This window comes from Streptomyces sp. STR69, from assembly GCF_024519455.1.
Lineage (GTDB): Bacteria > Actinomycetota > Actinomycetes > Streptomycetales > Streptomycetaceae > Streptomyces.
This window is the reverse complement of the sequence record NZ_JALJRY010000027.1, coordinates 1-90,107: the sequence shown is the minus strand read 5'-3', so window position 1 is coordinate 90,107 and position 90,107 is coordinate 1. Positions and strand designations below refer to the sequence as shown.

At 69.7% G+C, this 90,107-nt stretch carries 65 protein-coding genes and 5 pseudogenes; 29 read left to right on the top strand and 41 right to left on the bottom strand.

Going from position 1 to position 90,107, the window contains the following annotated elements; genetic code table 11:
- Positions 1-180 precede the first annotated feature (180 nt).
- A complete protein-coding gene (locus tag OC490_RS37730; protein WP_262062550.1) occupies positions 181-921 on the top strand; it encodes a peptidyl-tRNA hydrolase in 741 nt (246 codons plus the stop codon).
- A 120-nt stretch (positions 922-1,041) separates the two neighbouring features.
- Here OC490_RS37730 and OC490_RS37725 read toward each other — a convergent pair whose 3' ends face one another.
- From OC490_RS37725 to OC490_RS37710, 4 genes are all read right to left on the bottom strand, one after another.
- Positions 1,042-2,763 (bottom strand): dolichyl-phosphate-mannose--protein mannosyltransferase, encoded by a 1,722-nt coding sequence (locus tag OC490_RS37725; RefSeq protein WP_262062552.1) that lies wholly within the window; start codon positions 2,761-2,763, stop codon positions 1,042-1,044.
- A 90-nt stretch (positions 2,764-2,853) separates the two neighbouring features.
- Positions 2,854-3,228 carry a cellulase gene (locus tag OC490_RS37720; RefSeq protein WP_262062549.1) on the bottom strand — a complete coding sequence of 125 codons (375 nt, stop codon included), beginning with the start codon at positions 3,226-3,228 and terminating at the stop codon, positions 2,854-2,856.
- Between the two features lie 10 nt (positions 3,229-3,238).
- The gene (locus OC490_RS37715) at positions 3,239-3,745 is read right to left on the bottom strand and encodes a SigE family RNA polymerase sigma factor (RefSeq protein ID WP_262062548.1); all 507 of its coding nucleotides are present in this window, start codon (positions 3,743-3,745) and stop codon (positions 3,239-3,241) included.
- A 203-nt stretch (positions 3,746-3,948) separates the two neighbouring features.
- Positions 3,949-4,590, bottom strand: coding sequence for a methyltransferase family protein (locus OC490_RS37710; RefSeq protein WP_262062547.1), 642 nt, complete (start codon positions 4,588-4,590; stop codon positions 3,949-3,951).
- A gap of 183 nt (positions 4,591-4,773) precedes the next feature.
- Here OC490_RS37710 and OC490_RS37705 point away from each other — a divergent pair, with 183 nt between their 5' ends.
- Positions 4,774-5,667, top strand: coding sequence for a DUF2236 domain-containing protein (locus tag OC490_RS37705; RefSeq protein ID WP_262062546.1), 894 nt, complete (start codon positions 4,774-4,776; stop codon positions 5,665-5,667).
- Here the strand turns inward: OC490_RS37705 and OC490_RS37700 are convergent.
- The 9 genes from OC490_RS37700 to OC490_RS37660 form a co-directional block, all read right to left on the bottom strand.
- Positions 5,648-6,196, bottom strand: a complete 549-nt coding sequence (locus tag OC490_RS37700) for a flavin reductase family protein (protein ID WP_262062545.1) — start codon at positions 6,194-6,196, stop codon at positions 5,648-5,650. The two genes, OC490_RS37705 and OC490_RS37700, sit on opposite strands and share 20 nt — an antisense overlap.
- Positions 6,193-7,611: an MFS transporter gene (locus OC490_RS37695; RefSeq protein WP_262062544.1), complete on the bottom strand. Its 1,419-nt coding sequence runs from the start codon at positions 7,609-7,611 to the stop codon at positions 6,193-6,195. Before OC490_RS37695 ends, OC490_RS37700 begins: the two co-directional genes overlap by 4 nt.
- Position 7,612: 1 nt before the next feature.
- A complete protein-coding gene (locus OC490_RS37690) occupies positions 7,613-8,947 on the bottom strand; it encodes an NtaA/DmoA family FMN-dependent monooxygenase (RefSeq protein ID WP_262062543.1) in 1,335 nt (444 codons plus the stop codon).
- The gene (locus tag OC490_RS37685) at positions 8,944-9,603 is read right to left on the bottom strand and encodes a cysteine hydrolase family protein (RefSeq protein WP_262062542.1); all 660 of its coding nucleotides are present in this window, start codon (positions 9,601-9,603) and stop codon (positions 8,944-8,946) included. The genes OC490_RS37690 and OC490_RS37685 overlap by 4 nt, the downstream gene beginning before the upstream one ends.
- Positions 9,603-10,664 (bottom strand): LLM class flavin-dependent oxidoreductase, encoded by a 1,062-nt coding sequence (locus tag OC490_RS37680; RefSeq protein ID WP_262062541.1) that lies wholly within the window; start codon positions 10,662-10,664, stop codon positions 9,603-9,605. Before OC490_RS37680 ends, OC490_RS37685 begins: the two co-directional genes overlap by 1 nt.
- A gap of 40 nt (positions 10,665-10,704) precedes the next feature.
- Complete coding sequence (locus OC490_RS37675; RefSeq protein WP_262062540.1) at positions 10,705-11,814, bottom strand: ABC transporter substrate-binding protein; 1,110 nt, start codon at positions 11,812-11,814, stop codon at positions 10,705-10,707.
- A gap of 157 nt (positions 11,815-11,971) precedes the next feature.
- Positions 11,972-12,838 carry an ABC transporter permease gene (locus OC490_RS37670; RefSeq protein WP_262062539.1) on the bottom strand — a complete coding sequence of 289 codons (867 nt, stop codon included), beginning with the start codon at positions 12,836-12,838 and terminating at the stop codon, positions 11,972-11,974.
- A gap of 16 nt (positions 12,839-12,854) precedes the next feature.
- Complete coding sequence (locus tag OC490_RS37665; RefSeq protein ID WP_262062538.1) at positions 12,855-13,676, bottom strand: ABC transporter ATP-binding protein; 822 nt, start codon at positions 13,674-13,676, stop codon at positions 12,855-12,857.
- 150 nt (positions 13,677-13,826) lie between these two features.
- Positions 13,827-14,282, bottom strand: a complete 456-nt coding sequence (locus OC490_RS37660) for a hypothetical protein (RefSeq protein ID WP_262062537.1) — start codon at positions 14,280-14,282, stop codon at positions 13,827-13,829.
- 194 nt (positions 14,283-14,476) lie between these two features.
- Between OC490_RS37660 and OC490_RS37655 the strand changes: the two genes are divergently transcribed.
- The 5 genes from OC490_RS37655 to OC490_RS37635 all read left to right on the top strand — a co-directional run bounded on the left by OC490_RS37655 (position 14,477) and on the right by OC490_RS37635 (position 20,298).
- On the top strand, positions 14,477-15,265 hold the full coding sequence (locus OC490_RS37655) for a DUF4142 domain-containing protein (RefSeq protein ID WP_262062536.1): 789 nt from the start codon (positions 14,477-14,479) through the stop codon (positions 15,263-15,265).
- Positions 15,266-15,444: 179 nt separating this feature from the next.
- Positions 15,445-16,761 carry a DUF692 domain-containing protein gene (locus tag OC490_RS37650; RefSeq protein WP_262062535.1) on the top strand — a complete coding sequence of 439 codons (1,317 nt, stop codon included), beginning with the start codon at positions 15,445-15,447 and terminating at the stop codon, positions 16,759-16,761.
- Positions 16,762-16,874: 113 nt separating this feature from the next.
- A complete protein-coding gene (locus OC490_RS37645) occupies positions 16,875-17,645 on the top strand; it encodes a DUF4142 domain-containing protein (RefSeq protein WP_262062534.1) in 771 nt (256 codons plus the stop codon).
- Positions 17,646-17,768: 123 nt separating this feature from the next.
- Positions 17,769-18,563: a TIGR04222 domain-containing membrane protein gene (locus OC490_RS37640; RefSeq protein ID WP_262062533.1), complete on the top strand. Its 795-nt coding sequence runs from the start codon at positions 17,769-17,771 to the stop codon at positions 18,561-18,563.
- Positions 18,564-18,717: 154 nt separating this feature from the next.
- Positions 18,718-20,298 carry an alpha/beta hydrolase gene (locus OC490_RS37635; protein WP_262062532.1) on the top strand — a complete coding sequence of 527 codons (1,581 nt, stop codon included), beginning with the start codon at positions 18,718-18,720 and terminating at the stop codon, positions 20,296-20,298.
- A 79-nt stretch (positions 20,299-20,377) separates the two neighbouring features.
- Here OC490_RS37635 and hemQ read toward each other — a convergent pair whose 3' ends face one another.
- A complete protein-coding gene (hemQ, locus tag OC490_RS37630) occupies positions 20,378-21,109 on the bottom strand; it encodes a hydrogen peroxide-dependent heme synthase (RefSeq protein ID WP_262062531.1) in 732 nt (243 codons plus the stop codon).
- A 4-nt stretch (positions 21,110-21,113) separates the two neighbouring features.
- Entirely contained in the window at positions 21,114-22,544 is a 1,431-nt protein-coding gene (gene hemG / locus OC490_RS37625; RefSeq protein ID WP_262062530.1) for a protoporphyrinogen oxidase, read from the bottom strand.
- 161 nt (positions 22,545-22,705) lie between these two features.
- Between hemG and OC490_RS37620 the strand changes: the two genes are divergently transcribed.
- Together OC490_RS37620 and OC490_RS37615 are read left to right on the top strand one after the other, a co-directional pair.
- Positions 22,706-23,668, top strand: coding sequence for a DUF4349 domain-containing protein (locus OC490_RS37620; RefSeq protein WP_262062529.1), 963 nt, complete (start codon positions 22,706-22,708; stop codon positions 23,666-23,668).
- A gap of 27 nt (positions 23,669-23,695) precedes the next feature.
- The gene (locus OC490_RS37615) at positions 23,696-25,096 is read left to right on the top strand and encodes an FAD-dependent oxidoreductase (protein WP_262062528.1); all 1,401 of its coding nucleotides are present in this window, start codon (positions 23,696-23,698) and stop codon (positions 25,094-25,096) included.
- Positions 25,097-25,127: 31 nt separating this feature from the next.
- Here OC490_RS37615 and OC490_RS37610 read toward each other — a convergent pair whose 3' ends face one another.
- Positions 25,128-25,451 carry a hypothetical protein gene (locus OC490_RS37610; RefSeq protein WP_200716074.1) on the bottom strand — a complete coding sequence of 108 codons (324 nt, stop codon included), beginning with the start codon at positions 25,449-25,451 and terminating at the stop codon, positions 25,128-25,130.
- Positions 25,452-25,577: 126 nt separating this feature from the next.
- Between OC490_RS37610 and OC490_RS37605 the strand changes: the two genes are divergently transcribed.
- Positions 25,578-26,402 carry a rhomboid family intramembrane serine protease gene (locus OC490_RS37605; RefSeq protein WP_262062527.1) on the top strand — a complete coding sequence of 275 codons (825 nt, stop codon included), beginning with the start codon at positions 25,578-25,580 and terminating at the stop codon, positions 26,400-26,402.
- Positions 26,403-26,408: 6 nt separating this feature from the next.
- Here OC490_RS37605 and hemE read toward each other — a convergent pair whose 3' ends face one another.
- Positions 26,409-27,476, bottom strand: a complete 1,068-nt coding sequence (gene hemE, locus OC490_RS37600; protein ID WP_262062526.1) for a uroporphyrinogen decarboxylase — start codon at positions 27,474-27,476, stop codon at positions 26,409-26,411.
- Positions 27,477-27,580: 104 nt separating this feature from the next.
- Between hemE and OC490_RS37595 the strand changes: the two genes are divergently transcribed.
- The 6 genes from OC490_RS37595 (at position 27,581) to OC490_RS37570 (ending at position 35,276) form a co-directional block, all read left to right on the top strand.
- Positions 27,581-28,249 (top strand): DUF3000 domain-containing protein, encoded by a 669-nt coding sequence (locus OC490_RS37595; RefSeq protein WP_201050705.1) that lies wholly within the window; start codon positions 27,581-27,583, stop codon positions 28,247-28,249.
- Positions 28,250-28,485: 236 nt separating this feature from the next.
- The gene (locus OC490_RS37590) at positions 28,486-29,148 is read left to right on the top strand and encodes a response regulator transcription factor (protein ID WP_019073943.1); all 663 of its coding nucleotides are present in this window, start codon (positions 28,486-28,488) and stop codon (positions 29,146-29,148) included.
- A gap of 144 nt (positions 29,149-29,292) precedes the next feature.
- The gene (locus tag OC490_RS37585) at positions 29,293-30,570 is read left to right on the top strand and encodes a ribonuclease D (RefSeq protein ID WP_262062525.1); all 1,278 of its coding nucleotides are present in this window, start codon (positions 29,293-29,295) and stop codon (positions 30,568-30,570) included.
- A 192-nt stretch (positions 30,571-30,762) separates the two neighbouring features.
- Entirely contained in the window at positions 30,763-31,812 is a 1,050-nt protein-coding gene (locus tag OC490_RS37580; RefSeq protein WP_262062524.1) for a LacI family DNA-binding transcriptional regulator, read from the top strand.
- A 120-nt stretch (positions 31,813-31,932) separates the two neighbouring features.
- Positions 31,933-33,150 (top strand): thiolase family protein, encoded by a 1,218-nt coding sequence (locus OC490_RS37575; protein WP_262062523.1) that lies wholly within the window; start codon positions 31,933-31,935, stop codon positions 33,148-33,150.
- Positions 33,147-35,276: a 3-hydroxyacyl-CoA dehydrogenase NAD-binding domain-containing protein gene (locus tag OC490_RS37570; protein ID WP_262062522.1), complete on the top strand. Its 2,130-nt coding sequence runs from the start codon at positions 33,147-33,149 to the stop codon at positions 35,274-35,276. Before OC490_RS37575 ends, OC490_RS37570 begins: the two co-directional genes overlap by 4 nt.
- A 51-nt stretch (positions 35,277-35,327) precedes the next feature.
- Here OC490_RS37570 and OC490_RS37565 read toward each other — a convergent pair whose 3' ends face one another.
- On the bottom strand, positions 35,328-35,711 hold the full coding sequence (locus OC490_RS37565) for a hypothetical protein (protein ID WP_262062521.1): 384 nt from the start codon (positions 35,709-35,711) through the stop codon (positions 35,328-35,330).
- A gap of 7 nt (positions 35,712-35,718) precedes the next feature.
- Positions 35,719-36,738 carry a hypothetical protein gene (locus OC490_RS37560; RefSeq protein WP_262062520.1) on the bottom strand — a complete coding sequence of 340 codons (1,020 nt, stop codon included), beginning with the start codon at positions 36,736-36,738 and terminating at the stop codon, positions 35,719-35,721.
- A gap of 88 nt (positions 36,739-36,826) precedes the next feature.
- On the opposite strand from OC490_RS37560, the gene OC490_RS37555 reads away from it, so the two are divergent.
- Entirely contained in the window at positions 36,827-37,198 is a 372-nt protein-coding gene (locus tag OC490_RS37555; protein WP_262062519.1) for an NTP pyrophosphohydrolase, read from the top strand.
- Between the two features lie 72 nt (positions 37,199-37,270).
- Here OC490_RS37555 and OC490_RS37550 read toward each other — a convergent pair whose 3' ends face one another.
- The 9 genes from OC490_RS37550 to ngcE form a co-directional block, all read right to left on the bottom strand.
- Positions 37,271-38,794 carry an amino acid permease gene (locus tag OC490_RS37550; RefSeq protein ID WP_262062518.1) on the bottom strand — a complete coding sequence of 508 codons (1,524 nt, stop codon included), beginning with the start codon at positions 38,792-38,794 and terminating at the stop codon, positions 37,271-37,273.
- Between the two features lie 147 nt (positions 38,795-38,941).
- Positions 38,942-40,870: a 1-deoxy-D-xylulose-5-phosphate synthase gene (gene dxs / locus OC490_RS37545; protein ID WP_262062517.1), complete on the bottom strand. Its 1,929-nt coding sequence runs from the start codon at positions 40,868-40,870 to the stop codon at positions 38,942-38,944.
- A 206-nt stretch (positions 40,871-41,076) separates the two neighbouring features.
- The gene (locus OC490_RS37540; RefSeq protein WP_262062516.1) at positions 41,077-42,396 is read right to left on the bottom strand and encodes a sugar ABC transporter permease; all 1,320 of its coding nucleotides are present in this window, start codon (positions 42,394-42,396) and stop codon (positions 41,077-41,079) included.
- Positions 42,393-43,181 carry an ATP-binding cassette domain-containing protein gene (locus OC490_RS37535; RefSeq protein ID WP_262062515.1) on the bottom strand — a complete coding sequence of 263 codons (789 nt, stop codon included), beginning with the start codon at positions 43,179-43,181 and terminating at the stop codon, positions 42,393-42,395. The genes OC490_RS37540 and OC490_RS37535 overlap by 4 nt, the downstream gene beginning before the upstream one ends.
- Before the next feature lie 209 nt (positions 43,182-43,390).
- Positions 43,391-44,488, bottom strand: coding sequence for a sugar ABC transporter substrate-binding protein (locus OC490_RS37530; protein WP_262062551.1), 1,098 nt, complete (start codon positions 44,486-44,488; stop codon positions 43,391-43,393).
- Positions 44,489-44,620: 132 nt separating this feature from the next.
- Positions 44,621-45,820, bottom strand: coding sequence for an ROK family transcriptional regulator (locus tag OC490_RS37525; protein ID WP_262062514.1), 1,200 nt, complete (start codon positions 45,818-45,820; stop codon positions 44,621-44,623).
- Positions 45,821-46,002: 182 nt separating this feature from the next.
- A complete protein-coding gene (locus OC490_RS37520; RefSeq protein WP_262062513.1) occupies positions 46,003-46,932 on the bottom strand; it encodes a carbohydrate ABC transporter permease in 930 nt (309 codons plus the stop codon).
- A 4-nt stretch (positions 46,933-46,936) separates the two neighbouring features.
- Complete coding sequence (locus tag OC490_RS37515; RefSeq protein WP_262062512.1) at positions 46,937-47,863, bottom strand: carbohydrate ABC transporter permease; 927 nt, start codon at positions 47,861-47,863, stop codon at positions 46,937-46,939.
- A 49-nt stretch (positions 47,864-47,912) separates the two neighbouring features.
- Entirely contained in the window at positions 47,913-49,379 is a 1,467-nt protein-coding gene (ngcE, locus tag OC490_RS37510; RefSeq protein WP_262062511.1) for an N-acetylglucosamine/diacetylchitobiose ABC transporter substrate-binding protein, read from the bottom strand.
- Positions 49,380-49,719: 340 nt separating this feature from the next.
- On the opposite strand from ngcE, the gene OC490_RS37505 reads away from it, so the two are divergent.
- Positions 49,720-53,511 carry a GH92 family glycosyl hydrolase gene (locus OC490_RS37505; protein WP_262062510.1) on the top strand — a complete coding sequence of 1,264 codons (3,792 nt, stop codon included), beginning with the start codon at positions 49,720-49,722 and terminating at the stop codon, positions 53,509-53,511.
- Positions 53,512-53,518: 7 nt separating this feature from the next.
- Here the strand turns inward: OC490_RS37505 and OC490_RS37500 are convergent, their stop codons facing one another.
- The 3 genes from OC490_RS37500 to OC490_RS37490 form a co-directional block, all read right to left on the bottom strand.
- Positions 53,519-53,893, bottom strand: coding sequence for a hypothetical protein (locus tag OC490_RS37500; protein WP_262062509.1), 375 nt, complete (start codon positions 53,891-53,893; stop codon positions 53,519-53,521).
- A gap of 67 nt (positions 53,894-53,960) precedes the next feature.
- Positions 53,961-57,233, bottom strand: coding sequence for a GH92 family glycosyl hydrolase (locus OC490_RS37495; RefSeq protein ID WP_262062508.1), 3,273 nt, complete (start codon positions 57,231-57,233; stop codon positions 53,961-53,963).
- Between the two features lie 324 nt (positions 57,234-57,557).
- Positions 57,558-58,646: a lytic polysaccharide monooxygenase gene (locus tag OC490_RS37490; RefSeq protein WP_262062507.1), complete on the bottom strand. Its 1,089-nt coding sequence runs from the start codon at positions 58,644-58,646 to the stop codon at positions 57,558-57,560.
- 238 nt (positions 58,647-58,884) lie between these two features.
- Between OC490_RS37490 and OC490_RS37485 the strand changes: the two genes are divergently transcribed.
- Entirely contained in the window at positions 58,885-59,268 is a 384-nt protein-coding gene (locus tag OC490_RS37485; RefSeq protein ID WP_262062553.1) for a hypothetical protein, read from the top strand.
- Here OC490_RS37485 and OC490_RS37480 read toward each other — a convergent pair.
- Both OC490_RS37480 and OC490_RS37475 read right to left on the bottom strand, forming a co-directional pair.
- Positions 59,265-60,833, bottom strand: a complete 1,569-nt coding sequence (locus OC490_RS37480) for a sensor histidine kinase (protein ID WP_262062506.1) — start codon at positions 60,831-60,833, stop codon at positions 59,265-59,267. The two genes, OC490_RS37485 and OC490_RS37480, sit on opposite strands and share 4 nt — an antisense overlap.
- On the bottom strand, positions 60,830-61,555 hold the full coding sequence (locus tag OC490_RS37475) for a response regulator transcription factor (protein WP_262062505.1): 726 nt from the start codon (positions 61,553-61,555) through the stop codon (positions 60,830-60,832). Before OC490_RS37475 ends, OC490_RS37480 begins: the two co-directional genes overlap by 4 nt.
- Before the next feature lie 278 nt (positions 61,556-61,833).
- On the opposite strand from OC490_RS37475, the gene OC490_RS37470 reads away from it, so the two are divergent.
- Entirely contained in the window at positions 61,834-65,502 is a 3,669-nt protein-coding gene (locus OC490_RS37470) for a S8 family serine peptidase (protein WP_262062504.1), read from the top strand.
- Positions 65,503-65,571: 69 nt separating this feature from the next.
- Positions 65,572-66,573 (top strand): response regulator transcription factor, encoded by a 1,002-nt coding sequence (locus tag OC490_RS37465; protein ID WP_262062503.1) that lies wholly within the window; start codon positions 65,572-65,574, stop codon positions 66,571-66,573.
- 65 nt (positions 66,574-66,638) lie between these two features.
- Here the strand turns inward: OC490_RS37465 and acnA are convergent, their stop codons facing one another.
- Positions 66,639-69,353, bottom strand: a complete 2,715-nt coding sequence (acnA, locus tag OC490_RS37460; RefSeq protein ID WP_315986725.1) for an aconitate hydratase AcnA — start codon at positions 69,351-69,353, stop codon at positions 66,639-66,641.
- A gap of 373 nt (positions 69,354-69,726) precedes the next feature.
- Between acnA and OC490_RS37455 the strand changes: the two genes are divergently transcribed.
- The 4 genes and pseudogenes from OC490_RS37455 to OC490_RS37440 form a co-directional block, all read left to right on the top strand.
- Positions 69,727-70,020: a hypothetical protein gene (locus OC490_RS37455; RefSeq protein WP_262062501.1), complete on the top strand. Its 294-nt coding sequence runs from the start codon at positions 69,727-69,729 to the stop codon at positions 70,018-70,020.
- Positions 70,021-70,073: 53 nt separating this feature from the next.
- Positions 70,074-70,271, top strand: coding sequence for a DUF4236 domain-containing protein (locus OC490_RS37450; protein ID WP_078532723.1), 198 nt, complete (start codon positions 70,074-70,076; stop codon positions 70,269-70,271).
- A gap of 64 nt (positions 70,272-70,335) precedes the next feature.
- A complete protein-coding gene (locus OC490_RS37445) occupies positions 70,336-71,865 on the top strand; it encodes a helix-turn-helix domain-containing protein (RefSeq protein ID WP_262062500.1) in 1,530 nt (509 codons plus the stop codon).
- A gap of 473 nt (positions 71,866-72,338) precedes the next feature.
- Positions 72,339-72,488, top strand: a pseudogene (locus OC490_RS37440) (L-serine ammonia-lyase, iron-sulfur-dependent, subunit alpha); the annotation flags it as partial.
- Positions 72,489-73,477: 989 nt separating this feature from the next.
- On the opposite strand, the gene OC490_RS37435 reads toward OC490_RS37440, so the two are convergent.
- Positions 73,478-74,113 (bottom strand): TetR/AcrR family transcriptional regulator, encoded by a 636-nt coding sequence (locus tag OC490_RS37435; RefSeq protein ID WP_262062499.1) that lies wholly within the window; start codon positions 74,111-74,113, stop codon positions 73,478-73,480.
- A gap of 373 nt (positions 74,114-74,486) precedes the next feature.
- Here OC490_RS37435 and OC490_RS37430 point away from each other — a divergent pair, with 373 nt between their 5' ends.
- From OC490_RS37430 to OC490_RS37415, 4 genes are all read left to right on the top strand, one after another.
- Positions 74,487-74,981, top strand: a complete 495-nt coding sequence (locus tag OC490_RS37430; RefSeq protein ID WP_262062498.1) for a PPOX class F420-dependent oxidoreductase — start codon at positions 74,487-74,489, stop codon at positions 74,979-74,981.
- A gap of 148 nt (positions 74,982-75,129) precedes the next feature.
- The gene (locus OC490_RS37425; RefSeq protein ID WP_262062497.1) at positions 75,130-75,657 is read left to right on the top strand and encodes a carboxymuconolactone decarboxylase family protein; all 528 of its coding nucleotides are present in this window, start codon (positions 75,130-75,132) and stop codon (positions 75,655-75,657) included.
- Between the two features lie 48 nt (positions 75,658-75,705).
- Positions 75,706-76,539, top strand: coding sequence for a TauD/TfdA dioxygenase family protein (locus OC490_RS37420; protein ID WP_262062496.1), 834 nt, complete (start codon positions 75,706-75,708; stop codon positions 76,537-76,539).
- Positions 76,540-76,562: 23 nt separating this feature from the next.
- Positions 76,563-77,153 carry a nuclear transport factor 2 family protein gene (locus tag OC490_RS37415; protein ID WP_262062495.1) on the top strand — a complete coding sequence of 197 codons (591 nt, stop codon included), beginning with the start codon at positions 76,563-76,565 and terminating at the stop codon, positions 77,151-77,153.
- 593 nt (positions 77,154-77,746) lie between these two features.
- Here OC490_RS37415 and OC490_RS37410 read toward each other — a convergent pair.
- The 6 genes and pseudogenes from OC490_RS37410 to OC490_RS37385 all read right to left on the bottom strand — a co-directional run.
- Positions 77,747-78,669: pseudogene (locus OC490_RS37410) on the bottom strand (TIGR03564 family F420-dependent LLM class oxidoreductase).
- A 224-nt stretch (positions 78,670-78,893) separates the two neighbouring features.
- Positions 78,894-79,238: a hypothetical protein gene (locus OC490_RS37405; RefSeq protein ID WP_262062494.1), complete on the bottom strand. Its 345-nt coding sequence runs from the start codon at positions 79,236-79,238 to the stop codon at positions 78,894-78,896.
- A 1,071-nt stretch (positions 79,239-80,309) separates the two neighbouring features.
- Positions 80,310-80,726, bottom strand: a pseudogene (locus tag OC490_RS37400) (DNA-binding response regulator); the annotation flags it as partial.
- Positions 80,719-81,354 (bottom strand): annotated as a pseudogene (locus OC490_RS37395) (hypothetical protein); the annotation flags it as partial. The pseudogenes OC490_RS37395 and OC490_RS37400, both read right to left, overlap by 8 nt.
- A gap of 126 nt (positions 81,355-81,480) precedes the next feature.
- Positions 81,481-82,719: an RICIN domain-containing protein gene (locus tag OC490_RS37390; protein WP_262062493.1), complete on the bottom strand. Its 1,239-nt coding sequence runs from the start codon at positions 82,717-82,719 to the stop codon at positions 81,481-81,483.
- Between the two features lie 38 nt (positions 82,720-82,757).
- Positions 82,758-90,107 (bottom strand): annotated as a pseudogene (locus tag OC490_RS37385) (hypothetical protein); the annotation flags it as partial.

The window sequence follows — 90,107 nt, the reverse complement described above, 5'->3', positions numbered from 1 at the left end:
CACGGCCGCCGTGACCAGAGCCGCCCCGCCAAGGGGGAGCAGCGGGACCGGGACCGTGCCCGACTGCGAGCCGGTGACCAGGCCGCTCCCCGCCCCTGCGCCGGGAAACCGGTCCCTATGCGGTCGAGCCACTCAGTGGTGCTTACAAGGGCCGATCTTCCGCCTGGCAGACTGGAGGACGTGACCAGTGAATCCCCCGTTCCCGGCGACGACCCCGACCCCTTCCGTAATGAGCGCACCGTGCGCGACGAGGCTCCGCAGTTCGTGTTGCCCCTGGTCGTACGGATCGAGCGGGATGCTCCCCCGGCTCGGACGGACGCGTTGGAGACCGCGGCCCGGGCCGTGCTGACGATCCTGAGCGACGAGCGGGCTCTCGGTGACGGGGAGTGGGCGCAGGTCATGCGGGACTGGCAGGACGCGCGGATCCGGAAGGTGGTGCGGCGGGCGCGCGGGGCCGAGTGGCGGCGGGCCGAGGCTCTGCCGGGCATCACGGTGACCGGGAAGTCGGCGGAGGTACGGGTCTTCCCGCCCGTCCCGCTCGACGGCTGGCCCAAGGACCTGGCCCGGCTCCAGGTGTCGGGCACCGACCTCGACGACCCCGAACCGCCGGCCGACGCGGACCCGACGGCACCGGTGCTCTGGCTGAACCCGGACCTCGACATGTCCGCCGGCAAGACGATGGCCCAGACCGGCCACGGCGCCCAACTCGCCTGGTGGGAGCAGTCGGAGGAGGAGCGGACCGCCTGGCGTCAGGCGGGCTTCCCGCTCTCGGTCCGCACCGCCGCCCCCGCCCAGTGGGCCGAACTCATCAGCAGCGAACGGCCGTTGGTCCGGGACGCGGGCTTCACGGAGATCGCGCCCGGGCTGACTGTTGCAGTCGAGGGACACCACCGTGTCCGGTCTCTTTGGCGTCTGACCTGATGCGGTTGCTTCAGTCACTGCGTCCGGCGTGCGCTCCAGTCCATGTGCGACCTGGGGGCACACCCGGTGAGTCGGGGCGCGAAGTCGGCCTCAGGAAACGAGCAGGTCTCACACGCGGTCTCAGACCCAGGTGTCGAGCCACATCCTGGCGTGCCAGTCGGCGTACGGGATCGTCTGTCCTGTGTAGATCGGGAAGAAGTAGACGAAGTTCCAGGCGATGAGCAGGACCAGGGCACCTGCAGCCAACGCACCCCGGGTGCGGCGCCGCTGGGTCGCGCCCGGCGGACCCAGCAGGGCTCCCAGCATCATCGCCACCGCCAGGCACAGGTACGGCACGAAGACGACCGCGTAGAAGGAGAAGATCGTGCGGTCCTGGTACAGGAACCAGGGCAGATAACCGGCAGCCACCGCACACAGGACGGCGCCGGCGCGCCAGTCGCGGCGCAGCGCCCATCGGTAGAGCAGATACACGAGGGCGCAACAGGCCGACCACCACAGGAGCGGTGTGCCCAGGGCCAGGATCCCCTCCGAGCAGTCGGCCGTCGTGTGGCAGCCGTGCGTCCCGGGTTTCGGTGACTCGTAGTGGAACAGCACGGGACGGCCCAGGACCAGCCAACTCCATGGATTCGACTCGTACTTGTGAGGAGTGTTCAGCCCCACGTTGAACCGGTAGACGCCGTACTCGTAGTGCCACAGGCTGCGCAGCGGGGCCGGGATCCACGACCAGGTGCCGCCGCGGCCGTCCGCCCAGTGCCGTCCGTAGCCGTTGTCGGACACGAACCAGCCGGTCCAGGTCGCCACATACGTCACGACGGCGACCGGCACGAGGGACACCACCGACCAGCCGAGGTCCTTGCGCAGCACCGCCCGATAGGGGCGACGCGCCCCGGCGACGCGGCGGGAGCCCACGTCCCACAGCAGGGTCAGGATCACGAAGAAGGCGAGGAAGTACAGGCCGTTCCATTTGGTGGAGGCCGCCAGGCCCAGGAAGAAGCCGGCGGCGAGCCGCCAGGGCCGCACTCCCGTCCCTGCTCGGTCGCCGGTGTGTCCGTCCGGGCGTATGCGGCCGTCCTCCTGGACCGGCAGGGCCTCGGCGAGCCGGGCCCGCGCATGGTCCCGGTCGACGAGCAGGCAGCCGAACGCCGCCAGTACGAAGAACATGACGACGAGGTCGAGCAGAGCGGTGCGGCTCATCACATAGTGCAGACCGTCCACCGTCATCAGCGCGCCGGCCAGGCAGCCCAGCACGGTGGAACGGAACAGGCGGCGTCCTATTCGGCACAGCATCAGCACCGACAGTGTGCCGAGACACGCCGTCATGAAGCGCCAGGCGAAGGGGTCGAGGCCGAACATCCACTCGCCGAGGGCGATCACCCACTTGCCCGTAGGCGGGTGTGCGACGAAGGCTCCGGTGTCGGAGAGCGGGATCACCTGAGGGTCGGCCAGGATCTGCGGGTCGGCGATCTTGCTGTCCGGCCACGTGCTCTCGTAGCCGAGCCGCAGCAAGGCCCAGGCGTCCTTGGCGTAGTACGTCTCGTCGAACACGACGGCCCGCGGGCTGCCCAGACGCCAGAAGCGCGACAGCCCGGCAACGAGCGTCACCAGCAGCGGCCCGCCCCATTCCGACCAGCGCGCCAGTCGGCCCGCTGTCACCGGGGACAGCCCGAGCATGCGCCACAGCCGCGCGTCGGGCTCGGGAAATGGCACGACCAGGCGGTCCCGTACGGACGTGCGCGGTCGCTCGACGTAGCCGAAGCGACGCAGACGCCGCTCCCAGGAGATCGCCTGGGACTTCGCCGCCTGGCGCGGGGCGTCGGCCAACGCGGGCTCGTTCTCATGCATCACGTGGTGAGCTTTCAGTTCGTGGAGAGCAGGACAAGCGGGGATCCGCCGACCGGCGGGCGGTGGTGGTCACGCCGGCTCGGTCGGCCCTCACTGACCGGAACTCCTTGAACCCGGCCAAGTGGCGGCTACCCGGGTGGTGGTTGAGGTCCGTGTCGGCAGCGACGCCCCCTCGGCAGTGGAGGCGGGGCGGGCCGTCGACGGCCCCGTGACCGACTCCGCAGAGGTGACGGGGCGGGGCTGAGGATCGTTGGACCCGCTCTGAGCGGACAAGCTCGCCAGGAGCGTCAGTCCGACTCCGAGTCCGGCGACGGTCAGCAGGGATCCGGTGGCCATCCAGACCGTCCGGGCCCGCTGCCGGGCACGGACGCCGGCTCGCAGGCGGACTTGGTGCCGCTCCTCGTAGGGTGTGTCTTCGTCGCCGTCACGCATCATGCGGGCCAGCCCCTGCTCGAAGTGGTCCATGGCTCCTTCTTCACTCCACCGACTCGACTGCCTCGGCCAGAAGCCGCCGCAACCGTGCGACGCCGCGTGCCGTGAGTGAACGGGCGGTACCCACCGGACACCCCAGCACCTTCGCGACATGCTGCTCGGGCAGGTCCTGGTAGTAGCGCAGCACCACCGCGGCCCGCTGCCGCGCCGGCAACAACGCCAACATGGCCTCCAACCGGGTCCGTTCATCGACGGCGTCGGTCTCGTCTCCCACCTCGGGCGGGTCGGGCAACTGGTCGACGGGGTGCTCGCCCCACCAGCGACGCCGTGCCGAGCGAGCCGCGGCGCGGACCAGAACCTTGCGCACATAGGCCTCGGGCGCCTGCTCGGCCACCTTCGGCCACGCAAACCACAGCTTGACCAGCGCTTCCTGCAGCAGGTCCTCCGCCCGGTGCCGGTCTCCGCCGGTGAGCAGCTTCGCCAGATGAAACAACGCCGACCACCGAGCCGCCACGAACCGGTCGAACTCGTCGGCCCGCGACTGCTCCATCAGCGTCGACCCCTTACCTCCCAGTCGGCGACGCCGGCCTCGGACTGCAGCGTCGCGGGGCAGCGCAGCGTCATCGACCCCGGTACGCCCCGCACGACCGCGGACACGCCCCCACACCTATAACAAAGGCAATGACCCCTACCCCGCTATGCGCTCCCATCATGTGGCGTGCATCACATTCACCTTTCCGCCGGCCTGGTCCCTCACGACTGACTGTCGACGGCCCGGGGCGCGACCGGAACAGGTCGGGTCCACGGGATCAGGGCCGGAACCCGGGCCCGGTAGGCCTCGTAAGACGCACCGAACCGGTCGGCCATCAGCCCGTCCTCGATCCGGACGCGGCGCAGCAGCCAGGGGACGGCGACCGCCAGGAGCACGATCCAGACGCCGAAGCCGCAGGCGAGCATCCCGCCGAGGACGAGGCCGAGGAGGCCGGTGTAGATGGGGTGCCGCACTATTCGGTAGGGGCCCTCGGTGCGCAGTTCGTGGTGTTCGTGGACCAGCGGGATGCTGGCCCACATGACACCGAGGACCCAACGGGCCCACAGCAGCAGAGCCGTGGAGGCGATGGCCAACAGGGTGCCCAGAAGGGCGAGTTCGGGCTGCCAGTACTGGAGGTGGTGCCAGAAGGAGTCCGGAGCCTGTCTGATCAGGACAGAGAACGCGTAGGCACCCACGACCAGCGGAACCCGCCGGAGCAGGGTGCGGCGCAGACCGCGCGCCCAACCGCGCAGCCCGGCTTCGCTCTTCACACCGAAGTAGACCGCGCCGATAACCCACGCCACGACGAAGATCGCGACGCAGACGCCGATGAGAGTGACGAGTGCGGAATGCAGTGAACCCATGGCACAAGGCTGCGCTCCGACCTGCGTCGATCACCACCACCCACGGGCTGATTCAGTGGCTCCACCCTCGGGTGGAGACCTGTCGTTCTCGGCCGAAGTGACGCAGCTCACGACGGATCGCGGCATCGACCGGCCCGTGTCGGAGCGTCCCCTCTCTGAAGGTCCGAGTAGGGGGAAGCAACAGTGCGCCGTGGCTACAAGTGGGTCGACCGCGAGCTGGCCCGGATGGACCCGGAGACCGACTGGGAGCGGATGATCTCGCTCTACGTCGGCCACCGCGTCCCCGAGTTCGCGCTGGCGATGATGGTCTATCCGGGCACCATGCGCATGATGCAGCCGGGCTTCGGATCCGCCACCCTGGCCCACACCGCGAAACTGGAGAAGAGACCCCAGCGGCGTTTCGAGGACGGCAACAAGTTCCTGATGGCCTGGATGGTCGACGGGTTGTCCAGCTCGGCGGGCCGCGGCGCCGCCGAACGGCTCAACCGCATCCACCTGGGTATCGCCCGCGCGACCCCGCACCTGCCCGGCAACTTCGACGACACCGACGACTTCGTCTATCCCCTGGTCCTGCTGGCGACGTTCGCGGACCGGCTGCAGACCTCGCTGGGGCTGCCCGGTACGAGCGAGAGCATGAAGGTCGCCTGGCATCGCTGGGCGCAAGCTCTCTTCCGCCTTCTGGAACGCGAGTCCGGGCCGCTGGCCGACGAGGCGTTCCCCGAGGACTGGGACGCGATGACCGAGTTCGCCCTGAAGTTCGACGCCCGGCCGTACGAGGAGACGGAGTCGGGTCACCGTGTGGCGACCGCGATGATGGAGTTCTTCGCCGAGCGCTGGTTCCCGTCCCCCTTACGGGCGTTCGGCAGAGACCTGACCCGCTGTCTGGCCGGCGAGCGCGTGTGCCGGCTCCATCGGATCGGCTGGATGAGTCCCCGCCGCGAGTGTGCCGTCCGCGCCTTCCTGAAGTCCGCGTTCCTCGCCCAGCGCCTGCTTCCCGACTTCCGCAGGCCGCTTCCCGAGCGGCTGCGGCAGAACCGGCGCCGCACCGGCCCAGGACTCAACTCCCCAGCATCTTGAGCGTCCTTCGATGCCACACCAGTGGACTCCGCGCGTCGTCCGACCGCATGGCCAGCACACGCAGCACGATGATGTCGTGGTCGCCTGCCGGGTAGCTGTGCTCGACCGTGCACTCCAGCCACACTGGTGCGCCGTCGAGGAAGATCGCACCGGATGCCGCTTCCACCGTACGGAGGTCGGCGAACCGGCCCGCCTTGCTGCGGGAGGCGAGTTGGCGGGCCTTGTCGCTGTGCCCCTCCCCCAGGACGGAGATCCCGATCGCCTGCGCACGGGACAGTACGGGCCAAGTGGTGGAGGTGTGTTGGGCGGCGAAGGAGACCATGGGCGGGTTGTGGGAGACCCCGACCGCGAACGACGAGACGATCATGACGATCGGGTCGTCCTGGACACGGGCGGAGATGGCGGCGACGCCTGACGGGAACCCGGAGAACGCCCTCGTCATCTCCCCGGGATCCGAGATGATGCCGTCCAGATTCTCCAGGCCTTCCATTGCCGTCATCGTGCAACCCCCGTCTGCGTCAGGCTTCATCGGGCGACTCCTGTGGGTAGTTGTGACGCGGCGGGCAGCGCGGAGCGACCGCCCCCGGGAGACTCGGTTCGCAGGAGTACGGATGCCAGGAGACAGACCAGTCCGACCGCCGCGAGCCCGCCGAGCGTGACCGCGTAGCCGTGGCCGGCCAGCAGAACGGCGCAGACCGCGCTGCCCAGTACCGCGCCGAGTTGCTTCATCGCGTTGAAGGTTCCGGAGGCCGCACCGACCTCGTCCGGGCCGACCGATGTGACCGCCGCGATCGAAAGGGGCGACCAGACAAAGGAGTTGGCCACCCCGTACACCGCGAACGTGGCGGTCAGCGCGGCGATCGGGGCGTCGGTCGCGACGAGCACCGCCGACGCCCCGATGGACAGGACGAGCGCGCCGGAGCCGATGACGGCGACCGCGCGGGACCCGATTCCGTTGTTGAGCCGGGCCGACACCGGCGCCCCCAACAGGCAGACCACGCCCATCGGTACGAGGGTGAGGGCAGCCGCGCCCGCGTCGAGACCGCGCTCCCGCTGGAGGTACAGCATCAGCGGAATCATGGCCGACCCGGAGCAGAAGGCCGCGGCGGCTCCGGCCCAGGCCGCGACGACGAACCCCCGGCTGCGCAGCAACTCGACCGGCACCAGGGCGCGTTGCCCGTCCCGGCGCTGGAACCACACCACCCCCGCGACCACCACCACGCCGACGACGACGAGCAACCACCGTGGCACGCCCAGCACTTGGGCCCGCGCCGCGTCCGTGCCCTGGATGCCGATCACCAGCGCACCGACACCGCTCGCGTTCGCACAGATCGCCCAGACCGGGATGCGTGCCTCCTGGCGCGGCAGGACCGGTACGAACGCGGCCACGGCGACCATCGCGGCGACACCGACCGGGACGTTGACCCAGAACACCGCGGGCCAACCCCCGGCCGCCACAAGGAATCCGCCCAGCAGCGGCCCGACAGCCACCGCCGCTCCGCCGACCGCGCCCCAGACTCCGAGCGCGACGGCGAGACGCGGCGGCCGGAACAGCGCCTTGATGAGGGTCAGGCACTGCGGGGTCATCAGCGCGGCACCGATGCCCTGTGCAATCCGCCAGGCGACAAGTGCCGTGATGGTGGGGGCAGTTGCGCACAGCAGCGAGCCGAGCGTGAACGCGGCCAGTCCGACCAGGTGGACGCGTCGATGGCCGTAGCGATCGCCCAGCCGTCCCGCGACGACCAACGGCACCGCGTACGCGATGAGATAGCCGCTGTTGACCCACATCGCGGCGGTCTCACTGGCGTGCAGCCCACTGATCAGTGACGGCAGCGCGACCGAGGTGATCGTGCTGTCCAGCAGCAGCATGAAGAACCCGGTGCACAGACTGCCGAGGGCGAACCAGTCACGCCGTACGCCCTCGCCCTCATTCACTGCGGGCATCTCAAACTGCCAGGTTCTCGCGGAGAGTCGATCCGGGGTAGGCCGCTGCGAGCGCACCGCGGCGGCGCAGTTCGGGGAGCAGCAGTTCGCTGATCGCGGCGAAGCCGGCGGGCATGGCCAGTGGGCTGGAGAACATGAAGCCACCGCGTGCTCCGGTGGCGGCGAAGTTCTCCTCCAACGCGTCGGCCACGGCGGCCGGATCACCGACGAGGCTGTGGTCCAGGCCCGTCGCCCGCCCCCGGCCGTGCGCGAAGAACTCGCTGCGGCTCATGGTGTGATCGGCGCCGAACTCCGCGACGAGCGAGCCGACCAGCCCCGCCGGACTCGCGTTGGCAGCCGCCAACTCGTCGCGCAGTTCGCCGAGTTGGAAGGAGGCGGGCAGCGTCGAGAAGTCGTAGCCGGCGTTGTGCGAGAGGTAGGTGGCGACCGCCTCCTCGTTCCAGAACTCGTGCACCGCCTCGCAGCGCGCCAGCGCCTCGGCCTTCGTGCGGCCGACGATCACCTGGGTGGCCCAGAGGATGCCCACGTGGTCCGGGTCCCGCCCCTCGGCGAGCAATGCCTCGTCGAGCAGCTTGCGATGGCGCTGCTGGCCGGCCAGATGTCCGCCGAAGCCGAAGACGAGGTCGGCGAAGCGGGCCGAAGCGGCAATGCCCCGGGGGGAGTTGCCCGCCTGAACGATGAGCGGGTGGTACTGCGGACCGGGTACGGACGCGAGCGGTCCCTTGACGGTGAAGAAGCGCCCTTCGTGGTCGATGGGGTGCACCTTCTCGGGGTCGGCGAACCGGCCCGTGCTGCGGTCGCGGACGATGGCGTCCGGCGCGACGGAGTCCCACAACGCCCGGCAGACGTCGATGAATTCCTCCATCCGCTCGTAGCGCAGATCGTGGTCCATCAGTTCGGCGAAGCCGTAGTTGGCCGCGTCGGCGCCGCGGGTGGAGGCGACCACGTTGAAGGCGATACGGCCGCCGGTCACATGGTCGAGCGAGTTCAACAGCCGGGCGACGTAGAAGGGATGCATGAAGGTGGAGGAGTACGTCAGGCCGAAGCCGACCTTCTCCGTCACGGTGGACATCGCGGCGATGACCGGTGCCATGTCGTGGCGCGGCCACTGGATGCCCCACTCGACGGCCGGTGCGATGCTGCCGCGCCAGGTGCTGGGGATGCCGCTGCCGTCGCCGAAGAACAGCAGGCCGACGCCCGCGCGTTCGGCGGTCTGCGCGAGTTCCATGAACATGCGGACGTCGGGGAAGTCCCGCCCGATCCAGGAGCCCTGGCGCGCCCAGGCGCCTTCGGTGTGGGTGAAGGAGAGGTCGTAGCCGATGTGCATTCCGGTCATCGCGCGGCCTTCTTCCACAGCTCGACGACCTCGTCGGCGTCGCTCAACACGGCCACGTTCAGGCCGAGTTGGAACAGGGCGGCGGCGTTGACGTGGTGGTCGTAGGCGGCCGTCGTGTCCTGGGGCACGACGACGGGCCAGTCGAGTTGGACGGCGTCCTGGGCGGTCGCGTACACACAGCACTCGCTCGTCAGGCCGACGACGGTGAGCCAGTCGTAGCCGGCCGAGCGCAGCCGCGCGTCGAGATCGGTGCCGAGGAAGCCGCTGTAGCCGCGCTTGGCCACCCGCAACTCACCCTCGGCGGGCTGCATTTGATACCACTCGGCGCCGGGCGTCCCGATCCGGCACGGCTCGTCCGGGCTCATGGGTGCGTCGTAGTCGCCCTCGCGCAGCCAGTTGCTCGACCGCCACGGCCGTGCCGGGTCGCTGCCCAACTCGACCCAGACGACCGGTACTTCGGCGGCGCGCGCGGCGTCGACGAGTTCGGCGATACGGGTGACCGTCCGGTCCAGCGCCGCCAGCGCCTCGTCCGTCAGGCCGTACGCCCCGAGCCGGTCGGGGTCGGCGAAGTCCCGCTGTACGTCGACCACGACGAGTGCGGGCCTGCTCTCCGACCGTGCGAGGCGGGCGAGTTGTCTGTCGCGCAGGTCGGACATCAGGCCGTCACCTCGTCGCGGGCGCGCAGCGCGGGGAGCACGGTGTCGCCGAAGAGCAGCATGTCCTCGTCGTACTCCGGGAAGATCAGCATGAGTCCGTCGAGGTCGGCCTCGCGCACGATGTACTCGATGTGCTCGGTGACCGTACGGGTGCTGCCGGCGACGTACGGCGTCTGGAAGGCGGCCTCCCCGTTGGCACCGGCGGCCCAGGCGCGCGCCTGGTCCTCCGGGACACCCCAGGTGTGGCGCATATGGGCGAGGGCCTCGCGGTCGACGCCTACGCCCCACTCCTTGACCTTCTTGACGGCCAGTTCGTCGGTGTCGTCCTGGACGACGGTGAGCATCGAATACGTCTTGCAGACACGGCCGTTGGCCTTCGCGCGGGCGTGCACGTCGGCGGAGAGCGACCGCATGTCGTCGAGGCTGTCGGCGGCGAGGAAGGCGCCGTCGGCGTACCGGGCCTGGAAGCGGCGGGCATCCTCGGAGCGGCCCGCGCTGATGACGGTCGGCCGGGTCGCCGGGTGCGGGCGGGACTCGCAGTCGACGAGGTCGAAGTACGGGGTGCGCATCGTGACCGAGTCCTCGGTCCACAGCCGGGTGACGGCCTCCGTCCAGAGTTCCGTCATCCGGTAGCGGTCCGCGTGGCTCAGCTCCGGGTCCCAGTCGCCGAACTGCTCGAACTCCCCGGCGTACGAGCCGTTCACGATGTTCATCCCGGCCCGGCCGCCGGAGATGTCCTGGAGGGTGGTGAGCATCTTCGCCGCGACGGCGGGGTTGTGGATGTTGGCGTGCAGGGTCGCCCAGATCTTGACCCGGCTGGTCGCCTCGGCGAGCGCCGCCATCATCGTCATCGACTCCAGCGAGCGGCCCCAGTGGTCCGTACTCCCGCCGAAACCACGCCACTTGGCCATCGACATCACGAAGTCGAGACCGATGTTCTCCGCGTGCAGGGCGGCACGCCTGTTGTACGCGTAGGTCGCCTCGGGATGCGGCGCGGTGGTGGACAGCATCCAGCCGCCGTTCCCGATGGGAAGGAAGATTCCGTACTCTTTCGCGGGCACGTTGCGGGCCTTTCTACGGCTCTGCGGGTTACTTGCGTTCTTACGGCGCGGGCCAGACGAGCTTGTCGCCGCTGTAGATGTCCTTGACGAACGAGGTGTCGAACCACGCCTCGGCCTTGGCGGCGGTCACACTGCTCGGCACGATCTTGAACTGGTGCAGCATGGCGACGAGTTGGGTGACGTTGTCGGTGTCGATGCCGCCCAGCGGCTGTCCGGGCGTCGGGTTCTCCTTGACGACCTGTGTCTCGGTCTTCCAGATCGTCGCGTTGAGCTTCTTGTCGTAGGTCGGGCCGGACAGCTTGGCCGCGTAGCCGACGCATTCGGTGATGTGCGCCTCGCCGGCGGAGCAGTACGCGTACGCGTGCAGGGCGGCGCGCAGGATGTCCTCGACGGCGTGCGGATGGGCCTTGGCGAACGCCGGGTTGACCGCCATCGCGCCGATGGAGCTGGGGATCTTGTAGTCGACCGGCTTCCACACGGTGACGTCCTTGCCGGCCGCCTTGAGCTGGTTGGGCTCGTTGGAGATGAACCCGGTGAGCGCTTCGAGGCCGCCCTGCTTGCGGGGCAGCACGGAGGGGTCGTAGCCCTCCTTGACCAGCTTGAGCGAGTCCCACTTCACGCCGGCCTTGACCAGCATCGCCTCGACGGCGGCGGGGACGTAGCCCTTGTGTCCGACGACCTTGCCGTCGAGCTGGGTGAGGTCGGTGATGTCCTTGTTGGTCATCAGGATGTCGAGCCCGGCGTTCGAGTACGAGGAAATGCCCTTGATGTCGATGCCGTTGGCCTGGGCCTGGATCAGGTCCTGCTCGGAGATCGCGGACACGGTGGCCTGTCCGCCGGCGAGCAGCTTGGTGTTCTGCGCGGTGTCACCGCTGCCGGGCTTGAGGTCGACGGTGAGGCAGAGGTCCTTGAAATAGCCCAACTTGGCGGCGGCGATGTATTCGAGGATCGAGACGGAGGACTGGAACTGGTACCCGGAGAGATACGTGATCTTCCCGGCGGCCTTGTTCTCGGCACAGCGCTTCGCGGAAATCGCGGAACCGGCGGAACCGGCGGAGGTGCTGTCGTCCGAGCCGGAGCCGCATCCGGCGACTCCGAGCGTCAGCACGGTGGCGATGAGAGCGGATCTGGTGAGGCGATGACGGGACATGGTTGACTCCAAACTGGCGTAAATGCCGGGAAACCAATAAATACAGGCCCAGATGGGTGCGCCCCATAGGGGCGCGGGGCTGTATCGATATGCGGCTCCGCCGCGTGGGCGCGACCAGCCCCCGCCGGGCCCGCGGACAACAACCGTGCTGCCAGCCTCAGTTCGTGCTGTCGTGCCAATGCAGCACGCGGCGCTCGACGACGGTCACGGCGAGCAGCAACAGCACGCCCATCACCGCAAGGACGAGGATCGAGGCGTATACAACGGGGAGTTGGTTCATGGAGGAGGCCACACTGATCGCGGTCCCCAGTCCCCCCGTGGATCCGGACGCCGACATCTCGGCGACGACCGCCCCGATGATCGACAGCGGAAACACGATCCGCAGTGCGGCGAAGAGATACGGCAGCGCGTTGGGTACCCGAACGTGCCACAGCAGTTCGACCCGGCTCGCGTCCATCGTGCGGTAGACCTGCAACACCTGCTGCGGCACGGACCGCAGCCCCGTCGCCGTGTTGATGAGGATCGGGAAGAAACAGATCAGCCCGGTGATGATCAGCTTGGGCATGGGCCCGAAGCCGAAGGCCACGACCAGGGCCGGAGCGACCGCCACCAGCGGGGTGACGTTGAGGACGACCGCGATCGGCATCACCGCCCGCCGCACCAGCGGGAGTTCACTGGTCAGCACCGCGAGGACGAACGCTCCGACGAACCCCATCCCCAGCCCGGCCGTCGCCTCCCCGAGGGTGACGAGGGCGTTGTGGACGTAGTAGCCGAAATTGCCGGAGAGCGAACTGCCGACGTCGGACAACGGCGGTAGCAGATAGGGAAGTTGTTCGGCCCCCCAGTGCCAGAGCCCGGCGAGGATCGCCAGCATGACGACGAGGGGCAGCCAGACGGCCGGACGGATCCAGGCGATCCGGGACCTCGGGTGCTTGAGGCTGAAGCGGGACGGTTCGGCGGGCGGTTGCTTCCCGGTGGTACCGGCCGCCAGGGAGTCGGTGGTGCGTTCGTCGGCTACGGTCATGTCCTCACGCCCCCACTCACGCGGCTTCGCTGTGCCAGGCGCGGCGCAGCCGCTCTCTCACCAGGTCCTCGTACTCGTGGAACCGCCGTTCCCCGAAGAGCCGTTCACCGCGCGGCCGGGGCAGGTCGATGTCGATGCTCTCGACGATGCGGCCGGGGTTCGGCGCCATGACGACGACGGTGTCGGAGAGCCGTACGGCCTCGGACACGGAGTGGGTGACGAACAGGACCGTCGTCCGCAACTCCTCCCACAGGTCGAGGAGTTGGTCCTGGAGGCTTTCGCGGGTGAACTCGTCGAGCGCCGAGAAGGGTTCGTCCATGACGAGCACGTCGGGTTGCAGGCCGAACGCCCGGACGATCGCGGCGCGTTGGCGCATCCCGCCGGAGAGCTGGGCCGGAAGCTTGTGCAGGGCGTCGCCGAGGCCGGCCTTGACGAGAAGTTCCTTCATGTCGGGGGCCGTTCGGCGTTCGGCGAAGTCGGCGATGCGTTCCCGGCGCCCGGCCGCGCCCCGGTTGATCTTCTGGGGCAGCGTGACGTTGCGCAGGACGGACAGCCAGGGCAGCAGCGCGGGGCTCTGCGGTACGAGTCCGATCAGCTTGGCCGCGCAGGCCTGTGCCGGTGTCACTCCGTGGACCGACACCTCGCCGCCGTCCGGCTGTTCGAGCCCGGCGACGAGCCGCAGCAGCGTCGACTTTCCGCAGCCGCTGGGGCCGATGAGGCTGACGAAACGGCCCGACGGCACCGTCAGGTGGACGTCGTCGAGGGCCGTGGTCGCGGCCGACCCGAACCCGTAGACCCGTCGCACCGACCGCAGTTGGAGTGCTGGCGTACCAGTCACCTTCACGCTCCCATCCATGTCGCGGGCACAAGTGCCCGATCCTGGAAGTCGGAGAGCGTGCGTAGCGAGTGCGACTGACTGCCACGCGGAAATCCGCTTAGGTGTCCCCGACCGTAGGAAGATTGTGTTTCGGGACACCGCATTCGTCTGTTACGGGCGTTTTACGTCTGGCCGCGGCGGGAGTTGGAGCGGGACGGCCGCGCTGCCGTCGTAGACGTGGATCTCGATTCCGAGGTCCGCCGCGGCGCGCGCCACCCAGCCGCCGAGGGCCTGCACGATCAGCTCGCTGACCAGGAGGACCGCGCGTTCGGCGGTGGGTACGGACTCGCGCAGCCAGAGCAGTTTGAACATGTCCGCCATGACCTTGTTGCGGTAGGCGGGCTTGTATGCGCCCTGGTTGCCGACGAGTTGGACGAGCACGCGGCAGGCGGGGTCGATCCCCTCGACCTCGACGCGGCTGCCGTCGGGCAGCATCAGCGGCTTCGGGCGCAGCGGGGTGCCGAGCAGGTCGCCGAGCGCGAGCAGCATGCGGCGTTCGACGGAACCCTCGGTGAAGCGGCTCCACTCGGTGGGGGCGTCAAGGACGGTCAGGTGCACCCGCCGCATCCTAGGAAAGCCCCGTTTCCCCCGTGTTGCCTGCGCCGGACCACCCGGCCCGCCCCACCGAACCCGCCCTCTTTGCCTGCCCTTTGGGCAACACTGCCCTTCCTTTGAACAAGCTGTCCGTCCCGCGCGTACCTCCAGGCACTGGCCACGTGTCAACTTCTCCAACGACCAGTTGGTGTCCCCGGGAGGCTCCCTTGCGTCGTATCAACGGTACGGCTGTGCTCATCGCGGCCGTCGTCGCCACCACTGGCGCCCTCGTCTTCCCCGTGTGGTCGTATGCCGACCGTTCGGGTACCGGTCAGGCGAACGTGGCGGCGGGCACGGTGAACACCCAGTGGGGGCCGCTGACGGCCGCCGACCGGGATCTGATCGTGCGGGTGCGGCTGGCCGGGCTGTGGGAGCTGCCGGCCGGGCAGCAGGCGATCGAGCGGGCGCCCAGCCAGGCGATCAAGGAGGCCGGGGACCATCTCATCGTCGGCCACACCGACCTCGACAAGCGGGTGCGGATCGTCGCCGCCCAGCTCAATGTGGCGCTGCCCAACGTGCCGAACGAGCAACAGCAGGGCTGGCTGCGGGAGATGAGCGCGGCGACCGGCGCCGAGTACGAGTACAAGTTCGTCAATCTGCTGCGGGCCGCGCACGGCAAGATCTTCCCGGCGGTCGGCGCCATACGGAACAGCACGCGCAACAGCCTGGTGCGGCAGTTGGCCTCGGACACCAACCAGACCGTGCTCGACCACATCACCGTGCTGGAGAAGACCGGGCGGGTCGACTTCGACGCCATCGCCAACGGGGTCGCGAACGCCTCCACCGCCAGCCCGACCGGTCCCGCCGCGCCCGTGCCCGGTCAGGTGGTGCCCTCGGCACCGGCCGCCGCAGCGAGCCCGAACAACGGGGCCACCTCACGGCCGTCCCCGGGCGCGCCCGGAACGGTCAACACCGGGCGACCGGATCCGGTCGACTCGAATGGGGTGCTGGGGTAACCGGCCCCGAACCCCGGCCGCGGCCCCGCCCCGAACCTCAAATGTTGCTCTGAAGGTGACACGGCCGGGGTTCGGGGCCCGGCCCGGGGGCGATACCTCCGTCACACCGAACAGCGGTCTTGTGGAGTGAGTGGATTTCGGCGAAGACACCGAGGACGAGAACGGGACGGGGACGGGCCATGGAACGACTGGGGACGGGCATCGGATGGCGGCCGGAGATCGCGGGCGCCGTGGAACACCTGCCGGGCATCGACTGGGTCGAGGCCGTGGCCGAGAACCTCTGCCCCGGCCACCTCCCCGAATCGCTGCTACGGCTGCGCGAGCGCGGCGTGACCGTGATCCCGCACGGCGTCTCCCTCGGCCTCGGCGGCGCCGACCGGCCCGACGAGGACAGGCTGACGGCGCTCGCCGAGCGGGCCGAGGCCCTCGGCTCACCGCTGGTCACCGAGCACATCGCGTTCGTCCGCGCGGGCGGCCCCCTGACCGCCTCCCCACTCCTCGAAGCCGGCCATCTGCTGCCCGTACCGCGCACCCGGGACGCCCTCGACGTGCTCTGCGAGAACATCCGCATCGCCCAGGACGCACTGCCCGTACCCCTCGCGGTGGAGAACATCGCCGCGCTGCTCGCCTGGCCGGGCGAGGAGATGACCGAGGGCCAGTTCCTGTACGAACTGGCCGACCGCACCGGCGTACGCCTCCTCATCGACGTCGCCAACCTGCACACCAACCACGTCAACCGCGGCGAGGACCCGGCCAAGGCCCTCGCCGAACTCCCCGTCGAGGCCATCGCCTACGTCCATGTCGCGGGCGGCGTCGAACGCGACGGCGTCTGGCACGACAGCCACGCCCACCCCGTCCCCGCTCCGGTCCTCGACATCCTCACCGACCTGGCGTCCCGCGTCTCCCCGCCGGGGGTGCTGCTGGAGCGCGACGACAACTTCCCCGAAGCGGCAGAACTGGAGCGGGAGTTGACGTCGATTCGCGGGGCGCTGGACTTGGGGCGGGGGCGGGCGCGAGTCACGGCTCCGACAACCGCACCGCAGGCCTCGGCACCGCAGGCCTCCGCAGCGCAGGCCTCCGCCCCCGCCCGCCAGCGTCTCGCCCTCGCCCAGGCCGCCCTGCTCTCCGCGCTGGTCGCCGGTACTCCGGTGCCCGAAGGGTTCGACCGGGTGCGGCTCGGTGTGCAGGCGCGGGCGCTCGGAGCGAAGCGGGCCGATGTCGTGGCGAAGGTGGCTCCAGAACTGCCGGAGATCCTCGGGGAGGCGTACCGGCCGGCCTTCCTCGCGTACGCGCACACGCACCCGATGACCGGCGGCTACCGGCGGGACGCGCTGGACTTCGCCGGACAGCTGCTGCTCTCGGGCGGACCCGAGAACGCCGAGGTCAGGCGGGATTTGCGGGCCTGGTGGCTGGAGCGCTCGGGGCCGGCCCCGCGTTCGGCGCGGCCCACGGTCCGGCTCGCCCGGGCCACCCGGCGGGTACTGCTGCGCCGCTGACGGGTCGCGGAAGGGCCGGGAGGGGCCTTGGAAGGTGACAGTGACTCCACAGTAATATTGCGGTTCCGCACGAGAAGCGCACTCACGTGCGGTGCCGTCACAGGAGGCACCCCATGCGACCGCGACCCCCCGTAAAGGGCCGAGGCATATTCAGTGGCACCGGCGTCATCGTCGTGGGCCTGACCGCGACCCTGGCGGCGCTGGTCTTCCCGGTCTGGTCCTACGCCGACCGGGCCGGGACTACCGCTGCCAATGTGCTCAGCGACCAGACCGTGGCGACGCAGTACGGGCCGTTGTCCGCGCTGGACCGGGACTTCGTCACGCGGGTGCGGCTGGCCGGGCTGTGGGAGCTGCCGGCCGGGCAGCAGGCCGAGGAGAAGGGCACCACCGCGGCCGTACGGACGGCGGGGCAGCATCTGATCGACGGCCACACGTTCCTGGACGAGCGGGTGCGGGACGTCGCCGCGCGGCTCGGGCTGCCGCTGCCGAACCAGCCCAACGCGCAGCAACAGCAGTGGCTCGCCACCCTCAACGCGGCATCGGGCGTGGACTTCGACCGCAAGTTCGCCAACATCCTGCGCCTCGCGCACGGCAAGGTGTTCACGGTGGTCGCCCAGGTCCGCGCCACCACGCAGAACTCCCTGGTCCGCGCCCTCGCCGACGACGCCAACACGACCGTCCTGGACCACATCAAGGTCCTGGAGGCCACCGGATACGTCGACTTCGCCGCGCTGGCCCGGGACATGGCCGCGAGCAGCACACCCGCGCCCAGCAGTTCCGCCGTGGCCGACCCGGGTCAGGTCGTCCCGCTGGCCCCGTCGGTCTCCCCGACGTACTCGCTGCCGCCGCCCGCCTCCAGCCCGCCGCCGTCGGCACAGCCGTAGCCGTAGCACTGTTTCGGCCGTGGTCTGTTTCCGGACAAGTGGAACGTCACATGCAGACAACGCTCCGTCCGGATTGTGAACAAGGCATGGCGTCGCACTGGGCCTTTGGCATAGAAATTTGGCATGTTCTGGGTCCTTCTCCTGCTCCTGGCCTGGGCCGTCGCCGGCACGGCGTGCACCCGGCTGTGCCTGGCCGCCGTCAGAGCGGCGGCCGTGGACGCCGACGACGCGGGCAAGGGACACGATCTGACGCTCTACGAGGCGGCGTTCCTGTCCGGCGGTCCGGCGCGGGTCGCCGATCTGACGCTGGTCTCCATGGCGCGCCAGCACCGGCTGCTGCTCGCCCACACCGGCTGGGCGACCGTCGTCGACCCACGCGGCCGGGACCCCATCGAGCGGTCGGTGATAGGCGCCATCGGGCCCGAGGGGCAGTCCCGGATCGCCCCGGTGCGGGCCACCGCGGCGGCCACGGACGCGGTGCGCGACGTGGCGGACCGGCTCGTCGACGCGGGTCTCGCCGTACCGGACGGCACCCGTACGACGGTCGCCTCCGGAGTCCGGCAGGTGCGGGCCGCCGCGCTCGTCGTGCTGGTGCTGGGCGCGACCGCGCTGCTGACGCCGGGGGCCGAGATGCCGCGCGGGCTGGTCGCGCTCTGGTTCGCGCTGCCGCTCGCCCTGACGCTGAGCTGTCTGGCCATCGCCCGGGTCGAGGTGCACCCGTACTCGCACTGGGCCTCCCCGGCCGGTCAGCAGCTGCTCGGCACCCTGACCCGGTACGCGGGCGGTGGCGCCGACGACCGCACCTATCTGACGTCGGTGGCCGTGCGGGGCATCCGCGCGGTCGGCGAACCGGATCTGCGGGCTGCCTTCGCGCACCGCGAGCAGTACCGCGAGCAGTTCAACGAGTGGCGGCGCTGACCTACGAGCGGCGGCGCTGACCTCGGCGTGAGAGCGCGCCAGGGGGCGCACAGGGGTCATTGGGGCCGACACCGGCCCGACGGTGCTTGCCTTCGCCAACAACCGAACGAAACATCCCTTTTGTTGCTGCCGTGCTCCGAAGGGATACGCCACCATGCGAGCCGCCGCCCTGTACTCGGCCGCCGGGTCCTTGCTCCTGACCACCCTCGCCGCCGCCCCGGCCACCGGTGCCCCGGACGCCGTCGAGTCGGCCGGCACCGCGCTCGCCGCCGCGCACGCCCGCGCGCGTGGCATCGACTTCGGGACGTGCCCGGACGCGGAGGACATGCCCGGCACCATGGAATGCGGCACGGTCTCCGTCCCGCTCGACTACGCACACCCCGACGGCAAGCAGATCAAACTGACCGTCGGCCGCGCCCGGGCCACCCACAAGGACCCGCACAACAGCAAGCGCAGAGTCCCCGGCCAGGGCTCCCTGGTCTACAACCCGGGCGGCCCCGGCGCCTCCGGCCTCTACTTCCCGCTGATCGGCATGCTCCCCGAGTGGAAGCGCATCGCGTCGGCCTACGACCTCGTGGGCTACGCCCCGCGCGGGGTCGACAAGTCGGCACCGCTGTCCTGCGAGGACCCCAAGCACTTCTTCAAGGCGCCCTCGCAGTCGCCGACGTACCCCTCGGAGTCGTACAAGAAGGAGCGCGTCGCGGAGGCCAAGGCCTACGCGCGCGGCTGCGCCAAACGCTCCGGCAGCAAGCTGCGGTTCTACAACTCGCTCAACAACGCCCGCGACCTGGACGTCCTGCGCGCCGCCCTCGGCGAGGACAAGCTGACGTTCATGGGCGCGTCCTACGGGACCTACTTCGGGGCGCTGTACGCGACGCTGTTCCCCTCGCACGTACGGCGGATGGTCTTCGACTCGGCGGTGAACCCGGACCCCGAGCAGGTCTGGTACCGCAACAACCTCGACCAGTCGGCCGCGTTCGAGGGCCGCTGGGCGGACTACCGGGAGTGGATCGCCAGGCACGACGACGTGTACGGGCTCGGCGACACGGCGGGGAAGGTGCTGCGCAGCTACGAGAAGGCCTCTGCACGGCTCGCTGAGAAGCCCGCGGGCGGCAAGGTGGGGCCCGCGCAGTTGCAGGGCGCGTTCCTGTCGGCGGGGTACTACGACGACTACTGGCCGCACACCGCGGCAGCGCTGTCGGCCTACCTGAAGGGCAACCCCAAGCTCCTGGTGCAGCAGGCGGGGCCCACGCCGGGAGCGGCCGTCGAGGCGGAGAACGGCAACGCGGTGTACACGGCCGTCGAGTGCAACGACGCGCCCTGGCCTACCGAGTGGAGCGTCTGGGACCGGGACAACACGCGGCTCGCGCGCGTGGCGCCGTTCGAGACGTGGGACAACGTGTGGATGAATCTGCCGTGCGCGTACTGGCCCGCGCCGCGTCAGCAGCCCCTTGATGTGCGGACCGGGCCTGGTGAGTTGCCGCCGGTGCTGATCATGGCCGCCGAGCGGGATGCGGCTACGCCGTACGACGGGGCGCTGGAGTTGCAACGGCGGTTGGCCGACTCGGTGTTGGTGACCGAGCGGGATGCGGGGACGCATGGGATCGCGGGTGGGGCCAACAAGTGCGTGAACGGGTATCTGGACGCGTATTTGTTGGAAGGGCGGCTGCCTGAGCGGCATGCTGCGTGCGCTCCGCATGCTGAGCCGAAGGCTGCGCGACCGGGCCGTCGGTAGTCTGCCGGCCGGTGGGGGGCTGGTCGCGCCCGCGCGGCGGAGCCGCATGTCGACACAGCCCCGCGCCCCTGAAGGCCGCTTACGCCAGGCCGGCTACCAAGTCGCCGATGTCCTTGCGGCGGCCTGTGTAGAACGGGACCTCCTCGCGGACGTGCATGCGGGCCTCGGAGGCTCGGAGGTGGCGCATGAGGTCGACGATTCGGTAGAGCTCGTCGGCCTCGAAGGCCAGGAGCCATTCGTAGTCGCCGAGGGAGAAGGAAGCGACCGTGTTGGCGCGGACGTCCGGGTAGCCGCGGGCCATCTTGCCGTGGTCGGCGAGCATGCGGCGGCGGTCCTCGTCGGGGAGCAGGTACCAGTCGTAGGAGCGCACGAACGGGTACACGCTGACGTAGTTGCGCGGGGTCTCGTCGGCCAGGAAGGCCGGGACGTGCGAGCGGTTGAACTCGGCGGGGCGGTGCAGCGCCATGTTCGACCAGACCGGGTCCAGGGCGCGGCCGAGCTTCGTGCGGCGGAAGAGGTTGTACGCCTCCTGGAGCTGGTCGGCGGTCTCGGCGTGCCACCAGATCATGAGGTCGGCGTCGGCACGCAGGCCCGACACGTCGTATGTGCCGCGGACCGTGACGTCCTTCGCGGCGAGCTGGTCGAACAGCTCCTGGACCTCGTCGGCGTATCCGGCGCGGTCCTCGGGCAGTACGTCCTTCAGCTTGAAGACGGACCACAGGGTGTAGCGGATGACCTCGTTGAGGTCCTTGGCCAGCTTGCCCTTGTTCGGGATACGGCCGGACTCGGTGGTGGGGGCGTCGTCGCTCATGGGGCTATTCTCCCGCTCCGCCGGACGCGCTCGGCACCGGGTCGCCGGTCAGCCGCTCGACGGCCGCGTACGCGCTCGCGATGGTCGCCGGGATGCCGACCCCGTCGTAGGCCGCGCCGCACACGGCGAGGCCGGGCAGCTTGGCGACGTGTTCGCGGACGCGGGCCACGCGCGCGTGGTGGCCGACCGGGTACTGGGGCAGGCCGTCGGTCCAGCGGGTGACGCGGGTGTCGAGGGGTGCGGCGTCGAGACCGGTGGCCTCGCGGAGGTCGTGGCGTGAGACGTCGACCAGGCCGGTGTCCTCGCGGTCCAGGACCGCCGTCTCGCCGTAGCGGCCCACCGAGGTGCGCAGGACCAGTACGTCCGGGTTCTCGTCGGCGATCCAGGCCCACTTCTGGGAGGCGAAGGTGGAGGCCTTGATGGTGCGGCCGTCGACGGGGGGCACCAAGAAGCCGCTGCCTTCGGGGAGTTCGACGTCCGCGCGGCGGTAGGCGAGGGTGACGAGGGCCATCGAGGCGTACTCGACGGCGCCCAACTCGGCGGCGGCGCCGGGTACTTCGGCCCGCAGCAGTTGGGCGGCCACCGGTGCGGGTACGGCGACGATCACTCCGTCGGCGTCCAGCACCCGGTCTCCGGCGACGACCCGCCAGCCGGCCGCTCCGCTCCGGCGCAGCTCCGTCACCGGTGTCCCGGTGAGGATCTCGGCGCCCCGCGCGCGGACCGACTCCGCGACGGCGAGCGGGAGTTGGCCCACTCCGCCCTCGATGCCCATGAAGACGGGGCCGGTCTGCTGTGCGGCGGCGGCACGCTCCTGGATGCCCCGGACGGCCTCGGTGAGGGAGTCGTGCTTCTTCGCGGCCTCGAAGAGCTGGGGGACGGCGGAGCGCATCGAGATGCGGTACGCGTCGCCCGCGTAGACCCCGCCCAGGAGGGGTTCGACAAGGCGGTCGACGACCTCACGGCCGAGGCGTGCCGCCACGTACTCCCCGACCGCCACGTCCTCGCCGACCTCCGTGCGGGGCAGGTCGGCGTCGCGCTCGATGCGGTGCAGGCCCTCGTCGGAGATGACCCCGGAGAGGGCGGAGGCGGTGCCGGGGACGCCCATGACGTGACCCTTGGGCATCGGGCGCAGGGCACCCCGGGTCCAGAGCGAAGCGGTGGCCGTGGCGGGCGGCTGGAGGCGGTCGGTGAGCCCGACCTCGCGGGCCAGCGCGACGGCCTCGGGGCGGCGGGCGAGCATCGACTCGGCGCCGAGGTCCACGCGGGCGCCCGCGATCTCGCCGGGCAGCAGCTTGCCGCCGACCCGGTCCGACGCCTCGACGACCGTCACACGCATGCCTCTGTCCAGCAGCCGGTGTGCGGCGGCCAGCCCACCGATCCCGGCGCCGATGACGACGACATGCCCTGTACCCGTACGAGTCTCCACTTCGCGCATGCCCCCAGCCTCTCAGACCGCACTGACAGTCCGATCCCGGCCCGGTGCCCGGCACGAGTCCCGACCGTGACCTCATCGGAACCGTTTCCCGCCAACGTCCCGCCCGGTCCCGGCGTCGAAGGTGCGTCAGTCGTCACGACGAACCTCGGGGGTACCGACCCATGCGCACACGACACTCCGTCCGGCCCGTCCAGGCTCTGGCCGGGCTCCTGCTGGCCTCGGCCCTCGCGCTGACCGGGTGCAGCGGCGGCGCGGACAAAGCGACCTCCGCCAGCGATGCCGGCGCGGGCGCCAAGGCAGCGGTTCCCGGCACCGCTCAGCAGGAGGGCGCGTCGGGCAGCGGCAACGCCCGGAACACCAAGTCCCTGCCCAAGCTCACCGCGAGCAGCATCATCCGTACGGCCTCGCTGTCCGTGCGGGTCAAGGACGTGCCGAAGGCCCTCGACGAGGCCCGCACCACGACCGAGAACGCGGGCGGGTTCGTCGGCAACGAGACGACCACCCGCGACGGACAGGGCCACGAACGCACCCGGGTCGTCCTTCGGGTGCCCACCGACAAGTACGACGAGGTCCTCGCCGACCTGGAGGGCGCGGGCAAGCTGCTGGACCGCACCGCGAAGGCGCAGGACGTCACGGACCAGGTCGTGGACGTGGAGAGTCGCATCACCTCACAGCGGGCCAGCGTGGCACGTGTGCGTGAACTGATGGACCGGGCCACCAAGTTGAGCGATGTGGTGGAACTGGAGGGCGAGTTGAGCACCCGCGAGTCCGATCTGGAGGCGCTGCTCGCCCAACAGTCCTCCCTGAAGGACCGCACCAGCCTGGCCACCATCACGCTGTCCCTGTCGCAGACCCCGGTGGCGAAGGCCGCCGCCAAGGACGACTCCCCCGGCTTCGTGGACGCGGTGGCGGGCGGCTGGCACGTCTTCGTCACGATGCTGCGCTGGATCGCCCTGGCGCTGGGCGCGGTGCTCCCGTTCGCGGCGGTCGCGGCGCTGCTGGTCGTCCTGTGGCTGCGTCTCGTACGGCCGCGCCGGGCGGCGACCGTGCCCGCGGCCACCGCGGTGGGCCCGCTGCCGGCCGCCCCGCCGGTGCGCGAGGAGGAGCAGGGCGCACAGGACTGAAATCATCGGTCCCCGTAGCGTGTTCGCATGGACATGAGCCGTGCGAGGGGTACCCGGGAACGACTGGTCGTCATCGGAGGCGACGCCGCGGGCATGTCCGCGGCGTCGCAGGCCCGCCGCCTCAAGGGGCCGGACGAGCTGGAGATCGTGGCCTTCGAGCGGGGCCACTTCACCTCGTACTCGGCGTGCGGCATCCCGTACTGGGTGGGCGGTGACGTGTCCACTCCGCAGGAGCTGATCGCCCGCACCCCGGAGGAGCACCGGGCGCGGGACATCGACCTGCGGATGCGTACCGAGGTCGTGGAGCTGGACGTCGCGGGCGGTCGGGTACGCGCGCGTGACGTCGATTCCGGGGCCGAGTCCTGGACGTCGTACGACAAGCTCGTGATCGGGACCGGGGCGCGGCCGGTCCGTCCGGACATGCCCGGTGTCGACGCCCCCGGAGTGCACGGGGTGCAGACGCTCGACGACGGGCAGGCGCTGCTCGATTCGCTGGCACGCACGCGTGGGCGTCGCGCCGTGGTGATCGGGGCCGGGTACATCGGGGTCGAGATGGCGGAGGCGTTCGTCAACCGTGGGTATGACGTGACCGTCGTCAACAGGGGCAAGGAGCCGATGTCGACGCTCGACCCGGACATGGGGCGTCTGGTTCACAAGGCGATGGAGGACCTGGGCATCACCATGGTCGACGACGCCCATGTCACCGAGCTGCGCACCGGGGACGACGGGCGGGTGCGGGCGGTGGTCACGGAGGACGCGGAGTATCCGGCGGACGTGGTGGTGCTGGGGATCGGTGTGCGGCCCGAGACGACCCTCGCCGAGGCGGCCGGGCTGCCTCTGGGACAGCACCACGGGCTGCTCACCGACATGGCGATGCGGGTGCGCGGGCACGAGAACGTCTGGGCCGGGGGCGACTGTGTGGAGGTGCTGGACCTGGTCTCCGGGCAGGAGCGGCACATCGCCCTGGGGACGCACGCCAACAAGCACGGGCAGGTCATCGGCACCAATGTGGGCGGCGGATACGCCACCTTCCCGGGGGTGGTGGGTACGGCCGTGAGCAAGGTGTGCGATCTGGAGATCGCGCGTACCGGGCTGCGGGAGAAGGACGCTCACCGCGCGGGCCTGCAATTCGTGGCGGTCACCATCGAGTCGACCAGCCGCGCGGGCTATTACCCCGAGGCCTCCCTCATGACGGTGAAGATGCTCGCCGAACGCCGTACCGGCCGTCTCCTCGGCGTGCAGATCGTCGGCCGGGAGGGCGCCGCGAAGCGTGTCGACATCGCGGCGGTCGCCCTCACAGCCCGTATGACGGTGGAACAGATGACGGCCCTGGACCTGGGGTACGCGCCGCCGTTCTCCCCCGTGTGGGACCCGGTCCTGGTGGCGGCCCGAAAGGCGACCGCCAAGGTCCAGGCCGGTCCTCGTTGAACGTTCCCACGACGTTCCGTGTCGAACGTTCCTATGCCGTGCCGTTGATGCGGTCTATGGCCTGCCGTGCCTGCTCGGCAGGCGGCCTGGCGGGCAGCGAGGACACCGACGCGCTCGGCGGCATCATGGCGGCGGGCTGCGCCGCCGCCGGCTTCGCGTGGGCACCCAGGGCCGTGGAGCGCAGCCGGTTGCTCACCGCCTCGTCCAGGGTCACCGGCCGCTGCATCTGCGCAGCGAGGCGTCCCGCTTCCTGACCGAGCTTGGCGACGTCCTCCCAGGGGAGGCGCACCACCAGGGAGATCTCGGCCTCGCCGTCGGGCGTGGCGGTCATCTGAGGGGAAATCCGGTCGTTCATCGCCTGTTCCTCACGTCGTCCCCGCGACACGCCTTCCCCGCACCGCGGGCGGTTGAGGAGTCATACGCACAGGCGGTCGGCGGTGTTCACCGGTTCACCGCGCGGATCGGGGGGCACTAATCCCTTGTGGTCATCCCCGTCCATGACGTGAACCCGGTGCGCCGCACCCCTTGGGTGACGTATGCGCTCATCGCCGCGAACGTGCTCGTCTTCCTGGCCACTCCCGGAATAGCGGGTTCCGTGGCGGGCGGCAGCGACCTCTCGCAGCTGTGCCATCTCCAGGCGTTCCTGGACCACTACGCGGCTGTACCAAGGGAGTTGATCCACCATCAGATGCCGCAGCTGGTCCCGACCGGTGCCGTGCAGAACGGCCCGGGCGGCGCCGGTTGCGCGGTCGCGCCGCCGGGCTACGACAAGTCGGCGCCCCTGAGCGTCCTCACCGCGATGTTCCTGCACGGCAGCTGGATCCACCTGCTGGGCAACATGCTGTTCCTGATGATCTTCGGGAACAACGTCGAGGACCGCATGGGCCACATCCGCTTCACGCTCTTCTACGTGGTGTGCGGTTACGCGGCGGGCTACGGCTTCGCGCTCCTCAACGCCGACTCGGGCGACCCGCTGATCGGCGCCTCCGGGGCGATCGCCGGTGTCCTGGGCGCCTATCTGGTGCTGTACGCGAAGGCCAGGGTGTGGGTCCTGGTGCCGTTCCTGTTCTTCCTGCCGCTGCGCCTGCCGGCCTGGCTGGTGCTGGGCTTCTGGTTCGTGCTCCAGGCGTTCTACTCGTCCGGCGAGGGCGTCTCCGAGGCGGGCACCGTCGCGTACTCGGCGCATGTCGTCGGGTTCCTCGTGGGCATGCTGCTGGCCTGGCCGCTCAAGGCGGGCACTCCCCCGCCGCCGGAACCGCGTGGCCTGCTGTTCGGCAGGCGGGCGCGGCCCCGGCACACGTGGTGAGCGCGGCTATCGGGCCGTCCTGGTGTGGACGTACTCGGTGAGCCGGGTGAGCGAGTCCGGGTCGGTGGACGGCATCACGCCGTGCCCGAGGTTGAAGATGTGGCCCTCAAGGCCCTTCGCCGCTTCGAGGACCTCGTCGGTCTTCGCCTCGACGACCTCCGTGGGGGCGAACAGGACGGTCGGGTCGAGGTTGCCCTGGAGCGCCTTGCCGGGGCCGACCCGGCGGGCGGCCTCGTCCAGCGCGACGCGGTAGTCGACGCCGACGACGTCCGCGCCGGCCTCGCCCATGAGCTGCAGCAGTTCGCCGGTGCCGACACCGAAGTGGATGCGGGGGACGCCGTAGCCCTCGACCGCCTTGAGGATCTTCGCGGAGGCGGGGAGCACCGAGCGGCGGTACTCGGCGGGGGCGAGGGCACCGGCCCAGGAGTCGAAGAGCTGGACGGCGCTGGCGCCCGCCTCGATCTGGACCTTGAGGAAGGTGACTGTGATGTCGGCGAGGCGGTCGAGAATGTCGGCCCACAGCTCGGGGTCGCCGTACATGATCGCCTTGGCGTTCTCGTACGTGCGGGACGGGCCGCCCTCGATGAGGTAGCTCGCGAGGGTGAACGGGGCGCCGGCGAAGCCGATGAGGGGGGTGGAGCCGAGCTCGGCGGTCAGCAGGCCGACGGCCTCGGTGACGTAGGAGACGTCCTCGGGGGTGAGGTCGCGGAGCCGGGCCAGGTCGGCGCGGGTGCGGATCGGCTTCTCGACGACCGGGCCGACGCCGGGCTTGATGTCGAGGTCGATGCCGATGGCCTTGAGCGGGACGACGATGTCGCTGAAGTAGACCGCCGCGTCCACGCCGTGTCTGCGCACCGGCTGGAGGGTGATCTCGGCGACCAGCTCGGGACGCGTGCAGGACTCCAGCATGGAGACGCCCTCGCGCACCTTGTGGTACTCCGGCAGCGAGCGCCCGGCCTGCCGCATGAACCACACGGGTGTGTGCGGCACGGGCTCACGCCTGGCCGCCTTCATGAAGGCGGAGTCGTAAGTGGCGGTCGGCTGCTGGCCCGTGGGGCTCTGGTTGACACTCACGGGGCAAGTCTCGCACGGCGCCGGAAGGCGATTGCACGGTGTGCTGAACGCAAGAGCGGGTGTCTAGTCCCGCACGATGCCTCCGTTCCCCTTAATCTTCCCGCATGGCTGCGGCTCAGGGACGACTGTCGGACGGCGCTGACGGAATGGACGACTCCAAGGAGGGGGACCGGGATGGGGGCGGTACGGCACCGCCGGCTTTCCAGGCCGCGGTCCAGGCCCTGCGGAACAGTCGGCTGCGACCGCAGATCGAGATCGACCCGACGCCGGCGCCACAGCGCCTGGCCCCCTACGCGTACGCGTTGGAGGCCGCGGTCGTCGACGGCGACCAGGATCTGGCGGACGGCCGGCTGGTGCTGCTGCACGACCCGGCCGGGCACGACGCCTGGCACGGCACGTTCCGGCTGGTGACGCTGGTGCGCGCGGAGCTGGAGCCGGAGATGGCGGCGGATCCGCTGCTGCCCGACGTGTGCTGGTCATGGCTGACCGGCGCGCTCCAGACCCGCGGACTGACCTATGGCGAGCCGAGCGGCACGGTCACCCGGGCCAGTTCCCACTACTTCGGCGGGCTGTCCGAGCGCCCGTCGGCCTCCCAGATCGAGATCCGCGCCTCGTGGACGCCCCGCGAGGGGCTCGGCGGCGTCCCGGACACGGCTGCGCATCTGGCCTCCTGGTGCGATCTGCTGGCCCAGGTCGCGGGCCTGCCGCCGGCGGGTCCGGGCGACGCGTCCATCGTCACGCTGCCGCAGCGCCGGGGTCCGCAGTCACGCTGAGCCTTACCCGAGGCACACCGAGGTCTTACCCGTCGCTTGCGGTGTCTTTGTCGATACGGCCACTTTCAATCAGGAGTGGCCTCTCGAACGAACCGTTTCGTTCACCGAACGATCGACAGCGTGTCCGAATTGCACTGATTGATACTCACTAAATCGTGATCTTTCTCTAAAGGACCGCGGGTTTGCTGCCGAAGACGACTGTGACCTTGAAAGTCGTCCCACACCCAGGAGGCCTGGTGTCCGTTCTCCTTGAGCAGCCCGCAAGCCTGGTCGCCTACCGCCCGAACAAGCCGACCGCCATGGTGGTCGTGGCCGACCCGCGCGTCCGTTCCACCGTCACCCGCCACCTGTGGGCGCTCGGTGTGCGCGACGTCATCGAGGCCTCGTCCGTCGCGGAGGCTCGTCCCCGCATCGGCAACCCCCGCGACATCTGCGTGGCAGACGTCCACCTTCCGGACGGCTCCGGACTCACCCTGCTCTCCGAGACCAGAGCCGCAGGCTGGCCCAACGGCCTGGCCCTGTCCGCCGCCGACGACATCGGCGCCGTGCGCAACGCCCTCGCGGGCGGAGTCAAGGGCTACGTCGTCACCGGCACCCGCACGAACGTCGGGCTCCCCACCCGGCCCGGCGCCGCCCCCATCGGCTCCGCCGCCGCCCGTATGCACCGCCGCCCCCCGGGCGCCCCGAGCCACCCGGGCGGCTACCGCGAACTGTCCGGCCGTGAGGTCGAGGTGCTTCGCCTGGTCGCGGAGGGCCAGTCGAACAAGGCGATCGGCGTCTCCATGGGCCTGTCCGCACTGACCGTCAAGAGCCACCTCGCGCGCATCGCCCGCAAGCTCGGCACGGGTGACCGCGCCGGGATGGTCGCGGTGGCCCTGCGCACCGGAATCATCCACTGACCCTGTCCCGGAACCACGTCCTCCACTCCCCCGCCGAGCCGTGAACCGGATCTTTCACTTACCTGACTGGTTTACGACCCCCAGACGCCCGTCGACGGAACGTTCCGTCGGCGGGCGTTGTCCATACACGGATACCCTTGACACGTGACCGACGCCCAAGAAACCGCAGCAGACAGTTCACTGCGAACCACCGGAGGCGCCCCTCCGGACGACGTCGAAACGGCGCCGATCCCCTTGCTTGAGCCCCGGGAGGGCATTCCGCCCGTGATCGCCGACGAGGACGCCCTCGCCGAGGCGATCGCGGCCTTCGCCGCCGGCACGGGCCCGCTCGCCGTCGACGCCGAGCGCGCGTCCGGCTACCGCTACGGACAGCGCGCCTATCTGGTGCAGTTGCGCCGCGAGGGCGCGGGCACCGCACTGATCGACCCGGTCGCCTGCCCCGACCTGTCGGGCCTCGGCGAGGCCGTCTCCGGCGTCGAGTGGGTGCTGCACGCCGCCACCCAGGACCTGCCGTGTCTGCGGGAGATAGGCATGGTGCCGACGCGGCTCTTCGACACCGAGCTGGCGGGTCGGCTCGCCGGATTCCCGCGGGTCGGCCTGGGTGCGATGGTCGAGAACGTCCTCGGTTTCGTCCTGGAGAAGGGGCACTCCGCCGTCGACTGGTCCACCCGCCCGCTGCCCGAGCCGTGGCTGCGGTACGCGGCCCTGGACGTGGAACTCCTCGTCGACCTGCGGGACGCCCTGGAGAAGGAGCTCGACCGGCAGGGCAAGCTGGAGTGGGCCCGCCAGGAGTTCGACGCGATCGCGGCGGCCCCGCCCGCCGAACCCCGCAAGGACCCGTGGCGCCGCACGTCCGGGATGCACAAGGTACGGCGGCGCCGGCAGCTCGGTGTCGTACGGGAGCTGTGGCAGACCCGGGACCGGATCGCGCAGCGGCGGGACGTGTCGCCCGGGAAGGTGCTGTCCGACGCGGCGATCGTGGAGGCCTCGCTCGCGCTGCCGCTGGACGTGCAGGCGCTGGCCGCGCTGAACGGGTTCGGGCATCGGATGGGGCGACGGCAGCTGGAGCAGTGGCAGGCGGCCGTCGACCGGGCCAAGGCCCTGCCCGACTCGGCGTTGCCGCAGCCCGGGCAGCCGGTCACCGGGCCGCCGCCGCCGCGTGCCTGGGCCGACAAGGATCCCGAGGCCGCGGCACGGTTGTCCGCGGCGCGCGCCGCGGTGTCCGCGGTTGCCGAGGGGCTCAACATGCCTCAGGAGAATCTGATTACTCCGGACACGGTTCGGCGGGTTTGCTGGGAGCCGCCGAAGAGTGTGGATGTGGAGTCTGTCGGGGCCGCGCTGGCGGGGTACGGGGCTCGGCCGTGGCAGGTGGAGCAGGTGGCGCCTGTTTTGGTGGAGGCGCTGTCCGCCAAGGCGCCGTAGCGATTGGCGTTGTGTGGCGAGTGCGGGTGATCTGTGGCTGGTCGCGCCCACGCGGCGGAGCCGCAAGTCGATGCAGCCCCGCGCCCCTGAAAGGCAGCGCTTCTCAAAAGCTGGAGCGTCTAGATCGCGCCAAGATCTTTGAACTCGGCGAACGGGTCACAGGCGGGGAAAGCTGGTGCGAGACTCCCCCCGATGAGCACAACTCGCGTCACCATCAAGGACGTTGCCGCTCGCGCCGGTGTGTCCAAGGGGGCGGTGTCGCTTGCCTTCAATCACAAGCCGGGGCTGTCGGACGCGACGCGGGAGCGGATCTTCGAGGCCGCGCGGGAGTTGGGGTGGGCGCCCAACCTCACCGCGCGGTCGCTGGCCGGGGCGCGGGTGGACGTCGTAGGGCTGGCTGTCTGTCGGCCGGCGCGGTTGCTCGGGCTCGAACCGTTCTACATGGAGTTCATATCCGGAGTGGAGAGCGTGCTGATCGAGCATTCGTGCGCGCTGCTGCTGCGGCTCGTGCGGAGTGCGGAGGAAGAGGTCGGGCTGCAGGAGTCGTGGTGGAAGGCTCGGCAGGTCGGCGGGTCGATTCTCGTGGATTTCCGGGCGGACGATCCTCGGATCGCGGTGGTGCGGCGGCTGGGGCTGCCGGTGGTGGCCGTGGGGCACCCGTCGTTGACCGGGGGGCTGACCTCGGTGTGGACCGATGATGCCGGCGCCATTGCGGATGCGGTGCGGTATCTGGCCGCGCTCGGGCACCGGCGGATCGCGCGGGTCGGCGGGTCGGGGATGCTCGGGCACACCGCGATGCGGGCCGTCGCCTTCGACGCGGCGGCGCGCGAGTCGGGGCTGACCGGGGTCTGGCAGCTGGCCACCGACCATTCGGGAGAGGCGGGGGCGCGAGCCACGCGGTCTCTGCTGACGGGTGCGCCGGCGGAGCGTCCGACGGCCATCGTGTACGACAACGACATCATGGCGGTGGCCGGGCTCTCGGTCGCCGCCGAGCTGGGGCTCGCCGTACCGGCCGATGTCTCGCTGCTGGCCTGGGACGACTCCCAGTTGTGCCGGATCACGCATCCGACGCTCTCCGCGATGAGCCATGATGTGCACGGATTCGGCGCGGACGCGGCACGGACGCTGTTCGGGGTGATCACCGGGGACGGTTCCGGTTCGCATCCCGTGCCCACTCCGGTGCTGACCCCACGGGGGTCGACGGCGCCGCCGGGACCTGATCGCGAGGGTTCCGGGGTGTGACGTTCGCCGCTTGGAGCTCCGGGACTGGGCAGCCTGGTTACTCACAAGTAGCATGGTTCCTGAGCGCGCGCTCAGCGCATCGCAGCAGTGCAGATCCCGCACCCTGGAGGAGAGCCAATCGTGCCTCGTACCGTCAGGGACGTCGTCTTCGTAGACGGCGTCCGTACCCCGTTCGGCAAGGCGGGCCCGAAGGGCATCTACCACGAGACCCGGGCCGACGACCTCGTCGTGAAGGCGATCCGGGAGCTGCTGCGCCGCAACCCCGGGCTGGACCCGGCGAAGATCGACGAGGTCGCCATCGCGGCGACCACGCAGATCGGTGACCAGGGGCTGACCCTGGGGCGGACCGCGGGCATTCTCGCCGGGCTGCCGCAGTCGGTGCCCGGTTACTCGATCGACCGCATGTGCGCGGGCGCGCTGACCGCCGTCACGACCACCGCGGGCTCCATCGCCTTCGGTGCCTACGACGCCGTCATCGCCGGTGGTGTCGAGCACATGGGCCGCCACCCGATGGGCGAGGGCGTGGACCCGAACCCCCGGTTCGTGAGCGAGAAGCTGGTCGACGACTCCGCGCTGTTCATGGGCATGACGGCGGAGAACCTGCACGACCGCTACCCGCACATCACCAAGCTGCGCGCCGACGAGTACGCGGTGCGCTCGCAGGAGAAGGCCGCCAAGGCGTACGCCAACGGCAAGATCCAGCAGGACCTGGTGCCGATCTCGGTGCGCAACACCAACGAGCAGGTGGGCGAGACCGGTTGGGGTCTGGTCACCGCCGACGAGCCGATGCGTCCGGGGACGACCCTGGAGAACCTGGCTGGTCTGAAGACGCCGTTCCGCGTCCACGGGCGGGTCACCGCCGGCAACGCGGCCGGTCTGAACGACGGTGCCACCGCGTCGATCATCGCGAGCGAGGACTTCGCGCGCGAGCACAACCTGCCGGTGAAGATGCGCCTCGTGTCGTACGCCTTCGCGGGCGTCGAGCCGGAGGTCATGGGCTACGGCCCGATCCCGGCGACCGAGAAGGCGCTCGCCAAGGCGGGCCTCGGTATCGGTGACATCGGCCTCTTCGAGGTCAACGAGGCTTTCGCCGTACAGGTGTTGGCCTTCCTGGACCACTACGGCATCGCGGACGACGACGAGCGCGTCAACCAGTACGGCGGCGCGATCGCCTTCGGCCACCCGCTGGCCTCGTCGGGCGTGCGCCTGATGACGCAGCTGGCCCGCCAGTTCGAGGAGCAGCGACACGTCCGCTACGGCCTGACGACGATGTGCGTCGGCTTCGGCATGGGCGCCACGGTCATCTGGGAGAACCCGCACTTCGAGGGGGACAAGTGAGCACCACCACCGAGCTTCTGAAGGGTGCGGCCGAGCTGTTCCCGGACGAGGTCGTGACGTCCGCGCACGTCCGCCACCTCGAACTGCCGTACAGCGCCGGGCGGTTCGCGCTCATCACGCTGGACAACGGCTTCGACCACACCAAGCCGACCACCTTCGGCCCGGCCTCGCTGGCGAATCTGAACACCGCCATCGACCAGGTCGAGAAGGAGGCCGCGGCCGGCGAGATCGTCGGTGTCGGCATCACCGGCAAGCCGTTCGTCTTCGCGGTCGGCGCGGACCTGAAGGGCGTCGAGCTCCTCAAGAACCACGACGACGCGCTCGCCATCGGCAAGGGCGGCCACGAGGTCTTCAAGCGCCTCGCGGACATCGCGGTACCGACCTTCACGTACTACAACGGCGCGGCCATGGGCGGTGGCGTCGAGGTCGGTCTGCACTGCGAGTACCGCACGGTCTCGAAGCACATCGCGGCCTTCTCCCTCCCCGAGGTCTTCCTCGGCCTCGTTCCCGGCTGGGGCGGCTGCACGCTGCTGCCGAACCTGATCGGCGCCGAGAAGGCCGTCTCGGTGATCATCGAGAACAGCCTCAACCAGAACAAGCAGCTCAAGGGCCAGCAGGTCTTCGACCTCGGGATCGCGGACGCGCTCTTCGAGGGCGCGGACTTCCTGGAGCAGTCGCTGATCTGGACGGCGAACGTCCTCAAGGGCGAGATCAAGGTCGAGCGTCCGGCGATCGACCGCGGCGAGGCCTGGGACCAGGCCGTCGCCAAGGGCCGTTTCGTCGCGGACTCCAAGGTGCACGGCGCGGCCCCGGCCGCCTACCGCGCGCTCGACATCATCGAGGCCTCGAAGAACGGCGACCTCCAACAGGGTTACGACGCCGAGGACTTGGCCCTCGCCGACCTGATCATGGGTGGCGAACTGCGCGCCGGTATCTACGCGTTCAACCTCGTGCAGAAGCGCGGCAAGCGTCCGGCGGGTGCGCCGGACAAGTCCCTCGCGCGTCCGGTCACCAAGGTGGGTGTGGTCGGCGCCGGTCTGATGGCCTCGCAGCTCGCCCTGCTCTTCCTGCGCCGCCTCGAAGTGCCGGTCGTCCTCACGGACATCGACCAGGAGCGCGTCGACAAGGGTGTGGGCTACGTCCACGCCGAGATCGAGAAGCTGCTCGGCAAGGGCCGTATCAACCAGGACAAGGCCAACCGCCTCACGGCCCTGGTCACCGGTGTGCTGGACAAGGCCGAGGGCTTCTCCGACGCCGACTTCATCATCGAGGCCGTCTTCGAGGAGATCGGCGTCAAGCAGCAGGTGTTCGCGGAGGTCGAGGCGGTCGCCCCGGCGCACGCGATCCTCGCGACCAACACCTCGTCCCTCTCGGTGTCGGAGATGGCGTCGAAGCTCAAGAACCCCGAGCGGGTCGTGGGCTTCCACTTCTTCAACCCCGTAGCGATTCTTCCCCTGTTGGAGATCGTGCGCGGCGAGCAGACGGACGACGCCTCGCTCGCGACCGCGTTCGCGGTGGCCAAGAAGCTGAAGAAGACAGCGGTGTTGGTGAAGGACGCCCCGGCGTTCGTCGTCAACCGCATCCTCACCCGCTTCATGGGCGAGATCCAGAACGTCATCGACGAGGGCACCCCGGTGGCGGTGGCGGAGAAGGCGGTCGAGCCACTCGGTCTGCCCATGTCCCCGCTGGTTCTGCTGGAGTTGGTCGGTCCGGCCATCGGACTGCATGTCTCGGAGACCCTCAACCGGGCCTTCCCGGACCGCTTCACGGTCTCCCCGAACCTCGCGGCCGTCGTCAAGGCGGGCAAGCGCGGCTTCTACGTCTACGACAGCGGTAAGCCCGAACTCGACCCCGAGGTCGCCGCGTTGCTCCAGCAGGGCGACTCCGTGCTGACCGAGGAGCAGGTGCGGGACCGGGTCCTGGACGCGGTGGCGCAGGAGATCGGTCTCATGCTGGACGAGGGTGTCGTCGCCGAGGCGCAGGACATCGACCTGTGCCTGATCACGGGCGCCGGCTGGCCCTTCCACCTGGGCGGCATCACGCCGTACCTGGACCGCGAGGGTGTCTCGGTGCGGGTGAACGGCAAGCCGTTCCTGGCGCCGGGTCTGGCGAGCGTTCCGGCCTAGTCCCTTCGTACGGTGCCCGGTACATCGGCCGATGTACCGGGCACCGGCATGTCAGGGGACGTCCTCTACGTGGACGACGTGCAGTTCGGTGCCGTCCTGGTCACGCTTCGACCGGCCGTGGATGCCGACGGCCAGATGCGAGGGGTCGTCGGGCTCGTCCGTCGCGACGAAGGTGACGACGTCCCGGTGATGGCTAGTCACCAACCAGCCCTCGCTGTTCTTGAGTTCAAGTACCCGGAAGTCGCCCGCCGACGTCGCCACCTGTACGGGGCCGAACTCGCGCAGGATCCCGGTGGCCTGTTCGGCGGGATCGCCGTCGGGCTCCTCCAGCAGCACGCACGTGCCGTGCTCGAACAGGACCCACGGCTTTTCGGAGCCGTCGAGGATGAGCCGCCACGCGGCGATGAGTGATTCGGTGTCCACGATGGTCATCATGGCGCACTCACACCTCGCGCCAGGCCTCCAGGGCCAGGCCCGGCTCGTCCTTCCGCCGGGTGACCAGGAGTTGGCCGGTGGACGGGGACACCGTCGCGGCGACTACCCGGTCGTTCTCGTCCAGGGCGAGGGAGACCCCGGCGTCCGCCGGGAGTTGGGGGCCCGACTCGGTCCACCAGGCGCCCGCCGCCTCCTGCTCCGTGGGGTACGCGGCGAACGCGACCCGGCCGCTGGCCGAGCGCTGGGCGAGCAACGTGCAGTCATGACCGTCGAGTTCACAGCGGACGACGGAGACCGGACCCGGGCCCGCGGAGGCCAGCAGGGCGAGCGGTTTGCCGCCGGGACGCCAGGCGCAGAGGTCGCCGGAGTCATCCGTGTAGTAGAGGGTGGTCGTCTCCGGGGAGGTGGCCAGCGCGCGGAGCGTGCCCGGTCTGATCGCGGCCTCCATCGCCTCCTCCAGGACCGGCTGCCCGCCCGGCTCGAGTTGGCGCCAGTGCAGGATCGCGCCGGGCACCGCCGCGTACAGCTCGACCGTGCCGGACTCCCCCGTCACCGCGGCCAGGTCCTCGTGGACGTCGTTCCCCTTGAGGTCGCGCCACGGATCCCAGCCGCCCTTCTCCCGCTGGGCCAGCATGCTCACCCCGCCCGCCGCGTTGCGCACGAAGAGATGGGCCCGCCCCTCCGCGTCGACCGCGACGGCCGGGACACCGGTGCGGTCGCCCTTCTTGTCCGGGTGACCGACCGGGTTCCAGTCGAGGGCGGTGAGCCGGGGCCGGAAGTGCGTGGAGTGGACCAGGCCGGATTCGCCGGGCAGCGTGGGCCGCCAGGACACGAGGTGGGCGTAGCCGTCCGCGCCCTGCCCGATGCCGAGCAGCCCGGGGTGCAGCTTCTGGTCGCCGCCCACCGTGCGCGGGGCACCCCAGAGGCCGTCGGGGCCGCGTTCCGCCCGGCACAGGACGGCGTCGCCCGAGGGCAGATAGACACTGAGCCGGCCGTCACGGCCGCGTAGGAGCCAGTCGCCGTTCACCGGTTCACTGTAATTGGGGCGGGTTCTTTCGCGCGGGGCGGGTCCTTTCACGGCCGAAGGCCCCGCACCCCCATGGGACCCTGTCCCCATGGACGAGGACACTCCCCTGCTCGTGATCGTCGACGGCGCGAACGTCGTCGGGTCGGTGCCCGACGGCTGGTGGCGGGACCGCAAGGGTGCCGCCGAGCGCCTCCGCGACCGGCTCGCGAGCGACGGTCTGCCGGGCCGCACGGACCCCGTGGAACTCGTCCTCGTCGTGGAGGGCGCGGCTCATGGTGTGGCGTCCGTCTCGGGCGTACGGGTGGACTCGGCCCCCGGCAGCGGCGACGACCGGATGGTCGAACTGGTCGCCGAGGCCGTCGGCCGACCGTGCCTGGTGGTGACCGCTGATCGGGAACTGCGGCGCAGGGTCACGGAGTTGGGCGCGGAGGTCACCGGGCCGCGCAGCGTACGGGGCTGACCTACGCGATCCGGCCCCGTAAGTCCCCTGGGCCGAGCGGGACTTACGGGGCCGGACGACCAACTGGTGTGCCTACAGGCTCTTTCCGCTCGGCGGGGCCGCGGACTCGCCCGCCTCCGCCGCCTGCTGCTGTCCGAGTCGGCTGTGGGTGCGGCCGTAGAAGAAGTACACGGCGAAGCCGATCGCCATCCAGATGGCGAAGCGGAGCCAGGTCTCGGTGGGGAGGTTGAGCATCAGCCAGAGGGAGGCCAGGACCGAGACGATGGGGAGGGCCGGGACCAGGGGGGTGCGGAAGGAGCGGGGCAGGTCGGGGCGCTTGTTCCTGAGGATGACCACGCCGATCGCGACCACGATGAAGGCGAACAGGGTGCCGATGTTGACCAGTTCGGCGAGTTCGCTGAGGCTCGTGAAACCCGAGACGATCGCGATGACCACACCGAGGAGGATGGTCGGGCGGTACGGGGTGCGGAAGCGCGGGTGGACGTGCGAGAAGAAGCGGGGCAGGAGTCCGTCGCGGCTCATCGCGAAGAAAACGCGGGCCTGGCCCAGGAGCAGGATCATGCACACCGTGGTCAGGCCGATCGCGGCGCCGAAGCTGATCAGGCCCGCGAACCACGGGTGTCCGGTGGCCTTGAACGCGTCCGCGAGGGGTGCGTCGATCGACAGCGAGCTGTACTTCTGCATACCCGTGACGACGACCGACACCGCGACGTACAGCGTGGTGCAGATGATCAGTGAGCCGAGGATGCCGCGCGGGACATCGCGCTGCGGGTTGCGGGTCTCCTCGGCTGCGGTGGCGACGACGTCGAAGCCGATGAAGGCGAAGAAGACCACGGAGGCGGCCGTGAAGATGCCCATGACGCCGAAGTTGGAGGGCGCCCAGCCGAACATCAGCTGGATGAGCGGGGCCTTGAGGTTGCCGCCCGCCTCCACCGACTGTGCCTTGGGGATGAACGGCTTGTAGTTGTCGCCCTTGATGAAGAAGGCGCCCGCGACGATCACCACGAGGACGACGGCGACCTTGATGGCGACGACGACGGAGGTCACCCGCGCGGAGAGCTTCATACCGAGGACGAGGATCGCGGTGAGGACGAGGACGAGCGCGGCGGCGAGGATGTCGAAGCCGAAGCCGTGGGCGCCGTCCCGGCCGCTGAGCGCCTCGGGCAGGTGCCAGCCCGCGTTGTCCAGCAGCGAGTGGATGTAGCCGGACCAGCCGACCGCCACCACCGCCGTACCGAGGGCGAGTTCGAGGACCAGGTCCCAGCCGATGGTCCAGGCGGGGAGTTCGCCCAGCGAGGCGTACGAGAAGGTGTACGCGGAGCCCGCCACCGGAACCGTGGACGCGAACTCGGCGTAGCAGAGCGCCGCGAGGGCACAGACGACGCCGGCCACGACGAAGGAGAGGGAGACCGCCGGGCCGGCGTTGTTCTTGGCGGCGGTACCGGTGAGGACGAAGATGCCGGTGCCGATGACGACACCGACGCCGAAGACGGTCAGGTCCAGGGCGGAGAGGGATTTCCTGAGCGCGTGCTCCGGTTCCTCGGTGTCCTGGATGGACTGTTCGACTCTCTTCGTCCGGAAGAGGGTGCTGCTCACGGGTGTACCTCCCACGCTTGGCGTCCTCGACATGATCGAGAGGGGGCGTACTCCGTATGCCCCGGCGCGGGCGGATTCACGCGAACGGGCCGCTTCCACCACTGCAACGAGTGGTGGAAGCGGCCCGTTCGGCGGCGCGGCCGTGCCTCAGTCGCGTGCGGACTCCACCGAGTCGGCCTCCGCGGTGGGGCGGTCGAAGCGCCCGTCGAGCTTGGAGACCAGACCGGTGACCTGGCGGGCGATGTCCGGCGCGGTGAGGCCGATCTCCGTCATCACCTCGGCGCGGGAGGCGTGGTCGAGGAAGCGCGGCGGGATGCCGAAGTCGCGGAGCGGAACGTCCACACCGGCGTCGCGCAGGGCCTGTGCGATCGACGAACCGACGCCGCCGACACGGGAGTTGTCCTCGACGGTGACGACCACCCGGTGCTGCTCCGCGAGCGGGGCCATGGCCTCGTCGACAGGCTTGACCCAGCGCGGGTCGACGACCGTGGTGGAGATGCCCTGCTTGTCGAGCAGCGCGGCGATCTCCAGGCACATGGGCGCCAGCGCGCCGACCGAGACCAGCAGGACGTCCGGGGCGTCGGTGCCGGGCGCGCGCAGCACGTCCATGCCGCCGATCCGGCCCACGGCGGGTACGGCCGGGCCGACCGCGCCCTTCGAGAAGCGGACCACGGTCGGCGCGTCCTTGACCTGGACGGCCTCGCGGAGCTGGGCGCGGACCTGGTCGGCGTCGCGGGGGGCGGCAAGGCGGAGACCCGGGACGACCTGGAGGATCGACATGTCCCACATGCCGTTGTGGGAGGCGCCGTCGGTGCCGGTGACGCCGGCCCGGTCCAGGACGAAGGTCACCCCGCACTTGTGCAGCGCCACGTCCATCAGCACCTGGTCGAAGGCGCGGTTGAGGAAGGTGGCGTAGACGGCGAAGACGGGGTGCAGTCCCCCGGTGGCGAGGCCGGCCGCGGAGACGGCGCCGTGCTGCTCGGCGATGCCGACGTCGTAGATCCGGTTCGGGAAGGCGTCGGCGAACTTCTTCAGGCCGACCGGCTGGAGCATCGCGGCGGTGATCGCGACGATGTCCTGGCGTTCCTGCCCGAGCGCGACCATCTCGTCACCGAAGACGGAGGTCCAGTCGGCGCCGGAGGCCTTGATCGGCAGGCCCGTGTCGGGGTGGATGGGGCCGATGCCGTGGAAGCGGTCGGCCTCGTCCTGGAGGGCGGGCTGGTAGCCGCGGCCCTTCTCGGTGAGGACGTGGACGATCACCGGGCCGCCGAACCGCTTGGCGCGGGCGAGCGCGGACTCCATCGCCTCGATGTCGTGGCCGTCGATCGGGCCGACGTACTTGAGGCCGAGGTCCTCGAACATGCCCTGCGGGGCGATGAAGTCCTTCAGGCCCTTCTTCGCGCCGTGCAGCGTCTCGTAGAGGGGCTTGCCGACGACCGGAGTGCGCTCCAGGAGGTCCTTGCCGCGGGCCAGGAAGCGCTCGTAGCCGTCGGTGGTCCGCAGGGTCGCCAGGTGGTTCGCGAGGCCGCCGATGGTCGGTGCGTACGATCGCTCGTTGTCGTTGACGACGATCACCAGGGGGCGGTCCTTGGCGTCGGCGATGTTGTTCAGCGCCTCCCAGGCCATACCGCCGGTCAGGGCGCCGTCACCGATGACCGCGACCACGTGGTCGTCGCGTTTGAGGACCTGGTTGGCCTTGGCGAGGCCGTCGGCCCAGCCGAGGACCGTCGAGGCGTGCGAGTTCTCGATGACGTCGTGCTCGGACTCGGCCTGGGAGGGGTAGCCGGAGAGGCCGCCCTTCATCTTCAGCCTGGAGAAGTCCTGGCGGCCGGTGAGCAGCTTGTGGACGTAGGACTGGTGGCCGGTGTCGAACAGCACCCGGTCCTTCGGCGACTCGAAGACGCGGTGCAGGGCGATGGTCAGCTCGACCACACCGAGGTTCGGGCCGAGGTGGCCGCCGGTCTTGGAGACGGCGTCGACGAGGAAGGTCCGGATCTCCTCGGCCAGCTGGTCCAGCTGCTCCAGGCTGAGCCGGTCCAGATCGCGCGGTCCCCTGATGCGGGTCAGCAGCGGCACCCGTGCCTCCTTGCGAGTAGAGCTGATCGAGCTGTTGCCGGGCTTGTCGAGTCTAATGTTCCGCCTTTGCGGACCGCGCCCGGGCTGTGCGTCATACGTCACGCGATCGGCTGTACCCAAGAACAGGCTTTCCTACGACCTTTCCCACCGCATGACGGTGCCCGGTACCGCGATCGGTACCGGGCACTGGTCGGGAAGGGCGCAGGTCAGCCGCGACCTGCCGCCTTCTGGCTCTTGCGGGACACCGAGTCGATGACGACCGCGCCGAGCAGAACGCCGCCCGTGATCATGTACTGGATCGACGTGTTCATGTTGAGCAGGTCGAGACCGGTCTGGATCGACTGGATGACGAGCATGCCCAGCAGGGCGGACCAGACGGTGCCGCGGCCACCGAAGAGGCTCGTCCCGCCGATGACCGCCGCCGCGATGGCCAGCATCAGGGTGTTGCCGCCGCCGGCGTTGAGCGTGGCGCTCTGGGTCTGGCCGGCGAAGAACATACCGCCGACCGCCGCGAAGCCGCCGGAGATGGCGAACACGGTGATACGGATCATGGACACGTTGATACCGGCACGGCGCGCGGCCTCGATGCCGCCGCCGACCGCGAAGACCTTGCGGCCGTACGGGGTACGGCGGAGCACGAAGTCCACGATCACCAGGGAGGCGAGGAAGATCACCAGCGAGTTGGAGACACCGGCCGACGAGTTCAGCACCGCCGCGGTGACGAACGCGGCCACGGCGAGCAGACCGACCCGCAGCGCGATCTCGCTGGTGGGCCGGAAGGGCACCCCGGCGGCCTTGCGGCGGCGCTGCTCGACGAGCGAACCGTAGGCCAGGGAGCCGACGCCGAGCGCGGCCAGGATGTAGGCGCCGGCGATCGACTGGTCCATGAAGAAGGAACCCTGGCCGAGCAGGTGCACCGGGCCCTCGTCCGGGATGTTGATGGTGCCGCTCGAACCGAGCAGCCACAGCATCAGACCGTTCCAGCCGAGGAAGCCGGCCAGGGTGACGACGAACGCCGGTACGCCGATCCTCGCGAAGAAGAAGCCGTGCAGCGCGCCGATGCCTACGCCGGTGACGATGGTCAGGACCAGCGCCAGCCAGCCGTTCATCCCGTGGTTGACCACGAAGACGGCGAACAGGGTGGACGCCAGACCGCTGACCGAGCCGACGGACAGGTCGATCTCGCCGAGCAGCAGCACGAAGACCAGGCCGATGGCGAGCATGCCGGTGGCCGACAGGTAGTAGCTGATGTTGGACAGGTTGTCCGCGCTCAGGAACCGGCTGTTCTGCGACTGGAAGATGATGCCGATGACGATCAGGCCGGCGATGACCGGCAGGGAGCCGAGTTCACCGCCCTTGACCTTGCGCTTGAACTCGGTGACGTAGCCCTTGTAGCCCTCTTCGCGGACCAGCAGACGCGGGTCGAGGGCGGTGGCGGCACCGGCCGCTGCCGTGGGGTCGTCGGCCGGGGCCGCGGCGGTCGGTTCGACCGCGTCCTTCTTCACGGTGCCTGACGTGTCGCTCACTTTGCCGCCTCCGTGCTGCGCACCGCACGACGGGTCACGGCGTTGTCCGTGGCACCGGTGATCGCGGCGATGATCGTTTCCTGACTGGTGTCCTTCACCGGGAAGGAGCCGTTGTTCTTGCCCAGCCGCAGCACGTTGACGGTGTCGGCGACCGCCTTGACGTCGGCCATGTTGTGGCTGATGAGGATGACGCCGAGGTTGCGCTCGCGCAGCCGCTCGACCAGGTCGAGGACCTGCGCGGTCTGCTCGACGCCGAGGGCGGCGGTGGGCTCGTCGAGGATGACGACCTTGGGGTCACCGATCAGCGCGCGGGCGATGGCGACGACCTGTCGCTGGCCACCGGAGAGGCTGGCGATCGGGATGCGCACGCTCGGGATGCGGATGGAGAGCGTGCTCAGCAGCTCGCGGGAGTTCTTCTCCATCGTGACCTCGTCGATGACGCCACGGCGAAGCAGCTCACGACCGAGGTAGAGGTTGCCGACGACATCGAGGTTGTCGCACAGCGCGAGGTCCTGGTAGACCGTCGCGACGCCGAGTCCCTGGGCGTCGTGCGGCTTGTTGATGCTGACCGGGTTGCCCTCCCATTCGATGACTCCCTCATCGATGGGGTGTACCCCGGCGATGGTCTTCACCAGGGTGGACTTTCCCGCGCCGTTGTCGCCGACCAGTGCGACGACTTCTCCGGGGTGGACCTCCAGCTCTACGTCGGTGAGGGCCTGCACCGCACCGAATCGCTTGGAGACTCCGCGCAACGCCAGCACGGGCGTAGCGGACACGTGAACCATCTCCTTCGCCGCCTGACCGGCGGGGATGCCGCGCTTGTCAAAAGCCGCGGAGGGTTGTGCCTAGGCACAGATTTACAAGATGAACATGCGCGCGGCCGATGCCAGTTGGCAACGGCTGCGTTCGCACGGGTTCCGATCGGCGCCCGCCCCACAGCGGGGTTTGAAGGTGGGGCGGACGCCGAAGGGGCTTTGTCACCGCTGGGCGGTGGTTACTGCAGACCGGCCGTCTTGCACGCCGCGGCGTACTCCGAGGTGCAGATCTGCGCGACGGTGTAGAGACCGTCCTTGATGACCGTGTCCTTGATGTTGGCCTTGGTGACCGACACCGGGACGAGCAGCTGCGAGGGCACCTTGTCGCCGGAGCCACTGGTCTGGGTGGTCGTGGCGAGCGAGGTGATGCTCTTGCCCTGCGCCAGGTCCACGGCGAGCGTGGCGGCGGCCTCGGCCTCCGGCTTGAAGGCCTTGTAGACGGTGCTGGACTGGGTACCGGCGACGATGCGCTGGATACCGGCGAGCTCCGCGTCCTGGCCCGTCAGCGGGATGCCGCTGATCTTGGCGCCCTTGAGGACCGTGGCGATGCCACCGGCCATGCCGTCGTTGGCGGAGTAGACGCCCGCGATGTTCTTGGCACCGAGCTGCGTGATGGCCGCGGACATCTTCTGCCCGGCGATGGTGTCCTTCCACAGACCGGACTGCTCGTAGGCGATGTCGACCTTGCCGTCGAGGGCCTCGTGGGCGCCCTTCTTGAACATCGCGGCGTTCGGGTCGGCGTCGTCACCGTTGATCATGACGATCTTCGACTTCGTGGTGGCCTTCGAGCCCAGCGAGGCGAGGAGGGCCTCACCCTGGAGCTTGCCGACCTGCACGTTGTCGAAGGAGACGTACGCGGAGACCGGGCCCTGGGCCAGACGGTCGTACGCGACGACCTTGATGCCCTTGTTGACCGCCTGCTGGATCGAGGACTTGATCGCGGCGGAGTCCTGGGCGCTGATCACGATGACCTTGACGCCCTTGGTGATCATGCTGCTGACCTGCTGGGCCTGGGTGGCCGCGCTGGCGTTGGCGTTGTTGTACTCGACGGTGCAGCCGGCGCAGAGCGCCTTGACCTTGGCCTCGAAGTACGGCTTGTCGAACTTCTCGTACCGCGTGGTGACACTGTCGGGCAGGAGCAGACCGATCTTGGCGTTGGTGCCGCCCGAGGAGCTGGAGGAGCTGCTGTCGGACTTCTTGTCGTCGCCGGCCTTGCCACAGGCGGCCATCGAGACCGCCATCGTGGTGGCGATGACTGCAACGGCGGCACGACGCATACGCGTGTTCACTTTGTAACCTCCCTGACGAGGCCGCGTCGTTGCGGCCGAGGTGGCTGGAAGTCAACTCGGCCACGCGTGCGACGTCAAGAAGTAAATACTTAACGAGATGGCAACGGCGTCGTGCGTTCTCTAAGTGAAGGCAGGTGTGGCCGCAGTCAGCGACCCGTCCAAAAGGGTCGAATCGCCCATCTCGCTTAGTGCGAGAGCGAGCGCTCCGAGCACCTCCGCACGGCCTCCAAGTGCACCCGGGAGAACGGACAGTTGACGCGCCGCACTGGGGATCGCATAGCGGCCGACAGACTCCCTGATCGGCCCGAGCACCAGCTCACCGGCCTCGGCGAGATCGCCACCGAGGACCACTCGGCTCGGGTTCAGCAAATTGCAGAGATTGGCGACTCCACTGCCGATGTGTCGGCCGACGTCGGCGATCACCCGACGACAGCCCGGGTCTCCGTCCCGCGCCAGCCGTACGACTCCTTCCATGGTCAGGTCGGTGCCGTGACTGCCCTGGAGGAGCGGCAGCACATAGCGCGCGGCCGTGAAGGTCTCCAGACAGCCCCGGTTTCCGCAACGGCAGACAGGGCCGGACTCATCAAGAGTAATATGCCCGATTTCTCCCGCTGTGCCACCCGGGCCCCGGTAGATCTTGCCGTTGATGACCAGCCCCGCGCCGACCCCGCTCGCGACTTTGATGTACGCCAGGTCCCTGACCCCCCGGCCACTGCCCCAGACCAGCTCACCGAGGGCGCCGAGGTTGGCGTCGTTGTCCACGTGCACCGGTACGCCCAAACGGCTGCCGAGCTCCTCGGCGGGTCTGGTGCCGGTCCAGCCCGGGAGGATGGCGGTGGAGCCCAGGGTGCCCGATTCCACGTCGATCGGCCCGGGTACGCCGAGGCCCACCCCGGCGATCTTGGAACGGTCCACTCCGGTCGCCGCGATCAGCCGGTTGACCAGCTCTTCCGCCCGGTCGAAGCCCTGCGTGGAGGAGGCGTCCACGTCGACGGGCTCGGACTCCTCGGCCAGCACCTGATGGGCGAGATTCCCGACCGCGACGCGCAAATGCGTGTGCCCGAAGTCGACACCGATGACGATGCCGGCATCCCCGCTCAGCGACACGCTGCGGGCCCGGCGACCGCCCGCCGAGGTGGGGGTGACCTCGACCGTTCCGCCGTCCTTGAGCTCGCGCACGATGTTGGAGACCGTCGCAGCGGACAGACCCGTCGTCCTCGCGATCTCCGCCTGCGTGAGCGACCCGGCCAGCCGCACCGCTCGCACGACCCGCTCTAGATTCGCTCGGTGCAGCGACGACTGCGACCCCGGAGTCTCCACGACGACCTCCTGCGCGCGGGACCGCATCGATGAGGCCCCGTCTATGTCCAACTAGTGAACTCTAAGCTGAGCCGTTAGGGCCGCCTCCCGTCAAGAGGTTGAACCGCATCCGGGTAGTTGCACACATGCGTGCAGGCCGCCCCAGAGGCCTGGAGCGGCACGCACGAGCCCCTAGCGGGGCGCTACTTGAGAGCTCCCGCCGTCAGCCCCTGCACCACCTGACGCTGGAAGACGATGTATGCAGCAAGTACCGGAAGCATCGCCATCACCAGACCGGCGAAGAGACCGGACCAGTCGCCCTTGTAGCCCTGGCTGGCGGCGAGCTGCACCAGGCCCTGGGTGAGGACCCGCTTGTCCGGGTCGGTGTTCAGGACCGTCGGCAGCATGTACTGGTTCCACTGCCCCAGGAAGTTGAAGATCCCCACGCTGATCAGGCCCGGCTTGGCCATCGGCAGCATGATCTGGAAGAACGTCCGGGTGTGCGAGGCCCCGTCCACGAACGCCGCCTCCGCCACCGAGGTGGGCAGCGTGCGGAAGAACGCGGTCAGGAAGAAGACCGTGAACGGCAGCGAGTACGCGATGTAGACCAGGATCAGCCCGTGGATCGTGTTGAGCAACCCCATGTTGTTGACGACGTAGAACAGCGGGACCAGGGCCAGCATGATCGGGAAGCTCATGCCGCCGATGAAGAGGAAGTAGATGAAGCGGTTGCCCGGGAAGTCGAACCGGGCGAGCACGTACGCGGCCATCGAACCGAGCACCAGCGTGCCGATGAGTGAACCACCCACCACCAGAATGGTGTTGAAGAAGTAGTCGCTCATGTTGGCGTCGGTCCAGGCGCGCGCCCAGTTGTCGAAGTGCAGTTTGTCCGGCAGTGCCCAGGGCGAGCTGAAGATGGCGCTGTCGCTCTTGAAGGACGTCATCACCGCCCAGAGGAGCGGCAGGACGACCATGAAGGCCCACAGGATGAGCATGCCGTGCGAGAAGACATTGAGGACTCTGCCCTCTTTCTTCTTCTTCCGCTTCGGCGGGTCCCCGGCGGATGTGCCGACCTTGGCGACGGGGACACCGGGCTCGGCCGGCACGGGGGCGGGGGTCTCGGTCGTCTTCATGTGATCAAAACTCCAGCCGCTCACGGCGGCCCAGTCGCATCACGATCGCCGCGAAGGCCAGCGTGACGACGAGCAGGGCGACGCCGATGGTGGTCGCGTAGGCGGCCTGTCCGTCTCGGAACGCCTTCTGGTACACGTACAGGACCATGACGGTGGTCGAGTAGTCGGGACCGCCCGGTCCGGTCGTCATGATCTGTACGACCGCGAACGACTCGGCACCCAGCGCCAGGATGCCCATGTAGACCCAGCCGGACATCACGGTGTCCCACAAAAGCGGCAGGGTGAGGCGGAAGAACGTGGTCATCCGGTTGGCGCCGTCGAGCAGCGCCGCCTCGTACAACTCCGCAGGAATGGACGCCATACCGGCGGAGAAGAGGACCACGAAGAAGCCGACCGTGGACCAGACGAGGACCGCCATCACACACCACAGCGCGAGGCTCGGATCGCCGAGCCACAGCGGCTGGATGCTGCCGAGTCCGATCCCGCGGAGAAAGGAGTTGATCGCGCCGCTGTCCGGGTTGTACGCGAAGGCGAACAACAGGGCGACGATCGCGATCGAGAGGACCTGCGGGAAGAAATAGACGATCTTGTAGAAGGAGGAGCCGCGGACGCCCGAGACCACCGGGCCGCCCGTCCGGCGCCGTCCGCCCACATTGATCATGAAAGCGAAGAACAGCGCCAGACTGATCGTCACCAGCGGCAGCACCAACGCGAACAGGAGACTGTGCTGCAACGATTTCCAGAAGATCTCGTCGTGGAACATTCTCTTGTAGTTGTCGAAGCCGACCATTTTGAATTCCGGGCTCAGCCCCGTCCAGTCCGTGAACGAATAGTAGATGGACTGGATGAAGGGCCATACGACGAAAAGCACGTACAGCCCGAGGGGAACGGTCAGGAACCCCACGATGAACCGGTACTTGCCGTGCTGCATTGCTACCGACCCCGTTCTCTGGGCGGGCGCCGCCGCTGGTGACGGATCCTCACTGGTGCTTGTAGTGCTTGATCGACGTGTCCTTGGCCGCCGCGTCGGCGAAGCCCTGGATCTTCTTGATGGTCTCGGCCGGGGTGGCCCGTCCGGCCATCATCTCGCCGAGACCCGCCACACCGATCTGCTCCTTCTGCAACTGCACGTACCAGTCCTGAAGGCGCGGGTTGAGCACGTTGTCGCCGGCCAGCTTCAGCGCCGCCACACCGGAGGTGAGGCCCGGCGTGAGGGTGATCCCGTCGGTGCCGCCGTTGTACGCGGTCAGTGACTTCACCTTGCTGGTGAAGTTCTTCGACGAGGCCTCGCTGAGCATGATGCGCAACTGCTCCATGCCGCCCGCCGCGTTGGCCGCCTTGGCCGGGACGATGAAGGGTTCACCGCCGGACGCCCAGATGGTGCCGAAGGGCATCTTGTCGGAGCTGTCGATGCCGGTCGGCGCGGAGACGGCGAGGTTGAAGTCCTTGGGGATGACGTTGGCGGACTCGTTCTCCACCCAGGAGCCGTTCGGGATGAACAGCGCCTTGCCCTCCGCCCACGCGGTCTGCGACTGGATGTGGTCGATACCGGGCGTGCCCTTGAGGATGTAGCCCTTCTTGAACAGCTCGTAGTAGGCGTCGAAACAGGCCTTCACAGCCGGGTGCTTCCAGGCGTTCGGCTCCAGGTTGTCGATCGCGTCGAGGACCTCACGGCCGCCGACCTTGCCGATCATCGGGTAGAGCGAGAACGGGAGGTAGTACGGGTACTTGCCCGCGTAGGTCCAGCCCGCCATGCCCTTCTTCTTGGCCTTCTCGCAGACCGCGAGCATCTGGTCCCAGGTCTCGGGGTACTTCTCGTCGAGCGCGTCCAGGGCCTTCTGCGAGTACCAGACGCCGTACACGGTGTAGGCGTAGTACATGATCCAGACCGGGTCGCCGTCGAACTGGCCCATCTCGACGATGCCGGGCCGCAAGGTGTCGCGGACCTTCTTCGACGGGTCGTCGTAGGAGGGCGCGTCCAGCAGCGGGGTGAGGTCGCTGAGCTGCTTCTTGCCGACGAGGACACCCATGTCCATCTGCTCGGCACCGGAGTTGTCGATCAGGTCCGGCGGGGTGCCCTGGTTGAAGCGGGGCTGCAGCGTCGACTGGATCTTCTGGGTGGCGGAGAACTTGACCTTCGCCTTGGGGAAGTTCTGCTCGTAGATCTTGACGGCGTCCTCGGCGTACTCCTTTCCGAAGCCGCCGTCGAAGAGCACGAACTCCATCTGTGCGGTGTCGTTCACCGCCAGCGGGTTCTTCGCGGTCTTCGTGCCCGCCTTGGCCTTCTTGTCCGAGCCGCTGTCGCTGCTCGCACAGGCCGACAGGAAGCTCATGGCCGGAACGGAGATCAGGCCGAGTGCGGCCGACCTCTTGATCAGATCTCGGCGGCCGACGCCCTGTGCGCCGGTGCTGTCGGAAAAACGGTTCTCGGCGGAAGTGGATCCCATGCTCAAGTCCTCGCCTTCTCCAGGACTCAGGCGGTGAACCGGATCCTCCCCGGCACCGCGGTCAGGTCGAGCTGGTTCGTGCAGGGGTGGAACGCCGACAGGTATAGTCCACTTCCGGTCGACAGAGCAAGATCGAATGCAGGGTAGGTTGTCGGTCTTTTCCGAAGTGAGACCTCGCGGAAATATGAAGGCCCTGTGCGTTCGATGCCGGAGAAATCCCCGCTATTGCGCTCGAATGCCGCACTCAACACCCTTGACATCCCTGGCCACTTGACTCCCTACTGTTGCTTGCGCGGCAGAATTGACAACGTTGTCTCACGTGGCGGGAGGATGCCCTCGTATGCATCACAGATGGTGGGGTTCGGCGGCCGTTTCGGTGGCCGCCGTCGCTCTGGTGGCGGGCTCGCAGGGGGCGGCCGTGGCGCTGCCCGTCAAGGCCCCCGCTCCGGCCGGGGAGTTCGCCTCCTCCTTCGAGACGGGCGATCCGGCGCCGGACTGGCTGAACACCGTGGACACCGCGCCGGACGGCTCCAAGCGGGCCTCCGGTGTCGACGGGGGATACACCAGCGGCATCCCCGGCAATGTGGACGACCACGTCACGGACCTGCGGGCCAGCGGCGAGAACACCGGTGCGGGCGAGGTGAAGGAGAACCTCGTCGACGCCGAGTCCGGCACCAAGTGGCTCACCTTCGCGCCCACGGGCTGGGTCGAGTTCGACCTGGACAAACCACTCAAAATAGTGACGTATGCGCTGACTTCGGCCAATGACCACGACGAGCGCGACCCGCAGGACTGGACGCTCCAGGGGTCGACCGACGGCAAGGACTGGAAGACCGTCGACACCCGCTCCGGCGAGTCGTTCTCCGCACGGTTCCAGACCAAGTCGTACGACCTCGCCGAGCCGGCCGAGTACCAGCACTTCCGGCTGGACGTGAGCAGGAACAACGGCGGCGACATCCTGCAGCTCGCCGACGTCCAGTTCTCGACGGGCGGCTCCACCGCCCCGATCCCCGAGGACATGCTCTCGCTGGTCGACCACGGCCCCAGCGGCTCCCCCACGGCCAAGGCGGGCGCCGGCTTCACCGGGACGCGCGCACTGCGCTACGCGGGCCGTCATACGGCGACGGGGCGGGCCTACTCGTACAACAAGGTCTTCGACGTGAACGTGGCCGTCGACCGGGACACCGCGCTGTCGTACAAGATCTTCCCGCAGATGGCCGACGGCGATCTGGACTACGACGCCACGAACGTCTCCGTCGACCTCGCCTTCACCGACGGCACCTACCTCAGCGGCCTCGGCGCGACGGACTCGCACGGCTTCGCGCTCACCCCGCAGGGACAGGGCGCCGCCAAGATCCTCTACGTCAACCAGTGGAACAACGTGCTCTCGCGGATCGGTTCGGTCGCGGCCGGCAAGACCGTCGACCGGATCCTGCTGGCCTACGACTCCCCCAGCGGGCCGGCGAAGTTCCGCGGCTGGCTGGACGACGTGAGCATCAAGAGCGTCGCACCCGACAAGCCGAAGGCGCATCTGTCCGACTACGCGCTCACCACCCGGGGCACCAACTCCAGCGGCAGCTTCTCGCGCGGCAACAACTTCCCCGCGACGGCTCTCCCGCACGGCTTCAACTTCTGGACCCCGGTGACGAATTCGTCGTCGCTCAGCTGGCTGTACGACTACGCACGAGCGAACAACGACGCCAACCTGCCGACGCTCCAGGCGCTCAGCCTGAGCCATGAGCCCAGCCCCTGGATGGGCGACCGGCAGACCTTCCAGGTGATGCCGTCGGCGGCCTCGGGCACCCCCAACACCGACCCGAACGCCCGGGAGTTGGCCTTCAAGCACGAGAACGAGACCGCGCGCCCGTACTACTACGGCGTCACGTTCGAGAACGGTCTCAAGGCCGAGATGGCTCCGACCGACCACGCGGCCTCGCTGCGCTTCACCTACCCCGGCGACGACGCGAGCGTCATCTTCGACAACGTCACCGAGCAGGCGGGCCTGACCCTCGACAAGACCAACGGGACCGTCACCGGCTACTCCGACGTCAAGTCCGGGCTGTCCACGGGCGCCACCCGGCTCTTCGTCTACGGCGTGTTCGACGCGCCGGTGACGGACGGCTCGTCCACCGGGGTCAAGGGCTATCTGCGGTTCAAGGCGGGCGCCGACCACACGGTCACCCTGCGCCTGGCCACCTCGCTGATCAGCGTCGACCAGGCGAAGGACAACCTGCGCCAGGAGATCCCGGACGGCACCTCCTTCGACACGGTCAAGGACCAGGCCCAGAAGGTGTGGGACAAGCTGCTCGGCAAGGTCGAGGTGGAGGGCGCGACCCCCGACCAGCTGACCACGCTCTACTCCAGCATGTACCGGCTGTACCTGTACCCCAACTCCGGCTTCGAGAAGGTCGGTTCGACCTACCAGTACGCCTCGCCATTCTCCCCGATGCCGAGCCAGGACACCCCGACGCACACCGGTGCGAAGATCGTGGACGGCAAGGTGTACGTCAACAACGGCTTCTGGGACACCTATCGGACCACCTGGCCGGCGTACTCGCTCCTGACGCCCGGTCAGGCGGGTGAGATGGTCGACGGGTTCGTGCAGCAGTACAAGGACGGCGGCTGGACCTCGCGCTGGTCCTCCCCCGGCTACGCGGACCTGATGACCGGCACCTCCTCCGACGTCGCGTTCGCGGACGCGTACGTCAAGGGCGTGCAGTTCGACGCCAAGTCGGCCTACGACGCGGCCGTGAAGAACGCCACCGTCGTCCCGCCCTCCTCGGGCGTCGGCCGCAAGGGCATGACCACCTCGCCCTTCCTCGGCTACACGAGCACGGACACCGGCGAGGGCTTCTCCTGGGCCATGGAGGGCTACAACAACGACTACGGCATCGCCCAGATGGGCCTGGCCCTCTACAGGAAGACCGGGGAGAAGCGCTACAAGGAGGAGTCCGAGTACTTCCTCAACCGGGCCCAGGACTACGTGAACCTCTTCGACAAGCAGGCCGGGTTCTTCCAGGGCAAGGACGCCAAGGGCAACTGGCGGGTGGACTCGGCGAGTTACGACCCGAAGATCTGGGGTTACGACTACACGGAGACCGACGGCTGGGGCTACGCCTTCACCGCCCCGCAGGACAGCCGCGGCCTCGCCAACCTCTACGGCGGCCAGAAGGCCCTGGGCGACAAGCTCGACGAGTACTTCGCCACCCCGGAGAAGGCCTCGTCCGCGACCGTCGGCTCCTACGGCGGTGTCATCCACGAGATGACGGAGGCGCGGGACGTCCGGATGGGCCAGTACGGGCATTCCAACCAGGTCGCCCACCACGTCACTTACATGTACGACGCGGCCGGCGAGCCCTGGAAGGCGCAGAAGGACGTGCGCGAGGTGCTGTCGCGGCTCTACACCGGCAGCGAGATCGGGCAGGGCTACCACGGCGACGAGGACAACGGCGAGCAGTCGGCCTGGTACCTCTTCTCCGCGCTCGGCTTCTACCCGTTGGTGATGGGCAGCGGCGAATACACCATCGGCTCCCCGCTGTTCACCAAGGCGACCGTCCACCTGGAGAACGGCAAGGACCTGGTCGTCAAGGCGCCGAAGAACAGCACGAAGAACGTCTACGTCCAGAGTCTGACGGTCAACGGCAAGGCCTGGACGTCGACTTCGCTCCCGCACTCGCTGCTGGAGAAGGGCGGAGTGCTGGACTTCTCCATGGGCTCCAAGCCCTCGACGTGGGGCAGCGGCAAGAACGCGGCGCCGGTGTCGATCACCAAGAACGACAAGGTGCCGACGCCCCGCAGCGACCAACTCGCCGCTACCGGCGCCCTGTTCGACAACACGTCGGCCACGGCCGCGACGGTGACCTCGGTGGACCTGCCGGTCGCCAAGGCCACCAAGGGCATCCAGTACACGCTGACCTCGTCGACGGACCGCACGTCGGCACCGACCGGCTGGACCCTCCAGGGCTCGGCCGACGGCAGCAAGTGGAAGACGCTCGACAGACGCTCCGGCGAGTCCTTCACCTGGGCCAAGCAGACGCGCGCCTTCTCGGTCAAGTCACCGGGCTCGTACGCGCACTACCGCCTCGTCCTGGACAGTTCCTCGACGCTCGCGGAGGTGGAGCTGCTGGCCTGAGGCACGGTCACGGCACGGGGAGGCGGGGCAGCAGCCTGCGCAACGCCTCCGCGTGCTGGTGAACCCGTCTGAGCACGCCTCTTCTGGTCGACGCGAAGACGGGGACGTCCTGGGCCGGGCCGCACGCGGCGGCCTTGTACAGATCGTCCAGCCAAGCCCCTTTCCCCCTGGTGCCGTCCGGCGCCAGGGGGATCAGCCGTGTCAGGACCTCCGATTCGGCGCCGCCCAGGAACCAGACGCGCACCATCAGATCGGCGCGCAGATAGCGCAGCCCGCCGTCTATGTCCTCCGGCGGCGCGAAGCCCTCGCCCTCGACCAGGAAAGCGAAGGCCGAACGCGCCTCGGCCCGGAACTCCTCGGGCAGCTGCGGCCGTTTAACCATCTGCGGATGCTCGCACGCGCCGGTGTGCCCCCGCCACCGGAACGGGCGAGGGCACACATAGTGGACGTCAGTTCACCGCAAGGGTGAACACATGGAGATCCGGGTCGTCCGGAAGTGTCACGCTCTTGATGGTCTTGCCCGTGGGTGCCGCGAACGGCTTGGTGGCGAACACATAAGTGACGACCGGGTCCTTGTCCGCACCCGCGACATTGCGGTACGCGGACCTGGCGACGATCTCGTTGCCGTACTGCACGGTTCCGCCGCCACCGCCGACCGTCCAGTCCGTGAAGGACAGATCGATCACATCCGTGCTGCCGTCGGTGTAGGTGACGGTCGCCTTCGTCTGCTGGTTGCCGTTGACCGCGCTGCCGACGAAGGACAAGTTGGCCGCGGGCTGCGCGAGTTGGAGGGTCTGACCGGCAGCCGAGACATTGTCCGGGCGCCCGTTCGGCGAGTTGGGCCAGGTGAAGCCGAGCCCGTCCACCGTGCCCGCGCCGCCCGGGGTCAGCCCGGCCGCCGCGAGCGCCTGGAGGGAGTAGCTCCAGCCGCCCCCGTCGAAGTCCGCCTCGTCGTGCTCACCGGTGTCGTCGGAGACACCGGTGTTGTTGTAGGCGGCGAGCAGGGTGCCGGGCGCGGCGACCGTCAGGGACACCGGCTGCTCGTACGACGTGTCGCCCGAGGTGACGGTGACCTTCACGTCGTAGAAGCCCTGCTTGACGTCGTCGGCGGCGGTGAGGGTGATGTCCTGCGAGCCGTCGACCACCGTTCCCTGCGCGGGAGTTGCCGTGACTCCGGCGGGCGTCTCGACGCTGTAGCGGACCTCCGGTCCGGTGCCGCCGCTGAGGGCCAGGGCCTTGATGTTGACCTTGGTGCTGTCTCCGGGCGCGAGGGTCGCGGCGGTGGGGCCGACGCCGATCTGGTAGGGCTGTTCGCCGGTGCGGAAGGACGGCGGGGCGTCGGCCGGGTCGCTGCCCCAGGTGCGGTTCGGGGTGGTGGAGAGGGTGTAGTCGAGGGTGCCGCCGTTCCTGACGATCGAGGAGGAGAGCCAAGGTTGTTGCGTGCTACGGCCGTTGACCTTCAGGGACTGGATGTACGGGGCGTCGGTCGCGGCGCCCTGCGCGCGGATGGAGATGTCGTTGCCGTGCGGGCGCTTGATCTCGATGCGCTCGAACAGCGGGGAGGCGAGGGTGAGTTCGGCGCGGGAGGGGACCTGGGGGTACATGCCGAGTGCGGAGAAGACGTACCAGGACGACATCTCGCCGAGGTCGTCGTTGCCGGGGATGCCGGCCGGGTCGGTGGTCCAGAGCTGCTTCATGGCCGCCCTGACCGTCTCCTGGGTCTTGTAGGGCGCACCCGCGTAGTCGTAGAGGTAGGGGACGTTGACGGACGGCTCGTTGTCCAGCTCGGACTTGTCGCCGCCGCTGCCCGTGAAGGCCCAACTCCCGTCCGCCTCATGGAAGAAGGAGTCGAGGCGGGCGAGCGCCTTGTCCGTGCCGCCCATCGCCGCGAAGAGGCCCGCCGGGTTGTGCTGGACCATCCAGGTGTACTGGGCGGCCGTGCCCTCCACGAAGCCGTTGCCGGTGCCCGGGGTGAAGCCGGTGACCCAACTGCCGTCCGCCTTGCGGTTGGCGATGTAGCCGCCGGTGGGGTCGGCGGCGATGTTGAAGTTGTTCTGCCACCACTGGGCGCGCTTGGCGAAGTCGGCCGCCGTGCTCTTCTTCCCTGCCGCCGTGGCGAGTTGGGAGAGCGCGAAGTCCGCCGTGGACATCTCCAGGGTCTCGGCGGCGCCGCCCCAGGCGTTGGAGACCGACGGCATGTAGTGCAGGTTCAAGTACTTGTCGAGGGACGGGCGTTGGCCCACAGACAGCACCGGCTTGCCCGAGGAGGAGAGGTCCTGCGCGGTGGGCACGGTCGCCGCCTGGACGAGGGACGCGAGTGCCCCCTTCAGGTCGAAGTCGGTGCCGCCGAAGGCACGGATGCCGGCCAGGGCGGTCGGTGAGGGGTCGCCGTTCATGACGTGGGTGCCGCTCGCGCCGTGCAGCCAGCGGTCCCAGATGCCGCCGTTCTGCTGGGCGAGTTCGTAGAGGGACTGCGCGATGTCCGAGCCGGTGCGCGGGCTGAGGAGGGTGAGCAGTTGGACCTGCGACCGGTAGATGTCCCAGCCGGAGAAGGTGCCGTACTGCGCTTGATGCCCCCGGCTGATCTTGTGCACCTTGCCGTCGCTGCCCGTGTATCTGCGGTCGGCGTCGCTGATGACGTTCGGGTGCAGGAGGGCGTGGTAGAGCGCGGTGTAGAAGGTGGTGCGCTCGGTGTCGGTGCCGCCGCCGACCTTGATCGCGCCGAGCTGGTCGCGCCAGGCACGGTGGGCCGCGTCCTCGACCGCGTCGAAGGAGCGCTTCGGCGGGTTCTCCGCCGCGAGGTTGGCCTCGGCGCCGGCCTGACTGACGTAGGAGATACCGACCTTGACGCCGACCGGGCCGGTGCCGGGCTCGAACTCGACGTAGCCGCCCGCGCCCTTGCCCGCGACTGGACGGCCGCCGTTCGTGAACCCGCCCGTGCCACCGGTCGCGGAGGTCGACCCCGGGGTCAGCTTGTCGTCCTGCCAGGTGCCGGTGGTCTTGAAGTCCCGGTCGAAGGTGGCGGTGAAGTAGAGGGTGTAGTAGGCGCGTTGACCCTCGGGGTCGAGGTAGCCGCAGAAGTTGCCGGAGGTGACCGAGCCGGAGACCTTGCGGGTCGCCGGGTCGATGGTGACCGACGAATCGGTCGAGCCCACCTCGGAGTTGGCGGTGCGGATCAGCAGCGAGGCGGGCTTGTCGGCCGGGTAGGTGAAGCGGCCGGAGCCGGTGCGGGCCGTCGCGGTGAGGTCGGCGGTGACGCCGGACGCGAGGCCGACCTTGTAGTGGCCGGGTTCGGCGGTCTCGGCGGTGTGGCTGAAGTCGGAGGCGTAGACGGCGTCCTTGGTGTCGCTCGCCGGGGAGGAGGTGACCTCACCGGCGTACGGGAAGAACGGGATGTCCCCGCTGCCGCCCGCACAGCCCGTGCCGGACATGTGGGTGAGGCTGAAGCCGCGGATGCGGGTGGCGTCGTACTGGTAGCCGCCTGGTGCGGCGGTGCTCGTCGCGCCGCCTCTGGTGTTCTCCGGGCTCCAGGAGAGCATGCCGAAGGGCACGACGGCGCCCGGGAAGACATTGCCGCCGTTCTTGGTGCCGATCAGCGGGTCGACGTAGGCGCTGGGGTCCTTGACGAGTTGCGGTGGGGCGGCAGTGGCCGCCAGGGCGGGGGTGGCGCCGCCGACCGCGAGTGCGGCGGCGAGCAACAGGGACATGGGACGGAAACGCATGACGCGGCCCCTCCTCCTTCGGACGGGTCGCGCACCACAGGTCGCACAAGCCGCAGGGACAGTAGCGTGCGCCACCCGTACCACGGAAGAGCGCATGGGTCGGCGGGGGCGCGCAGGGCAGCCACTCGGACGGCGTCCGCAGGCCAACTAGCTTGACATCGTTGTCCGTTGAGGCGGTAGAGTCGTATGCAGACCATTTGACAACGTTGTCGCACCGCAGTGCCGTCCCAAGCCACGCACCACCCGGGCAGGTTGAACCCCCATTCCCTGCCCGGCTCGCGGACCCGGTGGCCCCCGACCACCGGGTCCGCCCCGAGCACCGGCTCAACCGACCTGGCAGGGAAGGGCAGTTGCCGGGTCACCGCCGTCGCCGTTCACGACGTAGCCGAAGGTGGTGCTCTGCCCCGGACTCAGTGAGCCGTTCCAGTCGGCGTTGTGGACCATCACGTCCTGGCCGGTGTAGGTCGCGTTGCCGTTCCAGAGACTGGCGACCGACTGCCCGCTCGGGAGAGTCCAGTTGACCATCCAGCCGAGCATCGGGACGTCGCCGGAGTTGGTGACGGTCACCTCGGACTGGTAGCCGCCGGGCCAACTGCCCGTCGTACGGCGGGTGGCCGAACAGACTCCGGGTACCGGGTCGGTGGGGTTGCCCGGGTCGTGAATACCCGTCACTTCTCCGTTGCCGCCGTCGAATACGACATCGGAGCAGGAGTAGAAGGTCTCCGTGCTGTCCGAGCGCTGCCAGACCATGTAGATGATGTGCCGCCCCGACTTGTTCGCCGGAAGCTGCCCGGTCCAGGAGTAGTTGGCCTCGACCGTGCCCGGAGTGCCGTTGAGCGGCGGGTGGTCGACGGTGAGGAACGGGGTGGCCTCCATGTCGTCCCAGGTGAGTGCCTTCGTCGGGTCGAAGCCATCCTTGGTGAGGTAGACGTAGAACCAACCCGGGTGCGCCGCCCAGGCGTTGTACGAGAAGTCGACCGTCGCGCCCGAGGTGAGGTGGGTGAGCGGCCAGTCGTCGCGCGGGAGGTTGAAGCCGGTGAAGTTGGGGTTGCCGCCGCTGCACAACTGACCGTCCGGCACGAAGCCGCGGGTGCGGCCGGCGCCGTCGGAACGCAGCACCGAGAACCAGTTGTAGAACGGCGTTGTGCCGCTGACCTGTTGAGCCGCTTTGCAGGCCTGGTTGATGGGCTTGATCTCGCCGGTGGCGGTCAGCGCGTCCTGCCAGCAGAGGAAGGTGCGACTGGCGGGGTTCATGGGTGTGCCGTGGGCCTCGGCCCGGCCACCGGTGGCGAGGATCAGGGCCAGGGCGGGGAGGGTGGTGAGCAGGGCGAGGAGGGTGAGGAAGAGGGCTCGGTGGGGGGTGGGGCGTGGTAATCGCGCGTTGGTTACCGGGACTTGGGTTGATGTTGTCATAGGCATGACAGTTCTACGTCCCTTCGCTCGGCGGTCGTGAGGAACATGCGGAGGTGGAGGCGTGGGGTGGGGCGATCCGGCGCCATCCGGCGGGTTCCGGACCGTCGGGCGGGTGGGAGCGCTCCCACCCCACTGTCCGTGAAGTTAGCGCGGACTGGGGAGGCTGTAAACGGCGGGCGGCCCCGGAGTCGCGCTTGGGGCCGGCTCGTTCGGGAGCCGAGTCTCATACGATCCCGCCATGATCGCAGTCGTCACGGTCGCGCCGGCCTTCGCCGGGTATGCCGCCACATACCTCAACGGTCTGCGGCTGACGCAGCGGCAGGAGCGGCTCGCCCGGGTCAATCGCCAACTCAGCGACTTCTGCGGGCCGTTGTTCGCACTGCCGGAGGCCGACGCACAGGACTCCACCGGCACCGCCGTCTACCCGTCGTGGCTGAAGCTGGTCCGCAACGGCACCACGTACAGCGGCTATTACTCCACCGACGACGTCACCTGGAACCTGGTCGGCACGATCGACGTCCCGACCGCCGCGGCCACCCAGGACGTCGGCCTGACCCGGACCTCGCACGCCTCGGGGACCACGGGCGGGGCCGACTTCGACTCGTTCACGACCACTCCCTAGCGGTCGGTCGCGGAGACGCGCCCGTACAGCGGTTGGACCGGCGCCGTGCGGGCGCGTATCTGTGTTTCGGCGGGCGGGAGTTCGGCTGCCGGGAGTTCGATGGTGAACTCCGTGCGGCCGGGGACGCTGGTCACGTCGATACGGCCGCCGTGGGCTCCGGTGATCGCCGTCGCGATGGCCAGGCCGAGGCCGGAGCCGCCCTCCTTGCCGCCGGACCGGGCGCGGGAGGCGTCGGCGCGGGTGAAGCGTTCGAAGACCGTGGGCAGCAGGGTCGGGGGGATGCCGGGGCCGTCGTCGCGCACCCGGATGACGACGGTGTGGGCGGCCGTGGCCTCGACGCTCGCCGTGACCGTCGTGCCAACAGGTGTGTGCATACGCGCGTTGGCCAACAGGTTGGCCAACACCTGGTGCAGTCGGGCCTCGTCGCCGATCACCAGGGCGGGGGCGTCCAGGGACAGGTGGAGCTGCCACTCGTGGCCGGTGCCGGCGGCGCGCGCGTCCCAGACCGCCTCGGCGAGCACGGCCGCGAGGTCCACCTCGGCGGACTGCAGCGGCCGGCCCTCGTCGAGCCGGGCGAGCAGCAGCAGGTCCTCCACCAGGCCCGTCATCCGCGCCGACTCGGCGGTGACCCGGCGCCAGGCGAGCCCGGGTTCGATGCGGTCGGTGCCGCGGTTCATCAGCTCGGCGTAGCCCGCGATGGAGGCCAGCGGGGTGCGGAGTTCGTGGCTGGCGTCGGCGAGGAAGCGGCGCATGCGTTCCTCGCTGCGGCGCATCTGCTCCTCGCTGCGCTGGCGTTCGGCGAGCGAGGACTCGACGTGGTCGATCATGCGGTTGAGCGCGGCGCCGACCTGTCCTGCCTCGCTGCCCGGGTCGGTGTCCCGCTCGGGCACCCGGGTCAGCGCGGTGACCTCGCCGTGGCCGAGCGGTGAGCGGGAGACCTGGACTGCGGTGGCGGCGACCCGGCCGAGCGGCCGTAGCTGCCGTCGTATGACCACCGCGCACAGACAGCCCGCCGCGGTCAGTCCGACGAGGGCGACGCCCGCCTCGACCGCCACCAGACCGCTGATCATGTCCTGTACGTCGTCCATCGGGAGCCCGGTGAGGACCCGGACGCCACCGGTGTCGAGGGCCCTGAGCCGGTAGGTGCCGAGGCCGGGGACGGACCGGGTGTGCATCGCGCTGTCGGCCGTGATGCCCGCGAGGGCTGCGCGCTGGGCGGCGGTGAGGTTCTGGGGCGGGGCGTCCTGCCTGACGACGGCCGCGGCGATGATCGAGCCGCTGTCGTCGAACCGTGCGGCGAGCGTCCCGACGGCGTGGCCGTTCTCCATGAGGAACCCGAGGTCCCCGTCGAAGCCCGGGTGGTGTTCGGCCCCGCCCAGGCTTCGCTGGGCCGCGTCGACGACCCGGTCGTCCAAGTCGCCCAGCAGATAGGCGCGTTGGACGAAGACCGTGGTGAGGGACATCGCGGCGCAGACCACCACCAGGGTGGCGCTGATGAAGAGCAGCAGGCGGGTGCGGAGTGAACGGCCTTGCAGGCGGCCTCGGTTGCGGGTCAGGAGGTTCATCTGCCGTCCTCCACGGGCCGTATGGCGTATCCCATCCCCCGGACGGTGTGGATCATCGGAGCGCGGCCCCGGTCTATCTTCCGGCGGAGGCTGGAGATGTAGACCTCGACGAGGTTGCCGCCGCCGTCGAAGGAGGTGCTCCACACGTGGTCGAGGATCTGCGCCTTGCTCAGCACCTGGCGGGGATGGTCGAGAAGCAGGGTGAGCAGGTCGAACTCCTTGGCGGTGAGCTGGATCGGCTCACCGGCGCGGCGCAGTTCGCGGGTCTCGCCGGACAGCACGAGATCGCCGAGGACCCGTACGGAGTCGTCGGCCGGGAGCCGTTCGCTGCCCGCCCGGCGCAGCAGTCCGCGCAGTCGCAGCACGACCTCCTCCAGGGAGAAGGGCTTGGTGACGTAGTCGTCGGCGCCCGCCTCCAGACCGTCGAGGCGGTGCTCGATGGCGTCGCGCGCGGTGAGCATGAGGACGGGCAGCCTCGGGTTCTCGTAGCGCAGCCGGCGCAGTACCTGGACGCCGTCGAGGTCGGGCAGCATGCCGTCGAGGACGACGGCGTGCGGGGAGCAGCCGCGGGCGATCCGCAGCGCGCTGTGCCCGTCCGGCGCGGGGTAGGGCCGCCAGCCGGCCTCGGTGACCGCGACGGAGAGCAGCTCGGTGAGCGCGGGCTCGTCGTCGACGATGAGCACGCGTACGCGGCTGCTGCGGGTCCCGGTGGTGCCAGTCATGTCCGGATTCTGTCCCGGTCCGCTGAGGGAATCCTGTGTTCCACCTGAGGCGCAGCCGTGCGAGCGGACGGGAATCCGGGGCGAGGGCACGGGCGGGCGAGGGGCCGGGGCCACCCGCCCCGACCGGCGGATTCGCCAACTTCCTTGACCGAAGGGGGCGTTGGCACTCTCCGGCCACGTGATTCCCTTGAGCCGCCCTCGCCCCGGCACTCACTCTGATGGCTGGCTTCCGCTCACCGGGCGGAAGCGTTTCCGCGTTCAGGGGAGGACGTCCACCCATGCGAAGACTCCACGCCCTGTGGGCCGTGGCCGGAACGGCCGGACTGCTCGCGGGGGCTCTCACGCCCGCGACAGCCGCCACCGGTTCCACGGTCTCCACCCACCTCACGGGCCCGAGCACCGCCCCACCGCAGACCGTCACCCTCATCACCGGCGACACCGTGACACTCAGCGCCGGACCGGACGGCAGGAACGCCGTCGACGTCCGGCGCGGCAAGGGCCGCGAGGCCGCCACCTTCCTGTCCAGCGAGAAGAACGGCGAGATCAGCGTCCTGCCGGCGGACGCAGTCCCGCTCATCAAGGCGGGCCGCCTCGACCCGGCCCTGTTCAACGTCACCCAGCTGGTCAAGCAGGGGTACACGGACGCGAAGACCGGCTCCACCCCGGTCATCGCGACGTACAGCAAGGGCACCGAGACCCCCGAGGGCGCGCGCCGGACGCTGGCGCTGCCGGGGATCGACGGCGCCGCGCTCAGCGCGAAGAAGTCCACGGCCTTCTGGTCGGACATCGCCCCGGCACTCGGTACCGCGCCCACCGCGAAGGCCTCGAAGCAACTCGGCGACGGCATCGACAAGGTCTGGCTGGACGCCAGGGTGCAGGCGTCCCTCGACGTGAGCGTGCCGCAGATCGGCGCGCCCGAGGTGTGGAAAGCGGGCTACGACGGCACGGGCGTCGAGGTCGCGGTCCTGGACACGGGCGTGGACACCGGGCACCCGGACCTGGCCGGGAAGATCGCCGGGTCGGAGAGCTTCGTACCGGACGAGACGATCCAGGACGGCTTCGGTCACGGCACCCATGTGGCGTCCACGATCGTCGGCTCGGGCGCGGCCTCGGGCGGCCGGTACAAGGGGGTGGCGCCTGGCGCGCGGCTGCTGGTCGGCAAGGTGCTGGACGACACGGGCCACGGCCAGTCGTCCTGGATCATCGCGGGCATGGAGTGGGCGGCGCAATCCGGCGCGAAGATCGTCTCGATGTCCTTGGGCGGGACGGCGTACGGTCCCTCCGACGTGCTCAGTGAGACCGTCGACCAACTGTCGGCGTCCACCGGCGCGTTGTTCGTGATCGCGGCCGGCAACGCGGGCCCGGGCGAGCAGACCGTGGGCACCCCGGGCATCGCCGACTCGGCGCTGACCGTGGGCGCGGTCGACAAGTCGGACCAGCTGGCCTCGTTCTCCAGCCGTGGTCCGCGCCCCGGCGACTTCGCGGTCAAGCCGGAGATCACCGCGCCGGGCGTGAACATCACCGCGGCCCGCGCCGCCGGCACCACCATGGGCACGCCGGTGGACGCCGACTACACGACGGCGAGCGGCACTTCGATGGCCACCCCGCATGTCGCGGGCACGGCGGCGCTGGTCGTGCAGGCCCATCCGGACTGGACCGGCGAGCAGATCAAGGAGGCACTGGCCAGCACCGCGAAGACGAACGCCGACGACTCCGTGTTCGAGCAGGGCGACGGCCGGGTCGACGCCGTACGGGCGGTCGAGCAGGACGTCTTCGCGACCTCGACGCTGAGCTTCGGCAGGTTCGAGGACGGTGACAACGGTGTCGTCAGCAAGGACATCACGTACACCAACACCACTGACAGTCCGGTGGAGTTGAAGCTCTCGTCCTCGCTCGCCGACCTCACTCTGGGCGCGGACACCCTGACCGTGCCCGCACGGGGCACCGCCACCGTCTCCGTCGGCGTCGACCCGGAGAAGGAGGCCGAGGGCCGGTACACGGGCCATGTCACGGCGACCGCCGACGGCGGCGTCCAGGTCACCACGGGCGTCGGCTTCGAGAAAGCACCGAAGACGTACAACCTCAAGGTCTCGATCGTGGACCGGGAAGGCAATCCGTCCACCGGGGCGTCGCTCTACACCCTCCAGGAGCTGAACGGCGCCTACCCCGACGAGTACGGCTTCCTCGGCACCGGCTGGACCTGGCAGGTGCCGGCCGGCACCTACTCCATCGCGACCTGGATCCCGGACCGGGACGGGAGCGGCCTGGCCGTGGGCACGTCGGTCGTCGGCAACCCCGAGATCAAGGTCGACGGGGACACCGCGGTCGTCCTCGACGCCCGCAAGGCGGTGGAGATCAAACCGAAGACGAAGGAGGACTCCGAGTTCCGGGGCTTCAGCACCAGTTGGCACCGTGAGGGGCCGGGCAGCGCCTGGGGGCTCACCTACAGCCAGGGCTTCTGGACCGACCACGTCTATGTGGCGCCGACCCCGCAGGTGACCGTGGGCACCCTGGAGTTCAGCGCCAAGTTCCGTTTGTACGCCAAGGAGTTGACGGCGAGCGTCACCAGCCCGGAGAAGACCGCGCTGTCCTCGCTCTACTACTCCCAGACGTACAACGACTTCCCGTTGAAGATCAGCGGTGACCACACGGTGCGGGCGGTGGACGCGGGCGGCGGTACCGCTGCCGACTTCGCGGGGCTCGACGTCAAGGGCAAGGTGGCCGTCGTCGGGATCGGTGCCACCGAGCGGGCACAGAGCGCGCTGGACAACGCGACCAAGGCCGGGGCGGGTTACCTCATCGTCTACCGCAAGACGCCGGGCTTCTGGATCGAGGCCGTGGACCGGGCGACCACCGTCCCGCTGATGATCGCCACCGGCGAGGAGGGCGCCCAGCTGGCCGGCCTGCTCAAGACCGGCAAGAAGGTCACGCTGAAGCTGAGCGGCACGCCGGTCAGTCCGTACGTCTACAACCTGCTCGCCGCGCAGAGCGGCGCCATCACCGCGAACCAGACCTACCGCCTCGACAAGTCCAACACAGTGAAGCGGAAAGCCCGTTACTACGGTGCCACGGCCGGCGAGATGGGCGCGGACACCCTGTACACCTTCCGTCCCTGGCAGCTCTTCAGCATCGAGAACAGCGTGTACACGCAGCTGGGCACGGAACGCGACGAGTACTATTACGTCGACCCGGACACCCGTACCAGGCACGTCGTCTACCCGAACTGGCAGACGTACCGGGGCGAGTGGAGCCCGTTGCACACCTTCACCAAGGCGGCCACCGAGCCCACGGAGAACTGGCTGCGCCAGGCCCTCCGGCCGGGCAGCAGCGAGGAGTACGGCCTCTCGACCCGCACCGGCGACAAACTCACCCTCTCCGTACCGGAGTTGACCGACTCCACACCGGGCCACTACGGATATGTGGACGGCGTCGACACCACCGCGCAGGGCAGGCTCTACGCGGACGGACAGTTCGTCGGCGACTCGACGCTCGGCGGGTACGGCGTCTTCGACGTCCCGGCGACGAAGGCCTCGTACCGCTTCGATCTGGACGTGCAGCGCAAGGCGGCCTGGGCGAAGTACTCCACGAGCACGCACACCGAGTGGACCTTCGCCTCGGCGCACACCGACACCGCGACGGCACTGCCACTGCTCACCGTCGGCATCGCTCCGAAGGGCCTCGACCTCCTCAACCGGGCCGACGGCAAGCGGGAGTTGACGGTCGGGCTGGCGGTCGCGAACCAGTCGGGAAGCGTCCGGGCGAGCAGTCTGAAGGCCTGGGTCTCCTACGACGACGGCGCGTCCTGGAAAGAGGTGAGCGTCAAGAAGGGCGAGGCGCGGTTCCGGCCCGCGAAGGGTGCCACGTCGGTGTCGCTGCGCGTGCGGGCCGCCGACCGCGACGGCAACGGGATCGACCAGACCGTACTGCGGGCGTTCGGCCTGAAGTGAGCCTGAAGTGATCGGACGGGCCGAGCCACGGTAAGGATTCTTAACAATCAAGCTCTACCGTGGCGAGCCATGGTGAACACGGCGCAGGATCCCGCACGACAGACCCCTGCCGCGAGCCCTTGGGCCGCGGTGGGGGTCTCGGCCTCCGACGAGCTGGTGTACCGGTCGATTCTCCATCAGCCCGACGCCGGCACGGTCGGCTGGGCGCTGCTGAGCGGGGCGACCCCGGCCGAGCTGCGCGAGGCCTGCAACCGGCTGCTCACGCTGGGACTGCTCCAACCGCCGGACTCCATGGGCGGGTTACGGGCTGTCGACCCGCGGGTGGCGATCCGTGCGCTGATCCGGCGGCGCGAGACGGAGTCCGAACTGGTCGCCGCCACCGCCGAGGAGATGGCCACCGCGTACGAGGCGGGCCTGCTGCGCGAGGAGCCGTCCCGGCTGATCGAGGTCGCCTCCGGCGAAGGCGCCATCGCGGCCCGCCTGGAGGAGATGTACGCCCGCGCCGAACACGAGGTGTGTCTTTTCGACACCCCGCCCTATCTCGCCCCGCCCGCACCGCAGGTGGACCTCCAGGCCGACCTGCTCAAGCGCGGGATCGTCTCGCGCGGCATCTACGCGGCGACCGCCCTGGAGGATCCGAACGCCCTGTCCCGCGCCTGGAACATGGTCGAACTCGGCGAGCAGGCCCGGGTGTTGCCGTCCGTGCCGCTCAAACTGCTGGTGGTCGACGGACGCCGGGCCCTGCTCCCGCTGACCTCGTCGGAGGCGGGCGGCTACTGCGCCGTCGTCGTATGGCACTCGGCGGTGACCGAGGCCCTTCAGAAGCTCTTCGAGCTGGCCTGGCAGCAGGCGACTCCGCTCGGCCGGCCCGCAGGGAACGGCGAACTCTCCGAGGACGAGCAGGCGTTGACGCGGCTGCTGGCGGCCGGACTGAAGGACGAGGCGGTCGCCCGTCACCTGGGGGTGAGTCTGCGCACGCTGCGGCGGCGGGTGAGCGACCTCCAGGAACGGCTCGGGGCGGCGAGCCGGTTCCAGCTCGGGCTGCGGGCCGCGCAGCGCGGCTGGCTGTAGCACAACGGCGGAGGGCCGCACCCCCGTCGCCGGGGATGCGGCCCTCAACCGCCGTACCGGAGCCGCTAGTTGCGGATCAGGTTGCGCAGCACGTACTGCAGGATGCCGCCGTTGCGGTAGTAGTCGGCCTCGCCGGGGGTGTCGATGCGGACGACCGCGTCGAACTCCACGCCGGTGTCGGTGGTGACCTTGACCGTGGCGGGGGTGGTGCCGTCGTTCAGCTCGGTGATGCCGGAGACGGAGAAGGACTCCTCGCCGGTGAGACCGAGGGACTCGGCGTTCTGGCCCGCCGGGTACTGCAGCGGGACGACACCCATGCCGATGAGGTTCGAGCGGTGGATGCGCTCGTAGGACTCGGCGATGACGGCCTTGACGCCGAGGAGCGCGGTGCCCTTGGCGGCCCAGTCGCGGGACGAGCCGGAGCCGTACTCCTTGCCGGCCAGGATGACCAGCGGGATGCCCTGCTCGATGTAGTTGCGCGAGGCGTCGTAGATGAACGACACGGGGGCGTCGGCCTGCGTGAAGTCGCGCGTGAAGCCGCCCTCGGTGCCCGGCGCGACCTGGTTGCGCAGGCGGATGTTGGCGAAGGTGCCGCGGATCATGACCTCGTGGTTGCCTCGGCGGGAGCCGTAGGAGTTGAAGTCACGCCGCTCGATGCCGTGCTCGGTGAGGTACTTGCCGGCCGGGGTGTCGGCCTTGATGGCGCCGGCGGGCGAGATGTGGTCCGTCGTCACCGAGTCGCCGAGCTTGGCCAGCACGCGGGCACCGGCGATGTCGGAGACCGGGGTGGTCTCCATCGTCATGCCCTCGAAGTACGGGGGCTTGCGCACGTAGGTCGACTGCGCGTCCCACTCGAAGGTGTTGCCCTCCGGGATGGGCAGCGCCTGCCACTGGGCGTCGCCGGCGAAGACGTCGGCGTAGGACTTGTTGAACATGTCCTCGCCGATGGAGTTCGCGACGACGTCGTTGACCTCGGCCTCGGTGGGCCAGATGTCTTCGAGGTAGACCGGCTTGCCGTCCTGGTCGACGCCGAGCGCGTCCTTGGTGATGTCCACCTTCATGGAGCCCGCGAGGGCGTACGCGACGACCAGCGGCGGGGACGCCAGGTAGTTCATCTTGACGTCCGGGTTGATCCGGCCCTCGAAGTTGCGGTTGCCGGAGAGCACCGAAGTGACGGCCAGGTCATGGTCGTTGACGGCCTTGGAGACCTCTTCCGGCAGCGGGCCGGAGTTGCCGATGCAGGTGGTGCAGCCGTAGCCGACGAGGTTGAAGCCGACCTTGTCGAGGTAGGGGGTGAGCCCCGCCTTGTCGAAGTAGTCGGTGACGACCTTGGAGCCCGGGGCGAGGGTGGTCTTGACCCACGGCTTGCGGGTCAGGCCCTTCTCCACGGCCTTCTTCGCGACGAGCGCGGCGGCGACCATGACGTACGGGTTCGAGGTGTTGGTGCAGGAGGTGATGGCCGCGACCGTCACCGCGCCGTGGTCGAGCTCGTAGGTCGAGCCGTCGGGGGCGGTCACTGTGACCGGGTTCGACGGGACGCCGTTGGTGGCGGCCGGGGAGTCGGAGGCCGGGAAGGACTCCTTGCCCGCCTCGTCGTCGTCCGCGACGTAGTTGCGTACGTCGCTCTTGAACTGCTCGGAGGCGTTGGCGAGGACGATGCGGTCCTGCGGGCGCTTCGGGCCGGCGATCGACGGGACGACCGTCGAGAGGTCCAGCTCCAGCTTCTCGGAGAAGTCGGGCTCGGCGGCCGGGTCGAGCCAGAGGCCCTGCTCCTTGGCGTACGCCTCGACGAGCGCGACCTGCTGGTCGCTGCGGCCGGTCAGGCGCAGGTACTTCAGGGTCTCGTCGTCGATCGGGAAGATCGCGGCGGTGGAACCGAACTCCGGCGACATGTTGCCGATGGTGGCGCGGTTCGCGAGGGAGGTCGCGGCGACGCCCTCGCCGTAGAACTCGACGAACTTGCCGACCACGCCGTGCTTACGGAGCATCTCGGTGATGGTCAGCACGAGGTCCGTGGCGGTGGTGCCCGGGGTCAGCTCGCCCGTGAGCTTGAAGCCGACGACGCGCGGGATGAGCATCGAGACCGGCTGGCCGAGCATCGCGGCCTCGGCCTCGATGCCGCCGACGCCCCAGCCCAGCACACCGAGGCCGTTGACCATGGTGGTGTGCGAGTCGGTGCCGACGAGGGTGTCGGGGTAGGCCTGGCCGTTGCGCACCATGACCGTACGAGCGAGGTGCTCGATGTTGACCTGGTGGACGATGCCGGTGCCCGGCGGGACGACCTTGAACTCGTCGAACGCGGTCTGGCCCCAGCGCAGGAACTGGTAGCGCTCGCGGTTGCGGCCGTACTCCAGCTCCACGTTCTGCGCGAAGGCCTCGTGGGTGCCGAACTTGTCGGCGATGACGGAGTGGTCGATGACCAGCTCGGCCGGCGCCAGGGGGTTGATCTTCGCCGGGTCGCCGCCCAGCTCCTTGACGGCCTCACGCATGGTCGCGAGGTCCACCACGCAGGGCACGCCGGTGAAGTCCTGCATGATCACACGGGCCGGCGTGAACTGGATCTCCTGCGACGGCTGGGCCTGCGAGTCCCAGGTGCCGAGGGCGCGGATGTGGTCGGCGGTGATGTTCGCGCCGTCCTCGGTGCGGAGCAGATTCTCCAGCAGGACCTTAAGGCTGTAGGGGAGCCGGGCCGAGCCCTCCACCTTGTCCAGGCGGAAGATCTCGTACGACTCGTCGCCCACCTGCAGCGTGCTGCGGGCGTCGAAGCTGTTCGCCGACACGACAGTCTCCTTCATTGATGTGCGCGTTCCCACCGCATCCTGCCGCCACAACGTCTTGGCCGATCCGCTAAGGTAAGGCTAAGTTAGGCAAGCCTTACTGCCGGGATCGGCGGAGTGTGCGGCTGCGGTGCACCTCGGCAGATATCTCGATGTCGAGATAACTCTAGTACACGGGGGCAGATTGGTCATGCCCGGCCGCCCGCACCCCCTCACAACCGGACGATCCCGTTCGCCTCCCCGTACTTATCGAACGTGCGTACGATTCAACAAGAGCCTCGGGAGATACCCGTACGGCTCCGCACGAGGGGGTACTTTGTCCAGGATTTCGAGACGGTCTCTGCTCGCACACTCCGGAACGACGGCCGTCGGCGCGATGGTCGGGGGCACGGCGGCAGCGCAGCCCGCCCAGGCCACGGAGGCCGCCGCGGACACCACGCCGGCCGACTTCCCCAAGGGAACGCTCTTCGCGGGGACGGCCCTCCTGGGCGTCAACCCGGAGAATCCGCGGCTCACAATCAAATTCAGCGTCGCCGCGAGCGAGGCACCGCCGACGGCCAACGACATCACACCCACGGACATCGCCGACCTGCTCAACGACTTCGCCGCCTCCCGCGGCTGGCAGCCGTTCACCTTCTACGGCACCCCGGCGCCCGCTCCGCTGAACTGACGCCATAGTCACGGGAGTTCGGGGTACCCGGTGCGGGACGAAAGGGGGCGGGCATGCCGCTCACGTTCCGCAAGAGTTTCCGGATCCTTCCCTGGCTCCGACTGAACATCAACAAGGGGTCCATGTCGTTCACGACAGGGGGCAAGCGCGGCCCGCGGTACACGCGCAGCACTTCAGGACGTCGTACGACATCGATGGATTTGCCCGGGCCTTTCGGGTGGCGCAAGACTCGCACCAAGAAGGACGACTGACCGGCCGTCACCCGAACGGCCCCCTCAAGAGGCGCCATCTCATATCTGAGATAACCTCGGCCCCATGGCAGACGACTACCTCGTACGTATCGGCAAGCTCATCCGCGACGCCCGCCAGCACCGGGGCTGGACACAGACGCAGCTTGCCGAGGCACTCGGCACCAGTCAGAGCGCCGTCAACCGCATCGAGCGCGGCAACCAGAACATCAGCCTTGAGATGATCGCTCGAATCGGTGAAGCGCTGGACAGCGAAATCGTCTCACTGGGCTATGCCGGTCCGATGCATCTGCGGGTCGTCGGCGGTCGTCGGCTGTCCGGCGCGATCGATGTGAAGACCAGCAAGAACGCGTGCGTGGCACTGCTGTGCGCCTCGCTCCTCAACAAGGGGCGCACAGTGCTGCGCCGGGTCGCGCGGATCGAGGAGGTGTACCGCCTTCTGGAGGTACTCGGCTCGATCGGCGTCCGCACCCGCTGGATCAACGACGGCGTCGACCTGGAGATCGTGCCGCCGGCCGAGCTGGACATGGCGTCGATCGACGCCGAGGCGGCCCGCCGCACCCGCTCGATCATCATGTTCCTCGGCCCGCTGCTGCACCGCATGGACAGTTTCAAGCTGCCGTACGCGGGCGGCTGCGACCTCGGCACGCGCACCATCGAGCCGCACATGATCGCGCTGCGCCGGTTCGGCCTCGACATCGCGGCGACCGAGGGCCTCTACCACGCCCAGGTCGACCGGTCCGTCACCCTCGACCGGCCGATCGTGCTGACCGAGCGCGGCGACACCGTCACCGAGAACGCGCTGCTCGCCGCCGCCCGCCACGACGGCGTCACGGTCATCCGCAACGCGTCCTCCAACTACATGGTCCAGGACCTCTGCTTCTTCCTGGAGGCGCTCGGCGTACGGGTCGAGGGCATCGGCACCACCACGCTCACCGTGCACGGCGTGCCGACCATCGACATCGACGTGGACTACTCCCCCTCCGAGGACCCGGTCGAGGCGATGAGCCTGCTGGCCGCCGCCGTCGTCACCGAGTCGGAGCTGACGGTCCGCCGGGTGCCCATCGAGTTCCTGGAGATCGAGCTCGCGGTCCTGGAGGAGATGGGCCTCGACCACGACCGCACCCCCGAGTACGTAGCGGACAACGGCCGTACGCGCCTGGTGGACCTCACGGTCCGGCCCTCCAAGCTGGAGGCGCCGATCGACAAGATCCACCCGATGCCGTTCCCCGGCCTGAACATCGACAACGTCCCGTTCTTCGCGGCGATCGCGGCGGTCGCACAGGGCCAGACCCTCATCCACGACTGGGTCTACGACAACCGCGCGATCTACCTCACCGACCTCAACCGCCTCGGCGGACGCCTCCAACTCCTCGACCCGCACCGCGTGTTGGTCGAGGGCCCCACCCGCTGGCGCGCCGCCGAGATGATGTGCCCGCCGGCGCTGCGGCCGGCCGTGGTCGTCCTGCTGGCGATGATGGCGGCGGAGGGCACGTCCGTGCTGCGGAACGTGTATGTCATCAACCGGGGTTACGAGGACCTGGCGGAGCGGCTCAACTCCATCGGGGCGCAGATCGAGATCTTCCGGGACATCTGATCGGCGGGGGTGTCGTGCCCCTGGGAGATGAGGGGCACGACACTCCTAAATGCCTGCCGACCTGCCGTTACACCCTTGCAGGACCCTCCATTGATCACCGCTGTTTTTCATCACCTTGTGCAACGCGAGTGCAAGATGATCTTAAATTGGTGACGATGCATCAGAGATATCCGAGTGAGCGTCAGCCTTCACGGAGTGTGCTCGCCCAAGGGGCCCCGCAATGTCCGCACCGACGGTGCCACTGGCGTTCCTGAGATTCGGAGTTCAGTCCTCGCCGCGCACGCGCACCTAGCGCACTACACCGCTACGGCCAGTTCCAGCCCGGACCTCCACGCGCATCGGCGCTCCTTCGATCATCCGGCTGACCCCCACGTCCGGGTCGGCGGCCTGCTGACCGAGGCGCCCTCTGAGAGCATCCGCGACAGCCCTGCGCGGGAGCGCGTCGAGACGAGCAGTGAAATGCGTGCTGCCGTCGTCGGGCCTGCCAACGGGATGGGAGGGCGGACGCGTACGTCGAGGCCAGCAAGGTCATCAAGACCATGAAGGACACCTGCGCGGACATGTCCGTAAAGTACAAGGAGACTGCACGCGGGGGCCTCGCGGTGAACATCATCGAATGCTGACGATGCAGGCTATGACCAGCGCGTTCTTATCTTTCAGCACTGTCCGGGGCTACCCTGCTTACGCGGCGGAAAGTCCCTGGGACAGGCGTGAAAGTCCCTGAAAAGTCCCTGGGATGTCCATGCGTCGAGGTCGCCCGCGCCTACGCCGCAGTCCGCACCGCCCTCGCCGCCTGAGCGACCGACGCCGGGTCGGATGCGCGGCCCGGACGACGAGGTGGTGCTCGACGAAGCGCACGGCAACTGCTCCGGACCGGGCAACAGCACCGCAGACTCGCGATCGGCGACGCGCAGCGACGCCATCATGAGGCGGTCGCCGGCCTTGACCAACGGAACCGTGGTTGGCGCTGAAATTGATCTTGCGCGATGGCGCCCTTCGGCACCCCCCGGCTCCGACCGCGGGCTCGCAGGAGCGGGCGCAGTGTCGCCGGTCGGGCGCCTGTCCATGTGCGAGTGGGGCTGCCGCATGGACAGACGTGACCGTGGGCCTCAAGCCGCTTCGAGGAAGGGGTAGTCGGTGTAGCCCTCGACGCCCGGCCCGTAGAACAGTTCCGGCCGCGGTTCGTTCTCCGAGCCAGCCAGCGCGTAGGGACCTCCCGATAATCAGCGCGTGGCGACGCCAGCGCGCGAAACCGGTGTTCTGCGGCATCCACGCCTCCAAGCGCCCGATCGAAGTGCTCGCCGGTAATTGCCCTGGTGCGCCGTTTGCGCGCGGCGGCCACCCCGTCCTCGACGGAGACTGCGGCACGACGAGTGACGATCATGGAGTCGTGACTGCCCGCGACAACCGGCCGCTTCGCACGATGCGTAGGTTCAGGCGAGGCGGAACAGCCAGGTTGGCCGGGTCGAGGACGGGAGGCCTCGGGTTGGACGCCGGAGGATCACGGTGACCGTGCACGAACCGCTTCGTGCCATACGGCTCCCCTCGGACGACTTAGGCAACGATCTGCAGGAACCGGGCCGATCCGGGAGCGGTCCACAGAGTCACGCGATCAGTCAGGCGCCTCCTCGCCTGTGAGCGTCGCCCGCGTGGAGTTCTTCTGTTCCACCGGCACCTCGAAATGCCTCAGACATTCGTCGATGAGTGAGCGCACCTCGTCGTGACCTGCCGTGAGACCGAGCATGCGGTCGACCGCCAGGCTGCGGGACAGTCCACCGATCAGGACGACCAGCGCGGACGGGGTGAACCTGTCGTCGTCGATGCCATGGGTGTCGAGGGCCCGCACCAGGACCTCTTCCTGCATCTGCCTAAAGCGAGTGGAGTAGGTGGCGAGTTCCGCACGAATGGTCTCGCGGTGGTTGGCGAGGGCGATGAACTCCATGGTCAGCGCAGCGTGGGTGGGCTCACTGCTGACTTCCCAGACGGCACGCAGCGGGTGCTCCGCCACGAGGGCCCCCCGCATGCGCTTCAGGTTCGCCTCGGCCCCACGACGGAACACCGCCAGGAACAGCTCGTCCATCGTGCGGAAGTAGTAGTAGACGAGGGCAGGGTTGGCGCCGGCCTTCGCCGCGACCTTGCGCGTGCTGACCGCAGCGTATCCCTCCTCCACCATCAGCTGCAGCGTCGCGTCGAGCAGAGCGTTGCGGGTCTTCGAGTCCTCGGACCGGGGCGCCCGCGGGGCGGTCACAGCGCCTCCCCGGCCGGAGGCTCGCCACGGAACTGGTGAGTCAGGGGCACCCAGCCACTGTACCGGTCTTGACCCATCTCACTCTTCAATGTTAGGCATACGCCTAAACAATAAATTAGGCGATCGCCTAACGCCGGGGCGGAGCGCCTGTCCGCGCTTTAGTGCGCCGTGCACCTCGTACGCGAAGGGACCAACCCATGAGAGGCATTGAGACAGCGGTCCGCCCTACGGGCCCGCACCCTCCCTCCGATCGCCGACGACCAGCTGCCTGGTGTCACCCCGGCCCCCGAGGGCGAGGCGTTGTAGCCCAACGGACCGCAGGCACTCTGACCACCAGCACCTCCATCTCCACCTCCACCTCCATGGCGCGGCCGTGAACAGTACAACGCGCGAGAATTTGTGGGAGATCGTCGCGGGCCACCGCGAAGGGGTCCTCGCGACGATCGGTGACGACGGACTGCCTCATCTGTCGAACGTGTACTACATCCCGGACGGACAACGCGCCCCGGTCATCCGCATATCGACGACGGCCACTCGCGCCAAGGGCCGGAACCTGATGCGCGAGGCGCGTGCAGTCCTCCATGTGCCCGGGCCGAACTTCTTCAACTTCGCTGTCGTCGAAGGCAAGGTCGGCTTCGCCCTCGCCGCCTCGCCAGGAGACCCGGCGGTCGACGAACTGTACGCGGTGTACAGGGCCTTCAACGGCGAGGCCGAACGGCCCATGTTCGACCAGAAGATGATCAGAGACCGTCGGATGATCGTGCGCATCGAGGTCACGAGGCTCTACGGTCTCGTGCACCGCGACGAGCGACGGCCCAGGCGTCCCGAGGGCGCCGCGAAGGAGGACGGCCTCGGTGACCGGCGTTGACGGATCACCGGGCCCAATGGCCCGGTCCGGTGGCCAGGTGGCGAGCGCCTCAAGCGCGGCACGAGAACGGACAGATCATCGGAGCCCCGGAGGGACCAACTACATGGCGCACGTCGAACCGCTTCCAACCAAGCAGTGGCCGCCAGAGATGCGTGACGCCATGGCCGCCCTCGCGCCGTCTTCTCCACGCCATCCGCGGCTCGTCCACGAGGGCCGGCCCAAGGCTCTGAACCTTCTTGGCACCTTCGCGCACCACCCGGCGCTGGCCCGGGCGTTCTTCACCCTCAACGGTCACGCGCTGCTCGGCACGACCCTGTCTTCGCGGCAGCGCGAGATCCTCATCCTTCGCGTCGCGCACGTCCGCAACGCGCCGTACGAGTGGGCTCAGCACCTGCTCGCCGCCCATGACGCCGGCTTGGACGACGAGGAGATCGAGCGGATCCGCTCGGTCCCTGAAGCGCCCCCCTGGAATCCGCTGGAAGCCGCTCTGCTGCGGGCTGCCGACGAACTGGTCGGTGAGGGCGCCATCGCCGAGGAGACCTGGACGGTGCTGACGTCCGAGCTGGACACCCAGCAACTGCTCGATGTCATCGTCACCGTCGGCGCCTACGAAACCGTCGCCTGGCTGCTCCGTTCCTTCGCCGTCGACTTCGACGACGACCTCACGTACGGCTGACACCCGACAGCGCGTCTCCCCGCCACTCCCCCACCGCAAGGAGACATCATGGCCCTCTCCGTAACTCCCATCGCACCCGAGATCGGCGTGGAGTTCGCCGGTCTGTCGGGCCACCAGCTGGTCGACCGCAAGGTAGCCGACGACCTCCGGAAAGCGCTCCAGGCCCACGGGGTGGTGGTCTGCCGCGAGGCGCACATCGGGGACGCGGATCTCGTCGCCCTGAGCCGCATGCTCGGCGATGTCGTCGTCCCTCCTCTTGGCAGCGCAGCCGGCCACCCGGAGGTTCAGAAAATCAGCCTCGACCCCGCCAAGAGCGAACTGGCCGCCTACCAGCAGGGGACGTTCCACTGGCACCTCGACGGCGCAACCGACGCCGTACCACAGAAGGCCACACTGCTGACGGCCCGCGAGGTCTCCGACGAGGGCGGAGACACCGAGTTCACCAACACCTTCTCCGCCTATGCCGCATTGCCGGAGGAGGAGAAGCAGCAGTTGGCGGGGCTGCGGGTCGTGCACAGCTTCGCCGCGGCCCAGCTGCTGGTCACCCCCGAGCCATCGCAGAAGGAGCTCACGGCCTGGCAGCGAGTCCCCTCCCGCGAGCACCCGCTGGTGTGGACCCACAGCGACGACCGCAAGTCCCTGCTCATCGGGGCCACCGCCGACTGCGTGGTCGGCCTGACCGCCGCCGAAAGCCGTGCGCTGCTCGACCGCTTGCAGGAGTGGTCGACACGGCCCCGATTCGTACTGCGCCACCACTGGCGCCGCGGTGACCTGGTCATCTGGGACAACACCGGAATGCTGCACCGCGCCCTGCCGTACCGGCAGACATCGCCCCGACTCATGCACCGCACCACCTTGGTCGGCGAGGAAGCCGTCGCGTAACCAGGCAAAGGGAGACGCCCGAGATGAACCATGTGAACAACACGCACGATGTGAGCAATGAGGGACAACTCGGGGCCCTGCAACGGGACGTCCAGTTCCTGATGGACCGCACTGCCATCCTCGACTGCGTCGCGACCCACGCGCGTGGACACGACCGCCACGACGCCGAGCTTCTGACGGCCGCCTACCACGAAGACGGTCTCGACGAGCACGGGCATACCATCAACTCCGGCCCTCAATACGCGGCTTGGGCCAACCAAATGCATGCGGCCGCCGCCCAGCTGCACACCCACAACATCACCACCCACATCTGCGAGATCGACGGCGACATCGCCCATTGCGAAAGCTACGTGCTGGTCGGGCTGCTCAATCCCGACGGCCGCACGGCACAACTGATGAGCGGCCGCTACCTCGACCGGCTCGAACGCCGCGACGGAACCTGGCGGATAGCGCTACGCCGCTCCACCGTCGAACTGGCCCTCAGCGCAGACGCCTCACTACTACAGACCCCCTTCTTCACCAGGCAGGGCTTCGTGAAGGGAACCCGGGATACGACCGATCTGTCGTATCGGCGACCGCTCCGGCACGACACGGAGCCGCCGGAGCGCTGGTGACCGGCGATGGACAAACACAGCCGGTACACCGACCGTCCGGGCCACCTACGTTGCTCACCGCGTAGCATCCCGTCCACTACGTCGACATGGTCGCCCGCGCCCGTCATCCGCCGCACGCCGCCGACAAGGGGGCTGACGAACAGCGAGCCGCGCCGTGGTCGCCTCACGGTCCGGACCACGCACCGCTGCGGGGCATAGCGCGCCCGACCGGAAGGGCAGCACAACACGAGCCCACCCGTGACCGCGCCGTTGGGGTGGTCCTGCCGGAGCTCTCTGTCGGGCAGGTTCTCGGACCATGGCGCCGCGCAACGACATCGAGTACCTCGTCGGCGTTGCTGGGAACCGAATCGGAGCGCCAGGCCAGATGGCCGTCAGGCCGGACCGGTACGAACAGACGCTCGCACCGGTGCGGACGGTCGGGCCCCCATCGCGTACGAGGACCACGCCGTCGTCCCTGCCTAAGAAGCCGAGAAGGCCCAACACCTTGACGAACGCCTCAGAATCGGCCGCAGAACCGACGCCTGGCCGACTCACCCGTTGCTCGCCGTGCGGGACACGAACCTAGGGTCGTACTGAAACACACATCGCCCGACTCAAGTGGTGAGCTCTCGCAGCAGGTCCCTGGTCCGGCGGAGGGACGCCACCCTGGCCTCCTTGGTGTCCCCAACAGGGAAAGACGCGGCCCAGATCTCGGTGGCTCCGGAGTCGAGGAGTCCCTGAAGCTGGACCCGGACCGATCTCTCCGTACCGACGATAGCCGCATCCGCGGGGCTCGCGGCGCCGCCGATGTCGAGGATTCGCTGGTAGTTGGGCATGCCGCCGTACTCGGTGGTGGTGGCCGCCGCAGCGGCGCGGGCCTCCGCCTCGTCGTCGTGGACAGCGATCGGCAGCCCGGCGACGATGCGCGGCGCGGGCCGTCCGGCGGCGGAGGCAGCAGCGTAGAGTCGCGGGGCGACATGGGACTCGATCGCCTTCGCTGACGCCATCCACAACACCGTCCCGTCGGCGTACTGCCCGCCACACGCAGCAGCCGTGGTGAAAGGGCGGAGACCAGGACCGGCACGGGATGTGCGGGGGCGGTCAGGTGGCCGATGCTGTGGACGGTCCAGTCCTCCCCGTCGATGTCCACGGTCTCGCCGCGCAGCAGGCCGGTAAGGATCCGGATGTACTCCTCGGTGCTGCGCCCGGGATGGTCGTACGACAGTCCGTACACCCCACGGACCAATGGTTTGTGGGAGGGGCCTATACCCAGAGTGAAGCCGGGTCGGTTCATGGCGGCGACGACTGAGGAAGCCCGGTTCGCCTGGAGCAGGGGGTGGCACGGATACGTCTGCAGGACGGCCGTGCCCAGTTCGATGGACCGTGTGGCCCGGCCCGCCAGTGCCATGGCCACCAGCGGATCACCACTGACGACGCTGGCGTACCAGAGCGCGCTGAAGCCGTCCGCCTCGGCCCGCTCGGCCTGTCGGACGATCCCGTCGGGAGTCGCTGCCCCACCTGTCAGCCCGATACGCATGAGTCCTCGTTCCGTTGTGGGTTGGTCGCGCTACCAGCAAGCGGCAGGCCCTGACAGGACAGGTCGCTCCCCTGCGCGTGCCTTCAAGGAAGCCCTGCCGGGCAAAGCAGGAACTTCTCAGGAGGAAGGCGTCACCCGCGAGCGTCGATTCCACGGTCGAGCAACGCACCACGGCCTTCCAGGCATCGCCGCAGCCCCCGATGGGTCCCGGTGGCGACCGCTGGTCAACTAAGCACCAGAGGCCCGTGTCCGAGCAGGGCCACCAGGACGTAGCTCTCGCAGTGCGCGGTCGCGCTGTCGATCCCGCATGTGTCGTTCGTGATGTTGTAAGTGTGCTGTTCGGGACTGGCGACGTGGACCTTGTTCGCCCAGTTCGCACAGGCTGAACCGAGCTCGACCGCGTGTCCACGGTCGCCGAAACCGTCGACGTGGTAGGCGGCGGTCAGGGCACCTGTGTCGAGGCTGCTGTGCCCACGCGCACGTTTGAAGACACAGCCCAGAATCACGGCGAGGCACCGCAGGTAGCGCACATGCCGCGGCTGTTGTTCGAGTGGCTCTTCGATGAGCATGCGGAAGCCCTCCGCTCGTCGAGTCACCGCAACTCCGATGGCGGGGCGAGAGAGATGAGTGCCAAGGCCACGGTCGCTCCTTCAGAGTGTGGGCCGGCGGGCACGGCGAGCGCATCAGCGTCCGGCTCGCGTTCGACATGGATTTAGACGACTGCCTAATAATGCTTAGGCACATGACTAACAGCCCGCAGCCAGGCCGGTCAAGACTGCCGCAGGGGCCACGCAACCGCGCCTCAGAATTCAGTCGAGACATGGGATGCGCAACGCGATCGAACCGTTGCGCGCTGGACGCCATTGCCGCCCCCTGCGCAATGACCCCCATGGAAGTCACGCGACACCGCCCAGTGTCGGCGGCGGCTGAATCCTTGCCCTTCCAAGATTTCCGTGAAGCCGGTCACGATCCCGCTACCTTGGTGACTCTGGGTGTTCGGCGGCTGGCGGCTACGAGGTCATTGCGAAGGTTGCGGGCGAAGCTACGGATCATGGGGAGCTCGGCATCCTCGACTCGGTCGATCGAGCTGGGCAACCGCAGGGTGCCGTCCAGCTTGTCCGTGATCTTGGCGAACTCGCGGCCGTGAGCGGCAGTGTCAGTCAACTCGGGTCAGCGGTCGAGGAGTTGTTTGAGGCGGGGGGATTCCTCGCTGGTCAGCCCGTTGGGGTGACGAGTAAACCAGGTAGTGGCCTGGCGCATGGTCGGAGCCTCGGGCAGACCATTCAACTAGGGGTCGGTTCCACCTAGGGGTTCCAGCCAGTGGCGCACACTGTGGGCGCTACCGGGATAGCCGAGCTCGCGTGGTTCGCGGTGGAGCCGTCCCCTATCGGTGCAGCCCTCGTTCCACCGCTGGTTGAGGTAGGTAGCGGGCGCCTCCAGCGTCGTTCGCAGGAGGTCAGGTTGGAGCTCGACGGGGTGGTGCCGTTGGGGAGAGGCGGGCCGCGTCCAGCATTGCGGCATGGACGCTTCTACTGGCCACTGCCCCCAGGCGGTTCAGTCGGAACGAACCGTCTCCGTTGCGCACCTTCAACTGTGGCTTGTGCTCCAGCAATTGAGTCAGGGCGCTAGCTCCCAGGTTGTCAAGGCGACAAGTCCGTGTGCGGTTTGACGAGGCCGCTCTGGTAGGCGATGACGATGAGTTGGGCGCGGTCGCGGGCGGCCAGTTTGGTCATGGCGCGTTGGATGTGGCTGCGTACGGTCAGCGGGCTCAGGACCAGTCGTTCAGCGATTTTGGCGTTGGACTGTCCGTAGGCGGCCAAGGCCGTGACCTCGCGTTCGCGGTCGGTGAGCGCCTTGACGGCGTCGGGCAGGGCGAGGAAGCCGTCGGTGTCGGGGGTGGCGAGGAACCGGGTGATGAGGGCCCGGGTGGCGGACGGCGACAGGAGGGCCTCACCGGCCGCGACCGTGTGGATGCTCGACAGGAGGACCTCGGGGCTTACGCCCTTGCCGAGGAAGCCGCTCGCGCCCGCGCGCAGAGCCTTGGCGACGTTCCGTGATGTGTTCGATGGCCTGCCGGCGCTGCTGGTCGGCGTACGCGCTCACTCCCACCGCGACGGCCATGAGCACGAGCGGGGCGGCCACGGTGAGCGCCGTACCGCCGGCGGCAGCGGCACCGGCGGTGGCACCGGCCCCACCCACCGTGCCTACAGCGGCCGCTCCACCGACCGGCACGAACCTCGCGTTGGCGGCAATCCTGCCCGACGGCCCCACGAGCGGACCCAGTACGCCACCGGCTCCCCCCTTCGACACCATCGGGCGAACGACACCCTGCCCGAACCGGGCGGCGACCTTCGCCGGGACCACCATGCGGTACAGGCCCTCGCCGGAGGCGGTCGCTCTGGCCGCCGTGAGGGACGTGCGCGTCGACTGCGTGATGAACTGCGACAGGTGCTGCGCCAAGGGACTGGCGGCGTCGAGCGGGAGGCCTCGGCCGCGGTCGATCCTGTCGGGAAGCGGATGTGCCTCCAGCGTGACGATCGGCTCGTCGGCCATGACGGCCAGCACTCCCCGCAGTTCGGCCAGGCGCTCAGCCGTCATCGGCTCGCCCGCGGGCAACCCCGGGGCCTTCACGTCGGCGGTCGCCAGCGTCCACACGGGCACGGTCGTCCTGCGGTCGTCGGTCATCGTCCCCCCTGTTGCTCCTGCAGCAGGGTACGGGTCCGCAGCGGACGAGAACGGCGCGTGGTCGTCAACGGATCACAACGTCCCGGCGTCCGAACCGCCGTGAACGGTGCGGTGGCGCCGGTGTGGTCAGCGGGTGCTCCACTTCTGGTTGTCCTGGCCGTTGCAGTCCCAGAGTTGGAGCCGGGTGCCGTTGGCGGTCTTCTGGTCCTTGACGTCCACGCACTTGTTGGCCTGCGGATTGACCAGGTCGTTGCTGGAGTTGAGGCGGAACTGCTGGGCCGGGTTGCCGCTGCACACCGCGAGCTGGATCACCGCGCCGTTCGCCGACGAACCCCAGGCGACGTCCATGCACAGGCCCATCGAGCGGACCGTGCCGTCCGAACGGAAGTCCCACTTCTGCCAGTTCTTGCCGGTGCAGCTGTTGATCTGCAGCGGCGAACCGTCTGTTCCCTTGTGACTCACCATCTCGATGCACTTGTTGGAGGCGTGGCTGTAGATGGTGGTGCCGGGGGCGGTGGTCACCGTCTTGGTCGCGGTGACCTTGGTGGTGGACTTCTTCTTCGAACTCCCGCCGGAGGAAGCCTTCTTGGGGGCCTGGGCGGAACTGCCCGCGATCACTCCGGCACCCGAACCGGCACCGGCGGCTGCGGCTCCCCCACCGTTCTTCACCGTGTTCTTCTTGCTGCCGCCCACCGTGTTCGAGGGGGTCGGTTTCGGCGAGGCCGGGTCCGGGCTGGCCGAACCATAGGCGCCGGCACCGATGTTCGCCGTCGCGCTGTTCAACACGGTTCCGGCGTCGGCCACTTGCTCCGACGGCTTCCCGTCCGAACCCGACCTGCCGAGCAGGCCGGACACCAGGAACGGCACGCCGATCAGCAGCGCGCCGGCTATCGCGGCACCGGCGAGGAGGCCTCGGGAGGGGCGGCCGAAGGCGGGGGCCGCGGCGGCGGTGTCCTCGCCGGTGCCGGAACCGGCCCCGGATTCGGACGAGGCTCCGGTCGCGGTGGCCGTGGCGGCCTCGGGATCGGGTTCCGGGTCGGAGGCGGAAGCGGAGGCAGCGGCCGAGGTGGGGGCGGCGTGGGTGTCGGGTTCCGGTTCCGCTTCCGTTGCCGAGCGGGTGCCTGCACCGACGCCGACACCTGCTTCCTTGGTCACTCCCCCACCTGTGGCCGGGAGTTGGGCCGGGGCTGTGAGTGCCGCCTCCGCCTGCGCCGCGGTCTCCGAGGCGCCGGCCGTCGTCTCACCGCTCGTCGGCGGGAGTGCCGTCGCGGTCTCGGGGGCGCCGCCCGTGGTGGTGTCCGGGGCCGGGGCGGGCTCCGTCCCGCCCGTCGCTGCCTGGTGCTGCGGGCTGTTCTTGCCGGACATGCTGTTTCCTTCCAGAAGGGTGATCGGGTGACGACCGGTCAGTTGTCGTCCGGGGCGGGCGGGTTGACCGAGAACCGGTTGCCGTCGAAGTAGAGGGTCAGCGGGGTGCCGTCGGCCGGGCCGAACCGGTCGGTGCGGCCGTCCGGGCCGAGCAGTTGGACCGGTCGGCCGCTGTCCCGTGCGACCAGGGCCGCCAGGGTGGACACGTAGCCGAGGATGTCGTCGGGGCGGGCCAGCACCAGGGCGAGGCGCGCGGGGTCGTCCAGTCCGGCCTCGGCCACCGTCACCGTGCCGTTCTGGAGGATCGACTGGGCGCGCAACTCCTCGGTGAGGGCGCCGATTTCCGCCAGCGCGCCGGTCGGCACCGAGGTGTCCGGGGCCGGGAGCCCTGCGTCGTCGGGGGCGCCATGAGCCGCTACGTCGGCCCGGGCCCAGGTGAGGAGGGCGGTGTGGGGGTCGCCGGTGCGGGGCCAGGTGGGGGCGGTACCGGAAGCGGTGGTGCCGGGGGCGGTGAGCAACTGGGCCAGTGAACGGGCGAACGTCTCCGGGCCCTGCGCCCGCGACACGGCGAGGTGGTGACGGACCCCTCCGGGTTCCTCGCCGGTCTCGTTCCCGGCTCCGCCCGGCCGCAACTCCGGTTCCTGGGGCGCTGCTTCGGGCTCGACCTCCGGTCCGCCCGCCGGCTCCTCCGTCAGTTCGGCCGGCGGGCGGGCGCCGCTGCGGGCCGGTGTCGGGCGGGGCGTACGGCGGGGCCAGGCGGCCGGGGTGGCGGCCAGGGAGCCGGTTGTCAGGAGTGCCGTGCCGTCGCCCGCCGCCGCTCGCTGTGCTTCGAGGAGGGCCACGACATCGCCGAGATCCCGCTGCGCGTGGCGCTGCCGGGCCGCCTGCCGGGCCTGCTCGGCGAGCGCGTCGGTGATCTCCAGGCCGAGGGCGGCCAACGCCTCCTGGGCCGCGTCCCGCGCGTCGACCGTCCGGCCGTGGAGTGCGGTGGCCTCGGTGAGCGCCGCCCGGGCCGTGCGGTCTGTCGCGGTCGCCGTCGCGGCGAGGTTCCGGGCCCGGGTCAGGACGTCGGCGGCGGTACGGGCCGCGCCCTGGGCCAGGCCCAGCCGACGCCTGGTGTCGTCGGCCGCGTGCCGGGCGGTCTCGACGGCGCGGTCGGCTGCCTCGGCCACCGTCCGCGCCTGGTCCAGCGCGCGCTGCGCCCGGTCGCGGCGCGACTCACTCCGGGCGAGCGAACCGGGGCCGCCCGACGCCGAGTTGCCCTCGCCGCGAGCCGAACTCCCGCCCTGCGCCGCCGAGTCGGCAGTCTGCCGTGCGGCCCGTTCCGCCGCTTCGCGCGCGGCCTCCGCCGCCTCCCGTACGGCCTCCTGTGCCGCCCCCAGCTCTCCCTCCGCCGTGCGGACGGCCTCGTGGGACTCCCCCGCCACCCGGGTTGCGGCCGTCACCCGCTCGGTGTGGCCCTCAAGGTCCGTGGTCAACTCCGTTACGCGGGCGCGCCGTTCACGATCGGCCTCGGCGGCGTCCGTGACGGCCCGCTCGGCGGCAACGAGTTGATCGGCCGCGGTGTCCGCCGCGGCGCGGGCGTCGGTCACGTCCTGTTCCGCCTGTTCCACCGGCTCTCGCGCCTCGTCCCACACGCGGCGGGCCTCCGGCATCCCCTCCTGGAGCCGGGCCTCCCGCACCCGAGCGTCGTCCTCCGCCTGCCCGGCCTCCTCCAGCATCCGCATCTGATCACGTACGGCCGTCCAGCCGGCTTCGTGCGCCGCGTCGCCCTGACTCGCGCCGTCCCCGCCCCGGACACCCCGACCCGAGCCGTCCAGGCCGCCGCGCCGCACGCCGCCCCGACGCCCGCTGCTCGGGCCCGCGCTGCTCGGACCCCGGTCTTCCGGCTCCTCGTCGCGCAGCCCCGCGTCGCGCTCCTCCACCCCCGGTGTCGTCTCCGGGTCCCCGTTCACGTCGAACCGGCGGAAGCGCACGCCCTCGCCGTCGCGCAGGGCGAGTTCGACGGGGCGCCGTAGCCGCACGGCCGTACCCGAGGCGGCGTAGAGAGCGCGGGCCGTCTGTTCCGCGCTGCCGTCCGTGGCCAGCCAGAGTTGGAGCATGGCGGCGGTGTCGGGCGCCGGGTGCTGGGCCGCCTCGATGCCCTGGGCCAGCAGGGTCGGGAGGTCGCGGAGCGCTACCGTGCGCCAGTCGCGCAGGACGTCGGGTGCGCGTCCGTCCTGGGCCTGGGTATCGGCCGCCGCGCGGGTCAGGGACGCGCCGTCGTACACGCCCGGGTCGGTGCGCGGAGCGGTGACGCCGTGGCCGAGGAGGTCGCGCTCCAGGGGGCGCAGCCGGACCGTGCCGGACACGTACCGGGTGCCGTTCGGGCCGTGGACGGTGAGCAGGGCGTCGGCGAGGATCTCGTGGCTGCGGGTGCCGCGCGAGTCCGCCGGGGTGGTGGTGTTGCCGTGCTTGAACCACTCGCGGCGGATGCCGCCGACGCCCGCGCCCGAGCCCGGGTCCTGCGCCTGGCGGGCCAGCACCGGCATGGTGAAGCCGAGGATCTGGCGGTTGGAGTCGTCGGCGCTGAAGCCGCCCTGCGCCGAGAGACCGCCGGTGATGCCCGCGTGCGAGGAGGAGCCCGCGCTGAATGTGCTGAGCCGCACCCGGTCCACGGTCACATCGCCGGTGTCGGTCACCGGGCGCGGCCGGAACAGCTCCACGGTGAGCCGGGGCGGGGTGCCGGGGGCGCCCTGGAACGGGCGGGCGCCCGGCATCGTGGTCGTGAGGCCGCCGGGGCCGCGCGGGTGGTCCAGCGAGACGGTGCCCGCCTGGAGGAGTTCGCCGATCCGTACGGCGGTGGTGTCCGCGGAGTCGGAAGCGGCCAGCGACTGCCAGGAGTTGGTCAGCGCCGGGGCCACTTCGCCGAGCGCGGCGGCGAGTTGGGTGCCCGCGTCGAAGCCGAAGACCGGCGCGGGGCCGCCCGGGGTGAAGCGGCGCCCGGTCAGCGTCGGCCGGCGTTCCGAGCGGCCTGCCGTCAACTGCCGCTCGGCCGGGGCGGGTTCGGCAGTCTCGCTGCCGGTGAAGCGCAGCGCGGCGGCGGCGTGCACCGTGGTGGTGCGCGTCGGGCGGCCGAAGAAGAGATGGGCGATGCGGTCGGCGAGCGGGGTGTTCGCGTCGGTCAGGCTGAGCACACCGTGCTGGAACACGCTGCCCGGCAGGTCCACCAGCCAGTCGGCAGTCACCGTGGACCGCACGGTGGCAACGAGCCGGTACGGGACGCCGTCGAAGTCGGCGACGTTGTCGGTGCGCAGCCAGTGCCGGTCCTCGGCGGCCCGGGTCACCCGTGCCGAGTTGCCGCGCACCGTGTCGGCGCTCAGCAGGGCGCCCGCGCGGTCGGTGCGGGGGCCGCCGGTAGGCCTGGGGAGCCGGGTCTGGAGCTGGACGAACCCGGAGTGCCGGGTGCTGTCGGCGGTCCGGTCGGTCACCGAGGACGGGGTGTGGCCGTGGTACTGCTCGATGCCGGAGCCCGCTGCCGCCGGGTGGCCACGCAGCTGTCGCAGCGCGTGGTCGTCGGCGTCCGGCCGGGCCGTGAGGGTGACCTCGACGAGGCGGGCGCCGCCGTAGCCGACATGGCGGAAGCGGAAGCGCTGGACGCGGCCGGGGCCGCGGCCCGCCAGGGTGCGCAAGCCCGCCGTGGAGGTGAGGTCCGCGATGCGGGTGGCAACGCCCGAGAGGTACGACGCGTGGCCCGGCCGGGTGGTGCCGGGTGCCTCGTCCTCGATGAGGGTGAGGAGTTGGCTGCGCAGTCGGTCGGGGCGTTGCACCGTGCGGGTGGCGTCGGTGTACTCGTCCATCGCCTGGACGCTGCCGAGACCCACCTCGCGGGAGGCGACGAAGCGGCGCGGCAGTTGCACGGAGCCCGGTACCGGGGTGGGCACGGTAAGACCGGGCACGGTCATGAACCATGCCGCGTGGCGGCGGATCTGTGCCGGGGTGGCCAGGAACCGTACGGCGTCCGGGAGTTCGACCGCCACCGTCACGGCGCGGCTCTCGCCCTGCCCGAGCGCGTTGCCCACGGCGTTGCGGCGGCCACGCCGGAACGTGACCAGCAGGAGTGCATCGGCCGTGATGCGGTGCTGGGCGCCGCTCTCGGTGGCCGTGCGGTTCACGACCGTCGAGGAGGCCAGCGCCCGTGACAGGTCGGTGCGGGTGGTACGGGTGTAGCGGGCCGAGGGGTTGAGGCTCGCCTGGCGGGGCGCTGATTCGGTCGTGGCGGCACCTTCCTGCTGCTCCGGGTCGTCGACGCGACGCAGCAACGTGCCGCCGTCGCCGAAGCCTCCGATGTCGCCGTCGTTGCCCGCGGCCTGGTCGGAGCCCGGGGTCTGTACCGAGGAGCTGTTGCGGACCGCGGTGAGGCCGCCCGCCCACTGCGCGGCGCTTGACACCCCGCGCTGCTGCCCGGCACCGTCGGCGGCGGCGAGCCCGGTCTCGAAGTACTGGGTGATCTCGCCCGACGCGTGCGGGCGGCGCAGGGCGCCCCGGATCTCCACCGACAGCACCTCGTCCGCGGCGAGCCCGGGCAGGGTGAGCCCCTCGACCACGTAGGCGCCCTTGAACACCTGGTGGCCGCGGGCCAGCAGGGCGGCGGGGCTGCGGGCGGCGGTCAGCATCTCGGCCGTCACGGTGGTCGGGTCGGTGGCCGCGGCGCCGGCCAGCGACTCGCCGACGGCGCGTCCAACACGCGCCACCGGCGCCGGAGTTCGCTCAGCGACCGCGTCCCGTACGCCGTCCAGCAGACCGCGCGCCGGATGCCCCTGGTAGGTGTTGCCGAGCACCGCCCGGAATGCCTCGTCCAGTGCGGCCGACGCCTGGAACACCTCCACCATCGCGTCGTCCGGCAACGGCACCGAGTCGGGCAGCGGGCCGCCGTCCGCGTCGGTCAGGTCGAGCAGCGTACGGTCGGCGTCGGTGGCGGCCCGCACGGTGTGCGCGGCGGGCGCCACCGGGACGGGCTCGTCGGCGGGCAGCGTACGGTGCGTCGGCACCGACAGCCGCAGCACGCCGGGCACCCGGTCCGGCGGTGGGGGCGGGGGCGGGTCGTTCGGGCCGGGCGGCGGGGCGCCGTGCGGGACGTACGGCTCCTGGACCGTCTCGTGCGCGAACCGCACCAAGGGCTGGTCCCCCGGCCCCTCGTACAGATCGAGTGCCAGATCGGCCGGCACCTCGAACACCTCGCTGCGCTGCCCCGCACCGCTGCCGATGAACTGCTGGTCGTGCCCGAGGGACACCTGCACGCTGTTGTCGTGCTGCACCTGGTGGGAGCGCACATGGTCGCCAGTGCCGCCGAGGGTCCACGCGCCGCCGCGCACCGGCACTCCGAACGAACCGCCGCCGCCGTACGACGCCCCGTACTGCGACCCGTTCTGGTCGGTGGCCACCGTCGACAGCGAGGATAGACCGATGCCCTGGACGTCCGGGAGCACCGTGGTGTGCGTGCTCTCGCCCGCGCCGCGCACCGCGCTGAGCACCAGCCGCACCCTGCGGGTACCGCTCACGGTCGGGATCTCCAGGAAGAGTGAGTGGCCGCCGTCCACCATGGCGTCCGCCGCGGCCCGCTGCCCGACCTGCGAGCGGGTCTGCTCGAACCGGCGCAGGTTGTTCAACTGGGCCTGCACCAGCGCCTCGTCGGGCAGCACGCGGTTGCGCGCGTTGGTGTCGGCGGGCAGGAAGCCCTCGCGGCGCAGCCAGTTCTCGGCGTGCACGAAGAGGGGTTCGGTGCCCGCCACGCCGAGCGGTGTCGCCGTGCTGCCGATCGCCCGCAGATGCTCCAACTCCGCCGGGAGCTGTCGCAGTTCCTCCGCCGACGGGGCATGACCCTGGGCGTCCTCGGCCGTCAGCAGCCGCAGATGCATACCGCGCGGCCAGTCGCCCGGCTCGAAGGTCTGCTGCCCGCCGCCCGGCAGATGCAGCACCAGTGTGTGCCGCACGGCGGCGGGCGCCAGCAGATGGCTGCGGTTGGTGCGCACCGCGTGCATCAGTGCCGCGCTGCCGCTCTGGGTCAGCGCGTCGTTCGTCGCCGCCTGGACCGAGGCCCGCCCCAGCACACCACCGCCGGGACGCCGGGACGCGTCCGGATGCCCCTCGGTGTGGTCGCCGGTGAGCGCCGGACCGATGCTCCCGGACAGCGACACACCGCTGCTGTACTTCGACTGGGCGTCGATCTTCACCACCTGCGTCAGGTGGCTCTCCAGGTTGATCTTCCCGGGGACACTCCGCCGCAGCGGCTCCCCCACCTCCACGTCCGTCAGCAACTGGAACATGCCGACCGCGCGCCCCGAACTGTCGAGCAACACCGGCGAGAAGACACCCCGGTCCCGCTGCATCGGCAGGGTGCCCCGCAGCAACGGCTCCGACAGGAAGGTCTCCAACTCCCCCAGGGAGTCCTTGTCCAGCGTCCGCAGCCGCGCGTCGAAGCGCTGCAACGCCTCCGCGAGCAGCCGCCCCGGCTCCGCCACCGTGTCCACGCCCCAGATCGGAAGGACGTCCAGACCCGCCGCCGCGGGCAACTCCCCGTCCTCGTCCCACGCCAGATGCTGAGGGAACCAGAAGGTCACCGGCCCGTGCGACTGCGGCGCCCCCCAGGTGACGGGTGCGGCCAGCGTCGGAGTGTCCAGCCGTACGTCCCACAGGGCGGTGAAGTCGTACGGCTCCGAAGGCTCGTTGCTGCGCTGTGCCGTCGTCGACTGCACCACCGAGGTCACCGACGCGCTCGACGAGAGCTGGTTCAGGGTCAGCGCGAGGGTCAGCGCCGCGTCGACACCGCGCACCGGGATCGCCCTGCTCACCGGGAACAGCGCGGTCCAAGGCAGCAGCAGGGTACGGATGTTGCCGGACGCCTCCGACGACACCGACTCCTGGGAACCGATGCCACGCCGCTCCACCCGTACGTCCCGCACGGCACCCTCGGCCTGCCCGTACCGGGCCGACGCCACCGGGTCCGCGAGCCGCAACCGCAGGTCCACGTCCCGGACCCGGCCGTCCACGGTCAGCGCGATCCGGAAGCCCAGACTGCCGCGCAGATACGGCAGGTTGATCACCAGCACCTCGGCGCCGGCCACCGTCCGCAACTGCTCCCGCACCGGATGCGTGTCCGCCGCGCGCCCCAGCCCGAGCGCCGTCATCACCTGCTGGTGCAGCCCGTCCACGACCTCCGCCGACAGCGGTTCGAGGTGCACCAGGCCTACGTTGCCGTCCAGTTGGGACCCGTAGGCGAGGACGAACGTCGAAGAGGGCGGCGCGACGGGGGCGTTGGAGGTGGGCCAGGTGAGGGTGCCGTCCGCGGGGATGAGGGTGGTGTCGGGGTCCTGGACAGGACCGCCCTCGAACTGGCCTGTGTGGTCGTG

Coding starts and splice junctions, on each gene's coding strand:
- OC490_RS37675 (WP_262062540.1), bottom strand. CDS start 11,814: ATGTCCCGTCATCGCCTCACCAGATCCGCTCTCATCGCCACCGTGCTG.
- OC490_RS37580 (WP_262062524.1), top strand. CDS start 30,763: ATGAGCACAACTCGCGTCACCATCAAGGACGTTGCCGCTCGCGCCGGT.
- OC490_RS37565 (WP_262062521.1), bottom strand. CDS start 35,711: ATGATGACCATCGTGGACACCGAATCACTCATCGCCGCGTGGCGGCTC.
- OC490_RS37415 (WP_262062495.1), top strand. CDS start 76,563: ATGAACCATGTGAACAACACGCACGATGTGAGCAATGAGGGACAACTC.
- OC490_RS37685 (WP_262062542.1), bottom strand. CDS start 9,603: ATGTCCGACCTGCGCGACAGACAACTCGCCCGCCTCGCACGGTCGGAG.
- OC490_RS37480 (WP_262062506.1), bottom strand. CDS start 60,833: ATGAACCTCCTGACCCGCAACCGAGGCCGCCTGCAAGGCCGTTCACTC.
- OC490_RS37555 (WP_262062519.1), top strand. CDS start 36,827: ATGGACGAGGACACTCCCCTGCTCGTGATCGTCGACGGCGCGAACGTC.
- OC490_RS37505 (WP_262062510.1), top strand. CDS start 49,720: ATGCATCACAGATGGTGGGGTTCGGCGGCCGTTTCGGTGGCCGCCGTC.
- OC490_RS37470 (WP_262062504.1), top strand. CDS start 61,834: ATGCGAAGACTCCACGCCCTGTGGGCCGTGGCCGGAACGGCCGGACTG.
- hemG (WP_262062530.1), bottom strand. CDS start 22,544: ATGCGCGAAGTGGAGACTCGTACGGGTACAGGGCATGTCGTCGTCATC.
- ngcE (WP_262062511.1), bottom strand. CDS start 49,379: ATGGGATCCACTTCCGCCGAGAACCGTTTTTCCGACAGCACCGGCGCA.
- OC490_RS37500 (WP_262062509.1), bottom strand. CDS start 53,893: ATGGTTAAACGGCCGCAGCTGCCCGAGGAGTTCCGGGCCGAGGCGCGT.
- hemQ (WP_262062531.1), bottom strand. CDS start 21,109: ATGAGCGACGACGCCCCCACCACCGAGTCCGGCCGTATCCCGAACAAG.
- OC490_RS37715 (WP_262062548.1), bottom strand. CDS start 3,745: ATGGAGCAGTCGCGGGCCGACGAGTTCGACCGGTTCGTGGCGGCTCGG.
- OC490_RS37425 (WP_262062497.1), top strand. CDS start 75,130: ATGCGTGACGCCATGGCCGCCCTCGCGCCGTCTTCTCCACGCCATCCG.
- OC490_RS37445 (WP_262062500.1), top strand. CDS start 70,336: ATGGCAGACGACTACCTCGTACGTATCGGCAAGCTCATCCGCGACGCC.
- OC490_RS37405 (WP_262062494.1), bottom strand. CDS start 79,238: ATGCTCATCGAAGAGCCACTCGAACAACAGCCGCGGCATGTGCGCTAC.
- OC490_RS37455 (WP_262062501.1), top strand. CDS start 69,727: ATGGTCGGGGGCACGGCGGCAGCGCAGCCCGCCCAGGCCACGGAGGCC.
- OC490_RS37420 (WP_262062496.1), top strand. CDS start 75,706: ATGGCCCTCTCCGTAACTCCCATCGCACCCGAGATCGGCGTGGAGTTC.
- OC490_RS37670 (WP_262062539.1), bottom strand. CDS start 12,838: ATGACCGTAGCCGACGAACGCACCACCGACTCCCTGGCGGCCGGTACC.
- OC490_RS37515 (WP_262062512.1), bottom strand. CDS start 47,863: ATGCAGCACGGCAAGTACCGGTTCATCGTGGGGTTCCTGACCGTTCCC.
- OC490_RS37640 (WP_262062533.1), top strand. CDS start 17,769: ATGTTCTGGGTCCTTCTCCTGCTCCTGGCCTGGGCCGTCGCCGGCACG.
- OC490_RS37530 (WP_262062551.1), bottom strand. CDS start 44,488: ATGCGTCGTGCCGCCGTTGCAGTCATCGCCACCACGATGGCGGTCTCG.
- OC490_RS37660 (WP_262062537.1), bottom strand. CDS start 14,282: ATGCGGCGGGTGCACCTGACCGTCCTTGACGCCCCCACCGAGTGGAGC.
- OC490_RS37610 (WP_200716074.1), bottom strand. CDS start 25,451: ATGAACGACCGGATTTCCCCTCAGATGACCGCCACGCCCGACGGCGAG.
- OC490_RS37465 (WP_262062503.1), top strand. CDS start 65,572: ATGGTGAACACGGCGCAGGATCCCGCACGACAGACCCCTGCCGCGAGC.
- OC490_RS37535 (WP_262062515.1), bottom strand. CDS start 43,181: ATGGTTCACGTGTCCGCTACGCCCGTGCTGGCGTTGCGCGGAGTCTCC.
- OC490_RS37650 (WP_262062535.1), top strand. CDS start 15,445: ATGGAACGACTGGGGACGGGCATCGGATGGCGGCCGGAGATCGCGGGC.
- OC490_RS37695 (WP_262062544.1), bottom strand. CDS start 7,611: ATGCCCGCAGTGAATGAGGGCGAGGGCGTACGGCGTGACTGGTTCGCC.
- OC490_RS37720 (WP_262062549.1), bottom strand. CDS start 3,228: ATGGACCACTTCGAGCAGGGGCTGGCCCGCATGATGCGTGACGGCGAC.
- OC490_RS37615 (WP_262062528.1), top strand. CDS start 23,696: ATGGACATGAGCCGTGCGAGGGGTACCCGGGAACGACTGGTCGTCATC.
- OC490_RS37520 (WP_262062513.1), bottom strand. CDS start 46,932: ATGAAGACGACCGAGACCCCCGCCCCCGTGCCGGCCGAGCCCGGTGTC.
- OC490_RS37475 (WP_262062505.1), bottom strand. CDS start 61,555: ATGACTGGCACCACCGGGACCCGCAGCAGCCGCGTACGCGTGCTCATC.
- OC490_RS37710 (WP_262062547.1), bottom strand. CDS start 4,590: ATGGGTTCACTGCATTCCGCACTCGTCACTCTCATCGGCGTCTGCGTC.
- OC490_RS37595 (WP_201050705.1), top strand. CDS start 27,581: ATGGCTGCGGCTCAGGGACGACTGTCGGACGGCGCTGACGGAATGGAC.
- OC490_RS37635 (WP_262062532.1), top strand. CDS start 18,718: ATGCGAGCCGCCGCCCTGTACTCGGCCGCCGGGTCCTTGCTCCTGACC.
- OC490_RS37390 (WP_262062493.1), bottom strand. CDS start 82,719: ATGTCCGGCAAGAACAGCCCGCAGCACCAGGCAGCGACGGGCGGGACG.
- OC490_RS37450 (WP_078532723.1), top strand. CDS start 70,074: ATGCCGCTCACGTTCCGCAAGAGTTTCCGGATCCTTCCCTGGCTCCGA.
- OC490_RS37495 (WP_262062508.1), bottom strand. CDS start 57,233: ATGCGTTTCCGTCCCATGTCCCTGTTGCTCGCCGCCGCACTCGCGGTC.
- OC490_RS37700 (WP_262062545.1), bottom strand. CDS start 6,196: ATGAAGCCTGACGCAGACGGGGGTTGCACGATGACGGCAATGGAAGGC.
- OC490_RS37645 (WP_262062534.1), top strand. CDS start 16,875: ATGCGACCGCGACCCCCCGTAAAGGGCCGAGGCATATTCAGTGGCACC.
- OC490_RS37485 (WP_262062553.1), top strand. CDS start 58,885: ATGATCGCAGTCGTCACGGTCGCGCCGGCCTTCGCCGGGTATGCCGCC.
- OC490_RS37690 (WP_262062543.1), bottom strand. CDS start 8,947: ATGACCGGAATGCACATCGGCTACGACCTCTCCTTCACCCACACCGAA.
- OC490_RS37725 (WP_262062552.1), bottom strand. CDS start 2,763: ATGCATGAGAACGAGCCCGCGTTGGCCGACGCCCCGCGCCAGGCGGCG.
- OC490_RS37620 (WP_262062529.1), top strand. CDS start 22,706: ATGCGCACACGACACTCCGTCCGGCCCGTCCAGGCTCTGGCCGGGCTC.
- OC490_RS37490 (WP_262062507.1), bottom strand. CDS start 58,646: ATGACAACATCAACCCAAGTCCCGGTAACCAACGCGCGATTACCACGC.